Source organism: Paraglaciecola sp., from assembly GCF_039943935.1.
In the GTDB taxonomy this organism is placed as follows: Bacteria; Pseudomonadota; Gammaproteobacteria; order Enterobacterales; family Alteromonadaceae; genus Paraglaciecola.
Window position 1 is genome coordinate 1 of record NZ_JBDUZQ010000022.1, and the last position, 115,343, is coordinate 115,343.

A 115,343-nucleotide genomic window follows, 5' to 3' on the forward strand; every position below is an offset into this window, starting at 1 on the left:
TATATTAGCCAGACCGCACGTTTAAGCCACTTTAGGAATAAACGGAATAATGATTCTGGCAATTAATTTATTTCATCTTTTCATATACTTATTAGCTTTTAAAGGTAAATTTTTTATTAGCGAACCATGTAGAAATCACGAATCTGGATAAATACAGAATATTATATTTTCACTTAGAGTATTAACTTCAACAAAAACAATGAGATAAAATTAATTGGTCTACTTTCAATTATATTTTTTCACAAATAATAACAGTGAAAAATGGAAAATTTTAAAATACGCATTATAACTGTATAAACAAACAGTATAACAATGAGTAAATTATGTCAGCTTTTATCGAGGCAATTTGAACAGAAATTAGAACAAAACAATACAGTTTGAAAACTGAGAAAAGTTATTTGTATTAGGCGAGATACTTATTCGTTAACAATATGAGACATCCACGGTAATTAAATGTTTACAACCTAGTGGATTTAATCGGCGAAGTTGATTTAGCCGTTAATGGTCACCGCTAGGCAAGCTGATAGGCTAAAGCCTAAGCCAGAGGCTCTGTCACAAACGATGCCTTGTAAGCATCGCCCATCAACAAAGCATCCCAACACCCTACGCTTGCAACTTAATGACTGGCTCAACCCATTTTCGATTTACGCCATTAATCAGTGCTTTAACTGCACTAAGCATTATGTTGCTGTCTTGGGCTACTCCAAAGCTTGCGGCTTGCCCTGCGACCTTCATCTCGATATAACATACTGCAGCGACACCAGAGCCGCTGCCTATAGAGTGCTCATGGTAATCAACTACTTCTAATGTTTGATAAGTTAGACTTCGAATTGCTTCTACTGCTGCGTCTATCGGGCCGTTACCTGTGCCATGAACATGCTGTTTACAGCCTTGGTAATTAATTTCAATATCTATTCTTTGTTGACCATTATCTAAACTCGAAACGGTACTACTTACTAGTTCTATGGGCGCGCATTGTTGTAAATACTCTTGATTAAACAAGTCTACAATCGCCTCAGAGTCAGACTCTTTACCTGTTTTATCATTCATTTGTTGCACAATGCGCGAAAACTCTATTTGTAGTTTACGAGGCAATTGAAGCCCAGCCGCTCTTTCTAATAAAAAGCTTACCCCGCCTTTGCCTGACTGACTATTTACCCTAACTACTTCATCGTAGTTACGACCTAGATCAGCAGGATCTATAGGTAAATAAGGGACTTTCCACACTTCATCTTGCTGCTGTACCGCAAGACCTTTTTTAATGGCATCTTGATGTGAGCCAGAAAATGCTGTGAATACCAACTCACCCACATATGGATGCCTAGGGTGCACAGGTAGTTGATTACACTCTTCAACCAACTTACGAGTCTGATCAATATTTGAAAAATCTAAATTAGGGTGAATACCTTGGGTGTACATGTTTAACGCCAATGTCACTAAATCTACATTACCGGTACGCTCTCCGTTACCAAACAAACACCCTTCAACTCGGTCAGCGCCGGCCATAATAGCAAGCTCTGCAGCAGCCACAGCGGTGCCCCTGTCATTATGGGGGTGAACACTAAGAATGATATGTTGGCGCTGTTTAAGATGGGTATGCATCCATTCAATTTGATCTGCGTAGGTATTAGGAGTATTCATCTCGATGGTTGCAGGTAAATTGATAATAATTTTGTTGTCTGTGCTGGGCTCCCAAATTTTCACTACCGCATCGCATACTTCTTTGGCAAAGCGTAACTCAGTGCTTGAGAATACCTCTGGCGAGTATTGATAGGTCCAGTTAACTTCAGGGGCAGTCGCCGTTAATTCTTTAACCCACTGGGTGCCTTGGGTTGCAATATTCTTCACACCGGCTTTATCGGTTTTATATACAATCTCTCGAAATGCTGGGGCCAATGGATTGTACATATGCAAAATAGCTTGCTTGGCGCCTCTTAAGCTTTCTACTGTTTTTTCAATTAAGTCATAACGAGCTTGCACCAATACCTCTATGCTGACATCGTCGGGTATGTGGTTACCTTCAATTAATAGACGTACAAAATTAAAGTCAGTCTCTGATGCCGATGGAAACCCTACTTCAATTTCTTTAAAGCCCATTGCCACCAAAGCTTTAAAAAATCGCAACTTAGTTTCAATAGACATAGGGTCAATTAACGCTTGGTTACCATCACGTAAGTCGGTACTCATCCAAATTGGCGCTTTTTCTATACGCTTACTGGGCCACTGTCTAGTTTTTAAGTCAATACCGTAAAAAGGCTGATATTTTGTGTGTGGATTGTTGATCATAACTAAGGTCCGAATATCTATGAATGAGTCTGTCACTATCATATCGAACTCAACTGAGAATAAGATTGCGAAAAACACGCAATAAAACATCAACAGCACAATAAAATTGCTATAAAATAAATATAATTAACATTAATTGCTTCACTAATGAATTTATATGAAATTTGATAAATATGATCGTTTGATCCTTAAAATAATTCAGCAACAGGGGCGTATCTCTAATCAAGAGTTAGCAGAAGCGATCAATTTGTCACCCTCGCCTTGCTTAAGACGGGTCAAACAGTTAGAAGAAACTGGGTTTATAGACGGTTATGTGGCCTTGCTTGATGCGAAAAAATTGGGCTTGTCTTTGGTGTCATTCATGCAAGTAAGTATGGATAAACACACACCCGAGCGATTTAATCATTTTGAGGCTGAAATCGCCAAGTGCGTTGAGGTGTTAGAATGCCACTTAGTAACAGGACAAACCGCTGATTATCTGCTTAAGGTTATAATCAAAGATATGGATGGTTTTCAGCATTTTCTATTGAACAAACTTACCCCTATTGATGGCGTAAGTGGCGTGCAATCATCTTTTGTTTTGAAATCGCCCATTAACACCCGAGCGTTACCCATTTTATAAATAAGTAGAACTTAAACCTGTTACGGCTAGAGAATTGCGAGGTTAATAGCCCGCAACTCCCTGTTTTGTATTAGGTTTTATCACCATAAATAGCCACTGTGACTTTGCCCTTTGTGTCGATACTTGCACGGTACATACCTTCAGAATTAAACGGCATGGCTACATTCCCTTTACTGTCCATAATGATCACGCCACCTGAGCCTGCCTCAGGTGATAACACCTGATGGATCACTTCGTTACCTGCCTGCTCGATTGTTTTACCCGCATATTTTACGCGGCTACAAATATCAGCAGCCACATGATTGCGAATAAAATACTCACCATGCCCAGTGGCTGATACAGCACAACTTTCATTATCAGCCCACGTACCGGCGCCTATAATGGGTGAGTCGCCAATGCGGCCCCAACGTTTTGCCGTCATTCCACCTGTTGAGGTACCCGCAGCTAAATTACCATTTATATCTAGAGCAACCGCGCCCACTGTGCCGAATTTATAATCCACCACTTCAGGGTCAATATTCATTGCGTGGTCATTTTTTAAAATGTTCTGCTTAACCTTTTCAAGGGCTTTTTGGCGGCGCTCAGTATCAAAAGTGTTATTAGTGGTCATCTCAAGGCCATTGGCCTGTGCAAAATCATCAGCTCCTGCGCCACTTAGCATCACGTGTACAGATTCATTCATCACCAACTGCGCGGCTGCAATGGGGCTTTTGGTTCGTTTGACCCCTGCAACAGCCCCTGCTTGTTTGTCTTGACCACGCATAATAGACGCATCTAATTCGTGCTCACCATCCCATGTAAATACAGCGCCTATGCCTGCGTTAAATAAGGGAGATGCCTCCATAACTTGTATAGCTTTAATCACCGCCTCTTCGCTGCTACCGCCACCAACTAAGACGGCATACCCAGCCTTAACCGATTCAGACAATTTAGCTCTATACTCGGCTTCTCTTTCATCAGACAGATTAGCTTTGGTTATGGTCCCCGCCCCACCGTGTATAGCAAATGCTATGGGAGAATCTGTTTTAGAGAGTACGTTGAACGAAGATAAGGTGAATATAAATAGAAATAGATGTTTCATAAATGGGCCTTGTTGTTTTTTCGACAGCTAATCATTAGCAGGTTGCGGTTGTCAACATAACATCGACCACCGCCACGTATTTAGGGATGGGTTAAGACTAGATTTTGAGACCGTTAACTCTGTGATAAAGCAATCGATTGCAATGAAAAATCTGATTATACTTCATGGTGAAGCAATGCTCTGTGCGCAAAGAGAAGGCTTAAGTTGGGGTTAATTTCTCATACTTTAGAAAGTCCCCCACATACAAAAAAAGGACGCCTAAGCGCCCTCAATATCGAATGCAAAATAATTACTCTGCCGGAGACTCTGGCTTCATATGCGGGAACAAAATCACATCTTTAATGGTGGAGCTGTCGGTAAATAACATCACTAAACGATCGATACCGATCCCTTCACCAGCAGTGGGTGGTAAACCATATTCTAACGCTCTTATGTAATCTTCGTCGAAGTGCATAGCTTCATCGTCGCCTGCATCTTTTTCTTCAACCTGTTTACGAAAACGAGCAGCTTGATCTTCTGCATCATTAAGCTCAGAGAAACCATTGGCTAATTCACGGCCACCAACAAAGAATTCAAAACGGTCTGTAATGAAGGCATTGTCGTCATTACGGCGAGCAAGTGGTGAGACTTCCCACGGGTAGGCAGTAATAAAAGTAGGTTGGTCGAGCTTTTCTTCAGCTGTAGCTTCGAAAATCTCACACAAATATTTACCTGCACCCCAAATGCCGTCTACCTCAGGCTCTTTAATGTGCAGCTGCTTCGCCATTGCTTTTAGCTCAGGCAAATGATTTTCAGGATCGTTAATCGCCTCAGCATTTGCTTCTGGCCAATACTTAAGTACAGCTTCATTCATCGTTAAACGTACAAATGGCTGTCCAAAATCATAATCTACTTCCGTTAAGATGTTACCCTCAGCGTCTTTAGTGGTGTTTTTGATTATGGTTGTGCCTAATACATCTTGTGCTACTTTACGTAACATTTCTTCAGTTAGGTTCATCAGATCATGATAATCCGCATAAGACTGATAAAACTCTAACATAGTAAATTCAGGGTTATGGCGAGTCGACAGACCTTCGTTTCTGAAGTTGCGGTTTATTTCAAATACTCGCTCAAAGCCCCCAACTACTAAGCGCTTTAGGTATAGCTCTGGGGCAATACGTAAGTACATATCAATGTCTAACGCATTGTGGTGTGTAGTAAAAGGTTTAGCCGTAGCGCCACCAGGTATCACCTGTAGCATGGGCGTTTCCACTTCCATGAAGTTACGCTCAGTTAAAAAGTTACGAATACCGCTCACCACTTTACTGCGGATCATAAATGTTTCGCGAGTTTGCTCGTTAGTAATTAAATCAACGTAACGCTGGCGATACTTGGTTTCTTGGTCGGCCAGACCGTGAAATTTTTCAGGCAGAGGGCGTAACGACTTGGTCAATAACTGATACTCAGTCATGTTGACATATAAATCACCTTTACCCGACTTATGTAATTCACCTTTAACGCCTATAATATCGCCAATATCTAAGCTACCAAAGCGTGCTTTAATGTCTTTTTGTGTGTCTTTAGAAGCGTACGACTGAATACGTCCGGTCATGTCTTGCAACAACAAAAAAGGGCCACGCTTAGCTAAAATACGCCCTGCGATACTAACTACTTTGCCTAACTCTTCTAAGGCTGCTTTTTCGTGTTCGCCGAACTCTTTCTGTAACTCATCGCTATAAAATTCACGACGAAAGTCGTTAGGGAAACCATTAGATTTGCAGTTTTCTCGTATCTGAGAAAGTTTTGCACGGCGCTCTGCAATCAATTTGTTTTCATCTTGGGTTTGTTCGGTCATCGACTTTCCTGATATCTCTGTAATTTATAGTGTCTTACAATCCAGATTTTAAGCTGGCTTGTATAAATTTATCTAAATCACCGTCTAGTACGGCTTGAGTGTTGCGGGTTTCTACCCCTGTACGTAAATCTTTAATACGTGAGTCGTCTAGCACATAAGAGCGTATTTGACTGCCCCACCCTATGTCAGACTTGCCGTCTTCCATAGTTTGTTTTTCTTCATTCTGTTTGAGCATCTCATGCTCATAAAGCTTCGCCTTTAGCTGCTTCATTGCTTGCGCTTTATTTTTGTGTTGAGAACGATCGTTTTGGCACTGCACAACTATATTCGTTGGCTCGTGAGTTATACGTACCGCTGAGTCAGTTCTGTTTACATGTTGACCACCAGCACCAGATGCTCGATAAGTGTCAATACGTAAATCTGAAGGATCGATTTCAATTTCGATGTCATCATCTACTTCTGGATATGAGAACACAGAGGCAAAAGATGTATGACGCCTACTACCTGAATCAAATGGCGATTTTCTAACAAGACGATGTACGCCTGTTTCTGTGCGTACCCAGCCAAATGCATAATCACCACTAAAGCGTATAGTGGCACTTTTAATGCCTGCTACATCACCGTCTGAAACTTCAATTAATTCAGTTTTAAACCCATGAGCTTCACCCCAGCGTAAATACATGCGCAAGAGCATATTTGCCCAATCTTGGGCCTCTGTACCGCCAGAACCAGACTGAATGTCAATATAACCATCATTTGCATCATTGGGCCCAGAGAACATACGTCTGAATTCAAGAACTTCTAGCTTTTTAATTAGCTCTACTAATTCAGACTCTGCTTCATCAAAGGTATCTTGATCTTCAGCTTCTACAGCTAGCTCTAATAAACCTTCAACATCTTCGGTTCCTTGGTCGAGCACATCTATGGTTTCAACAACCAATTCTAAAGCAACTTTTTCTTTTCCAAGTGCTTGAGCACGATCGGGTTCATTCCAAACGTCTGGACTTTCTAATTCTCGATTAACTTCTTCGAGGCGCTCTTTCTTTTGATCGTAGTCAAAGGTACCCCCGAAGCGACAATGCGCGTTTTCTAATATCGGCGATAGCGTTGTTGACTGGGTTTATTTCAAACATAAATTATCGAGATAGTCTCTGTATAAAAGGGCCGCGATTTTAACGGATTTTGTACATTAATAACAGAGTTCAAAACTAGAATTAATGCAACAACATCAATGCTCATTAGATAATACTTTAACTTTGTCTTTTTGAACGTAACAATGGCACATAAAGTTTGAATAAATTACCGGCTCAATTTCTGTAAAACACAGTTCAATGCTCGCTATCTTTAACTGTGTATCTGGGCCAGATGTAGGCACACCTGAAAACGTTCTATCTATCCAATCACCAATGCGAAAGGTAAGAATAAACTGGCTATGAATAAAGATATAAACTTGCTCCATCACAAGCTTTGTCATGTGCAAAAGTTAAAATAGAGTATGAATAATACGGAGTGTCACTTCTAAGGTAGCAGTATTTCAATGCTAGTGATTTGATAAAATGTACTAAAAAAGCCGCTTCATAAAGCGGCTTTTTTAGTGTCTAGTAAACAACCTAAAGAATAAGATTACATTTTTTCCATAGTTTCGATACCGAGTAAATCCAAACCTGATTGTAATGTTTTAGCAGTCAATTGCGCTAACATTAAGCGACTATTTTTAGTTTGTTCGTCTATACCTTCTTTGAGGATTGGGCAGGCTTCATAAAAACTCATAAACAAACTAGCTAGTTCGTAAATATAAGTGCATAGCACGTGCGGCGTTGCTTCGGCTGAAACCTGTTTAATAGCTTCAACATATTGCATTAATTTAACAGCTAATAATTGTTCCTGACTTTCAATTAAAACAATATCAGCTTGTAAATTAATATCATCAGCGTGGGCTTTTCTAAAGATGCTTTGAACACGTGTATAAGCGTACTGTAAGTAAGGTGCCGTATTGCCTTCAAAACTGAGCATTGAATCCCAGTTAAAAATATAATCAGTCGTACGGTTTTTACTTAAATCTGCATACTTAACTGCGCCAATACCGACTTTATCTGCAATGATTTTACGCTCATCAGATGATAAGTCTGACTCGCGTTTATTGATCAATACTTCTGCACGCTCAATGGCTTCGGTTAACAACTCCGCTAACTTTACAGTGCCGCCGGTACGAGTTTTGAAGGGTTTACCGTCATTGCCTAACATCATACCGAAAGGGCAATGCTCGTAACTTTGTTCTGGTTTAATAAACCCTGCTTTACGAGCCACTATCTCTGTTTGTTTAAAATGTAGTGCCTGACGCGCATCGGTGAATATGAGTGTGCGGTCAGCATTTAGTTTGTCATTACGGTAACGAATAGCAGCTAAATCAGTTGTAGCATACAAGTAACCACCACCAGATTTTTGTACAATATAAACAGCAGGATTACCTTCCTTGTCTGCCATTTCATCTAAAAATGCCACTTGTGCACCTTGATCTTCAACGACGATACCCGTGGACTTTAATTCTGCTACAGTTGCAGCAAGGTCATCGTTGTAAGCGCTTTCACCCATGACATCACCACGAGCCAAAGAAACATTAAGTTTGTCGTACACTTCTTCACTATGAGCAATAGATACATCAATAAAGTTTTGCCACAACTGCATGCATTGCTCATCACCACTCTGTAGCTTAACAACATAGTCTCTTGCTCGGTCAGCGAAGCCATCTTCATTATCAAAGCGTACCTTTGCAGCACGATAAAAATCTTCTAAATCAGATAATGCGGTTTCTGCTACTTCGTTGGCAGCAAGCTTGTCATTTAGATGGGCCAATAACATGCCGAATTGCGTTCCCCAATCTCCCATATGGTTTTGGCGAATAACCTTGTGACCTAAAAACTCTAACGTTTTAGCGACTGCATCACCAATAATAGTGCTACGTAAGTGACCAACATGCATTTCTTTGGCAAGATTAGGGGCAGAATAATCTACTACTATACTTTGTTGTGGTTCTGTTTCGATTCCTAGACGAGTGTCTGCATTTGCAGTTTGTAACTTCTTGGCTAACCACTTTGGCTTTAAATGAATATTAATAAAGCCCGGCCCAGCAACTTCAAGTTTTTCAGCCTCTGCGTCTAAGTCAACTGCCTCGACAATTTTTTGTGCTATATCACGTGGCTTTTGTTTTAACACTTTTGACAATGCCATTGCACCATTAAATTGATAATGACCAAAATCGACGCGGGTGCTTCGGCTTAGAGGCGCAGCTGTACCATCTGGAGCACCAATAGCGGTGAGTGCAGTTTTAAATTTTTCTAATAAAAAAGTATGTAAATTCATATTCATTTTGTCTCAAAAATTTGAGGCTTAGTGCTCTCTGGTCGTATGGAATGTGATATCAGGATATCTTTCTTGGGCCAATGATAGGTTGACTCTGGTGGGGGCGATATAAGTTAAATTATCACCGCCATCTAAGGCTAAGTTAGCTTCAGCTTTACGTCTAAACTCATCTAAAGTTTTTGCGTCTGGTGCAGTAACCCATTGCGCGGTATAAACATTTACATGCTCATACATAGCATCAACGTTATATTCACCTTTCAAACGCGCCACTACCACATCAAACTGCAAAACCCCTACTGCACCAACAATAAGATCATTATTTTGTAGCGGTCTAAATACCTGAACAGCACCTTCTTCAGACAATTGAATAAGGCCTTTTTGAAGCTGCTTTTGCTTAAGAGGATCTCTTAACCTGATACGTTTAAATAATTCTGGCGCGAAATTAGGAATGCCCGCAAAACGAAATTTTTCACCCGCAGTAAAGGTATCACCAATCTGAATTGAACCATGATTATGTAAACCAATAATATCACCAGCATAGGCTTCTTCGAGTAGTTCCCTGTCACCCGCTAAAAATGTCAAAGCGTCTGATATACGGACATCTTTACCAATACGGCTATGGTGCATTTTCATGCCCTTTTCATACTTACCTGATACGACGCGACAAAATGCTATCCGATCACGATGTTTAGGGTCCATATTGGCTTGTATTTTAAATACAAAGCCACTAAATTTTTGTTCGCTAGAATCGACTTTTCGCTCGTTTGTATCGCGACCTTGAGGCAAAGGTGCCCACTCAATCAAACCGTCTAACATATGATCGACACCAAAATTTCCCATTGCAGTACCGAAAAAGACGGGGGTTAGCTCACCAGCCAAAAACTCTTCGCGATTGAATTCATGTGAGGCACCTTGAACAAGTTCTAACATTTCTCGTAACTCTTCGGCGTAGACACCAATGGCTTCGTCTAGCTCTGGGTTATCTAAACCTTTAACAACTCTTACATCCTGAATCGTATGCCCTAAGCCTGTTTGATATAAGATAGTTTCATCTCTTAAGAGGTGATAGACACCTTTAAACTCTTTCCCCATGCCTATAGGCCACGTGATAGGTGAACACTTAATATTAAGCACACTTTCAACCTCATCTAATAGGTCAATAGGGTCGCGAGTATCCCTGTCTAACTTGTTCATAAAGGTTATGATCGGTGTATCACGCAAACGAGTCACGTCCATTAGTTTAATGGTACGTGCTTCAACACCTTTGGCTGCATCAATTACCATTAAGCATGAGTCAACAGCTGTTAAAGTACGATAAGTATCTTCTGAGAAGTCTTCGTGCCCAGGAGTATCAAGTAAATTAACAAGGTGCTCTTGATACGGAAACTGCATTACCGAGGTCGTAACAGATATTCCGCGTTCCTTTTCCATCTCCATCCAATCAGACTTAGCATGCTGGCCTGATTTTTTACCTTTTACGGTTCCTGCTTTTTGCAAGGCATTACCGAACAAAAGAACTTTTTCAGTAATTGTGGTTTTACCGGCATCGGGGTGAGAGATAATCGCAAATGTGCGGCGTTTATCAACTTCTTGTTGAAAGGACATGAAAATACTCTTTGCTAAACGAATGACTAATGATTTTGGCCGCGCATTGTATATGACTTAAGGTAAAAAGTCCTGATTCAGCGATAACTTTCATAGTATCTAAAGATATTTACTTCTATCAACTGCTGTATCGTTAGATATTTGTTATAAATTTTTAATTTACTCATCCTAAAGTTTACTTTATAGTCTTCATGGTAAGTTTTTTGCCATGTCACATTTTAGGAAGTCTAACGATATGTCTCGTAGAAAAATGTTTAGCGGAGCTCAATTAAAATCTTTGCGAAAAGAGGCGGGGTTCACTCAAGAGGAACTAGCTAGTCGCATTGGTATTAGTCGGGAGACTGTGTCTGCCATAGAAAATGAAAAACCAGAAACTATGGAAAGCATTGGTGTAAGTGTTATCAGTAAATGGTGGTCAACTTGCCGTCAAACTGCTTCAGCACAAACTCGTGAATCTTTTTTCTCTACCGTTATGGACTATTTCGGCTTTAACTTAAGCTAAACTTATCTTAATCTAGGCAAATGTTAATACGCGCCTACTTTCCCCAAATTATCACAGCACTCTTCGGAGGGCTTTTTATCGCCTTTGGAATACTGACTTTTAATAACGGCGGAATTTTTGACAGAGTCTTTTTAGGCGTGCTGATTTTTACAGCAATTGTTTGTCGGCATGATATTAATGTAGTCTCTATTGTAACAATATTATTGGCCCAATTACTTTTAGAAGAGCTTGTATGGTTATTTTGGCTAGATAACTATATTTTTAAAGTATCATTTTACATTTGTGGGTTTTGGATTGCCTATACATTTAGATATGATTGGGGCGCAAAAGTAACCATACTATGTCTAATTCTAGCCTCAATAACAGAGTTGTACTGGCATGTTGCAGATTATGATGCCCCGATGATTTTTTGGCATGTTTGGATAATGATATCTAACATCACTGTAAGATTTCTTATTTTTTCTCGTGTCGGCATAGTTCATCGTTACTTCCCTAAAACAGCAAAATCAATAAATTTAGATTGGATAATTTATAAATTAAGTGGCGTGGTGCTAACGGTTCAAGCTCTTATGATTGTAGAATATACAATAAGGCATTTATCAGGGATCAATATTCTTACTATATATCACTTATATCCATATTTATTACGAAGTATATCTGTTTTCAGTGTGTGGGCGATATTTCATGAAAATAACAAGTTATTAATTCCAAAACTAATTAAAGCATAGCTCTACTTAAGCTTAAAAAACAGACATAATCCCATTGCAACTTACCTAAATAAGCAATGAGGAAAAAATATGTTTATCAAAACTACTTTATTAGTAACAGCTTTAACTTTATCTACTACCTACATCGAGTCATATGAAGTTAACAAAACCGTAATTTCATCGCAAAACCAGATATTGGAAAGTGAAAGTACACATTTTCAACCTGCAACTGACCAGTTGATTGTAAGTAAAAGTACACGTTTTCCACCAGCAGCTGAGCAATTAATCGCAAGCAAAAGTACGCGTTTTCCACCGGCAACTGAGCAGTTAATCGCAAGCAAGAGTACGCGTTTTCCACCAGCAGCTGAGCAGTTAATCGCAAGCAAAAGTACGCGTTTTCCACCAGCAACTGAGCAGTTAATCGCAAGCAAAAGTACGCGTTTTCCACCGGCAACTGAGCAGTTAATCGCAAGCAAAAGTACGCGTTTTCCACCGGCAACTGAGCAGTTAATCGCAAGCAAAAGTACGCGTTTCCCTCCAGCAACTGAGCAGTTAATCGCAAGCAAAAGTACGCGTTTTCCACCGGCAACTGAGCAGTTAATCGCAAGCAAAAGTACGCGTTTCCCTCCAGAAAGTACTCAGATAGCGTAACTTAATGTTAAAGGATTTAATTTCGCCCACAATAGGGCGAAATTATTTATCATCACCTCTTCTCAAATATTTAGAAATATTTTTCCATTACGAATCATTTACTTACCTAAAAAAGAGCAATTAATTCACCTTGTGGAACCAAATCCACATTTCTTTTTATACAATTATTAGCGACAAAGAAAGCACGGCTCATGTACTTCAACAATGGCTTTGCTGTAGTTTCATAAAAATTGGAGAAATTAAATATGTATATTAACGGAGCAGATCTAAGAGCAATGCGTCAAGACGCTGGCCTAACAACGGTAAAAATGGCTGAACTTGCTAAAGTTAAAACACGTAAAACGTATGAAAACTGGGAGAAAAATATTGGCGCACCTAGCATGAATCAGTTCATCGCTATGTGTGTTGGCTGTAATTACAATTCATCGAAATTTGTAAAAATGGCAGTTGAAAGTGAAGGGCAAACGGATAGCCTAAATGTAATAGCCGCACGTAAATAAAGAGAACGGGGCGTTAGCCCCTTTCCTTAATTCTTACCCTATGTATAACCCCATTATCAATGCATCTTCTTTACCATTTGTTGTAGGGTAATAATTTTTACGTTGTTCTATAAGTACAAAGTCATATTGTTCATAGAGATGAATCGCTACTTCATTAGACTCTCTAACCTCTAACCACAATTGCACAGTTTTTTTGTTATTACATTCGTTAATAAAATGCTCAAGTAGTTGTCTACCATAGCCTTTTCCTTGAAAATCCTTATTGATTACAATATCCATAAGGGTTACCTCATCTAACACTGACATACCTATGTAATATCCAACTAATTGATTATTAACCAATAAACAATTTGCAAAATAAGGCGGTGTTAAGCAATCATCAAAAATTCGTTTAGACCAAGGACTAAACTGGCCTTGCAGATGTAAACTAAAACACTCTTGATTAAAGGTAGGATTGACAGAATTAAAGACTAGATCCATAGAATACTCATATCTGATTATATAAAGTGACTAATAGTTAGTTTTAGCAATTTGAAGCGTATTCCAAAGTCGTTTTTTAAGATCCGGGTTAACTTTCAATAGGTCTAAACTTGGAGTTGATAACTGCTTATTCTCAAGGCCGATTAGATTACTTTTAATCAATGCAAAAGGATAACCTCGATAATCTTTTTCTTGACCAGATTCAATATACTGTAATTCATCAGTGGATATTTCTAGCATAAGTAATATGTCAGCAAACAATGGACTAGCAGCATCATCTCTATTAAAAGTAGTTAACACTGAAGTTGTTTCCTTAAAATGAGATTGCTTACTTTTCAACTGCTGTAATTTAGATAATGCATTTTCTTTGGAAACGGATGACGCAGTATTAGCGGGTAAAGACATAGCATCGTCACCTTTACTTTCTTCTGAATCAGATTCTGATTTATTTACAGAAGTCAACGCCCAAGTTGAGATTTTCATTTCTGTTAAAATCGCACTTTGATATGAGCTTAGAGATGGTCGGCTAGTACTTGTCATTTTAAAACAGTATCATGAATAGAGACATTGTTGTCGGTATATTGACGAGATTAAGTTGGCAGGAGTGGAGGGATTCGAACCCCCAACCATCGGTTTTGGAGACCGCTGTTCTACCAATTGGAACTACACTCCTGCTGACGGGCTGAATTATACTGACCCAAAGTAAAAGGTAAAGTGATTTTACGCCGAGCATGAAGATCTAGTAATCAACCGCGCAATTAATACACTATTTTAGACCTTGCTCAAGTTAAGTGGTTAATTTTACAGCCAGGTACCATAGCCTATTTGTAAACTCTACAAGAGGTTTCATAGCTTGTACTCGTGAAAGTACCTCAGATACGTCTTTATCCATAAGCTCGGCATAAGAGATACAAAGGTTTTCTTCAGCATTAATACTTAGACAGTTGATAGCTATACATGAAGCCAGATCAAAATAGGGAGTTGAAATTGCACAATACTCCCAATCAAAAACGTTTATTGGTTCATGACAAGTAACATGTGCTAGTGCTAGATCGTTGTGACAAAACACGACCTCTTTAGAACATTCCTGATACCAAGCTTTTGTGTGGCTATCTAATGAATGTAAGTCTTTATTAGAAATGTTAGCGCCCAGTAATTCAATGTAATGGTGCCACTGTTTTGGCAAGTCTAGCTTAGGCGCTTTAATTGGTATTTTATGTATTTTCACTAAAGCAGAAGCCAATTGCGAGATAATCATATTGAGCGGTAATGTAGAATGCTCTAGTGTTTGGAATTTTGACCAGCTATCGATTTGAAAATGATTACATTTCGATAAGTAAATAGGTCTGACGGATAAGTTATGACAATAAAGCTGCTTCTGAATATCAAATAAGACTCGCCTATTTAGAACAGCGACTTCATCGGACTCAAAGGTTTTTATAAAATAACATTCGCCCGAAGTTTCTAATTTATAGCTGTTGTTCAATGTACCGGCATTTAACGGAGTAAGATTGAAGTCGGGATGAATAAAAGCTACCCCCCTTAACTCTTGTTCCATCTTGCCTTTTAAATCTTTCATGTGACGATTTTATTATCTTCAACTGCTGAGGGCTGAATACGCCATTGAATGAATCCATAAATCGCAAACCCAGCATAAAATAGGTATAAGACACCTGTCAAAGACAAGCCTTTGGCAAAATATAGATAGGCACCAAAAACGTTAATGACGATCCAATATAACCAGTTTTCTCTCACTTTATGAGTTACTAGAAAAGTAGTAAATACACTAAAAACAGTAACAAAAGCGTCCAAATATAAATAGTCTGCATCTAAGACAGAGCTAGCAAAATAACTTAAAGCCCAAGCTGTGAAGGTTAATAAAAGAATACAAATAAAGTGATAGTGCCATGGCCATACTTTAACGGTAAGAGCAGTATTGTCACTACTGTTCCATTTACGCCAACCATACAATGCCATTATCAAATAGTAAGCATTCAAAAAAGTATGAAAAGGTAAAGACACACTCCAAAAAAGCCAAGTATAAATAGCCGTACTTATTAGGGCACTGGGCCAACACCAAATGTTCTGTTTAGCAGCAAAGTACACATAAGCCAGCGCAAGTACGACTGCAATCCATTCCAGCCAAGACGTACTCTGAAATTGAACAAAAAAACTCTCAATCACACTTCAGTGCTCATTTTATCCCCGTTGAGAAATTTACATACAAAGATAGCCTGCCCCACCTCTTTATGACTTCGTTGCATCTCTTCGGCTAACAATTGCATTGTAGGCAAATACTCACCACTAACTATTGTACTAGTTGCACTGGTACTCACTTTTAAGTCTTCATAACTATTTAAACGATCAATAAACTCTTGAATGGGTGCGATATACTGCTCGTTTAAAGGGTACATAGATAACTCAGCGACTAATTTCATCTTCACTCCAGATAAAAAAGCCGAGCTAACATTGAGCTCGACTTTTAAAAACTATTTAATATTGATACTTAAAGTTTACGCCTACTCGACGTGGCTCACCAAGCTGCTCCCAAACATGAGGTAAGTATTCGTCACGGGGATCGTTAGGAAAATAAAACCCGCGATTAGCGTACTCTTCATCAAATAAGTTGCGGGCATATAAACTTACTTGCCATTTACCCACCTGGTAATCCATGCTGGTATGTGCAAGCAATATGCTGTCTGATTTATTGTCATGACTAAACGAATAATAAAACTCGTCTTTAGCATCAAATTCAATCAACCAACTTACACTATCTGAAAGCTGCCAATTAACTCCGGTATTGATATGGTAGTTAGGGGCATGGGCTTGTGCACGTCCATCAATATTAGAACCGTCTTGGCGTGTAATATTGCTAATTTCAGTTTTTAAATAACCAATATTTGCGAAGGCATTGAGGTTATCAGACAACGTATAATTTAAACTTGCTTCAATACCATAGTTTTTACCGTCGGTAGAATTCTCGTAAAAATCTACAAAGGACTGCCCATTAACTATGGAGTTTTTATATTGCACGTCATCACGTTTTTGATAAAAAGTGCTGAAGTCTACAGTCAAGGTACCATCTTGATTTGCACCTTTTATTCCGAATTCAATTCCGATAAGCGATTCAGCATCAAAAATGGCGTTATCGAGTATAGTTTGCCTAAACTCTGCAACGTCTTCATCATCTACTTTACTAAGAGATTGGCCATTAACACCGCCCATCTTATAGCTACGCACCAAACTAAGATAAAGCATACTGCTGTCGCCAACATTTTGATGGTAGCTAACTTCAGCCCCCCAATCTGTATGGTCTATTTCTTCATCAATCAAGTTAGAGTCAACGTAATCAAGGGTTTGTGACGCTAAACGCAAACTTGTTGTTAACCATTGAGATTCAGATAGTGTGTATTTATATTCTCCAAATAATGCAAAATCAACACGGTCTACCTGACTTTCAAAGGGGTCAGCTAACCAAGTATACTCCCGAGTTAACTCTTCAGTTTCATCAGCAAAGTACAATCCCACTACCCAAGCATTAGTATCACTATTTTTACTGCTTAGTTTTGCCTCAAAACTCGAATCTTCACGATCTCTGAAATAGTAATCTGTTGATGAGTACTCCCATCCTGGAGCAATACCTACATAACTCCAGTCTTCGTCGTAACCATAACCTAAATCAGCTTGCATAACGCTTGTTTGCAACTCTAGATTAGCAAACTCCAAACCTTCATATTTAAAGGCAACAGCAACCGCTTCACTTTCTTGTGTGTCGAAACCAGGCTCGTCTGATAACGTGGTCCTATCTCTGTTAAGAGAAAAAGCATCGTAACCATTATTGACATCAATTAAGTGCACTACTGTATTTAGGGATAAATCCTCAGACACCTGCCAATTAAGCTTCCCACGAATAGTCAACTCATCAACATTATTAGTATCGTCTCTACCTAACCAGATATTATCAATAAAACCATCACTGGTATTTTGATGCACAGATAACCGGCCTTTCACAGATTTACTCAATGCACCACCAATCGCAGCGCCTAAATTCCAACTTCCATAATTAGCCACTCCAAATTGAGTATCTAAGGTAAATTCATCAGTTGGATCGTTACTTATTACATTAATCATTCCTGCTAGACCATCAGCACCAAAACGAGCACTGTTAGGCCCTTTAAATATTTCTATCTGAGCAATATCAAAAGTACTAGCACCCGCTAGCAATCCAGAATAATTTATACCATCGACTAAATAACCAACAGAAGGGTTAACTGGATCGGTAAATTGACTACGTTCGCCTATGCCTCGAATTTGAATAAAACGGCCTCGACTGGCTCCGCTAGCAAAATTTACGTTAGCAGCACGGTTCAAAATGTCTTCTAGGTGTTGCGCCTGTCTCTGTGCAATCGCCTCATCATCAATAACAGAAATACTTGTTGCCATTTTTGATAAAGGTGTAGCAGTCAATGCACCTTGGACAATTATAACTTCTACACTTTCTTCTAAAGTTTGCTCTTGACCAGTTTGAGCAGACACGTGCGTGTTGATTAATAAACAACTAATTAATGTAGCCAAAGGCTTTTTACTAAATATCATTTAAGAGGATCTCTTCATATGTTTTGAAAAGATCCGGGTTTACGGCAGGTAAATGGGGCAATTAGATCAAACCATTCCTACGCCGGCATTATCCGGATCAGGTGTAAGGGTTTATGAGTCAAAGCTCAATTCTCAGCCAAATAGGCACCCCCTGGTGAAAAGAAAAATCAATATTAATTACATGAAAATTCTCAACTCTTGTAGTTTAACAGTGCCAATTTCATTAGCAACAGCAGTATAAGCATGTGAAAGAGCTAAATGATATTTAATCAATTATTTTAATCTTTACGAGTTTATTTTTTGAAAAAAAAGAGCTTTCTTGCGTAAACCAAACTTCACTTTTGGGTGAAACACAAATGCCTTCGACTTGACCGTACCCCTCTAAATCAAAAAATTTCATTAAATTTAGTTGTTCATCCAAAATTGCGATAAAAGGTGAAAAGAATCCTATCCCCCATACTTTATAGCCAACTAAAACAAAACGCTTATTCTGAAAGTCATAATCACCACCAGTTATGACCCCGGGTAAACCATTAACCTCAGCTATAGGCTTGATGCTTTGTTTGGAGTTAACCTTATTTAAACGATAAATAAACAATGTGCCCGTATCCCAACTTTTTGAAAATAAGTACAAAAACTCATTTACATTAACCAAAGCTTCAGCATCATAATCATGATTTAAATACTTATTCTCATCGATTGGATTATCTAGATACGTAAAGCTAGTGGTACTAGGTTTATGTATAGCTCCACTTTCTAATATTCTTTGTACATTTAAGGTCTTTCTATTGCCGCTATTGTTACCAATATCGCCTATGTATAAGTGGGTTCCATCCCCTGTTATCGCCTCCCAATCTCTGTTCTTAACATTAAGTAAACGCTTATCGACTATGTTAGCCTTGCTATCTATTTCAAAAATTACGGGCTCATTTCCAGAGTCATTCAAGGTAAAAGCGGTCTCATTTTTAGAGCAAAACAGAGCAGATGTTTCTTTTAGCTCAGCAGGGAGGATGTACTCCTCTAAAAATATGTAGTCAGGATAATTCGCTGCAATTGCACTTTTTAAAAAAAATATATGAACTAACAAAGCTAGAAAAGTTTTATAAACCAGTTTCAATTGTATTCATCCGTTTAATGGCCTTATTTAATCACGTAAGAAGAAGTAAGGCAGGGTTATAAAACTTAAGCATTTAGTAACGAATCTGTCTTTCCATGTGGCTTAGGTAGACGAGTTACAGAATCCAAGCTGACAAAAACAATGTCATCTGCAATACAAATTGTTTTTTTAGTAATTTTGTTTCTTACTAAGCAAGTGACGGTAATTGAGGTTCTTCCAACTTTTTTTGTTTCAAGTCCAAACTCAACCACATCTCCTTGCATTGCCGGAGATTCAAAACTTATCTCACCAATATGCTTTGTTACTAGTACATTTGTATCTAACTGGCATATGGCATAGATAGCCGCCTCCTCATCAATCCATTCTAACGCTCTTCCTCCAAATAATGAGTTTGCATAATTTAAGTCATTGGGCATGACTAACCTTCTAGATAAAAAGCGCATTCGTATTCCTTAGTAACTTTGCTTACACTACATCCACTGATGCAGACAATGGATCCTAAATAAGTGAATTCAGCTAGTCAATTAAGTATTTGGCTTCAAAATCGAAACGAACAAAAGTGCCATAGACAATTATTAGTCATTAGTGGTAGTAAAGAATGGCTATCAAAAAATATTGGGCCAATCATTAACTTAACTTCCGAAGATACATTGTGGGTAGGAAGTTCACTATTAGATACTAAAAGTATCAAGATAAAAGATTTTCGAAGCAAACTTGGGCAAGAGTACAATAATTTAGTTCTCGATTGTTTTGAAGGGTTCAGAGCCAATGCTGCTATAGCGTTAAGTGGAACTGTTAGAAGTAACGGATTAATGGTTATGCTTTGCCCAGACTTTAAAAATTGGAAAACATTTCCTGATCAGGAAAACGCTAATCGAATATCCTATGGTATTAAGCAGTTAAACGTTGTAAATCTGTTTTATGATTATTTAAGTGACGCTTTTTGTAATGATTCTTCAGTTGCTATTTTAACTGAGCAATCTTTTCGCTCCCCAATATGTGCAAGTAGGATCGAACAAATTACAAATCAGTTTATTGAACAGGAAAATGCCATTCAATTAATATGTAAACACGCAGAGGGACGTGCTAACAGACCACTCCTACTAACTGCCGACCGTGGTAGAGGTAAGTCATCTGCATTAGGGCTAGCCGCAGCAAAATTAATGCAAAAAGCCTCAATAACAATATGGATTAGTGCTCCGCTTGTTGGCAATACTGAACAAGTTTTTAAACACGCATCAAAATCACTTCCAGGCATTATTAAACATAATAAATCCTCGTTGAAGTTAGCTACAAGTACACTAACTTTCAAACCTGTCGACCAATTATTATTAACAGAAGAGTTACCGAACGTTCTGTTTATAGATGAAGCTGCCGCAATCCCAATACATATTTTAATGAAGATATTCCAAAAGTTTCCAAGAATAATTTTTAGCTCAACTAGTCACGGTTATGAAGGCAGTGGGCGAGGTTTTGAAATAAAATTCACTCGACAATTAGAGAAACAAAAGCCTAACTATAAGAGAGTTCATTTAAGACAACCTATACGATGGCATAACGAAGATGCTCTAGAAAATTTTTGGTTTAATACTATGTTTTATGGCCAACAAGCCAAACACAATAAATTAAAAGACTTTCAAAATATCAATTTCAGAAAACTAGAAAAGTCCGAATTGTTACAAAATACTGGAACACTCAGACAAATATTTCGGTTGTTACTCAATGCACATTACCAAACAAGCCCAGACGACCTCCAAAGAATACTAGACTCTCCCGATCAACACTGTTTTGCACTAATGACAGAAAATGAGATTATTGGTGTTGTGCAGATTATCGAAGAAGGAGGCAAAGAGTTAGCTCTAATCAAAAATGAGATAGCCAACTGCAATAGACGTGTTAAAGGGCATTTAGTTAGCCAACAACTTACCTCACAGTACAATATCCCAGCATTGTGTACTTTAAAACAATGGAGAATTAGTCGAATTGCAATATGCCCTAATTATCAACGTAGAGGATTAGGACAAATCCTAATGACTTATTTAGAAAGTGAAGCATTAAAACAGAATATTAGCTTTATAAGTGCCGCTTTTGGTGCAAATACCGAGATTTTCAATTTTTGGAAACAAGCAGGGTTTAGTTTCGTTCATTTAGGGCAAAAACCAGAAGTTTCCAGTGGGGAATATAGCTGCATATGTATAAAGGCTATAGACACTTTGAGTAAAGATATTGCCAAAATATTAAATAGAGACTTTTCTGAAGAGCTTAGATTTAACCTTAATAAAACACTCAGAAACTTACCAACAGATATTGCACTAGCTCTGCTTCTCAATTTGCCGACTATAAAGCATAGTTACAATCAGTGTAAGGTACAGCAATTCCTACTTGATAACAGGCAATTGTCCACTTGCCTCAGGGACATCTATCTTGCCGTATCTTCTAATATAAGTAATAAGAGCATTACAAACACCAAAGAAGCACTATTTTTAACCGCTATGGTCTTCCAATCGAAAACCTATAAACAGTTAGCTGAAGAGTTCAACTTAACGGGGAAAAAACAAGTTGAAGCTATGTTGAAGCAAAGTGTTCTTAAGTTGGTCTAATATTTAAACTTCAATAATAGCTATAAAAAAAGCTCCCGAGGGAGCTTTTGTTAAACTAAAGTGTTATACCACGATTTTTAGCTTTTTCTTTAATATAAGGTTCCCAACTTCTCGCACTGCGAGCTGTTGCTTTATCCTTTTTAGCTTCTAACACATGTTTATAAGCTGTTTTGAAACTACCTTTATAAAAATTCGCTTCCATCATAGTCAAATGGATACGCCCAACCTTATCAGACCCGCCATCTAAGGCTTTCTGTAAGGCCACTAAAGAATCGTTATATCTTTCAGCAATGTATAACATGACACCTTGTTTCTGATACAAATCAGGGTCAGAAGATAAATCAGCTGACTGTTCATAATAACTGGCCGCTTCATTAAATTCTTTAGCTTGTTGATAAGACGTAGCTATGCTGGTTAGCATTTTAGCATCCTTTTCAACTAACCCAGACTCAATATTATCTTCAAGTACCTTAGCGGCTTTGATAGGAATATCATTCATTGTATATAGTTGACTTAACGCTTTAATCTCTGCTGCTTTAGTCAAGTAACCTTGACCATAAGCAATTTCGAAGGTTGATAACGCTTTTTTATTGTCTTCTACTAACAAATAAAAGAAGCCTAGCTGCGTCCACTGAGTTTTATCTTCTGCGAACAACCTAACTATATCTTCTTGAACTGCGATTGTTTCTTTGTACATCTTGCGATTGTAATAAGAAGTCATCTTCAATGCGTAAGCTGTTTTATTTGGCTTATCAGCTAAACTTATAGCTTTGTTGATAGGCTCAATAATTTCAGCAAACTTACCAGTTTGATAATATGCGTTAGATATTCTGAAATAAGCATCAAAATCTTCTTTACAAGTAACATCCATCCATTCGGTATACCACTTAATAGCATCTTCATACTCTTCCTCTTGAAGACTCAAATCAGCTATTAATTTGATAGTTCCTACTTGTTCTGAATCATTTAATTTATTAACAGAAACTGCCTTCTCTAGATATTCTAAAGATTTCTTACCTTGACCATTTTGTGTGGCAAGTAAGTTACCTATGAACCTATCAGTAAAGGCACGATCAAATTCATCTGATGTTTCAATTTCATATAAAACATCTAAAGCTTCTGTAACTTGATCATTATTATAAAACTCTAAAGCTGCACCTACTTTTTTACCTACTTTTTGACTTGGTATGTTTGTAGGCCCACGTTTATAATCAGGGCACGCTATTGGTCCAACGGGTTTTGCTTTTGCTTGCGCATGAACAACACTAGGAGATACCACAGCAACAGTTAGAGCTGAAACCGCACACAAATGTTTTAAATATTTCTTCATTATGATTGATCCAACTTAAAGTCTAATTGCACAGTAAGGCCGAATTGCTTCATTGGTTTACCGTCTTCAATCTTAGGTTTATATTTCCACTTACCTAAAGCTCTGCGTGCTTCTCTATCAAACACACGCTTAGGGTCCGCTTCAATAACCTTGACATCTTCAACTCCACCAACCTCGTTGATAGTAAAAGATAGTTTAACCCACCCTTCTTTACCATCACGAGCAGCTTGCACAGGATACTTAGGTTCAATACGTACGATAGGAGTTGCTTCACCATCTCGCATCGCACCAACACCACCAATATTCACTGAAGCTCCACCTACATCAACACTCGGCATACTAAAACCAAGTCCATCTGTATTAACATCAGCCACGTCAGGTTCAACCGGCTCAATCTTAGGTGGCTGCTTTGGCGGCGGTGGCGGCGGTGGCGGCACTCGCTGTCTCAACTGTGTTGCATCGTCAGGGGTTGCCATTACGATATCAATTATTGGAGAGTCAGATTGTTTTTGCGGTGGCATAGAAGTATTAGATATCAACTTAGCCATTAAGACAAATAGTCCAAACGCAATCGCTGCTCCCACTAAAATAGAAACTATTAATCGACCCATATTAACTACCCGCCGTTGCAATTGAGATTCGATCAATACCTGCTGACTTAATTTGATCCATAACTTCAACAACGACACCATGTTCGGCTTCTTTGTCAGCTTGAATTATAATTACATCAGAAGGCTGCTCCGCCATCAAACGTTCTAAGTTTGCTCGAACACTATCAATATCTACTTCACGCTTATCAATCCAAACCTTTTCATCAGCAGTTACTGCGATAAAAATGTTGGCGTTTTTAGGCATGATAGATTGAGTAGCGTTTGGCTTATTTACATCAATACCCGCTTCTTTTACAAAAACGGTAGTTACGATGAAGAAAATCAGCATGATAAACACTATGTCAAGCATAGGTGTCATATCAATTTCTGCATCTTCGTCTTCTACTCTAATTTTTCGACCCATAAGATCCTCTCTTTAATGATGGGGCAGGCTGTCTATCAGCTTAGCTCTAGCAATTTTTACTTTAGCTTCTAAACGAGAGCTAAAGAAAACACCAGACAATGCTGCTACCATTCCAGCCATGGTTGGAATAGTCGCCATAGAAATACCTCCGGCCATTAGACGAGGGTTACTTGTCCCCTGAGTCGCCATAGTCTCAAATACACCGATCATGCCTGTAACTGTGCCTAAAAGGCCAATCAATGGGCACATAGCTACAAGTATTTTGATCAACATCATTCTTGCGCTTAAACCATCGGATGCTTGTGAAATCCATGTGTCACGGATTCTATGCGCATACCATGAGGTAGTATCAGAACGTGCATCCCAATTAGAGATAATTTCATCTCTAACCTTTGGATACACAGAACCTAAATACCAATAACGCTCTATCATTAAAACCCACATAAGAAAGAGTGTTAAAGCGACAACGTACAAAACGTCACCGCCGGCAGCGATAAAGTCCCTGACAGACTCCCATAGTTCTATCAGGTATAACATCTTAAGCTTTCTCCGACTCAGCGTGCGCAGCAACTATGCCTGCAGCTTGCTCATCTAGGATGTGCGTAATAGATTTACTACGACCAGCCACGATGCTATGAGTTAACAGAAGAGGCAATGCAGCAATAATACCTTGAGCAGTAGTTACCAATGCCATTGAAATACTGCCAGCCATCAATTTAGGGTCACCTGTACCGAACAAAGTAATTTGTTGGAAGGTCAAAATCATACCAAGTACAGTACCTAGCAGACCTAATAGAGGTGCTATTGCAGCAAAGATCTTAATAACGTTTATTCCGCTATCGATTTTTGGTAATTCACGCATGATTGCTTCATCTAGTTTTAACTCTAAAGTTTCAACATCTTGTGATTTATTATCTTGATAAACCTGAAGAATACGACCTAAAGGGTTTCCAGTAGAAGGACTTGCTACATTCTTAGCTTGTGAACGGATTTTGCCACCAATAATGGTTAGAGTAACAACTTTATACAAACCAATTAGTAAACCAATTGCTAGCATAAATGTAATTACATATCCTACGTAACCACCTGCATGATAACGTTCCATCATTGTTGCTTTTTCTTTTAATAAACCAAGTATTGCACCGCTAGAAGGATCGGCATAGAAAGGTACTAAACCTGACGTAGCAGTTAACAAGTCATCAGCTGAGCTCACCAAGTGACTATCAGGTTGACGCCCTAAAGGCTGTACCATTTCATTTTGGTCGTCATAAACAAGGTAACCTTGTTCACCAACTAAGTTAAACGTACCTACACGTAAAACTTCTTGCTGTTGAGAACCACCGTCTAAGTTAACAACTTCAGTTGTAAATTTAGAAACCTGACCTGACTCAGTCATTTCTGTTTGTAATGCAAACCATAGGTCTTCTAACTCTTGAATATTAGGTAAACCTTTAGATTCTTCAGACATACGCTTTAAAAACTCGCCACGTCCTGGGAATTCAGCACTTACTATTGAAGTTGAAATTTGACCATAAGCTTCAGCTGATGCCTGGCGAACAACACCAAACATTTCACCTAAGGTACCAGTGGCTTGAACAAGCTCAGCTTCTTTCTCTGCTAGAGCTACTTCATTATCTGAGAATTGTTTAGCTAATGCATCACCTCGAGCTTTTTGAGCTTTTAGGTCTGCTTGAGCTTTTCTAACTAAAGCTTGCTTATCAGCACGTTCAGATTGAAATTCAGCTTCTCTTTGTTTGTTGATTTGTGCTTCTGAAACACGATTTTTCTTAACATCTTCTAATAACTCTTCAAGAGTACTTGCCGCATTAACAGAAGTTGCTAACAAAGAAATAGATGCAGCAGCAAATATAGATTTAAATACAGTTTTCATCAATATTACTCCGCTGCTTTAATTGGTAGTTCAAGAAGGTCTGGTGGTACTAGTGCGTTAGCCATACGTACAGCATATACAACTGAACTAACGTATGAATCATCTAATACTTCCCATGCTCGGGCATCGTTATCCCAAATCCAAGCAGATTTCTGATCAAGAGACAACGCCATTAATGCAGTTCTACCTAAGTTGAAGAAATCAACTGTTACTTCAGTACCTTGATAATCAAAAGTACCTTGGTAAGAACGAATTGCTTTACCGTAAGTATTTTCAATTTGATAGGCTTCGATAACCTGTCTGAATTGCTCTGATGTTGTAACATTTGAGTTAGCCATAACATCACGTAGACGTTCAACACGCTCTTTACGCTCTTCTAAGTTGATTGGAACATCTAGATCGATGAATTGCTCAAGGCTATCAATCATTCTAAACATCAAAGGTACAATTCCGCGTTTAACGCCTTCGATACCATCAATCTGAGTTTGAAGAGAATCGATTCCACGTTGTTGATCCGCAACCAAGGTTGCAACGTAATCGTTATATACTTTCAAGTTTTCTGTTTCGTCTACAATTCCACGATATTCAACAAATAATTCCTGAGACTGCTCGTACAGGTTGTTGATTTTCTCTTGGGATTTCGCTGCAGCCGTATTAATTTTTGCTTCTTCTTTATGAAGATCATTTAACGGATCTGCAGAGACAACAGCGCTGCTACCGAGTGCAATAGCACCAACGACGGCAGAAGCAATAAGGTTTCTCTTGCTCATTTTGGACATAATTCCCAACCAATTTTCTTTTTTTGAATCCTTTTCACACTTTGAAATTTGTGGATAAGGGGCTTTTAAGCTCTATAATTTAAGGGGCTTAGTATTCAAAAACTTGAAAACTAAGACCTGCGAATATTCACATGGTTACTGGCAAATTGTCAAGGATGTACTACGGGTTAAACTTAACATTTAAGTAAATTTAATGATTGCAAAAATCTAAAATCCTATTTATGAGATTCAAAATTTGTAGGCCCCCCCTATGCAACCAACAAATTTAACAGCCATTCAACGGCTAATAATCTTTAATATTGAAAGGCTAACCACACGAAAGTGGTTGATAAGCCATATATAAATCTATTTTGCGTTAAAGAACCCTATCTGTTGTTACTTGATTATTATAGTGTTGAATAAATGGCGCTAATTTATCTTCCAAAACCTTACTTATTCCTATGGAATTCACATTAATTGATTTACGAACTTGGGAGACACTAGCAGTGTAGATTGCCCTGTCTTGATTGTAAAAATCAAGTAAAGTCGATTCGTATTTTAGCCCACAGTATTCACATAACAATTGCAAATATCTAGCAGGTTCTGTAACTAAATCACTATAGTTTAAAAGAAATAAATCGCCGTCGTATTTACTCTTCCAAAAGTCAGTTAACGTGTTTTCAACAGAAAAATACTCTGCAATATTCGTCAAGCTATTTGCCCAACTGAGGCCCTGACTAAAGTGAGTCTTATAACAAGACCATGCAGAATCTATTGTATTTCTTGAAATAAATATTATTGGTGATTCAGGGAAGACCTGTTTTATCAACCATAAATATCGGTTGTTGTTCAGGCTTTTATCTATTATAGCTCCTTCATTTCCATACTTTTGATGAGCAAAATCCAAATAGGCTTGCCTGATCTGCGATAAGTTTTTCTTAATCAATTTGACATCAAACTGCTCATCTTTTACACCTATAGGTTCGTTACCTACTACCCCCCTTGCTGCCCGTTCCATTCCATTAGTTTCTCCACCATTTATAATCTTAGAGTGAGCACATAAAATATGCTCCAATAACGTTGTTCCACTTCGAGGAAGCCCAACTATAAATATTGGACTATCTGAGCTCACAATTTTGTTATTCTCAGTGTCACAATCTACACCTGACGAGTTTAATAATATTTTACTGACTCGCTGTTTATCTTCTCTATACGAGTAATCATTAAATTTGGAAGAAAAGAGATTTGACATAGTCGCGTACTCAAAAGCTTCTTCTTCAGATCCACAATTAAAAGATACTTTACTTAAAGCTGAATAAAAGCTGGATTTAGATCGATTATCTGAAGTTCTGTCAACTAGGCTTTTGATTCTTAACATACGATTAAGTATGTTAGCATCATCTTTTTGACCAGCGACGTTGACTAATATTAACCATGATTGACCCGAGGTTGGCCAAGCTTTCAATACAGTTTCAACACATTTAATAGAGACTTCCTTCTGTCCTAACTGAAGTGCTACAGTGCATAAAAAGTGATTTAACTCTGGGGACTGTGGATGACTTTCTAGCAGACCTAATGAACATGAGTAAGCGTTATGGATCTGACCAATTTCAACAAGTAAAGTCAGCCGTTTTAAGTTTTCTTTAAGTTCATATTTGCTTGGTTGGTAAATGTTTAAAATATCTATAGCTAATTTAATCTTTCCTAATAACATGGCCATTTTAGCAACGCCTAACCAATTATTATTAAGTGGTGGTTTATTTGAGATTAAATAATTTAAATTCTCTTCAGCTTTAACTAAATCACTTTCTTTAGTTGCGTCTATTAGATTCTTTATAGCCACATTAATATGTTTCATACACTCCGCACTTTTAATTATAAATGGCTAATAATAACATTAAAAAATTTTTGATTTTACTAACTTAATTGAAAACGTGTTTTTCTCGTATAGTGTGAGCATTTGTTACTACTTATAGCTAATAAATTAGATAAGTAGCGTAGTTACAAGGTTTCATCAAGACTATACTCAGTTACTCACATGTCTAGTGTTGGTCAACATGGCAACCAGCAACAAGGCGAGAGTATAAATCCATAAAAATATCTAACAATATCGTGCCCTACTAGTCTCTAGGTAAATGACATTGTCTCCCCCGTATCTAATTATAGACAGCTTTGATGTGTTTAATTCTACTAACTTATTAGTTAAAGCCACATAGTGTTTGCGCTTAGTATTAGTGTTCTATGTTATACTTTCTGCGATCACTACTATATACTTATTCGGCTTATTTTTTGCAATTGCTATATAAATTCAGCTTTTTGATGGTTTAACGTTAACTGTCATGTATTGAATTAAGGCACAAGTTTTTTCTCCATCGTTAGGTTTCACCTTACTTTCTATCGTTTAATCAATCCTCATATAGACTTAAATTTACCTATGAATTCATTGATTCCAATTTGCTTTACAGATTTAAAATACCAGATTTACGACACCTAAATATACTGCGACTCTTACCACTTTTAATCGTACACAGTTAGTTATGTTATAGCTTGCCATATACGCTCTGAAGTATATCTTCTATGTATTGATTTTATCATTTGACATCTCAACAATAGGTTCCTGTTCATTTATAAAAATGAATAGTTCAATTGAAGTAGGTCATCTGCAATTATTTTTAAATAATGAACACATTCATATATGTCTAGACAGTTCATATCTGTAGAGCTCTTCTTCTAGCTTGTAAAATGTTTTACCTTTATGGGAATCAGAACATTTCTGCAAGTAACATTGGCTATACTTCATTCCGAAATAGCTAGGACTGCTATCACGAAAAAACCTTTACATCGAAGGTACGTTAATATTTCATTTAAGTCTAAATTCATATGTAATACTCAATTAGACTTGGTTGGATGAATATGGAGACCTGCGTACTCTTAGCTTTTATATATAGTTACGTCAATATAAAATTCATTCTATTATAGGGTTAGACTTAACTTTTTCACGGTTCATTCTCGACAACTATTGATAAACAGATTTTTAAACCTGCAGAATAACCCACCCTGTACTTAGATAGTTTGGATTGGCTCACAAGACTTATCGAAAAAGTACTTCTTACTTATCCATGCTACTGAACATACAGTTGAGAGTTTTTTAGATACCGCGCTACCGTTCTAACTTTTTGATTTATTGGGCTGCATTTCATTTAAACATCGACACCGGTAGAAGTGCTTTACATTAAATCATTTCACCACACTTTTTAGGCCAAACTAATATGGAATTTGTTCTTGATATAAAGAAATACTTATAACTTGCTTATAAATGTAATGGCCTTATATAAAAGCTCAACATCACTCAACTTAAAGCCTACATGTAGTATTTTTATTAACGTTTAAATATTAGATTACTTATTCTGCCACTAAGAGGATTCCGCTATTCCAACGTATTTCAGAACAAGAATAATAAAAAAGCCAGCGATATACGCTGGCTTTCAATATTAGACATATTTTAATAAATAAAACTTAAAGCTCTACATATAACCTAGAACCTTAGTGAGGCACTCAACCGCACATAACGAGGAGTTTGCCAATTAGTAGCTTCACCAAAACTAGGATTTTGAGTTTGTAAGCCAACACCTTCAAAGCCAGTTTCGCTATCAAATATCTCATCAACTTCAGTCACTGAATCACTGTCTAGCACATTAAATACATCTGCTCTGAGCGTCAGGTCATAATCTTCAGACAAATCAATTTGATAGCTCGCAGTTAAATCAATAGATAAAACACTAGGTGTTGTACCTAAAGAACCTCTTGGAACTAATTCACCGTTTGCATAAAATGATTCTGAGCCATACGCTTGAGCAAATACATCAGTTGGGTGGTAACCAAATGCATTTTTTGGTCTACCTGACTGCCAACTCATATTCATACCCAAGTTCAGAGCTTCACTAACTTGATACGAGCCAAATACTTTAATTGAATGGCGTCTATCATTTGGTAAATTACCATATGCACCATCCAATAAACCGGGCTGGTCGAACAAAGTTGTTAAACCTGCATCATCCTGGCCGTTATCTGAACGTATATACCCTTCGTTATTCCCCCAGCTATGAGACCAAGTGTAAGCTGCATTTAACATCCAAACCCCATCCCATGCTTTTTCGAAGGTAACATCAACAGACGCATACTTTCTTATAGATTCTGGGTAGTTTAAGTCACTGGCTGGTATTGTATATGCCATATTTTCCAATGGACCATCACCATCAGGGTCAGTCGTAACAGTAATGTCGGCACCTGGATTAGCTAAAACATAGTAATGAAAACCTGAACATTCAGTACACGATGAGCCAAATTCCCGCTCTACATATTCATTCAAGCCAAAATCAATTGCTACATCTTCAATTGTCGTAGAAAGCTCTCTGTAAGTCCCCTGAACAGCTAAACTCCAATCATCATTTAACTGAGTTTGATACCCCAAGATAAACTCATCAGAATACATAGGATCCAAATCAGCATCGACAATAGCTCCTGCATCAGGAACATCTCCGTTTGCAAACACTTGTTGATCTTGTGTAGGAGCTCCTGACTCATTAAACACTGGAACCTCTAATGTAGCATCAGCAAATCCTTCCCATGCTCTAAAATCATGAATATATGTTTCAGCACCAGATAATCGAATATTGGTATTAGCCGCAACGGGTAAATAATATCGCCCATAACTAGCCCATACTTTTGAATCGCCATCACCATTTACATCATAAACGGCACCTGCACGTAGAGCCCACTGGTTATCTAACTTAACAAATGATTCGCCAGCACCATTAAAGTTCTCAAAAGAATCATTTCTAACACCAACATTGATTATAAGATTGTCAGTAGCTTGCCACTGATCTTGAATATAATAGGCAAAGTTTTTATTTTCAAATGCACCACCAGACGAATATGTTCTGCGACGAACTTCATAAGGTTCTGGGTTAGCAGGATCAGTCACATCATCTACATAAATAAGATAATAATTATCACCAGAAAGAACCGTATTTGCATTCGCAGTTAAAGTTTCCGAGTCTACACCAAATCGTATTTCATGATCTCCTACATACCAATCAGCGTCAATCCTGAATACTTCTCGCTCATCATCACCCTCATCAACCAAGAAATTAGCCCAATTCCCACCGATAACAAAAGCTCCTGTACTGTCAAAACGTCTGTAAACCACAGGGTTAGCGTCTAATGCACTTTGTACAGTTCTATCAGCTCTGTTAATACCGTATTGAGCAGAAACAGAAAAATCATCAGATATAATACTGGTATACTTGAGGGTGTAATTCAACCCGCCTTCATTTTCAAATCCAATCGCTCCATCACCGTCAATAGCTCCATTGGTACTTTCATATCGAGTCACGACATTTGAACTTTCATCAGAGAAGGCTGTTAATTCAAGAATATTTGAATCATTTATATACCAATCTATTTTGGCACCCCAAAATGCATCGTCTTCTTCTTCGTTGTAGATACTTTGTAAGGTATCTGCCCCACTTATTGTTTGTGAACCGTTATAATCGAATACATCAGAGCGAGGGTTATATAAGACGTAGAAAAATAATGTGTCTTCAATTAATGCTCCACTTGCCCATAAGTTAACATCCCAAGCAGTATTTTCGTCACCAGTATTATCTAATCGATAAGAGCCATCTTCTCGCTTTTTAGAAGGCTTGTCTGAGCGAAAAGCATCTGGTTCGATGTAGGCATTTACACCCCATTTAAATGTATTTGACCCACTTTTAGTCTTTGCATTTATAACACCACCAGTAACACGTCCAAACTCTGCAGAGTAACCACCAGTTTTAACTTCAAATGTCTCAAACATTTCGAATGGAGGGTTGCTTGAACCAACACCTGTTCTAAAGTTTGTTAAATTCAAACCATTAACATAGTAAGCATTTTCTCCGGCTGAAGCCCCGCCAATAGATGGAACGTTTCCAAAAGCAGAATCTCCCTTGGTTGTTCCTGGAGCTAATAGTGCTACAGCAGTTAAATCTCTTGGTACAGGAACCTTTGAAAGAGTAATAGAATCAACAACAATACCTGTACTTGTACTGGTGACATCAACCAAAGAAAGAGCAGACCCAGTAACTTGGATCCTCTCAACACTAGCATCACTAAGAGCTAGGTTCATGTTAACTTTCCCACTAATCCCTACAACAACTTTTTCTTCAACAGTTGTTCTAAAACCGTCTTTTTCAGCCACTACTTTATATGGGCCAGGAGGTAAAAGTGGAAAACGAAATGAACCATCATTACTAGAAACAACAGAACGATTTAGCCCGGTTTCTAAATTTTCAATAGAAATAGTCACGTTTGATAAAGTGTCACCACTTACTGTAACTGAGTTACCAGTAATATACCCATTGGTACTATTTGCAAAAACAGGTGTTGCTAAACCTAAACAGGCCGCAACAGAAAGCGCTGTAACGCTCTTTTTAAATGTAAACATGTATGTCTCCCTGGACCACAATTTTTAATGTGTTAAATCGTTAAAACGATTTTTAATAGTGAGAGGTAGTGAACCTCACATGGGATAATATACATAACGTATACACTTGGTCAACTGACTACCCTCAATAGATTCCAACTTATTATTAATCAATCTAATATATACCCTTCAACCTGTACAAATATCAACCAGCAATAAAGCTTGGTCCTGAACGAATTAAAAACAATTCTCACATTTTACAAAATACATATATAGTTAGGTTTGACTATTACTTTTTAGAGATAAACAAACATGAAGTTAGACGACGATATCCACAATTATTACGAACACCTAGTTTTGGAGAGAATAGATGCTTTAGGTTTGAACAAGATAAAAAGTGAAGACTACCTGGCAGATTTGTGCTGTTTAGCTCTAAACCAAATTCCACCTAGGTATATTAGGTTTGAAGTCGATATGTCATTTTATTTACCTCAAAGTGAAAGGCAGCAAATGCAAATGAACGCTGTGAATGCGATTAAGCAGGCAGTTGAGTATCTAGATGTAAACAAAACAGAAGCACCACCAAAACAGAAATAGAAGATTGGTGGTGTCCTTTCAGCCACACCTCGGCACATGAGTCGTTCGCTGCGGCTGCTCCCTTCCAGGCCTGACCGGGTTCACAAAGTATCATTGCGAGGGGACCAAAAGGTCACCATTGAAAATGTTAGCATGTATAGTGTTAGCTCTGCTAAGGCGCCGCATTATGAACAAAGCAATTACGTTATGCAACATCATTTTTTATAACCTAGCCTAATTGCTTAATTATTTTACAAAAACGTTTTTCAGCCATTGAGTTAGCCTCTAAATTCGTTGCCATTGCATTGAGTGTCGAGCACTCATATATTTCAAGTTAAGTCGACTCCCTATTATCTATGTGGAATTTAAGTCGCTCAATAGAACTGGCAATCCCCTGATGATGAATTTCAATGATCCCGCAGGTATTAATTACAAAATCAAGGGCATATAGTATCGTTTCACATCTTAACAATTCACCATAATTCTCTTTAGCTAACTGATTATTAGCCGCACCTGCAACCACCTTAACTTTTAAAGCAGTAATGCTACTCTCATTCAAAGTTCCGCTCATACCGCATGGTGCAAATACATCTACATTTATTTTATCTAATATCACTCAGGCTAGCCGCTACTGCATCGTACAATTTCGAGTCCCTATTAATACTGCGCTGGTCTATATCAGTTACATTTAATTGGCCTCCTGCATTACACCTTGGATGTACTTCAAATTCAGATTAGTAAAGCCACATTCTGCAGCCACTAATACTCGGCCCTAAATTAGTATTGTGAATTGATATAATTACAAACAACCCAGTTTTTTGGTCTTGATAAAATGCTACATGTTCGTGTACATCGAATTCACAGTGTTTGAAAACCAACATTAGCGTGCACTTCTTTTTAGGAAGTTAATGCACCAACGTTATAACAACCGGTTGCGACATATTTTGCATCTTCATTAACATTTTTTTTCGTAGCTGAGACTCTCGTTATGCACCTTGCATTTATTAGGATAATTGTCCTATTAAATCCCTTGTAAAAGCATTGCTTTTTACGCATGCTATACGTTTGTTATATGTTCTCTTGAGCTTAATTTTATGAAACTTGATAAGTTTGACCGCGAAATATTACGAATCATGCAGAAAGATGCAACCGTGTCTATGGCAGATTTAAGCCAAAAAGTTGGACTATCTCACACTCCTTGCTGGAGAAGAGTAAAACGCCTTGTTGCTGAAAAAATAATACTCCAAAAAGTGACTCTTTTAGACAATAAAAAGTTAAATTTAGGCGTATCTGTTTTCATCTATGTAACGCTAAAAAATCATGATGGTGAATCATTAAATGATTTTGAAAAAGCCGTTCAAAGTATTGAAGCAATTGTAGAATGCCATACTACCAGTGGTGAAAAAGATTATTTATTGAAAGTCATAGTTGAAAGCATCGAAGAGTATGAACACTTACTAAAAACCAAACTCACTAATCTACCATTAGTCGACCACTTGAGTTCTACTTTTGCCCTAAAACAAGTTAAAAATACTACTGAACTACCAATCAAAAATTTGTAGTGTAGCTTTTGGACGTTTAACCTAGGTTTGATTTGTATCAATCAACAACTTAGGTGGTTTGTATATTCTCTAATTTACCGTCCAAACTACTCATAGAGCCTAGGGTGTAAATAAGAAAGTTCATAAATGACTAAATAGTAAGGCAGTAGCAGAGTACAAATCGTTTGGTATTCTTCATCAAATAATTTTTACAGTTTTCTTGTTTATTCCATAGTCTCTCAATTTATTAGCGACGGCTGTATGACTTAACCCTAGCCTTTTGGCTAATTGTCTTGAACTTGGGAAGCTCGGATACAGGCGTATTAATATTTCTTTCTCAAAGCGTTTAACTTCATCTTCTAAACTTCCATTAAACTCTTGATAAACTATACTACTTGTTGCCGAACATGAAGGCAGTTGAATATGGACTTTATCTAATTCATTACCATCTAATAAAGAAATGGTTCGATACAGTGTGTTTTCTAATTGTCGAATATTCCCGGGCCAAGGGTAAGTTTGCAGGTAATCTATAAAAGCTTTAGTCAGTCTAGGTGCTTGACGTCCTAACTTCATACTATGTTGTTTTATAAACCTCTCTGCCAGAGCAATAATGTCTGACTTCCTCTCTCTCAAGGGAGGCAGAAATAGACTCAAAACATTTAACTGGTAAAACAAATCTTCACTAAAACTACCTTCTTGAACCAAAGCACCCAAGTCTTTTTGGGTAGAACTAATTATACGGACTTCAAAAAGTCTACTATTTGACTCTCCTACTCTTTGATAGTAACCACTTTGCAATATTTTAAGAAACTTAGTCTGGATACCTGACGGTAAGTCGGCAACCTCATCCAAGAACAGTGTTCCTCCATTAGCTAAGTCTAATAGCCCTAAATTATCATCATTTTCACCCAATAACTCTATACATGCCTCTTTATCAGAAAGTACCCGACAGTCCGCAACAATGAACTTCCCGCCCCTATTGCTACTTACTTCGTGGCATGCTTTAGCCAAGTGTTTCTTACCTGTCCCTGTTTCACCAAACATCATTATAGATTCGTCTAACTCAGCCATTCTCTTAGCGTCTTTTACAACGCTTCTCATTGCCTTACTCTCCGCTTGGATTGAAACAAAGCTATCCGCCACTCCTTGATTGAATGCAGTGAGTTGTTGCCCTAGCCTGTACTCTGACTTTAGTAAAAATACAGCACCAGCCATAATAGATTCCCCACCAATATCCGGTACCAGTACAGGTAGCATATCGACTAAATAGTCTTGCTCTAAAAATCGTATTTTTTGAACTTGTACTTGGGGCTCGTCAGTTTCTAACCAACGTGAAATATTAAAACCTTTTAGCAAGTCACCAATGTGAACACCTATAACCTTTTCTCGTGGTAAAGATAAGTGAATCAGCACCGCATCGTTTGTTAAAATGATTTCTCCTTTGGTATTGACTGAAAACACAGGGTCTGGAAGTGTTTTTAACAACGTTTGAAGTTGATATTGCTCTCTTTCTATTGGCATAAAAGGAGCTGTTTTAACATCTTTTATTCCATCAATTTTGCGGATTTTCGGCATTAAATGCTGAAGTTCTGAAAACTCCATATTGGGGAAATTAAGAAATATCTTGCCCATTTCATCAATCTCGATACCCCGCAAATTAATTTCATGCTCAACTAATATATCTAGTATATCTTGAGCTATACCCAATCTATCCTGACAATTAATTTCCAAACGCATTGAGCTCTCCAAATAAAAAAGGTTAATCGGGTGATGACAGAAAAGCTAAACAGTAAAGATTTTTTTACAAAAGATAAAGGAAATTAGCGGCGGTCCAAAAGTATCTATGTACTAATACGATTGCTAAAAACAGAACCTCAAGTTAATATAGTGATTTATGGTAGTTTTAAATAGGCTGTTTTTTGGATTGACAAAATTTCTGATAATAATTAGTTTATTTTACTATTTAGTTCCGTCAAAAGTTGCTTGCTAATATTGGCAATACCTGGCTTTTTTTCGGCATTCCAACTTAACGGCCTGCATTGTTCCATCGCTTTTATTCCGATACGAGATGTTAAAACTCCAGCTCCTAACCCTTGTGCGACTCTAGTGGACAATTTTCCCGTAACACCAGCCCCTAATGCGTAGTTACCTGCATCTGATAGAATTTCTGCGGCACCTGCATACACCATATTATTAAAAATATTACGAATAAGTTTTACTCTTCCCCAATACCCTAAACGTAACCCGTATATTTCACTTACTTGATTCATCAACCTGATGTTTCGCCATAACACGATAAACATATCTAACATGGCAAAGGGACTTACTGCGATCATAACTCCCGCTGCTGACGCATTACTCGTAACTTGTTTGATCGCTATTTTGTCAATAGGAGTCAAAACATTATGTTCAAACAAACACATAATTTCATGATCATTATGAATATCTTCCAAACTGTCCTGCCAGTTAGCCACTAGAAATTGATAACTTGGCGGTAGCCTCGAAGCTAAGTTTAAGCAATGAGATTCAGCAAGCCCTATTGCAGGGCTATTAGTAATCTTATCAGAGGTTTCCTTAAGCTCATCTTGCTTCTTTAGTGCTCGTAAACCTTTCAACTCTGACAAAACCATCGTTATAAAAAATATCAAAACGACACCAAATATACCCAACCAAACTGCACCTAACCAATCTGAGTTACGAGTAATTTCAATCACAAACAAAACAAGCTCAACCATGCTCGCAAGAACTACAGCTAATGTAAGAAATATAAACCATCTTTTACGAGATGTTTTAACCTTAGTTTGAGGCTTATATTCTAATTGTTCCTCCTCAAAAACACTTTCAGTAATTATGTCGGTTAACACCATTTCACTTAGTATTTGCGCTGGCTTAATATCCTTATTTTGAGGTTCTGTAATGCTTGAATTATTAACTACTTGAGCACTTTTAATTTTGTTATCAGCATCTTGAGGTGAGCTTTCAGCATTTTTTGAGTCATTATTTTTCATGCTAATTTGTCAGCCAATAGAAAATCTAACACTTGATCCATACGTATATGTGGAAGCGAGTAACTTGCCCCTAATTGAGGTGGCGAAAATTTTGGAAATTCAAATTTCTGTGATGTCCAAAAATTTTGGGGAGGACAACATTGGGGAACTTCTCCAGGAAACAACGTTATAGTATTTCCATTTTCATCCTGCCCTTGTAAAACTTGAATATTAGCGCCACCCAGTTCACTGCTTCCCGACTTTGAAGCTCTAATAGAGGCAATAGCAGTAGACTCTGTTTGCACTCCTTTAAATTGAATGTTTTTTCTAGCATTGCGCAACATGCTTTCTAATAACTTGACTAGGTTTCCCTGTTGGTCTGGCGTTATATGATCAGCTTTGCTAGCAGCAAAAACTAACTTATCAATCTTAGGTTGGAATAACCGATTTAAAATACTTGAAGAGCCGTATTGAAAGCTTCCTAAAATCCAGTCAATCGCTTTCTGTAAGTCCTGATAACAATTATATCCGTTATTTAGAGCACTTAAGCAGTCAACCAATATGACTTGCCTATCAAATTTTCTAAAATGCTCTTGAAAGAAAGGCTGAACTACACGAGCTTTGTAATGTTCAAAACGACTAATCAATAAATCTATATTACTGCCCTTTTGAACATGCTTTAAATTGAACTTTGATTCTGAATTATCAGTAAAAATAAGTGGGAAGAAATGTAACGCAGGTGCCCCATTTAATTCTCCAGGTAAGATAAAACGCCCTGGTTGCAGCAGTTGAAATCCATGCTCTTGACAGCTAGCTAAATATTGCGCGTAAAGGTCCGCAATATTTTTTAGCGCCAGCTCATCACCTGACTCTTCTAACTTTAATTTTGATATAGCATCAATAAATGGTTTTGCTAATTCTGCTCTTAAAGGATCTTCTAATTCAGAACTACAATGTTCAATCCATTGCTCATAGCTCATATCGAGTAAAGGTAAATCAAGTAACCACTCGCCAGGGTAATCAGTAATATCCAAGGTGAGCGTCGCATCTTTGGTCAGATATTTACTGACACCGCTACTCTTTTTATACTTAACTTTCAGTCTTACCTGTGAAATACCTTTTGTCGATAATGGCCATACGGGCTCTAAATTTGTCAGCGATATCATTGCATCTTCATATGCGAACCGTCTAAATGTTAGGTTAGGCTGCACATCTCTTTTAACACCGACTAATCGAGCTTCACGAACTACATTAAAAAAAGGTAAGTTTGCTTCCTCATTGGCTTCAAGCAGTTGGTTAACTAACGAAGTAATGAAAGCTGTTTTACCGCTGCCACTTAAACCAGTTACCGCTAAGTTAACATGATGATCTACTAATCTAGACGCCGTCATCTTTAACTTTTGCTTTGTTCGCTGAATGTTCCGATGTTGTAAAATTGAGCTATCCATCTAAATCAAAATTAACCTTATCAATGTAACAAGAGTGATTTCTATGCCTTTTTAGCAGAAACTTATAAGTTGTTTATCTCTCTATTGAGTTGAAATTCAGAAGAAGTTACATATGTTTCTACTTTTCTAAGTCTTTTTTCATTGTTTTCAAACTGCTGTTTAATATCCATAAAAGCTTGTTGAGGAGGCTCACCTGCTTGCCAGATTCTTGATTTCACAACCACTTTTTCTGGTTCATCTGTGTTTGTGTTATGCCAACCTTTACCTGTTTGTTTGGTACTTTTTGCCTCAGTAAATTGATTGTGCTCTTTTTTACTCCCCATATTTACGGTTTTTTTCTCTAAAATAAACCAACCAGCGATATAGCCAATAAAGAAAAATGGAGGGGCAAGTAAAAAGAACCCAGTTAAGGTAAGAATACGAACCAGCCATAGTTCAAGCCCAAAATATTCAGCTATGCCAGCGCACACGCCGGCAATTCTTGCTTTACCTGGATCTCGATATAAGGTTCCTCGATTATTCATACTTTATTTCTCCACTGAGGTGCTTCAGCATCCAAAATTGACTCCAAGGTATGAATGCGATCAGCCATTTTCTCTGCCCTGTCAGCCAACTCTTGTAAATTTCCATATTCATCTTCTGACAGCCCTTGGCTTATTTGCTTCTTACTACGGTAATGTAAAATAAGCCAAATTGGTGCGACAAAAATCATAAACAAAATGATTGGCGTTACAATAATCCCAATAATTCCTTCCACAATGACTCCCCTTACTACTACTTATTTATTCGAATCTGATGATTTACTTTGCATTGTTTTTTTCAACGCAGCTAACTCATTATCAATATCATCGTCAGACTCGAGCTCAGCAAATTCGTCTGCCAAGGTTTTCTTGCCTAAGTCATACGCATCAACTTGTGACTCCAAGTCATCAATTTTACGTTCGTATTGTTCAAACCGCCCCATAGCTGCATCTACTTTACCGCTATCTAGACTTTTCTTAACTTCTAACCTTGAGCTTACCGTTTTTTGACGCAAAATAATGGCTTTCTGACGTGCTTTGGCATCAGCTAGCTTATCCTGCAACTGTCCTACTTCATTCTGAAGTTTGCTAATCTGTTCATCTACAACGCTTAGCTCAGTAGTTAATATTTGCACCTGCTCATCACACTTTTTCTTTTCCTGTAGAGCAGCTCGAGCTAAATCTTCACGCTCCTTACTAATTGCTAACTCAGCTTTTGACTTCCAATCTTTTGATTCAGATTGTATTTTATTAATTGAAGCCGAAATTTCTTTTTTACTCGCTATCGTTTTAGCTGAAGCTGAACGCACTTCAACTAAAGTGTCTTCCATTTCTTGTATGATTAAACGCACCATTTTCTCTGGATCTTCAGCCTTATCTAAAATGGCATTAATATTTGAGTTCACTATGTCAGTGAAACGAGAGAAGATACCCATATTATTTACCTCTATTATCTGATGTTAGTTAAATGGTATTACTTAACCTGATTAATACAACTGTAGTTCATTCAATTACTGGGCCAACATAATAAATTCTATAAGCCATTGAATTTAATAAGATAATAAATTATAGCATTAGTACTGGGATCTAACTCGATTAGTAAGTACACTATTACTTAGTCGTTTAGACCAACTTTTAAGGATATTGATGAGCCGCTTTCGCCAACAAGATAATCTACTAGGTCAATCTAATAATTTTTTAGAAGTATTAGAGCAAATATCACAAATAGCACCATTAAATAAACCAGTACTCATAATTGGTGAGCGAGGCACCGGTAAAGAGCTTGTTGCGGCTCGATTACATTTTTTATCTAAACGTTGGGACCAAACGTATCTCAAATTAAATTGTGCAGCATTAAATGAAAGCCTACTTGAGAGTGAGCTATTCGGTTATGAAGCGGGAGCCTTTACTGGAGCATCTAAACGTAGAGAAGGCCGGTTTGAAACAGCACACAATGGCACTCTATTTCTAGATGAATTGGCAAATACTTCAGGAATGATTCAAGAAAAGTTACTTAGAGTAATTGAATATGGTGAGTTTGAAAGAGTGGGAGGTTCGCGCAGTGTTAAAGTAGATGTGCGACTTGTCGCTGCTACAAATGAAGATTTACCAGCACTAGCTGAATCTGGTGAATTCAGAGCTGATTTATTAGACAGGCTAGCTTTTGACGTAATTACTCTACCTCCTCTTAGAGAGCGTAAAGAAGATATCATGATGTTGGCTGAAAACTTTGCAATTAATATGGCTAGAGAACTCGAAATGGAACTATTCAGTGGCTTTACTGAAAAAGCGAAGCGGACACTTTTAGAATATCATTGGCCCGGAAATATTAGAGAGCTTAAAAACGTTGTTGAACGAGCAGTATATCGAAGTAACAACCCACATATACCTGTCCACCAAATAATATTAGACCCCTTTGAATCAGAATATCGTCCCAAAAATCGTATAAGAACAAGTGACCGAGTTACACAAGTAACCACTAAAAAAGAGTCTCCAACCGAGAGTGAAATTGTAACTCCAAAAGAAGAGCCAGTTATTATGGCAGAAGAAAACTTAACGTTTGAGTTTCCTGTAGAATTAAAGGAACTATCTCAGAATTTTGAAATAAATCTTATTAACCAAGCACTGACTGATAGTCAGTTTAATCAGAGGAAAACAGCTGAAAAACTAGGTTTAACCTATCATCAGTTAAGAGGCTACCTTAAGAAATACAATTTATTAGAACAAGCTAATGAGGATATGGGTTAAATAAAGCAGTGACTATGATAAAAAGGCACCACACTCCCTACTCAATTTATAAAGTCTTGATATTTTCTTTTAGCATGGCTTTATGTGCATGTGATGCGCTAATCACTTCTAAAACAGATCCTAATGGTATTGTTTACTGCTCCGAGGGGAGTCCGGCAAGTTTTAATCCACAATTAGATACATTTGGAACAACCGTTGATGCTTCTTCTCATCAACTGTATGACAGGCTATTAGACTTTGATCAAACATCCGGTGAAATCGTCCCAGCTTTGGCCACCAGTTGGATTATTAGTCCAGATGGCAAAACCTATACTTTTCAACTCAGGAAAAAAGTAGCGTTCCATAAAATTGCAACATTTACGCCTTCACGATATTTTAATGCAGACGACGTATTATTTAGTTTTAATAGATGGCGGTTACCCACTCACCCTTACCACAAAGTTTCGAGTGGTCGATACCCTTACACTGACAGCCTCAATCTAAATAAACTAATCAAAAGTATCAAACGACTAAATGGTTATAGAGTTGAAATTACACTTCAAAAGCGAGAGAGCTCATTTCTAGCGAACCTAGCTACAGACTTCGCAATTATCTTATCAGCTGAATATGGCGACACATTAATCACTCGTAACCAACAACAGCTTATTGATACTCTACCCGTAGGTACAGGCCCTTATAAACTAAGTGAATTTAGGCAAGATCAATATATACGTTATACCCAACACCCTGATTATTGGCGTAAAAATAAACTTACAGATAAACTTATATTCGATATTACACCTTCTAGTTCACTTCGTTTGGCTAAGTTAATAACGGGAGAGTGTGACGCAATTGCCTTACCTGCTCACAGTGAATTAGAAGTTGTTCGACAGCAAGACAATTTAATACTTGATGAAAAGCCAGGACTAAACATTGGATTCTGGGCTTTTAACACTGCAAAGCCGCCATTCAATAACCCAGAAGTACGACGAGCATTGTCAATGGCTATTGACCGAAATGCGTTATTAGAAACTATTTATTTTGACAGCGCTATCGCTGCCAAAAACATCGTGCCACCGACATCATGGGCATTTCAAGCGGATGTCAAAAAAGTTAACTTTAATCCCATCTCTGCCAAAAAGATATTGCAAGATAATGGTATTACAGAAGGTTTTACTATGAATGTTTGGGCGATGCCAGTAAAAAGAACCTACAATCCCAATGCAATAAAAATGGCGGAGCTCATCAAAGGATACCTACGCGAAGTGGGCATTAACGTTAATATAGTGACCCACAAATGGTCTACTTTTAGAGAAAGATTAACCCAAGGGCTACACGACTCTGTTTTAATTGGTTGGTCAGCTGACAATGGCGATCCAGATAATTTTTTCCGCCCATTGTTATCATGTGCTGCAATTAAATCCGGTACAAATAGAGCAATGTGGTGCTCTAAAGAATTTGATGAATTAATCAATGAAGCTCTAGATTATTCCGATATCCAAGAAAGAGCATATTTTTATGGCAAAGCAAACGAACTTTTAGCAGAACAACTACCGCTATTACCTATAGCGCATGCATCTAGATATCAAGCATACCGAAAAGAACTCGATGGGTTAGTCATCAATCCTTATGGTGGCATTAGGTTTGGAGGAGTGACTAAAAACTAATGGTAAATATATTACTGCGTTATACCAACTTAATTATTATCACTTTGTTTATACTCAGCTTACTTTCGTTTTCTCTTGCCTATCTTTTCCCCGGCAACCCCATAGAGGTGCTCACTGGATTGAAGCTTGAAGAGCTTCAAAAGCTACAAAATCAAAGTGCAAATATAGCTTATAAACCTGAAGGAAGCGTCCTTTCTCAGTACGGGCATTACATGTCCGAACTTTTTTCTGGAAACTGGGGCGTTAGCTTCAACTCTGGACAACCTTTATACGAAGAGATCATGCTATCTTTACCCGCAAGCATTGAACTAAGTGCATATGCTCTAACTCTTTCTCTACTAGTAGGCTTACCATTAGGTTTTTTAGCAGCTTTGAGACACCACAGGGCAACTGATTACACACTATTGTCAATTAGTGTTGTGGGCTATTCAATACCAGTCTTTTGGTTAGCCCTGATCCTAATTCTAGTTTTTTCATTACAGTTTGGATGGTTACCTCTATCGGGTCGTCTGAGCCTGATATTTGAAGTCCCGAGTAATACTGGTTTTGTACTATTAGATATTTTATTGGCTGATATTGAAGATAAACCTTCTGTTTTCTTAGATGCATTTAGACACTTAATATTGCCAACTCTATCAATAGCAATTGTCACAACTACATTAATTTTAAGGATAACAAGACGATCTGTCATAGAAACCTTAAATAGTGAATTTATACAAGCAGCATACGCGAGAGGATTAACCACTCGTCAAGTATTAATGCGTCACGGTATTCGAAATGCGCTAGTCCCAATTTTACCATTGTTGGCCATGCAATTTCCTACTCTACTCACTAACGCAATGATAGTGGAAACTATCTTTTCTTGGCCAGGTATAGGAAATTGGTTAATACAAGCGATATATCAACAAGATTACTCCGCTATTCGTGCAGGAATGTTAGCAGTGTCTGTATTCGTCGTAATATTTACTATGTCAATTGACATGTTTCTACGATTAACTGATCCAAAACGCAAGAAGATTGAACGTGGCACGATTTAATTTATACCAAGAAGAGCAACACCCTTCACCACTCCAGTATACCTGGTTAGAGTTTCAAAAAAACCATATTGCTATGGGGGGGTTAGTATGTTTGATGTTATTTATTTTGATTACCATTTTTTGTCCACTGTTGGCCCCATTTGAACCGAACCTGCAAAAAACTGGAAATATTCTTGTCCCACCTTCATGGGACCCAAATGGCGGCATTAGCCATATATTTGGTACCGATGGATTAGGAAGAGATATACTATCGAGAGTTTTGTATGGATGTAGAATGACTTTTGGCATTAGTATTTTATTAGTGGTATTTGCATTACTAATTGGTGTCGGGTTAGGTGCTACAGCCGGAATGAGTAAAGGTTTTCGTTCAAGTTTTGTAAATCATACACTAGACTCGATTCAAGCCATACCAACCATTTTAATCGCGATAATTATAATAGCAATCTTAGGAACAGGCTTAGTCAATAGTATGTGGGCAATTGCATTAGCACTCATACCACAGTTTGTGCACCAAACACGAGATTTTGTGCGCCGTGAACTTTCCAAAGAGTATGTTATGGCTGCGAGATTGGACGGCGCAAGTAAGATACAGTTATTCGTGCGCTCAATATTACCAAATATGGGAGAAACGTTGGTTATGCAAGCTACATTAGCATTATCCATCGCTATATTAGACATCAGCGCGTTAGGTTTTTTGAACTTAGGTGCGCAGACCCCTTCTTCTGAACTTGGAGCTCTGTTGTCTCAAGGAATAGAAGTCGTTTATATCGCACCATGGAATATAGCCCTGCCTGGTGGAGCACTTTTTCTTATGGTGGTATCCGTAAACATTGTGGGGGATGGCTTGCGCTCTGCTCTAAGAAATAGGTTACTACACTAATGATATTATTAGATGTTAAAAACCTTACCTTAGAAATGGAAATTGCCGGAAGCTGGATAAAAGCACTCGATAAAGTGAATTTAGTGGTCAATCAAGGACAAATCCACGCTCTAGTCGGAGAATCAGGCTCAGGGAAAAGTTTAATTGTAAAAGCGATTGTTGGAGCATTACCTAGTCATTGGAGGATAACCGCGGATCGGATGACTTGGCGAGGGAAAAACCTACTAACCATGTCTCTAAAAAACCGTCGAAAGCTAATTCGAAATGACATATCCGTTGTCTTTCAAAACCCAATTAACTCTCTTGATCCTCTTTTAACTTTGGGAGATCAATTAAAGGAAATGATTCCAAATACGAAGCTAACTAAGCGTTGGTTTTGGGCAAAGAATATGCAAAGACAAGAGATAGCAATTAGCTTGTTACACAAAGTTGGAATTAAAAACCACGAACTGTGTTTAAAAAGTTACCCTCACCAAATTGCAAGTAATGTCATACAAAAATTTATGATTGCTATGGCAGTAGCGTCAGAACCAGAGCTTATTATTGCCGATAATCCTACTAAAGGAATGGAAGTCACAACCAAAACTCAGATACTAAATCTACTAAACCGAATTAATCAAGTTCGCGAAATGAGCATATTATTTGTAAGCCATGATCTTTTAGCAATTTCGAGTATGGCATCATACATGACAGTTTTATATTGTGGACAAACCGTTGAAAGTGGGGATTTACGACAGCTAAGAAAACGAGCTTTTCATCCATATACAAAAGCTCTACTTGATAGCGCACCTAGCTTCAGAAAAGACCTCCCTGCAAAATCAGCGCTCACCTCATTAGAAGGTACGATCCCTACACTACACCATTTACCCACTGGCTGTAGGCTCGGCCCAAGGTGCCCAAGGGCAAGAAGGGAATGTGTGGTAATGCCAGTATCTAGAAGGGTACATAACCATTATTATAGTTGCCATTTCCCTATCCATAGGGATTCCAAATAATGGAATTATTTAAAGTAGAAGACTTAATATTCAATAACCAAAAACGAAGCTTTTGGTCAAATACCCCCGCAACTTTCGAATTAGGTCCAGTTAGCTTTAACTTAAAAGCCGGTGAAACATTAGCTATTATTGGAGAAAATAGCTCTGGAAAATCGTTACTCGCAAAATTGTTAGTCGGTTTAGAAAAACCTAAAAGTGGCAGAATCCTAATGAATGGTGCTGAAATAAATAATGCCGATCTGACTTCAAGTTACCAAGATATCAGAATGATTTTTCAGAATAGTAATGAGTCACTGAACCCCGGACTAACTTTAGGGGCTATCTTGGAAGAGCCTTTACGATTAAATACAAAGTTGGATACCCAGAAACGTAATAACCTCATCGTAAAAACGTTAAGAAAAGTTGGGTTGATGTCTGATCATCAATTTTTTTATCGCCACATGTTATCTGATGGTCAACGACAACGTGTAGCCTTAGCAAGAGCCTTAATTCTAGATCCTAAAGTAATAGTTGCAGATGAACCTTTTGCAGCTTTAGATCCTTCTGTGCGCTCTCAAGCTGTTAATTTGTTGATGCAATTACAAAGAGATTTAGGGATTGGTTTCATTTTTATATCTCACAACTTGGGGATAGTAAGGCATGTTTCAGATAAGGTAATTGTTATGCAAGATGGTAAGGTGATTGAATCAGGAAAGACCGAAGTAATATTCACTTGGCCAAAAGCCGAATACACTAAAAAATTAGTAGATGCTCACCAAGCATTAGTTAATAGGCAAGGCACTTAAATAAATGATTGTTAGTAGTTGTATAAAAAACAACTACTAACAATAAGCATATTAGCCAACCAAAGATAGTAAAATACCCGCCGCTACAGCCGACCCTAATACTCCGGCAACATTGGGCCCCATTGCATGCATGAGTAAAAAATTATGATGGTTTGCTTCTAGCCCAACTTTATTGACCACTCTGGCAGCCATAGGTACAGCCGAAACACCTGCTGCCCCTAACAAAGGATTGATCTTAGATTTACTAAACTTACTCATCACTTTAGCCATTAAAATACCAGCAGCTGTGCCAATTGAAAATGCAATTGCGCCGAGAGCTAAAATTCCTAACGTCTCGACCGTTAAGAATTTATCGGCCGACAATTTAGAACCAACGGCCAAACCAAGAAAGATTGTCACTACGTTTATCAATTCATTTTGAGCACTATTGCTCAGCCTATCAACCACGCCAGACTCTTTCATCAAATTGCCTAAGCAAAACATCCCAACTAAAGGTGTAGCTGTTGGTAAAAACAGAATAGTAAGTAATAACACAGCCAATGGGAAAATAATCTTTTCCCTTTTAGATACCACTCGAAGTTGAGGCATTTCAATCTTTCGCTCTGCTTCTGTGGTGAACAGTCGCATGATGGGAGGCTGTATTAATGGAACTAATGCCATATAAGAATATGCCGCAACTGCAATGGCACCTAGCAAGTCTGGAGCTAATTTTGAAGCTAAGAATATGGCTGTTGGACCATCGGCACCACCAATGATGGCAATAGCAGCCGCATCCTTTAGCGTAAACTCAAAGCCAGGAACTAAATTTAGAGCGATAGCCCCAAACAATGTAGCAAAAATTCCAGCTTGAGCCGCTGCACCAAGTAACAACATTCTTGGATTGGCAATCAAAGCACCGAAATCTGTCATGGCACCAACTCCCATGAAGATCAACAGAGGAAAAACACCAGTATCAATACCCACATGATAAACGTAGTACAATAAGCCGCCAGCTTCACTAAACCCAGCCAGAGGAATATTAGTTAAAATAGCTCCAAAACCAATAGGTAACAATAATAGTGGCTCAAACTTTTTAACTATAGCCAAGTACAATAATAGCGCACCAACAATCATCATAATTACTTGGCCTAGCTCAAAATGAGCTAAGGCCGTGCTTTGCCATAATATTTCTAACTTTTCCATTAAGTAACTTCCCTTAACCTATTGAAAACAAAGGCTGCCCAGCTTGCACTGCATCCCCTTCTTTAATTGAAATATTTGACACAACTCCTGAAGACGCAGCTCGCACTTCCGTCTCCATTTTCATAGCTTCCATAATCACAACTACATCCCCCATGTTCACAGCATCCCCTTCTCTAACTAATACCTTAAAAATATTTCCAGCAAGAGGAGAATTTAAAGGCTCACCAGAGTTTGTATTGGGCTGAGTATTAGCGGCAGTAGTAATAGGTTGAACATCTGTTAACACACCATTTTCAGCTACTTCAACAGAAAATACTTGCCCATCTACCCGCACGGAGTAAGCTGCAGCTTTTGAAGCAGTCGAGTCTTGAGAAGTTGACAGCGCAGTCACTGCTGGCTTAGGAGTTTTACCTGGAGCTGGCTCAAAGGCATCAGGGTTATTTCTATTTTTAAGAAATTTCAATCCAATTTGAGGGAAAAGGGCATAGGTTAAAACATCATCAACTAATTCTTTAGATGTATCAAAGGACTCTTGCTCAGCTAATTGAGTTAACTCAGTCGTTAATGATGCCAATTCATCTTCTATCAGATCTGCAGGGCGGCATGTAATAGATTCTTTACCTTCAAGTACTCTTTCTTGTAACTCTTTATTAACAGGTGCCGCCGTAGCTCCGTACTCACCTTTTAATACTCCAGCGGTTTCTTTACTGATGCTCTTGTATCGCTCGCCAGTTAACACATTTATCACAGACTGAGTGCCTACTATTTGTGAAGTAGGTGTCACTAGAGGAATAAAGCCTAGGTCTTCTCTAACCTTTGGAATTTCGGTTAAGACTTCATCCATTTTGTCTTCTGCACCCTGCTCTTTTAACTGACTCTCCATATTAGTTAACATGCCACCAGGAACCTGAGCAATCAAAATTCGTGCATCAACGCCTTTCAAGCTACCTTCAAACTGAGCATACTTTTTGCGTACATCTCGAAAGTAAGTAGCGATATCAGTAAAGGCATTTAAATCTAAACCTGTATCTCGTTCCGTTCCCTCAACGATTGAAACTATTGTTTCTGTAGCGGAATGCCCGTAAGTCATGCTCATTGATGAAATTGACGTATCTAAGATATCTATTCCAGCATCTATCGCTTTTTGTGCAGTGGCAATACTTAAACCAGTTGTTGCGTGACAATGCAATGCTATAGGTACTTCAATGGATTCTTTCAGTCTAGAGACTAACTCTTCGCACTCATATGGTTTGAGCAACCCAGCCATGTCTTTAATACAAATTGAATGTACACCTAAGTCTTGCAACTCATTTGCCATATCTAACCAAGTTTGTAATGTATGCACTGGTGAAACAGTAAAAGACATAGTGCCCTGAGCATGAGCTCCTTGCTTAATGGCCGCCTTAACAGCTGTCTGTAAATTACGAATATCATTCATTGCATCAAAGATTCTGAAAACATCTACACCATTAGCATGCGCTCTCTCAACAAATTTATCGACAACATCATCTGCATAATGACGATAGCCTAATAGATTTTGGCCACGTAACAACATTTGTTGCTTAGTTTTTGGCATAGCTTTCTTAAGCTGGCGAATTCTGTCCCAAGGATCTTCACCGAGATAGCGAATACACGAATCAAATGTAGCTCCCCCCCATGTTTCCAACGACCAATAACCTATTTCATCCAGCTTACTCGCTATTGGCAACATATCTTCTAAACGCATTCTCGTTGCTAATAAAGACTGATGGGCATCACGGAGTACAACGTCAGTAATCGCTAATGGTTTATGCATTGGGTGATTTCCTCAAAATATATTACTAATTTTATCGTCTATGTAGCTGAATAGCCGCACCTATGGCGGCAACTACCTTAGGAGAAACGCCTTGCTGATTCGGCGTTACTGGCGTGTTATCTTTAAACATGTTAGCTGACGCACTTAATGATTGGTCAGGAATAATGGTATTTAACCAAGCGATTAAATTAATTGCTCCGATCAACATAGTTAAAAACAGAAATACAACGACCATTCCAATCAATAACAAGTTCGCAGCTTCAAGTAATGCATCGGCGACTTCTAATTGCATAACAGAGAAATTCCAAAATGGATGATTTAATACAAGGATGGTTACATGCAACCTAAAAAAACACAACAAATAGGCAATAGGAAAAGAGCATAAAAAATAAGAAAAAATTCAAAAGCACTCAATAATTACCCACATGTAACGAATAAAAAGCAAAAAAAAACCTACTAAATAGTAGGTTTCTTAATATGGCGCGTGTGGAAGGATTCGAACCTCCGACCGCCTGGTTCGTAGCCAGGTACTCTATCCAGCTGAGCTACACACGCGTTGAAAAATTTGATAAATATGGCGGAGAGGGAGGGATTCGAACCCTCGGTACGAATTAACGTACGGTTCCTTAGCAGGGAACTGGTTTCAGCCACTCACCCACCTCTCCGGAACACAATTTATCAACACATTTAAGTAATATTTTCACTCTAAAGGCTTCTAAATAATTCAAATTTAACAAGGTTTGCACCTTAATAGATTTGAACTGCCTCTCCTAAATGTGGAGCCGAAGTTTACCGAACCATATACGTAAGTCAAACGTTTTTTATTAACTTAATGACTGCTTGCCGAGATTTTAAACGATAACAATATAAGTGCTTATTATTTGACTAACAATCGTTTAACTTTGACGTATCAGAAGTACGCACCTCATCAAATTGCGAGCGTAAAAAAAGCTGGATATACCAGCTTTTTTAAACTCAAAACAAAATTAATCTTGCTCGTCACCAGAAACCTGTTCATGGGCTGCTAGTTGAACATTTTTTTCCGCTTGAATACGCATATAAATTTCTTCTCGATGCACAGATACTTCTTTAGGCGCATTTACACCAATTCTTACCTGATTACCTTTAACTCCTAAAACAGTGACAGTAACATCATCACCGACCATTAGAGTTTCTCCTACACGACGAGTTAAAATAAGCATTCTCTTGCTCCTTTTCCGTTAATATAAATATCAATCCATTACTTAAGTTAGTGATAATACCTAGATTCAATAGCTACTTACACAATCGGTTTTTCCCTATTTTTGTTGTCACCACAAAAAGCAACCGAAAAATTCTATACTTAAAGCTTCGCTTCTAGCCAAGGTTTCACAGAGGCTAGGGCGATGTCTAAGTTTTCAGGCTGACTACCACCAGCTTGAGCCATATCTGGTCGTCCACCGCCTTTACCACCAACTTGCTGAGCTATGTAGTTGACCAACTCGCCAGCTTTTACCTTAGTGACTAAATCTTTAGTAACACCTGTAATTAGACTAACTTTACTATCTTGGTCCACCCCTAATACCACTACCCCACTCCCAAGCTGGTTCTTCAAATCATCGACCATTGTTCTGAGAACTTTAGATTCAACGCCTTTCAAATTAGCAGATAGCACTTTTACATTATTTACTTCATATACTTGTGACAACAAATCAGCACCAGCGTTCGATGCGAGCTGCTGTTTCAGCTTATCTAACTCTTTCTCTGTCGCTTTACTTTGTTCAATTAGTTGTTGTATACGGCCACTAATGGCATTTGGTTCAGATTTAATCAAACTTGCAATATCAATTAATTGCTCGCTGTGAGCCTGAGTTAATTTTAGAGCATAATCTGCCGTTACGGCTTCAATTCGTCTTACTCCTGAAGCAATACCACTTTCAGAAACTATTTTAAATAGTCCAATATCACCTGCTTGATTAACATGAGTACCGCCACATAACTCTAAAGAAAACGTTCCAATAGATACAACACGAACATCTTCTTCGTATTTTTCACCAAATAAGGCCATTGCCCCTTCGGCTTTAGCATCGTCTAAATTCATTAATTTAGTTTCAATGCTATGATTAGCTCTTATTTGCTCATTTACCAATTTTTCTACCTGTTGCAATTCACAATTGGTAGCAGCTTCAAAATGTGAAAAATCAAAACGCAAACGCTCCGGTGTTACCAATGAACCTTTCTGATTAACGTGTTCACCTAACACTTGCTTTAAAGCTTCATGCATTAAATGGGTAGCACTGTGATTTAGTTTTATTGAATTTCGACTTTCTATATCAAACTGTGCATCAACAAAATCACCAACACTTATTGACGTTTCAGCAACGCCCTTGTGTGCTATAGCGTTATTTAACTGGACCGTATCTTTGACAATAAAATTTCCTGCTTTCGTTTTAAGCACCCCAGAATCGCCAACTTGGCCACCTGACTCTGCGTAAAACGGTGTTTGGTCTAAAACTACAACGCCTTCCTCTCCTGGACTAAGCTGCTCGACCAGTTGTCCTGATTTAAATAGCTCTAGTATATTTGCAGTACCACTTTCTAAATCATACCCCGTAAATTCAGAAATGCTATCAGACTTAAGTTGGTCATTATAATCTGTGTCAAATTGGCTGGCCTGTTGCGCTCTTTTTCTTTGTTCTGCCATAGCAGCTTGAAAACCATTTTCATCAATTGTCAGCTCTTTTTCGCGGGCAATATCATTGGTCAAATCAGCAGGAAACCCGTATGTATCATACAACCTGAAAACAAGTTCGCCCGGAACCACGTTTGAAGGTAAGTCAGCTAAGGCTTCATTTAAAATATTTAAACCTCTTTCTAAGGTTCTTGAAAACTGTTCTTCTTCTGTTCTTAACACTTTTTCAATTAACGCACGATTAGTGGCTAATTCAGGGTAAGCCTCTCCCATTTGAGATTCTAAAGCATTAACCAACTTGAAAAAGAAAACATCCGTTGCTCCAAGTTTATTACCATGACGCACAGCCCGTCGGATAATACGCCTTAATACATAACCACGCCCTTCATTAGAAGGAAGCACCCCATCACAAATCAAGAAACTACACGAGCGAATGTGGTCAGCAATAACTCTAAGCGATTTATCACTTTTATCTGTTGCGCCAATAATATCTGCAGCAGCATCAATCAAGTTAACAAAAATATCTATCTCGTAGTTACTATGCACATTTTGCAAAATAGCAGAAATACGCTCTAGTCCCATTCCGGTATCAATAGATGGCTTAGGCAGAGGCAACATTTCACCATTGCTTTGGCGGTTGTATTGCATGAAAACTAAATTCCATATTTCAATGAATCGATCTCCATCTTCTTCTGGAGAACCTGGAGGACCACCCCAAATATGCTCGCCATGGTCATAAAAAATTTCAGAACACGGCCCACAAGGACCTGTATCTCCCATGGACCAGAAGTTATCCGATGTGCTAATTTTGATAATTTTTTCTTCTGGTAAGCCAATAATATTGGACCATAAGTCATATGCTTCATCATCTTCGTGATAAACCGTCACTAGTAACTTCTCTTTAGGTAAGCCTAATTCTTCAGTTAAAAATGCCCATGCATATTGAATAGCCTCGGTTTTAAAGTAGTCACCAAAGCTGAAGTTTCCCAACATTTCAAAAAATGTATGATGTCTTGCTGTATAGCCAACATTTTCAAGGTCATTATGTTTCCCCCCAGCCCGCACACAACGCTGTGAAGAAACCGCCTTATTATAACTTCTGGATTCTGCCCCAAGGAAAACATCTTTAAATTGATTCATGCCCGCATTGGTGAATAACAAAGTGGGATCGTTACCTGGCACCAAAGAAGAACTTGAAACCTTCTGATGATCACGTACTGCAAAAAAATCTAAAAATGCGCGCCGAATATCGGCTGTTGACTTACTCATTTACAATCCTGAAAAACAAATATTATTAGCGAATCAATTTGGCGCAAGCCTATAATGGAAAGCGCATGGCCTATAACGATAACATGTTTCGGTATCCCTTGTTAACACCACTAAAGCTCTAGCAGCTATAAGACATCATAAGCGGCTATTTTTTAAACAGCTACCTAGCATAGTCCATCTAATCTCATATAAACCTTTGTGATATTTACCTTTCTTTGTGCTCAAATAGATTAGACTAAATGGCGTTTTCTAAAAAATTTGTAAAATATTAATATCCTTTTTGAGTTGTAGACTATCTACGCCGTTTATTTAAACGTGTTTGCACTAACGATCAACAAAGCGACTATCACTTGACATTAAGTCTGCACTAGGTTTATTTAACCATTCACTACAAAGTTTTAACCATAATTGCTAAGTTACATTTTTAAGCAGCTCATGTGCCCTTTGCATAAGCCTTGTAAATGAATTCGTTTAAATTTTAGTGATTTTCTTGTCTTTCTCTGTCATATTCAGGTTAAAATATCACTCAGGAAGCTTTGAAAGATTTTGTCATCCAATAACACTTTATTTACATTCAAGTTTTTCTCCTCCATTGAAAATATTGGCCAATCTACTTGGGATGCGTTTGCAGTTCATCATAGTCCTTTTTGCCATTACAAGTTTTTACATAGTCTTGAAGCAACTGGATGTGTAGGAGGACAAACAGGATGGCACCCGCAACATATCGTGGTTTATCAAAATTTGCAGCCAGTGGGTATACTTCCACTGTATAAGAAAACCCATAGTTATGGAGAATATGTCTTTGATTTTGCTTGGGCAAATACCTACCGTGAATACGGTGTTAACTACTACCCTAAGTTAGTATCAGCCATACCTTACACTCCTGTGACTGGAGCCCGGTTAATGACGGCCCTGAATATAGATAAAGCAGCCTTATTAAATGCATTATGCAACACCATTCAAAAACAGCTAGAAAACTTATCTATGTCTTCCATGCATTGGTTGTTCGTTGATAAAGCCACTAGCGAGCACTTAAGCCAACATGATCAACTGATGCGCCTTTCAATACAATTTCAGTGGTTTAATAAGGCTTACACATCTTTCGAAGATTACTTAACCACATTTAATTCTAGAAAGCGTAAAAGTGTTAAAAAAGAACGCCTAAAAGTCTCCGAACAGGAAGTTACGATAAAGCGCCTCTACAACAAGCAGTTAAATCAAGAGGACATGACGTTTTTCTATCACTGTTACAAACAAACCTACTTAAAGCGAAGTGGTCATGAAGGTTATTTATCAGCAAAATTTTTCGAAAAGCTATTTATCGAAATGCCCAATAATTTAATGTTAGTCGTGGCCAACAGAGCAGGCACTCCGGTCGCTAGCGCCTTATTTGTATACGATAAAAATCAACTTTGTGGCAGGTATTGGGGAGCTTTAGAGGAAATATCTAGTCTGCATTTTGAGTGTTGCTATTACCAAGGCATAGAGTTTTGTATTGAGAAAAAAATTGAAATGTTCAACCCCGGAACCCAAGGCGAACACAAAATTCTCAGAGGGTTCGAACCTATTTACTGCTACTCTAATCATCATTTAGCTGAATTAGCATTTCATGATGCAGTAGCTAAATTTATCGATTCGGAATCTAAAAGCTTAGAGCAATATAAATCCCAAGCTGAAGAGCTACTACCGTTTAAAAAACAAGAAAAAAAGTAAGGCTTATTTACGCCAAACTAAGATAAAGTTATTGGCTGGCATTTCGACTTTTTCTTCCAGAGTCATACCATTTGCCCAGACCACTAATTCCTCAATCGATCTAATACCACCACAGCCTTCGGCTTCTAAATGTTCATCAAAACTCTGGTTTGACTCACTAGTGTACTGCCCGTTAATATTAAATGGCCCGTATTGACAAAATATACCGCCGTCAGATAAGTTTTGAGCCACCACCTGCATCATTAACTTAGCTTCTGAAGGTTGCATAATATGAGTAGTATTCGCAGTAAAGACTGCATCAAACTCACCTTGTGGCCAATCACTTTTGCCAAGAGTAAACTCAACAGGAGCAGATATATTATTGGCTGAACTTTCAGCTAACCAAGCGAGTATTCCCTTGTGATTATGTTTCATATCACTCGTTTGCCACTTTAAATGGCTAAGCTGTTTACCCAAATATACCGCATGCTGCCCGGTTCCAGAGCCTATTTCTAACAAATTAGAGCTGTCTTTTAAAACCAGCTCTAATACATTAAGAATAACTTGCTTGTTATTTTCACAAGACTGACTGAATGGCTTATCTATTGATGTCATTATAAATTTGGTCCTAACCATTTTTCGGCTTCTAGTTTGTCCCAGCTCTTACGAGCAGCGTAATCAAGCAATTGGTCTTCCTGAATTTTAGCCACTGCAAAGTATCTACATTCTGGATGAGAAAAATAAAATCCAGAAACAGCGGCTCCAGGCCACATTGCATAACTCTCAGTAAGTTTCATCCCCGTATTCTTCTCGACATCGAGCAAATCCCATATTAGTTGCTTTTCTGTATGTTCTGGACAAGCAGCATAGCCTGGAGCAGGTCTGATACCTTGGTATTTTTCTCGAATAAGCTCTTCATTAGAAAGTACTTCATCTGGTACATATCCCCAAATTTCTTTACGTACTTTTTCATGCAAATATTCTGCAAACGCCTCAGCAAAACGATCAGCTAATGCTTTGACCATTATAGAATTGTAGTCATCACCGTCATTTTCATACGCTTTTGCTAATTCGTCCTCCCATGTACCTGACGTCACCGCAAATGCGCCAAGATAATCTGCTTTTCCTGATATTTTGGGTGCAACAAAGTCACTTAAACAATTATTGGGACCTTTAGGCTTTTCTGTCTGTTGTCGTAAATGGTGAGCAATATAGGCAACTTGTTCACGACTTTCATTGTGATAAATCTCGATATCATCTTGTACTCGATTCGCAGGAAAGAGCCCCATTACACCCGACGCTTTTAGCTTAGGGTTATCACATAGTATCTTTAGCATTGCTTGAGCGTCATCAAAAAGGTTTTGAGCCTCTTTACCAACCACTTCATCTTGTAGAATGCGCGGATATTTGCCAGCCAATGACCAAGTTAAGAAAAATGGCGTCCAATCAATGTAATCAACTAGTTCAGCTAGCCCTAATGAGACTGAGGTCACCCCTAACTTATTCGGTACAGGTGGTTCATAGCTTTGCCAATCGAATTGGAAACCATTAGCACGAGCTTGTTCTAACGTTATAGGTTTTGTCCGTGGCTGTTTCCTAGCATGTTGCACCCGAACCTTCTCGTAGTCTGCAGATAACTCTTGCGCATAAGCCGCTCGGTTTTCAGGTGTGATGAGTTTTTGACAAACACCTACTGCGCGACTTGCGTTGGGCACATAAACAACGGGATGCTGATAATTTTGCTCAATTTTTACTGCCGTATGTGCTTTTGATGTTGTGGCCCCTCCAATTAATAAGGGCAAATCAAAGTCTAAACGCTGCATTTCTTTTGCAACATGTACCATCTCATCTAAAGAAGGCGTAATAAGCCCAGATAGACCAATCATGTCTACATTTTCTTCTTTTGCAACTTGTAGCAATTTTGCACAAGGAACCATGACACCTAAGTCTATAATTTCAAAGTTATTACATTGTAAAACTACGCCCACAATATTTTTACCGATATCATGAACATCCCCTTTTACGGTCGCAAGTAGGATTTTACCGTTGCTACTTCCTTGGTCTTTTTCAAGTTCGATAAACGGGTTCAAATAGGCTACCGCTTTCTTCATTACTCGAGCTGATTTAACCACCTGAGGTAAAAACATTTTTCCCTCACCAAACAAATCCCCTACTACGTTCATTCCATCCATTAGTGGACCTTCAATAACATGTAGTGGTTTGTCTGCCTCTAAACGGGCGTCTTCTGTATCTTCTTCTATGAAATCCATGATCCCACGGATTAAAGCATGCTCTAGACGTTTATTTACCGGTAATTGACGCCACTCTAAATTATCTTTTACCTGAACCTTTCCACCACCTTGATATTTTGGAGCAAGCTCTAAAAGATTATCTGTTGCCTGATCATGACGATTTAAAATAACGTCTTCTACTGCTTCCTTTAACTCTGCGGGAATTTGGTCATAAACCTCTAACTGCCCAGCATTGACAATACCCATATCCATACCAGCTTTAATTGCATGGAATAGAAACACTGAATGCATGGCTTCTCGAACGGGGTTATTACCACGAAATGAAAATGACACATTTGATAACCCTCCAGAGATATGAGCATGAGGCAAATGTTGCCTAATTCTTCGGGTGGCATTTATAAAATCGACAGCATAGTTATTGTGTTCATCTATGCCCGTTGCTACAGCAAATATATTTGGATCAAATATAATATCTTGTGGAGGAAAACCGATTTTTTCAATTAGTAATTTATAACTACGCTCACAAATTTCAAACTTACGGTCTTCTGTATCTGCTTGCCCTACTTCATCAAAAGCCATGACGACAGTTGCAGCACCATATCGCTTAAGCAATTTAGCTTGATGGAGGAAATTTTCCTCTCCCTCTTTTAGACTAATAGAGTTAACAATTGCCTTACCTTGCACACATTTCAAACCAGCTTCAATGACTGACCACTTAGAAGAGTCAATCATAATAGGTACCCTCGAGATATCGGGTTCAGATGCGATTAAATTTAGAAACCTAGTCATTGCAGCTTCTGAGTCCAACATGGCTTCATCCATGTTTATATCAATAATCTGTGCGCCATTCTCTACTTGCTGTCTTGCAACATCTAACGCTTTCTCATAATCGTCTTCAAGAATCAAACGTTTGAACATTGCCGAGCCGGTGACATTTGTTCGCTCACCAACATTGACAAAATTAGCCGATGCCTGAGAAGGTTGTTCAACTTCTACTTCATTTTTACTCATCACAACCGCCTACAATACAAAAGGTTCTAAACCAGACAAACGCATCTTAATCTCTCGCTGGACAATTTTTCTAGGTGCATATTTTTTAACAACATCTGCTATAGCTTTTATGTGACTAGGCGTGCTACCACAGCATCCACCTACAATATTCAGTAACCCAGAAGCGGCCCACTCTTCAATGTGCTCAGCCATTTCCTCAGCTTCCATATCGTATTCACCAAATTCATTAGGAAGCCCAGCATTGGGGTGAGCCGTAACAAAGCACTCAGCAATTTGAGACACTTCATCTACATACTGGCGCAACAAATCAGGCCCTAACGCACAATTTAAACCAAAAGAAAATGGGGCAACATGATTCATTGAGTAGTAAAATGCTTCAGCCGTTTGCCCTGATAAGGTTCTTCCAGAAGCATCAGTAATGGTCCCAGATATCATAACAGGCAAGGTCATGTCTAACTCATCAAACACAGTTTGCACAGCAAATACAGCGGCTTTAGCATTTAAGGTATCAAAAATAGTTTCTATCATAATAAGATCAGCACCACCTTCTATTAATCCATGAGTGGCTTCCACATAGATTTCAACTAGCTCATCAAAAGTGACATTCCGTTTCCCAGGATCATTTACATCCGGAGAAATAGAAGCAGTGCGACTAGTTGGCCCTAACACACCCGCCACAAACCTGGGTTTGTCTGGCGTTTTAGCAGTGAATTTGTCCGCTGCTTTTCTTGCTAATTTAGTAGCTTCTATATTAATTTCTTTAGCTAATGCTTGCATATGATAATCAGCCATTGAAATTGCAGTAGCGTTGAAGGTATTAGTTTCAATAATATCTGCACCGGCTTCAAAATAAGCGCAATGAATGTCATAGATTAATTTAGGCTGAGTCAGTACCAATAGGTCATTATTACCTTTTACATCAGACTTCCAGTCAGCAAAGCGCTCGCCTCGATAGTCAACCTCTTCCAGTTTATGTTCTTGGATCATAGTACCCATAGCACCATCGAGTATTAATATTCTTTGCTGTGCAGCGTCTATCAATTGCTGCTGTGGTATTCGGTGACTCAAAGTTAACCCTCTCTTTACGCTATTAGCAATTTTCTATTTTTCAGATAGTTTTGCTAAATCATACGGTGTATTTTGATAAACATAGTAGTTTAACCAATTGGTAAACAGTAAACTGCCGTGTGCTCGCCAACTTAAAATAGGCTCTTTACTAGGATCATCATCTGTAAAGTAGTTTACAGGGATTTGCACATCACTATTAGTTGATAAATCTCTTTGGTATTCTTGCTTTATAGAGTCCTGATCGTATTCAGGGTGCCCTGTCACAAAAACTAACCTTTTATCCTCAGAAGCGACTATGTAGGCACCTCCTTCTTTTGAGCTGGCAAGTACATTCAATTCTGGTACAGAGTTGTAATCTTCTAAGCTTATTTCGCCATAACGTGACTGAGGAGCATTAAAAGCATGATCAAACCCTCTTAATAATTCTTCATGATCGCTTTGTACAAAATGGCGATAAACCCCACTTAACTTTTGCTCGCGTATGCAACGGTTAATGCCAAAATAGTGAAAAATAGCTGCATGAGCAGCCCAACATGAAAACAAAGTTGACTGAACGTTACGACGAGCCCAATCCATAATTACTGTCATTTTATTCCAATATTTCACATCACTATATGCTAAGTGAGCTAAAGGTGCGCCTGTTACAATTAAGCCATCATATTTTTTATGTGAAATAGCATCAAACTCAACATAAAAACTATCCATGTGAGCCGCAGGTGTATTTTTAGGTGCTTGATTATCAATACGAATTAAATCGATATTTACTTGTAATGGTGTATTGGAAAGTAAGCGTAGAAACTGCTCTTCTGTTTCTAATTTGTTGGGCATTAGGTTTAGAATGCCTACTTCCATAGGTCTTATATCTTGCCGAGCAGCGCGCTGAGTATCCATCACAAAGATATTCTCTTTATTTAGAACATTCTGTGCGGGTAAATTACCTGGAATTCTAATAGGCATAATGGCTCCACTGCCAACAATATTGACATTCGATCTTGCCAAATCTCATACAAAAGTCAACATCTTTACGTCTAGACGTCTAAATGAAAAAATATAGCCAATAGTAAATCGTACTTGAGTCAGGCTAAAACCAAGGTGGTAGTTACACACCGATAGTTCTTCAACTATCTGAAGCATTGGTGGGGTATATTTAGTAAATTGGGATAATTTATCAGTAAAACATGAAAAGCAAACTAATTTTTGACCGTTGATATCAGGGGGAATAACTACTTCTTGTGCAAATTGAATAGAAGCTCAGCTTCAGCAGTTGGCATTTCACATTCTTGTATAATATCTGACAAACTTGCACCGTCAGTAATTAATTTAGCCGCTTTATTATAAAAGCGGCTTTGAGGATCTTGCTCTGAAAGTAGTTGATGCGCAGATTGTAAAGCAATCACTTCTTCGGAAAGCTCTTTAACTCGTTTACTTATTCCAAAACTTCCGCTGCGAACCTCATGAATATCTTCCTTTAAAGTATTGAATTTAACTGATAGATCCATCCATTTTTCTTCATGGAGTTGAATGCTCTTTAGTAGATGTCTATTTTGCTTATAAATTGCAAAACTTACGCCCAAACAAACAACAATACCCAAAGATAAAATGCTCAATATAAGTGAAAAACTCATAAACTTCTCTGTGTAGTAACCTAATCCTAACTACAAACTTAACACCTACAATTCTTCTAACATAGCTGCACAATTGTATGGGACTATATATTAGTAATTTCGTTCCACTCTTCATCGTTTAGTAATTTATCCAAATCAACGAGGATTAATAGTTGGCCATCTCGATTGCTAACGCCTTGAATAAATTTAGCACTTTCTTCTGTACCTACATTAGGAGCACTGTCTATTTCAGAAGCTCTCAGGTAAACGACTTCAGCAACGCTATCAACTAAAATACCTACTACCTGGTCATCGGACTCAATAATCACTATACGTGTATTGTCTGTCATTTCTGAAGGTGGTAAACCAAAACGTGATCGAGTATCAATAACCGTAACTACGTTCCCCCTTAGATTAATGATACCTAACACATATTCTGGAGCACCAGGAACTGGTGCTATTTCCGTGTAACGCAGCACCTCTTGTACCTGCATTACATTAATGCCGTAAGTTTCTTCACCTAACTTATAAGTCACCCACTGCAAAACTTCATCACCATTAGCGGCTACGGTATTGCTTGCACTTCTTTCGTCACTCATTCAAATTGCTCCGGCCTGAATCAGGCAAATCGTTACTGCTTAAGCCTTGGTCTAACATACTAACTAACTGTTTAACATTTACCAAAGCACACATTTTCTTTTTAACCATACCAGATACCCATGGACGGCTACCTGTTAAGCTACGCCATTTCACATCATCTGGTGACAAAGTTACATTGTTGACTACACTTTCACAGCTTAGTCCCCAATTACTCTCCCTTAATACTATAAGATATTGATATTTTGTAGATCTTGCCACTTTTTCTACAACATTTTCTGGCAATAACCACTTAATAGTATTCACTACATTATATTTTTCATCTCTCAGCAACATCACACCTTCAAACCATGAAGGCTTTCCAAAAAGCTGATTAACACTCTCAAACTGGTGTATACCTCCCAATTCAGTCAAAGGCACAGCTAAAGTCATACCAGCTACTTCAAAAATCAATACTTGAAAATTTTCAGTTGGTAAAAACTGCACAATCTCATCAACAGGTTTCACACCAGCTGTTATATTCTTTTCGACCTGTTGTTTAACAACTTTAGCAACAACAGGCTGTGAATCTATAAATTTTTCTTTAGAGACTCTAATTGGCTCACTTGTTGGAGTCGGTATAGCTTTTAATAGCTGTTCTACAGCTTGAGTCTGCGATACTTCTAATGACGGCGCCTCAGTCAAGAGCGCAGACATATAATCATCCATCACCTTTCCTTGAGCAAAGGGGCTAGTACTCATTTTTCATTTTCCAATTTCTCTAAATAAGTTAGAAGCTTAGTGTAAGCATATACTCCCCTAGACTTAGGGCAATATACAGAAGGCGGACTCTGAGCCTCACTAGCATCTCTAAACTTAGTATCTATAGGAATCAAGCCAATCCATACCTTATTTTTATACTTGCGAGTTAAAGTACTATAGGAACCAGTCGCTGCTTTCACTCGCTTATCATACATTGTAGGCACAATTGTATAAACAAACCGCTTTGATAATGACTTTTGCATAACGTCCATTGAATGCATCATTCTCTCTAAACCTTTCAAAGCTAAAAACTCGGTTTGAACAGGTACAATAACTCTATCACAAGCAGCTAAGGCATTAATCATCAAAACCCCTAACACGGGAGGACAGTCCACAATCGCATAATCAAACTCTTCAGAAACCAAATCTAAAGCTTGACGTAAAATCAATCCCATACCACTTTGAGCGCCGAGCTTTCTATCTAACGTTGCCAAAGCCATAGTTGCAGGCAGAATAAAAAGTGAATCAAGTTTGGTTGAACTCAAACAATCTAAAACATTGTCCTTAGTTAGAGCTTGGTCAGCAGTGAATACATTATACAAACTCGATGAAAGCTGTTCCGACTCAACACCAAAATAATAACTTAAAGAAGCTTGAGGATCTGTATCTACTAACAGAACCTTTTTGCCAGATTGTGCGAGCAAACCACCCAGAGTAACAGTTGTAGTGGTTTTACCTACTCCACCTTTTTGATTAGCAACAGTCCAAATAATCAAGTTTATGCCTTAAACCAAAAACTAAGTAAAAGCGTAAACTTGGTATCAAATTGGGTAATTTCATTCATTTCTAAAAACAAAAACATGCACCTTCAACGTTACGTTAGCATCTCGGTTTTAATGCGTCCTGCCATTTGTTCGATGTCATAATTATGCTCAGCTATTTTTGCTACCGTCACTGCTTGAGGCATACCATAAACGACACAGCTTTGCTCGTCTTGAGCCCATATAGTTGCGCCTTTGTTCTTCAGTTTAGAGCATCCTTCCCTGCCATCAGATCCCATGCCAGTCAAAATTACGGCTAAAACATCACCGGAATAAACGTCACATATAGACTCAAAAGTCATATCAACACTTGGTTTATAAACATACTCTGGAAATTTCTCTCCTTCAGAAATAACTAATCTAGCTAAATTAGCTCGACCTTGCACAGTCATTTGCTTGCCACCAGGAGCAATATAGCAAACTCCTGGTTGCAACCTATCTCCTTCCTCCCCCTCCTTGACTTGTACCTTGCATATATCATTCAAACGCTTAGCAAATGCTTTGGTGAACGTACCAGGCATATGTTGTACGACTAAGATAGGGGTCTTAAAGTTGACTGGTAACGCCGTCAGTATTTTTTGAAGAGCAACAGGCCCGCCCGTTGAAGCCCCAATAGCCAAGCACTCATATTTGTTAGTGGTCTGACTAGAATATTTAAGGTTACTTTGGCTATTTTTTGTGACTAGTTTAGGTGGTGGCCGGCTTAGAAGAAACTCACTATTTGCAGGTCTAGAAATACTAGAACTAGACTTCAAGCCCCCTCTTTCTTTGCGGCAAAGAGCTTTTACACGGGTCTGCAGTAATTGTACGGCTTCTTGACGATTTAAAGCAATATCTTCAAATTTTTTAGGAAGAAAATCTAATGCGCCAGCATCTAAGGCATCTAATGTAGCCTTAGCGCCTTCACTTGTTAATGATGAAAACATAATAATTGGCACAGGAGTCACCGCCATTATGTTTTTTACCGCTGAAATACCATCTAATACTGGCATTTCAACATCCATAGTTACCACATCAGGCTTTAACCGCTTGACCTCAGCCAAAGCTTCAAGTCCATCCTTTGCTTCACCAACTACTTCAAGTTCGTTATCTTGCTCAAGTATCTGAGTGATTCTACGACGGAAAAATGTTGAATCGTCAACAATTAGAATCCTATAAGCCATTCTAGCATATCACCTTATTTACATTTCTAGCTTACATTTGTTTTCCAAAGTCATGCTTGGTTCTCTTAAACTAAGACTTCTTAGCTGCATACCTTTTAAGTAAACCTGGAACATCTAAAATAAGTGCAATTCCACCATCACTGGTAATAGTTGCCCCAGCCATTCCCGGAGTACCTTGTAGCAATTCATCTAATGGCTTAATCACCACTTCTTCCTGCCCGATAAGAGCGTCTACAACAAATCCAAGCTGTTGCGTTCCAATTTGCACTACTACAACATGCCCTTTAGATTTATCAGTAGTTACTTCACCTTTACTTAACCATTCTCCCAAATAAAACAAAGAAATGGCCTTAGAACGAACAATCATTGTCAACTGCCCATCTACAGTATTGGTTTTCTCAACATCCATATTAATAATTTCATTTACAGATCCCAAAGGCAAAGCAAACGTCTGGCCGCCAATGACTATCATCAAAGTAGGTAGAATGGCTAATGTCAAAGGCACTTTAATCTCTAACCTCGTACCCTCACCCATTTTTGAATCTATGCTTACAGTACCGTTTAGCTGATTAATTTTGGTTTTTACAACGTCCATGCCAACACCTCGGCCGGACACCTCAGAAATTTCTGTTTTAGTCGAAAATCCTGGTGCAAAAATTAAATTAAAAGCTTCAACATCAGTCATTCTAGCAGCAGCATCTGCGTCTAAAACGCCTCGAGAGATAGCTATTTCTTTAAGTTTATCTGGATCCATACCTTTACCATCATCATCGATAGTCAAAAGGATATGGTCTCCTTCTTGAGAAGCTGATAATTTAACAGTTCCCAAACTAGGTTTGCCGGCGGCTTTTCGCTCATCAGGCATTTCAATACCATGATCAACAGAGTTTCGTACTAAATGCACTAATGGGTCAGCCAATGCTTCAACTAAGTTTTTATCTAAATCCGTTTCTTCACCTTCCAACTCTAAGGTAATTTCTTTTTTCAATGTCCTAGCAAGATCGCGAACAACTCGAGGAAATCTCCCAAACACCTTTTTAATTGGCTGCATTCGGGTTTTCATCACAGCACCTTGCAAGTCACCTGTTACAACATCAAGATTGGCAATCGCTTTTGACATACTCTCATCGTTGGCGTTAACACCTAAACTTAAAAGGCGGTTTCTAACCAAAACCAATTCGCCAACCATATTCATAATTTGATCTAGTCGTTTAGTATCAACACGAACAGTCGTCTCACCTTGAACAGGAGCAGCAGGCTTCTTTTCTTCTTTTTTAGCTACAGGTTTACTTGCAACTTTAGCTGGCGATTTTGCAACACTAGGTTTGGCAGCGGCGGCTTTAGCGGGGGGCTTTCCTTTTACGACTTTGTCTTCAGGCTTTGGCTGCTCTTTATCATCAACAGGTCCATTGCCTTTACCATGTAATTCATCTAGTAATGCTTCAAACTCATCATCGGTAATATCATCACCTGAAGGAGCAGGAGCAGGATTTTTATCAGATGATACTTCTTTGGCTTTTTCTTCTGCTTTAAATTGCCCTTTACCATGTAACTGGTCTAACAAAGCTTCAAATTCATCATCACTTATATCTTCATCATTACCCGTTGCAGTAACTTCAGACGGAGAGTCTTCTTTCGACGAAGGTGCACCACTTCCATGTAACTCATCTAACAGTGACTCGAACTCATCTTCACTAAAATCATTAGAATCAGGTGATACAGCACTAGTGTCAGAGGCCTCTTCAGGAATTTGCTCTATTACTTCCTCAGTAACCTCTTCAACGGAAACTACCTCATCCTCAGATTCTGGTTGACTTAACCTTGTCAGCGTTTCAATAAGAGCTTGGTCAGCAGCAACCAGAGGCTCTCCAGCTTTAACATTATCAAACATCACGACCACAGAATCTGTGGCTTGCAAAATAACATCCATCAATTCAGGAGTAAGCGTACGTTGACCATTTCGCATAATGTCAAAAACATTTTCTGCGCCATGACATATCTCTACTAACTCAGTTAGAGATAAGAATCCAGCTCCACCTTTAACGGTATGATAGCCCCTGAATATCGCGTTGAGTAAATCAGCATCTTCTGGGTTGTTCTCCAAGTCAACTAACTGCTCTTGCAGTTGCTCTAAGATTTCCCCAGCTTCCACTAAAAAATCTTGTAATATTTCCTCATCAACATCAAACGCCATATTTTCAGTACCCCTAAAACCCTAGACTCGAAAGTAAATCATCAACGTCATCTTGATTAGACGCCACATCTTCCCTACTGTCTGCGTCCAAGATTGGACCTTCAGCCTTTACCTTATCGGCCTCATTATCAGATTTGTTAGACTTTTCATTTAGTTGATCAATTTCCTTTAATTCAAGACCTCCGAACATAGTCAATATATCAACCAAACTGTCTTCAACTTCTTTGACCAATTCAATTACTCTACGGATCACCTGTCCTGTTAAATCTTGATAACCTTGAGCCATCAAAACTTCAGTCAAAAACCCAGTGAGATTATTAGTACCATCCACACCGTTTACCAAAAAGTCATCTAAACGTTTGACTAGTTCATTAAACTCACCCAATTTAAGCTCTCTTGCCATTAGCTTCTTCCAATCGGGTTGTAAGTTTAAAAAACCTTCATTTAGATCTGTAGCAACGCTCATACAAGAATCAACTAAATCCATGGTTTTGTTAGCAGCTTCTTCAGTTGCTTCCATGACATAAGTTAACCTGCTCTGCGCATCTGGGATGCTTTCGTTTGCCAAATCTGCAATACGCGGATTGAGCTGAAAGTTATTTAACGAGTCATGTAATTGTCTTGTAAGTTTTCCTACTCCAGCAAATAATTCGCCAGAGTTATGTTTTCCGGCATTATCAAGAAACTCATGAGCCTCTTGATTATCGCCACTCTCAATCAAGCTTACCAATTTCTTAGCATCTTCTAAGGAAATTGGTGGTGAACTTTGGGTATTCATACAGTCTCTCCTCGGGCTCAGGGAAGCCTGAATTTAACCTAGACGTTCAAAAATTTTCGCCAATTTCTCTTTCAAAGTGGCTGCGGTAAAAGGCTTAATGACGTAACCATTAACTCCTGCTTGTGCTGCAGCAACAATTTGTTCTTTTTTAGCTTCAGCAGTTACCATCAAAACGGGAATGTGTTTTAACTTATCATCAGCTCTGATAGCTCTAAGTAAATCAATGCCTTGCATACCAGGCATATTCCAATCCGTCACAACAAAATCAAACGCAGCTTGTTGAAGCATGGGCAACGCTGTACTGCCGTCATCCGCTTCTTGTATGTTTGTAAAACCAAGATCTTTAAGTAAATTCTTGATAATGCGACGCATTGTCGAAAAATCATCAACAACAAGAATCTTCATGTTCTTATCCAAAAACCACCTCCGGTGAGAATCAAAACCTATTGTTTTGACCCTTTGATTATCATTCTAATTTTCCTGTGAACGCCAATACTGCATACGAGACTTAAGTTTCAACATAGCTTGGCTATGTATCTGACTCACTCTAGACTCGCTAACATCAAGCACTTCACCTATTTCTCTTAAGTTTAGTTCTTCATCATAGTACAGAGAAAGAACTATTGCTTCCCTCTCTGGCAAAGTTGTAATTGTATGAGCAAGCGCTTTTTGAAAAGAGCCTTGCACTAAATCCTCAAACGGGGCATCTGAACCTTTTGTTTGCTCTGTTCCAATTACGTCCTCGGTTACTCCAAGGTCTTCCATACCTATAATCTTTCCAGCATTCACTTCATTTAGCATTTGATGATAACTATCAATACTAACTTGTAATTTTTCAGCAACATCAATATCTCTCGCATCTCTGCCCGTTGCTCTTTCTACTTGATTAATGGCTTCTGTGATTGCCCTTCCATTTTTATGAACCGAACGAGGAGTCCAGTCTCCTTTTCTAATTTCATCCAACATCGACCCTCTAATTCTGATTCCTGCAAAAGTTTCAAAACTCGCGCCTTTACTGCCATCAAAATTCCTCGACGCTTCCAGCAAGCCAATCATTCCAGCTTGAATCAAGTCATCAACTAATACACTCGCAGGTAACCTTACCATCAAATGGTGAGCGATACGTTTAACCAATGAGGCATGGCGCTCTACCAATTCATTTTTATCGGCTAACTGTTGATAAGCTGAAGCTTTGCTATTCACCTGTCATCGCCCACTGTTTTTTTGGTCACCAATTGTTCTAAAAAAAACTCTAAATGCCCACCTGGTTGATTTGGTATCGGCCAACTTATTGCTTTTTGAGCCAACCCTTTTATTGCTTTAGCTGCAGGTGCTGCTGGAAATGCCTCCACTACTGCTTTTTGCTTTCTCACAGATTTACGCACATTTTCATCAAAAGGCACCACGGCAACTAGCTCAAGAGCTACATCTAAAAATCTATTCGTAACCTTTGTGAGCTTAGAAAACAACTCGTCACCTTCACGCAGGCTACGCACCATATTAGCTACAATTTTAAAACGAAATATTCCGTGTTCTTTGTTCAAAATTTTGATTAATGCATAAGCATCCGTCAACGAAGTAGGTTCATCACACACGACAACCAATATATCTTGGGCTGCTTTAGAAAAGCTTAAAACCATATCCGAAATACCTGCGGCGGTATCAACTATCAACACATCTATTTGAGATTGCAACTCACTAAAAGCACGAATAAGCCCCGCATGCTCTGTTGGCGTCAATTCTGTCATCGACTGACTACCACTAGTCGCAGGGGCAATCTTAATGCCATAAGGGCCTTCAACTAACACATCATCTAACGTGCATTCACCTGATAAAACATGAGATAAGTTTTTTTCAACTCTAAGCCCCAACAATACATCAACATTTGCCAAACCTAAATCGGCATCGAGCACCATAACTCGCTTGCCTTGCTGTGCCATTGAAATAGCAGTATTTAGGGTAACATTAGTCTTCCCTACCCCACCTTTACCGCCTGTTACGGCAATAACTTTAATTAATCTTGATTGACTCATTCTTCTTAGACTACTCGCTTGGTCCTCAATCATAATGTTGCAACTTCATTTTTAACCTGACTGGAACTAGTATGAATTAAAGCATATTTTTTATAAAGCTTCGCTGCACTTGTTATTAAATATTTTGTACTAGCAGACTGTAAGTCCTCTGGCACTCTTTGCCCGTCCGCTAAATAACAAATCTGCAATTTGTTTTCTATTGCCACACTAATGGCTTCCCCTAAACTGTAACATTCATCTAATTTTGTCAATATACACCCATGTAAAGAAAGCTTACTATATTCATTAACTATTTGCTGCATTGCTCGATACTGACAATTCGCTTGAATGACTAAATATTTACGTATGTTAACACACGAGTTTTGTTTTATTGTATCTAACTGTTTGATTAATCTTGTATCTTTCTGACTATAACCCGCAGTGTCAATTAATACTAAACGTTTATTTTTAAATTGATAAAGTAAATCTGTTAATTGATTTGAATCCTGAGCTTGTTTTACTGGGCACCCAATAATTTTACCGTAAGTCGCAATTTGATCAAACGCACCAATTCGATAATTGTCCAGCGTAATCACAGCAACATTTTCAACTCCATACTTTTTTACTGCTTGAGCGGCTAATTTAGCAATGGTTGTAGTTTTACCTGTACCAGTAGGTCCCATGAGAGCTACAACCCCAGGTTGCGATAGAATGTCATCATGTTTAGTCTGCAGCTTATTTGCTAGTAATTTTAAAAGAAACAACCAAGCCTGTCGTTCATCAGACGATTTGGGTGTATATGAAACCACCTCTTCAGCTAAACTATTTGAAATCCCCATTTTATGAAGTTTTTCCAACAGATAACCATGTAAAGGATGATGGCGTTGTTTTTCTTGAGCAATTAAACCCGAAACCTGAAACTGTAGGATGTTTCTCAAGGAAGACAACTCTTGTCGCATTTCTGAAAGTGCATCTTTTTGATAAGTACTAGGCTGCTTTTCTACGTGGCTAAGCGTTTGACTTTTAGACTCTTGCGGTTGGTAAGCTTCCATGGCTTCAGTTTTGTTACTAACAACCTGAGATTGCTTTTCCAACAAAGCTTTCAAACTATCAGGAGCAGTATCTCCAATAATCTCACTTAGTGAAGGAGTTTTAGTGGCTGGTTTTAGACTAGTTGCATCATTACCATTTTTGCCAACTAACTTGGCATCAGGTTCTTTATCATATGCTGCAACAATTTCTATGCCATCAGCATGCTTTTTGTTTGACATGATAACCGCATCACCGCCTAACTCGTCTTTAACTTGTTTAAGCGCTTCTCGCATGTCTTTACCATAAAATCGTCTAATCTTCACATTTCCCCCTTTAGCCAACTAACCCGATATTTAAACGTCAGATTATTGACCGACTGCACTTACAATTTTAATTTGTTTGTCATCAGGAATTTCCTGATAGGACAAAACGTGTAACCCACTTACAGAATGTTTCAAAAACTTAGATAAAACTGGCCTAAGCATACCTGACGTCAGTAGAACTGCAGGTTCACCCGCTAATTCTTGTTGCTGTGAAGCTTCATTCAATGAGCTTTGAAGTTTTTCTGCTAGGCCTGGTTCAATTCCAGCTCCATCAGCACCGCCAGCTTGCAAAGACTGGTGCAACATTTGTTCCAGCTCAGGTGCAAGAGTAATAACTGGAATTTCCATAGTTCCGCCGTTTATTTCTTGCACAATCAACCTCTTAAGTGCAATTCGAACAGCCGAAACTAATACATCAGGATCTTGACTTTTGGGCCCGAATTCACACAAAGTTTGCACGATACTGCGCATATCTCTAATAGGTACGCCTTCGTATAACATTGTTTGTAGAACTTTAACGACAGTACTAAGAGGCAGAATCTCAGGCACTAACCCTTCAACTAATTTGGGACTGTTTTTGGCTAACATATCTAACAGTTGCTGTACTTCTTCATGTCCCAGTAATTGGTAAGCATTATTAGTTAATAACTGGCTTAAATGCGTTGCTACTACAGTTGCAGCATCCACAACTGTATAGCCAAGAGTTTGAGCATGCTCTCTTTGGTTTGCTCTAATCCAAACAGCATCTAATCCAAAGGCAGGATCTTTTGTTACTTTACCTTCCAGCTTTCCAAAAACCTGCCCAGGGTTAATGGCAAGTTCATCATCATGACTTATTTCAGCTTCACCAACTGTGACACCTAACATAGCAATAGTGTAATTATTTGGGCTCAAGTCTAAGTTATCTCGGATATGTACAGGTGGGATTAAAAAGCCCAACTCTTGAGATAGCTTCTTCCTCACACCTTTAATACGGTTCAGTAACTCGCCACCTTGAGCTTTGTCAACTAAAGGGATCAAGCGATAGCCGACTTCTAAACCAATAGTATCTACATGCTGAACATCATCCCAGCCCAACTCTTTTGCTTCAGCGGGTTGCAAATTTTGCTCAGGTAAGTTGCTAACGACTTTAGGTTCATTAGCAATTTTTTGTGCTCGCCAATAGTTATAATATGCGTACCCACCCACAACAGCACTAAAACCTAAAAAAGCTATATGTGGCATACCAGGTATGATCCCCATTACAAACAGAATCCCAGATGTAATGTACAAAGCTTGCTGGTTTCCGAGTTGCTTACTTAATTCTGACCCCATTTCCTGAGAATCATTTTCCCGAGTGACTATAATAGCAGTCGCAACTGAAAGAAGAAGAGAAGGTATTTGTGCAACTAATCCATCTCCAATGGTCAATAATGTATATATTTCAATTGCTTGTGCAAAACTTAAGTCATGCTGAATCATGCCAATAAATAAGCCACCAACTATATTGATTAACATTATGAATAGTCCTGCGACGGCGTCCCCTTTAACAAATTTTGATGCACCATCCATTGACCCATAAAAATCAGCTTCACTTGTTATTTCAACACGGCGTTTTCTAGCTTCGTCGGAATCTATAAACCCAGCATTTAAGTCTGCATCTATAGCCATTTGCTTACCAGGCATAGCATCTAAGGTAAATCTAGCGCTAACTTCAGATATCCGACCTGCACCAGCAGTAACAACTTTAAAATTAATAATAAGCAAAATGGCAAAAACCACTATTCCCACAGCGTAGTTGCCACCAATAACCACCTCACCAAACGCCTGAATAACTTTACCTGCCGCGTCTCCGCCTTCATGTCCTTCAAGCAATACTATTCGTGTAGACGCAACATTTAATGCTAAGCGTAAAACGGTGGCGATTAACAACACTAAGGGGAAAATCCCAAAATCAACAGGCTTCTTAGTAAACACTGAAACCAAAATAACAACCAAAGAGAGAGCAATATTGAAGCTAAATAAAATGTCTAATAAAAAAGCGGGCATGGGTAAAATAACCATTCCCATAATAGCCAATAAAACAATTGGTGCGCCCAAACCAGATGCTACGGTTTTAAAATTATTTTTGTTAAATGTATTTAGGAAAGGAGTAAGTTCCATAAACGAAATATTGACGCTTCTATATGTTATTGATGAGTTATTTACTCAAAAGCAACTAGCGCGCCAAAATTCGATTATGTCCTAAATTTTAGTTTATCTTCGCAACTCAGGAGGAATAGGTAGATTAGATTTAAGAGGATTAGGACGTTTGCCTTTACCTTGTTTAAATGCTTTAAGCTGATAAACATAAGCAAGAACTTGCGCTACAGCCATAAAAAGCTTTTCGGGAATTTCGTGATCAGCTTCTGTGGAATAATAAATAGCCCTAGCCAGCATAGGAGAAGCAACAACAGGAACATCATGTTCTTTAGCAATAGTACGAATATGCATAGCCAATTCATCTACACCTTTAGCGACAAGTGTTGGGGCTCTGGTACCTAACTGGTCATATTTTAAAGCAACAGAAAAATGAGTTGGGTTAGTAACCACTACATCTGCATTTGGCACTTCTTGCATCATACGGTTCGCCGCAGCCTGATATTGTAATTTGCGAATTCGATTTTTTACTTGAGGATCACCATCAGCATTTTTCCGTTCGTCTTTGATCTCCTGTAACGACATTTTCATTTCTTTATTATGCTTATAGCTTTGATAAGGCACATCAAAAATTGCTATAGGAATTAATGCACAACACATGAGTAAAAAAGCCCAAGCAATAAGGTCCAATGCATGAAATATATTTTGGGGGTAAAGCTCTAAATCTAAATGTAACGCTTCATCTTGAAAAATAATAAGCGATATATAGGCCATAGTGGCCACTACCAAAAACTTTGCAATCGCTTTAAATAGCTCAACAATACTATTCATGCCAAACATCCGTTTTATACCCGCAATAGGACTAATTTTACTCGCTTTGGGTGACGCTCCCTGCCATGTAAAGTTGTACCCACCTAATGCTATATTTCCATAAATACCCGCTATGGCTACAATAACCATATAAAACAAAACTGGTACGCTTATTGTTTCTATTGCAAACCCCCATACTTGAAACATATGTTTAAAATCATAGGTCTCATCTCTCGACAAAGTAAAAGTACGGCGTGAGACTTCAAAAATAGCACTGGCAATCTGTGCCCCTATCATCAAAAACGCAATAGCACTCGCCACTAACACTAGAGTCGTTGATAATTCTCTAGACCTCGCAACTTGCCCCTTTTTTCTGGAGTCTTGAATTTTTTTGGAGGTGGGTTCTTCTGTTTTTTCATTTGAATCAGCCATAGCTTCCCTCCTTTACGAACACACCAAAACCAATTGACACATAGTAGTTTGTGCTCGGTTCCACAATAATTCAAAGTGATGTGTTAAGTTCCCAAGAGTTATCCACATTATGAATAAACCCATAATCTGTGCAATAGAGAAACCAATACTAAAAATATTTAACTGCGGGGCTGCTTTTGTCATTACCCCAAAAGCTAAATTAACAATGAGTAGCGAAACAATAGGAGCTAGAGATAAGGTCAGTGCGGAAACAAACATCCAACCAGCCCAGTGGGCAATCTCCTTAAACTGCTCTGGTGTGAACCACGCCTCCCCAATCGGAAACGCTTCGAAACTCATCACAACCATTCTAATCATAGCTAGGTGACCGTCCATAGACCAAAACACTAACGTAGCTAGAATCAGGTAAAATTGACCTATTGCAGGTACATTAATGCCATTAACAGGGTCGACAATGGACGCAAAACCTAAGCCGGTTTGCATTGCTACAATTTGCCCAGCTAATACAAAAGTGTTCAAGACCATATTAGATAAAAAACCCAAAGCAATCCCGATGATCAATTGCTGAGCCACCAATACAAAAGTCTCTACTGAAAATACTTCAGCAACCGGCACAGGAGGAATAACAGGCATAATGATTAATGTAAGAAATAGCGTCAATAAAGCTCTCGTGGTTGACGGAACACTTTTGGCACTCAACCCCACCATAGAAGCAAACATGCCGGATATCCGCATAAACGGCAGCAGTAAATCAGCTAAATATTGGGATACAGTAGAAGTAGCAAATTCCACGATTCAAATACACCCTTGCAAACTCATTAAGTTTACCCCACCACTTCAGGGATACGTTCAACCATAGTAAAGGTGAAATCCATTAGTTTTTGCACTAACCAATGACCTCCCCAGCTTAAGGCCAGTAAAGTCACAATCAACCTAGGCAAAAAACTCATGGTTTGCTCGTTAATAGACGTTGCGGCTTGAAATACAGCAACAATCAAACCCACAAACAAACTAGGTAAAATAATAACCGACACCAACAAAATAACCATTTGTAGCGCTTCTTTTAAGATCTCAACAAATACCTCAGGACTCATCAGAATACTCTTTTATAATTGCTATGGATTACCATTGGTCACCCCATTCCAAAGCTATTAGCTAACGTTCCGAATATGAGATTCCAACCATCCACTAATACAAACAACATTAACTTAAATGGCAAAGATACAATCATTGGAGACAACATCATCATACCCATAGCCATTAAAATAGAGGCCACTACCAAATCCAGAATCAAGAATGGTATAAACAACATAAATCCAATTTGAAAAGCGGTTTTTAGCTCACTCGTCACAAAAGCAGGAATAAGTACATTCATCGGTACATCTGCAGGATCTTGAAATTGACCATCCATACCGCCAATTTGTACAAAAGTTTCTAAGTCTTTAACTCGAGTCTGCGACAACATAAAGGCTCGTAGTGGCTGCTTGCCAATTTCATAAGCTTGAATGGAAGTAATTTCTTCATTTAAATATGGCTGAAGAGCGGTTTCATTAATTTTTTCGAATACCGGAGCCATAATAAACATAGACAGAAACAAACTTACCCCTATTAAAATTTGATTTGAGGGTGACTGCTGCAAGCCTATCGCTTGTCTTAAAATAGACAAGACGATTATAATTCGCGTAAAAGACGTCATCATCATCACAAAAGCCGGAAGTAAGCTAAGTGCCGTCATAATTGCGACGACTTGCAAGGTCATAGTGTAGTCTTGACTACCGTCAGGATTATCAGTGAGCGTTAAAGCGGGAATACCTGGTGCACTGTATGCAGAAAAACTAAATGCCCCAAGAGCTAAAATAAAAAACACTCTAAACCAACTTTTATTCATGGCTTATCTCCCTGTTTAGGTGAAGCAGGCTCAACAGATTCAATTTGTTGGCTATCAGCTAATGCAGGATTTAGTTTCCCCGCCATGAACATGGCTAACTTATCTTTAAACTTGTCATTTCCAGTTGCTGAATCATCGGGCAAAGGCTGACTTAATTTTGCTAAATGATTAATATTGTGGGAAGTTACCCCCACTAGGTGTTGTTCATTACCCACTTCAATCACCATCACCCTTTCTCTGGTACCGGCCATCATTGATGCAACAACTTTTAAGTTAGATGACCCTGACTGAGTGACGTTAAACCGTCGCATAAGAAAGGCAACCACAAAAACCACGCCTACTACGAGCAATAAAGAAAGAAAAATTGACAGTATAGATGTGGGATTTGTGAGGTCTTGAGCTGCTGAAAATGCTCGATTTGAGAATAATAAAAATGGGCAAAGTGTGTACCAAGCCCATGTTTTACATAGCGTTTTTTTACCTAAGCTTTTTAATTCTTTCCAATTGACTAATAACATCTGTTAAGCGAATACCAAATTTGTCGTTGACCACTACTACTTCTCCATGAGCAATCAACGTGCCATTAACTAAAACATCTAATGGTTCTCCAGCAACACGGTCTAATTCAACAACAGAGCCTTGGTTAAGCTGTAACAGATTTCGAATACTAATATTACTTCTACCCACTTCCATCGAAATAGTGACAGGTATATCCAATATAGTGTCAAGTTTACGTTTTTCCTGAGTGGTAATCTCTCTATCTTCTTCAAACTCATCCAGCTCAGCAACTTCCGCTCCTAAACCAAACTCATCGGTAGACTCTTCACCTTTTGCCTCTTCATCTGCTTGCTCAGCCATAGCTGCAGCCCAGTCATCTAAACCATCTTCTTCACTCATTTTCTACTCCATACTCGATATAGTGATAGTAAATTACCAATCATCTTCGAGGGTTTGCAGTTCGGCGTCGTTATCGATGCGACGTCCACCTTTTGTTAACAATTGCAACTCAGACTTCACTGAAGTCGGGCGCGGAATTTTTTCAATTATTTTAAGGGCAAGACTTTCTCTGGATTGTCCCATTTTCGCCCTAAATGTCGGTAATTTTTCAATCATAACAGTAATATGCTCTGGCATTTCGATAGGAATAATAATGCCAGCCTCAAAGTTCATTACCTCTTCTAGAGTCATATCGATATCCATCATATGGGTTGACAATTCAACCTTTACATCCATGATTTCATCTCGTAATGCTTTACTCCATCTTAAATCCGTATCCTCTTTGTCACTTTGTACACCAGCGTCTAATAATTCACGAATAGGCTCTAACATTGAATATGGCAATGACACATGAAAATCACCACCACCTCCATCAAGTTCAATATGGAAAGAACTTATTACCACCACTTCAGTTGGGCTAACAATATTTGCCATTGCTGGATTAACTTCAGAGTCAAGATATTCAAAAGACACATCCATTACCGGCGCCCATGCCTCTTTGTAATCTTCAAAGATTAACTTAAGCAACATTTGAATTATTCGGCGTTCGGTAGGAGTAAATTCTCGGCCTTCTATCTTGGCATGATAACGGCCATCACCACCAAAAAAGTTATCAACCAAAATAAATACTAATCTCGCTTCCATAGTGATTAAGCCGGTCCCTTTTAATGGGCGAAACCTAACCATATTTAAACTAGTTGGCACAAACAAAGTATGAATATATTCTCCAAACTTAGTCATCTGAATACCATTAATCGATACTTCAGCTGAACGGCGCATCATATTAAAAAGACTTACCCTCATATGCCTAGCAAACCGTTCGTTGACGATCTCTAACGTTGGCATACGGCCTCTGACGATACGATCTTGCGAAGAAAAATCGTATTCCATAGCTGACCCTTCAGATACGCTTTCTGAAACGTCCTCTTCTTCAACGTCGTCTACTCCGTGAAGTAGCGCGTCAATCTCGTCTTGGGATAATAAATCGCTCAATCTAACTCTCTCATTTAATCAATGCTATTTACTGCATTACAAACCCAGTAAATAAGACCTCTTCCACTACTTGGTTACCTACTACATCAACCATAACTTTCTGAACGTCTCTTAAAGCATTCGCTCGAATAGCAGTTTTTCCGGCTTCTGTTGTTAAATCATCAGCATTAGCAGAACTAAATGCTGTTAATAATTTGCCTTCAATTAAGGGTATATGCATTTTAACCTGCTCTTCGTTATCGGATCCACGCATCATCAATTGCACCTTAATTTCTACATACCTATCTCGCGTTGCACCAGGAGCATTAAAAGTAAAAGGCCTTGGCATTGCCACATATAAGGCGGTTCCTGTTTTGACCAATGCGGTGTTGGGCACTGCTGCGGAATCTGAGCCAGCAGCCGTAACACCTTCTTCAGCTAGAGGCGCAGGCTCTTCTGAGCCCATTAAAAAATAAAAGGCGGCACCACCACCTGCAATAATGACAACCACAGCGATGATAATTATCATCAGCTTGCTTTTCTTGCCGCCCTCTTCCATTTGTAATTCTTCTTCAGCCATTCTGCTCTCTCAAATTAAATATCACAGTGTCTATTATCATGTTCAAATAAAATTTGGCAACGTGCTTTATACTTTTTGTTTACGATTACACAAAATAATCAATTCCACCCAGCGAACCATTCACTACATTCTGTTGAGACAACATAGTGTCAGGCACTTCAACCTCATCCATACCATGTTCAGTTCCGCCACTATTTCCTGCAAACTCTCCTTGTTCCTGTTGTTTACCGTTACTTTCTTGACGCACCGATGACTGACCTAATTCAATACCTTTCTCAGCCAACATGTCTCGTAACCGCGGGGTTGCTGAATCCATAGCATCTCGCGCATGATGAGACTGCACCACAAAATTGACTGTTGCTGAATCTCCAGACATGGCGACTTTTACATGTACTGACCCTAGCTCGGCTGGGTCAAGGCGAATGTCTGCCACCAAGTTTTTGGTATTTACCATCCACCGAACTTTTTCAGCTAATTGTTGATGACCTTCAGGCTTCGTAATATTAATCGCTTTTTCAAACTTAGTTTCTAGCTGACTCAACTGTATTTGTTTACTTTGCTCACCTTGAATTTGAGCCACATCTCTAGCGTGATTATTGTAAGACTGATTTTGGTTATGCTCTATAGCTTGGCTAAGGGAGCTAGCAAAATCTATTACTTGGGATACACTATTACTAGTTTGTTCAGAGCTTAATGCTGATTTGTTCACCAAGCTCTGGTCAGATACTTTAGTCGCAGCTTCGGCAATTAATGCCTTTAAATCTAAACCGGGCTCACGCCCCTGTGCTAGTTGGCTCTTAAATTCTTGTAGCCCTGTTTTAAGGGCTGCAACAAATTCCTTTGATGCAAGCTCACTCGCCGGAGCAAGATCCGCAATTAAAGTTGTGACTGTGCGTTGCGCAGCTAACTGGTTTTGTTCAGTTAAAGTAGCACCACTTACCTTTTCTGGCTCAATTACACGACTGCTAATATTCTCTAATACTTTATTTAGTTTAGTGTCCGGCAAATCAAGCAAGGCTTTAACTTCAAAATGTTTGCTTTCTTTTGGTGAAATGATGCTGTTGGCTATAGTCAACACCTCAGGTTCAATAGCGTGTTCTACTAACTCTTTATCAAGTGAATCAGCAGTCACTATTTGACCTAACTCATTATGGGTAACCTCTTCTTCGGTATACTCCACATCCATTACTTGGTCGGCTAGTTCCGAAAACACTACTTGCTCAGAATTCGAAGTTAACAGCTCTGTATTGTCTACTTCAGCAGATATCAATGACTTATCAAGATCAACGAGTTCATTTTCTTGCAATAGGTCTAATAATAGAGACTTATTGACATCCTTAGTTAAGTCAGGAAGCTCTATACCAATTAGGGCTTCATGCTTTTCACCAGAGAAAAAGCCAAGGTTTGCTTCTATATTATCTGAATGAACTAAAGGAGCGCCTGCTGGAGTATCATCACTTAACGTTTCAAGAATTTTAGATACTATTTTATTAAACTCGGCCTTGTTAGGCGCGTTATCTAATTGCCCTATTATTTTTTCCGCTAACTGCTGACTAAGTGGGGCTTGTATTGTATCGGCATATGCCGAAGTGGAAAAGTTTAATGTCTCTAGGTTATGCTCTAGGTCTGATAGCGCAAGCTCGCCTTCAGACTCTTTTACTATTTGATCTTGAGTATCTGGCTGCAAATCTCTCTTGTTTTTATTCAAACCTTGTAAGTTATCTACTAAATTAACCCATTGTTGAACGTCTATCGTTTCCAAATCGGTTACTACCTCACTTTCTGAGATAAAGTCAGCAGTCTTTTCCGACTTAGACATATCTATGTCTAAATCTCTTGGGAGTACGTCGTGTTCACCTTTATGAGGTGATGTGACTTTGACATCATCATGCCCTTCAACTTCTGGTTGCGACTTCGCAGACTTACCATCCAACGTAGCAGTGTCTTTAACCTTATCCGAGTCGTATTTTTCTTTGGCATGTTTTGAGGAAACTACCTCAATAGCCTGTTCATTATCTGAAACTGGATCTTTCGTTGCCACATCTTTTACAGAATTAACTGCCTTATCATTCTTATTCAGGCTATTTTGTTGATCTTTTAGCAATAAACCAAACTGCTCTTTCACCGCAGAGTCTTGCTGACCGCTCGCTTCAGCTCCTATGGCAAAAGCGGCAAGTTCTGATTTAGTTGTGGCAACTTGTTGCATCATTGTAAAGTCCTTAACCTCATAGTACTGGGTCACTCCATAGATATTTAAATGATATTTTTCAGTATGTTACAGAGAATATAAGTTTAAAGCCTGTAACAATTAAATATCTAATGGATAAAAAATAAATGTGTGCTCAAACTAGGTAGAGCAAGGACTATTCCAATTTATAAAACTGAGCTATTTGCGGAGGTATTTTTGTAACGACATCTCATCAAGCATTATTTGCTCTTGTCTATCTTCTCGTTTCTGTTTTGCAATTTGTTGCTTTTCTAGGAGCATTTCTACCGCTTTACGCTTACGTTGTTGTTGTAACCATTGCCCACGCCTTTGTTCGGCCACAACAAGTGCCTTATTTAATGCTTGAACCTGCATCTCACATGCCTTGTCTAACTTACCTATAAACTGGTGATGTTGCCCAAAAGTTAAACTGCCGATACCTTGCTTTGCTTTTTGCTGTACTTGCCTTAAATAATCTAAACGATAGTTTTCTAATCCAGATAATTTCTGCTTATTACTTTGGGCAAACTGCTGCGCCTTACGAAAAACGTCTACCATTTTTTGCTCTTTTTGTCGCTCCCACTCAGCTACGACATCCAATTGCGAGTTAGCCATTAAAAAAGCTTCTCAAGTATTAATCTACTCAACCTGTCCCCAGCCCACTACTCAATGTTGTCATATCTGCTGTGCTATGTTCAAAATCTAAAACTTGTGTCATTCCTTGTTGTAAAAAAGCATTAATTGCAGGCTCAGCGTTTATCGACAAATCAATCCGAGGATCTGTTCCTTTTGAATATGCGCCAATACTGATTAAATCTCTATTTCTTTGGTAGGTGGCATAAACTTGGCGAATACGTCTGGCTCGTAGTACGTGCTCTTCGGACACAACCATGGGCATCACTCGACTTATTGATGCTTCAATATCTATCGCGGGATAATGCCCAGAATCAGCTAAATCACGAGACAACACTATATGTCCATCTAAAATGGCGCGCGCCGCATCCGCAATAGGGTCTTGTAAATCATCCCCTTCAGTGAGCACGGTATAAAACGCAGTAATAGAACCTTGGGTCTCAGAGCCATTGCCCGCTCTTTCGACTAACGCAGGTAGCTTGGCGAAAACAGAAGGCGGGTACCCCTTAGTCGCTGGAGGCTCTCCAACAGCTAGTGCAATCTCTCGCTGTGCCATGGCGTAGCGGGTCAATGAATCAACCAGTAATAAAACGTTTAGACCTTTATCTCGAAAATATTCAGCAATAGTAATGGCTGTTTCACACCCTTTAAGTCGCATTAATGGCGAGGTATCCGCAGGAGCGGCTACTACTACAGACTTCTTTCGCTCCTCTTCACCTAATATATCTTGAATAAACTCTTTAACCTCACGGCCTCTTTCACCCACTAACCCCACAACAACAACATCTGCGGTAGTTCCGCGCGTCATCATGCCCATCAACACACTTTTACCTACACCACTGCCAGCAAACAAGCCCATACGTTGTCCAGAGCCAACCGTGATAACAGAGTTAATAGCTCTTACCCCTACATCTAATGGTTGTGTAATAGGTTTACGTAATAAAGGGTTCATTGGTGGTTTAGTTAACGGCACTCTCGTTTCAGCATTAACAGGCCCTAGACCATCAAGTGGTTGACCGTTACCATCTACAACACGGCCCAATAACTCCATACCTACGGCCAAACCTTGCTCTCTGTTGAGAGGTAATACTCTTGAGCCAGGGACGATACCTTTTACAGCTTCAGTGGGCATTAAATAGGTAATATTTTCAGCAAAACCAACAACTTCAGCTTCAATTTCGCCATCAATCGTTTGAATCAAACATTGACTACCGACAGGCATTTGGCAACCAACTGCTTCAAGTGTAAGCCCTATACCTCTGACCAACTTACCACTGGCAACTACGGGTACATAGGGAATTTGGTGTTTTAATTTTTTGATTCTCTCTAACATATGCTGACTTTCAATCGTCACTACTGGCAGCGACATGACTTAGGCCCTGCTCCAGTAAAAATTTATCTATGACACCTCGAACACGTCGTTCAACTGATAAGTCAACCGCATTTGAATCCGTTACGATTTCACATCCACCAGCCGACAACTCAGGATCTGCAACCAGATCCCACCTATGTTTAGTCAGTTCTTCTTCTGAGAAATGGTTATTTAGTCGAACAATATCTTCTGGGTGTAAACGAATTTGATAATGCTTTTCTTGAATGGGTAATACCTTTAGACCTTCACTTAACGCTTGAAATATAAGGTCATGGTTAGTTTTCACTTCACTTCGAATTACTGCTCTAGCTAAACTGACGGCTAACAAAACCAACTCTTGTTCAAGTTGATGCTCTACTTTAGTAATAGGGTTTTGAATACTTTCAATTAAGCTCTCCCATAAAGTGATGTTCTGCTGTATTTGCTCCACTCCACTAGCTAAGCCTTCTTGTGTTCCTTGCTCTAACCCTTTTTCGTACCCCTCTTTTTGACCATTTTCTAAACCTAGTTGATAACCTTCTTTTTCACCTTGTTTTTGGCCATCAGCAAAACCTTCAGCATGAGCAGCTGCTCTTATTGCTTCAATTTCCTCGGCTGTAGGAGGTAGAATTTCGATTTCTGGCTCTGGAGGTTCGTATTTCCAGTCAGACTTTCGGTTTAAGGCATTAGTTTTATCTAAATCGACCTTTGAAGTTTTTTGTTCAACATAAGGAATGTCCCATGTCTTAAACTCTTCTTCCAATTCATTGTCAGTCATAAAACTACCTTTTAAAACTCATCAGACACTTATAAGAATTCATCACCGCCACCACCACCTAACATGATTTCACCTGAATCAGCTAAGCGCCTAGCGACAGATAGAATTTCTTTTTGTGCCGTTTCGACCTCACTAATACGTACTGGGCCCATAGCCTCTAAATCATCGATTAGCATTTCAGCCGCACGTTTAGACATGTTTTTAGTGATCTTGTTTTTAAGTTCGTCTTCAGCACCTTTAATAGCTTTTAGCAATGCCTCTTGTTGTACTTCACGGAGTATGGCTTGAATAGCTCTATCGTCGACTTCAGCAAGATTATCAAATACGAACATAAGATCTTGGATTTGCTGGCTCATTTCTTCATCTTGCTCACGAATAGCATCCATTAACTGACCTTCGATATTGGTATCTAGGTAGTTCATAATATCAGCAGCAGATTTTAGCCCGCCCATCTTCGCAGCTTGGGTTCCAGCTTGACCAGCAAACTGTTTCTCCATAATTTCATTTAATTCTTGTAATGCAGCAGGTTGAACTTCTTCAAGATTAGCGACCCTCATCATCAAGTCTAGCCGCACTTTTTCAGGGAACTGACTCAATATTTCAGCTGATTGCTCAGCATCTAAATAAGACATAACGATGGTTTGTATTTGCGGATGCTCATTGCGAATAATGCTGGCGACTTGTTTCGAATCCATCCATTTCAATGAATCGAGGCCTTTTGCACCTGACCCCATTAATATTTGGTCGATTAGGTTAGCAGCTTTATCTTCTCCTAACGCCGAAGTTAGTGCTCGCTTCACAAAATCAGTGCTCTGGAATCCAATGGTACTGTAATTTTGGATTTCTTCGATAAAACTTTTGTGTACTGCCGTAATTTTAGGCTGAGTCATATCTTCAATTGAAGCCATGGCCTGACCTAATTTTTGTACTTCTTTTGGCTCAAGGTGCTTAAGAATTTGTGCCGCGTCTTCTTCTGACAGGCTAAGTAATAATATGGCCGCTTTATCAACACCTTCTAATTTTCCGACATCATACCCGGTGTCTTCTACCTTTTCTTCATCCACAACCTAGCCCTCAATACTCTTTTTGTTAAATCCTAGATTAATCATCAAGCATCATCCAGTTTTTAACAACCTGTGAAGATAACTCTGGCTCATTAGCTACCAAGGCTCTTACTGCTTTTAATACGTCTTCATCTTTATGTAAATCAGGTAGCATAAAGGTACCGTCTGCTGCAAAGCCTACTTGAGATTCATCAAACTCTTCCGCTAATAGGCTGATACTTTCATCACCTAAATCTAAGCCTTCATCAGCATCTAAGTCATTACTCTTCAGCTCTTCAGGGTGAATAAGTTTGCTGACCATAGGTCTAACCACAAACAAGATCAACAAGGCAATAATGAAAATACCACCACCTAACTTTATCATGGGCATAAAGACAGGATCTTCCCAAAATGGTAAATCAACGGCTTCGTAATCTGCATCACGACTAAATGGAATACTAACTACTTCTAAGGTGTCGCCACGGGTAACATCAAACCCTATTCCACCTTGCAATAAACGTCGAATATCCAAAAGTTCAGCCTGAGGTCTTGGCGCACTGCTCTCTGTACCATCTGCTGCTGTATTAGTTATGTAGTCTAATGCTACCGATACACTCAAACGACGTATCACTCCAACTTGCTGCTTTGTGTGGCTAACGGTTGTATCTAACTCGTAATTTCGAGTCTCTTCTTTATGATTTCGGCCTGGTGTAGTTTGTTGTGTTGAATTGCCATTAGCTCGTTCGGGAATATTTGCATCTAATGGAGGTTGATTTGTTAACGCGCCGGGTATACCTGCAATGACCCCTCCGATACTATTATCTTCAACCGTCATTTCACTTCTAATGGCAGGCAAATCAGGGTTGTAACTGCGTTGCGTATGTTCTACCGAAGTAAAATCCATGGTGACATCAGCTTGGGCTGTATAATTACCTATGCCTAAAACAGGAATGAGAATTGAATCAATTTTTTCTAGATATTCCGATTCACGCTTTTTCTCTAACTCATACTCTTTGCGGGAACGCGCCGATTCGGCATCTTGTGAGCCCGAGTTTAATAAGCGCCCATTACTATTACTGACAGTTACTCGTTCTGGCTCTAACCCCTGCACAGAAGATGCAACAATATCAATGATAGAGTTTACCTCACCGGACGTGATCATAGCACCACGTTTGCTCGTGACCACTACTGTCGCACTAGCTTTCTTCTCTCTGCGGGCAAATACGTTTTCTTTCGGCAAGGCGAGTAAAACCTTTGCTCTTGCGATCGAATTGATTTCTTCAATGGTGCTGGCAATTTGCTTTTCTCTAGCGTGTTTTAAACGCTCTTTTTCGACACGCTGGCTAACCCCAAACCCCATATCTTGCATAATAATATCACTACCAGCTGACTCTCCTTGTGAGATCCCTTGCCTAGTCATGCCAATTTTTATACTCTGATACTGCTCACTACTAACGTATATAACGTTACCCTCTAAGCGATAATCGATTTGGGCTTGATCAAGATAATCTAATGTTTCAATTAATTCTTGCGTCTCCATTTTGGCTAAAGGACGATAATCTGGCTCTTGCGCCCAAAGAAAAATAAACACAGCAATAGCCACACATATTACTAACGCCACAATCAAGGTAATTTGGCGCATCATATCGGCATTACCAACTGAGTCCATAAACCCAGACTTTTGTTCCGCACCTGAGTCATTAGGATACAAGTCTGTATTCATATCACTCATTGCTAATTCTGTACTCGCAGCTTCAGCCAAAACCTAACTCCTAAACTGGCATATTCATAATTTGTTTGTAAGCATCAAGCACTTTGTTTCTTACTTGTACAGTAGCCTCAAACGCGATTCCTGCTTTTTCTTTAGCGACCATTACATCGGCTAAACTAAGACTTTTATCGCCCATTTCAAACGCCATCGCTTTATCTTTTGACTCTAGCTGCATATCGTTCACAGTGCCGACGGCTTGGCTCAGTAGTTCAGCAAAGTTCTGCGACGAAGGGTTGGTAGCAATCCCGCCAGACTCACCCAGCCCCATTTTGGTCTGCTCGGCCATACCTTGCAGTTCTTGATAGATTGACTGCGCTTTTATATCCATGAACTTGCTCCCAATACCCGTTGACGTATTTTATATTTTGAAATTGATGTATCTATCCAATAGCAAGCTAGATGCCAAATACAAACACAACAGAAAAAAATATTTTTTACATAAAATACAATTAGTTACATGACTTAACGTTAAAAAAATCAGTGTCATATTCTTGACAGACTTAACAATCTATTAGGTATAAAAAAACCACCTATTCAGGTGGTTTAAAATCAATCTAAATATTGTGCAAAATTCAAGCAACTATGCAGGTAGGTCTATGCCCACCTCTCTCATTTTGGCAAGCTTATAACGTAGGGTTCTTGGGCTTATCCCTAGACGTTCCGCGACATCTTTACGGCGGCCTTTACAACTTTGTAATGTATCCAAAATAATCTGATGTTCCTGTTGTCGCAATTCTGAGCCAAGCTTACTGTTGTCTTCTTCTACTGCTTCAATTTCAGGAGTTCTAACACCAACGGCAAGGTCTTGTTCGATCATAAGGTCAATTGCATCGATTTGTGTTCCATCAGATAAAATTAATGCTCGTTGAATTACGTTTTCCAGCTCTCGGACATTTCCGGGCCAACTGTGTTGCAACAATTTACTTCGACCAGCTGCTGTTAACTTGGGTATGGCATTACCCAATTTTTGACAATGACGCTCAATTAAATGTACTGCCAAAGGCACAATATCACCTGCTCGCTTATCAAGAGGTAACCAAATTAATGGAAATACATTGAGGCGATAATATAAATCCTCTCTGAACTCACCAGCATCAACCGTTTGCTTTAGGTTTCGATTACTGGTTGCAATCACCCTTACATCAAGAGAAATCGTTTTACGGCTTCCTAACCTTTCTACTTCCTTTTCTTGTAACACCCTTAATAATTTAGCTTGTAAGCTAAGATCCATCTCACTGATTTCATCCAATAAGATAGTTCCCCCTTGAGCCTGTTCGAACTTACCAGGACAAGCTTGTAAAGCACCAGTAAATGCACCTTTCTCATAACCAAACAAAGTAGCTTCAAGCATATTTTCTGGGATAGCTGCACAATTAATTGCCACAAATGTCTTCGCGCTACGATTGGATTGGTCATGAATATATCTAGCAAGCACTTCTTTACCCGAGCCGCTGGGCCCAAGTACCATGACCGTTGCTTCTGATACCGCTACTTTTTTAGCTAATGCCAGTAGTTGCAAACTACTAGGATCATCAACTACAGGTGTTCTTGATTCAACTTTATGGGCTGGAGCATAGCGGCCTACTAAATTAAGTAACACTTCAGGGGCAAAAGGTTTTGACAGATAATCTGTTGCACCATCACGCATGGCCTGTACCGCATCATTTATAGTGGCATATGCCGTCATTAATAAGATGGGAAGATTAGGGTGTTTGTTTTTTATATTCTTCAACAATGACAAACCACTCATACCAGACATTTGGATGTCACTTACGACCAAATCGACTACCTCTTCAGCAAGTATAATCAAAGCCCGCTCACCGCTATCAGCTTCAATAACTTTATAGCCACCTAACAATAATGTATCTACTAGTGCTTCACGTAAACCAGCATCATCCTCAACAATTAATATCTTTGCTTGACTCATTTATAAACTCCCCGCCGCATCGGCATAGTATGGTTGCGACTGATTGTATTGTGCGGATTTAATCGATGTTTCTTTTAAACTATTTGAATTATGTACAGGTAGCCTTAGTGTGAAACACGCCCCACCATCAGCTAAGTTACTTGCGCTTACCTTACCTTGGTGAGACTGGGCGACACTTTTTACTACCGCTAACCCTAGTCCAGTCCCGTTACTCTTGGTTGTATAGAATGGCTCAAATATACGATTAATGTTTTCATCACTGATGCCAGGGCCATTATCCTTTACACTGAGACATACCCAGTTAGGCTCATCATTATCTTGATTTACAGATAAATTTATCACTGCGTTTTCAGGCTTAACAGTAAGGGCATTGTGGATTAGGTTTTGTAGTGCGCCTAACAAGGCCGTTTTATTGCCCAAAATTGCAATATCAGATTCTGGTTGCTGTAGGGTTAATATTGCTTGTTGTTTTTGCAACATGGCATCGGCGTCTTGTTGTAGCTCCGACATTAAACTTTTAATAGAGATATTACTCACAACTTGGCCATCACCGCTCTTTGCAAACAACAACATATCGTTCACTTGGCTTTCTAAATCTCTCAATCGAGATTGCAGTTTTTCACTAAACTTATCTCTAGAGCTTTTATTCAAGGTATTGTTTGACAAGTTTGCTGCATATAACATGGCTGCAGATAAAGGAGTACGTATTTGATGTGCTAAGGACGCAACCATTTTCCCTAAGGAAGATAACTTTTGAAGGTGCCCAATTCTTTGTTGCAACTGACGAGTTTCTGTTAAATCGGTTAAAACAATAAGTTGCCCCGGCTCTTTTCCTAAAGGTGTAATGGATAATTTAACTTTACGACCGTCAAACAAAGATACTTCGTGACCGTCATCAGCCTGGGGCTTGAAAGAGCGAAGAATAATGGCGCGCCAAGACTGACCTTCCAAAGGCTCGCCCAATAAGGTCTTAGCTAGTTGGTTAGATTGCTTCACTATACCTTTACCATCTATAACCACTACACCAGCTGGCATAACCTGCAATAAATGCTCTAAACGGTTTGCTTGTAAGCGCAAAGCATCAAGCTCTAAAGGTTCATCTTCGACTAAAAAGTGATCGTTAGATACTAACTCAGCCTCCAGCTTAGTCTCTTTAATTTTATTTTTTGGCAAGCCAGTGTTAGATCCCATAAATTCCCCACGTCAAAACTTAGACAGAATGATTACGAGAGTTATAAAGCACATGTCATGCCAAAAGAAAAAACATTTTAAAACAAAAGGTTAGGTTAAAAATCAACAGTTTTTTTTGTCAAAGAAATGGCGGCTTAATGATTTAAAAAGCCGTATTGTGAAGTTACGCTTTGTTGATATTGTATTTGCGCATTTTTTCTACCAGGGTAGTACGGCGCATTCCTAAGGCTTCAGCCGCTCGGGCAACGACCCAATCTTGTTGTTCTAATGCTTGAGAGATTAAACTTACTTCTAAGTCAGAAATGTATTCTTTCAAATTTAAACCATCAACCGGCAACTCTTTAGATGAAGCATCGTTCGCAGAGTCATCTTCTTCGGTGTTATCTCTAAATAAAGCATTAATAGCTTCACGCTCGAGTAACTCTTCTGGGTACTCAGGCTCGTAAGGGTCAATATCTAAATGTTTATATTTAAAAGGTAAGTCAGCTAGATCAATGAGCTGCTCAGGATATAAAATCATCAAGCGCTCAACTAAATTTGACAGTTCTCGAACATTTCCTGGCCATTTATGTTCCATCAATGACTTCAATGCGTTTTCTGTAAATTTAATCTGAGCGTTGTCTTCTTGTAAGCGACACACTAACTCTTGTAGTAATAGAGGGATATCTTCTTTACGTTCTCTTAAGGCAGGGCTATCAATGGGAAACACGTTCAATCGATAGTACAAGTCCTCTCTAAACGTACCATCTTTAATCATGATTTCTAAGTTTCGATGAGTAGCAGCAATAACACGAACGTCACATTTTATCGGTTTATTTCCACCTACCCTTTCATATGTTCTCTCTTGTAAGACCCTGAGCAATTTCACCTGCATTTGCAAAGGCATATCCCCAATTTCATCTAAAAAGAGAGTCCCCCCTTCGGCCATTTCAAAACGACCTTTACGTGTTCCTATCGCACCAGTAAAGGCGCCTTTTTCATGACCAAATAATTCACTTTCAAGTAATTCTCCTGGAATAGCGCCACAATTTACTGGAATAAAAATACCTTCTTTACGATTCGACATAAAGTGTACGTTGCGCGCTATTACCTCTTTTCCGGTACCTGACTCACCTAAAATGAGTACGTTTGCTTCTTTGGGCGCTACTTGTTCGATGAGGTGTCTCACATTCCGTATATGATCGCTTTTTCCAACCAAACTACGAAAGAGTCTGGGCTTTTGGTGAGTACTTGGCTTTCTAGAGGGTTGACGACGACGATACTCTTGGCATCTATGTAGCATCTGAGTCAAAGCTGGGTAAGTTATTGGCTCACCTATAACTCCAACAATATTCGATTTAGGTTTAAAGTTATCGTAGTGCCCTAATAAGATGAATGGGATACTCGGAAACTTTTCGCCTATATCACTGACTAATTCAGTACTCGCACCATCTACAAGCACAGACTCTATATCTGGATTTATTTTTAACGTTTCAATGGCTGAAGAAAATAAAACACTAGAGCAGCATTCACCAAGAAAGGTAAGAATAGTGGTTAGATTATTGGCTTGCTCTTCATCAGAACAAATAATCAAAATATTGCTCATGCACCCTCAGTTTTGCTTGTATTCATTTAACTTTATCAAATGATTCTAACCATTCGAGAGGGGATAGCAACTGAATTTCAAGCAATTTTAATAAAATGCTTTTTTATTGAACAATAGTAAGCTTTACGAAACAAAACTCAAAAAAAAGAGTAGCTTAGCTACTCGTTTTAAAAATACACAGGTAAGCAAACTAACCACTCAATAATGACAAAGCCTGTTCTTGTTGTTGATTAGCCATACTCTGCACAGAAATACTAGTTTGGCTCAATATCCCCGCGGCTGCATTTTCTGAACTAGCCTGGGCATAATCCGTATCTTGAATCCTACTTCTTGCCGCCGCTACATTTACATTTGTTTGTATTAGGTTGCGAGCGGCACTTTCAAACTGGCTTTGCGTTGCCCCTATATCAGCGCGAACACTTCCTACAAATTCTGTGGCGGTGTCTGCAGCAGCTAACGCATCTTCTACACCATCTGCTGAACTTAAATCCACATTAAGGATATCATTTAAGCCAGAAACAACATCACGGGTACCAACGCCAATTTTTTGGTCTGCATTAGTGCCCACTTGAAAATCAATTGAGCCATCGTTAGACAGTAAAGATTTACCCGCGAATTCTGTTTGTTCTATAGTTTGGGAAATGTTTTCTTGAAGTTGAGACACTTCAGATTGAATCGCTTTTCTGTCAGCATCCGTCAATAAACCATTACCAGATTGCACAGACAACTCTCTTATACGGTTAACATCATCGTTAATGCCAGCCAACCCACCTTCCGCTACTTGCGTTAGCGACACACCATCATAAGCATTAGAAATAGCCTGTCGGCCACCTTCTACTTCAGATGTTAAACGGTCAATAATTTGCTGAGCAGCTGCACCATCTGCAGCACTATTGATTTTTTTACCTGACGATAGCTTCTCTAGAATAGATTCTTGTTTATTCTGAACTTGCGATAACAACGATGAGTTAGCAGTAGAATCGAAATTAATCATAGTAAAATCCTTAAATGACTTTTAAGACCATAGCAGAATATCATCTGAAAAGTAATCAAACAGTTTTATAGACAACTATACCTATTTATTAAATCCCATACCTGTATACAAGAATTGATTGCGAAGCAGCCCTGTTAAATGGAATAATCAAAGAAATGATTGATATTAAAAGGGTTTATATAAAAGATGCTTAAAAATATTCGACTGCATATTGAAAAAGATGAAGAAAAACAAGCATTACTTGATGATAAACTCGCGGTTCATATTCTAAAAACTCAAAAAAGTAATATAAATGCTTTTCAGAGAAATATTCCATCTTTGTTAAGTTACGTAGAATCGACCGATTTAAGTAACTATTCACTTTTTATCAATAAACATGGTGAACACAACATAGTAGATTATGGGCAAGGAAGAACAGTTTATGGATTCCATCCAAAAAAAGAAATTTTAGAACAATTTACTCAAAAGCAACATCACTGCCCTGCAATACTATTAAAAGAAAACCTACCCAATAGTAGTAGTGAAGTGAATGAAAATGAACAGCCCCTTGACAGTATTCAATCACTAAATAGCTACACACTAAAAGAACAGCAAAAACCATTACCCAAAAACATAGATTGTTTAGTGGTATTAGGGTGCGGACTCGGACTACATCTAGAGCTTTTACTTAAACAACACAACATTAAAAACTTGATTATTTATGAGCCTGAGCTTCAATATTTCAAATGCTCAGTAATGACTATTTCTTGGAGTAATATCTTTTCTTTGGTACAACAAAAAAACACATCAATATTTTTACAACTTGGAAAGGATGGTAGGGATCTATTAACAGACATAAATGAATTAAGTAACCACTGCAACATATCAAATTTCCATTTATACAAACATTATAATCATCAGGTTTTTGATTCGCTGGAACAAGAAATTGTTACTCGAAATTGGGTTGATATTCAAGAGCGTGGCTTTTCAATTAAAACAGAAGGAAGCTACTTGGATTACGTACCAAGTTGGACTCCAAATGTAGATCTAAAGCAACAAACTTTGTTGGCAGCCCCACACGAAAAGCTCAGCAATAACCTAGAGGCTTTTAAAAAGTATTTCCCAAATATTTATGATGAATTTAAAAATTATACACCAAAAAAATGGCTGCCTACTGAAAGCGCTTGCGGCGAAGTAAATCTATTACATATTAAAAACCTTCATACACTGTATGGCAATTTCCCCGAAACAGAATGTCTTCTCAATTTCGAAAATTTTAATGAACAACCTAATAAAGATGGATTAGTACTTGGATACAAAGGCACCAAATTAGCTCACTATATTCATTATCAGTTTGTAAAAGAGACTGAAGAGTTGTTACAACAAGCAGAAGAAAAGGTAGGTGCATTACCCGAAAACGTCCCATCAATAATCATGTTTGGTTTAGGCGCTGGGTATCAATTAGAAAAATTATTAAACGAACATACGGTCGAAAAACTCTTTATATGTGAGCCAAACTCTGATTTTTTTTACGCTTCTTTGTTTGCCATCGACTGGCAAAAAATCTTCGAAACAGTCGAACAATCAGAGTCTCGCATTTATCTTAATATTGGAGATGACGGCACTAACTTATTTAGAGACTTACTCAGCCAATTTTATGCAATTGGCCCATATATTCTGAATAGTACTTACTTCTACCAAAGCTATTATAACGCATCTTTAAATTCTGCTATCAGTCAGCTTAGAGAACAATTACAAGTCGTTATAGCTATGGGAGAATATTTTGACCATGCATACTATGGAATTTCGCACACCAAAGAGGGGATGAACCGTAAAATCCCAATCCTAACGGCCGCCCCAAGTGAAAAACTAAGTTACGATGACAAAGAGGTTCCCATCTTCATTGTAGGTAATGGCCCTTCTTTAGATTCATCTATTGATGCCATCAAAGAATGGCAAGGACAGGCTGTAGTCATTAGCTGTGGCACAGCGTTACAAGCACTACACAGGCATAACATCACACCAGATTTTCATGCTGAAATAGAGCAAAATCGCTGTACCTTTGATTGGGCAGCATTAGTCGGTGATTTAAAATACTTGAAACAAATCACCCTGATTTCATGTAACGGCATTCATCCGGATACTTGTGATTTATACAAAGACGTTATAGTGGCATTTAAAGAAGGGGAGTCATCTACAGTATCAGCTTTAAATATATTAGGGCGAGAAAACTATGAGGTGTTACAAAACGCCTTCCCGACAGTAAGTAACTTTGTATGTGATTTATTTAGCTGCATGGGGTTTACCAGCATTTATTTAATTGGGGTCGACTTAGGCTTTGTTAGTGTAAAACATCACCACTCAAAATCGTCTGGTTACTATCAAGATGATGGTGAAGAAACCTATGATTATTCTGCTAAAAATAATACATCTATAGTTGTACCTGGCAATTTTAGGCCTACTGTAAATACCAAACACGAATTTAAAGTATCAAGACAAGTTATTGAGCAAGTAACAGCGGCAAAACCTAAAGCCCAATCTTTCTATAACTGCAGCGATGGAGCGAAAATAAAAGGCACCTTACCTATTAGACCCGATGACCTGTTGATTGTTGCAACAATTGAACAAAAACAACAAACATTAGATGCTCTTAAAACCAAAGTGTTCTCATCAAGTGGTTTAGAAAATTATTCAGAAAAATTCGAAAAGCAATTTTCACAAGAATTGCTTCTTAAAGAACTCAGTGCCTTTGAGGCTTTATTAGAAAAAGAAATCACCTGCGCCGAAGATGTGAAATTTATTATTGATAGACAAAAAGAAATGTTATTTGCCTCCTATAAAAAAGGTAAGTCCCTATTGTTTTATTATCTATATGGAACGGTTAATTATGCAAATGCGGTTTTAACTAAATTGAATGCCAGCACCACTGACTTTGGAAGTAACAGCAAGTTATCCCAAGTATTAGAAAAGTGGTCTGAAACACTCCAAGTCATAACAAATCAATTAACTTCGATTAATTACATTGATACTTCTTCATTTTCAAAAAATAAACGAGAAGTGAATTTAATTGAGCAAAACTTATCCAGTTGTTCTATTGCAATCGTATCTAATTCTAAAATATTCAATTATTGGGCGATGAAAGCCATTTATGAGACCTACAAATGGAAAGGTAAAGCGGTAGATATATTAATAGATGACTCTACTGCTGATATAAATGACTTCGAATACGACTACATCATTACTTTTCAAGATAATCAGTACCCAAAAATCAACTCTAAATGTATAAAAAAAGGCAAGGTAACCTCAATTTTCATCGACAATAGTGGGCAGCTTTATGATAACACAAGCTTCGGGAGCCCAATAATCTATTGCCCAATAGTGGACCTCCAAAAAGGCAGCCTATTAACAGAGCGCTATATTTCTCGTCAGAGTTTAAAGTTAGTACTTAGTGCCTCTGACTGCGATATTGCACTATTAAAAGCAGCAAGGCGTGAGGATTATAAACCAGATAGCCCATTGAGTGTTTTAATTCAAAAAACCTACATTGCAATAGAATTTGATGTTTATGTAGCGCTTTTCGATAAAAAAGAAACTAAAATAAATTTTGCCAATAAGCTAGGCTCTAGAGGGACAAGCATAACAGGGAATATAAATTCAGAAATGCTAACGTTAATTACTTTATCTAATGAGAAGTTTGAGGCCGCCCTCATGAATAATAAAATATAAGGCTTTCATTTTATTCACTGAATTTTCTAATATAATGTCTGACCCCTTTCAACTCTGATTTAAGCTGAGTTTCATCGTATTGAAATACACCATTGGAAAACAAGCTTTCATAGGTACTTTTATCTAAACCTCGACGGCTACACATTTTGTCAAATAATGATTGAATGAAATGTGCATGATAACCTACCGGTAAAGCAATATTTTTTGATTGGATAAATGCATTAATAGGTGAAAAATCTATATCAGACAAAGAGTCACAAAAGGAAAAGTCTTTTTGTAAATAGCTAGGGTAACTGCGGTTGGCATTTGAAATTATTCGCTCCCCCATATTCTTAAGTAACCATAATTCTGGCAAATATCTGATATTTCCTAAAGCTGCGACCACAAAACAAATGATAAAAGGGGTACAATTTATGGGCCAGAATTGGCTATTATTTTTAACCATACTATAGGCTGCTTGTGCAACTGGCGTTCTGTATAATGAATAATCAATCCCGCCAATATGCTTTAAGTTATAAGCAACCCTCTCCCAAGGGTCATTGCAGCTAAAGTTATCGTTAATTAATTTAAGTATATGTCTATTGGAATGTTTATTAGAAAGCACAACTTCGGATGGATAAAAAGCGACAGCATTATCTTCAATAGTACGAAACCTTGCATGATAACCATTTACTAATACTACATCTCTATTTGCCTCTAGGTAATCAACTCCTTTATAAATCGACTCTTTAACAACAAAATCATCATCCGCACATGGCAGCACATAAGGTGTGTTAATATCCTCAAAAACTTGAGCATATTTTTCAAAAAACTTCCACTTAGGGTTAGCTACCCAAGTTACAAAATCTAAATTTTCCGGTTTTTCTAAAGCAACCTCTGAATTGTCAGCCACAACAATATCGCAACCTAAACTAGCGTAATAACGGCAGAGCCTTTCAACATTTCCTAATCGTTGATAAATCGGAATAACAATCGTCAATAGTTTAGAAATATCAGTTGTCATAACGAGTTTTCTCTAATAAAGCAGTAAATTCATCTTGGGAAAGATCAGATAAACTTAACCACCTACGCATTTCATTAAAAACATTTAACTCTTTCAAGGCCAAGTCAAATTTAAAATAAAAAACATTCTCTGGCTTTACCCCTGCAACATTAGGTTGCATATATTTTTGCCTAACATATTCAGTTGATTTTGATTTAAACCATGAACCAGAACTGGATTTTCCTAACTTTTCCTCTACATGCTCTTTAACCACCACAAGCACTCTTAACTCTGGGAAAATTGTCTTCCATATAGGTAAAGTTAAGCTGTTTCTAGGGTCTTTCCACCCCCAATTCCCATCTATATCTATTGTTTTTTTATCCCCGAAATACTTGGGGAAAAGTAGATCGATATCGATATGGCTTTTCAAGGTTTCTAGCATTGAGTCTGATGAAATTTTTTGCTCCCATTTTTGAAACCAACTTAATTCACTGGTTCGTAAACCAACCGGACAATCAGTAAGGACAGTTTGCAGCATAGTCTCATTGGCAATTTGGAAACACTTAGACTCATGGGTCGCTCGTTCAAACATGCTGCAAGTTGTATCCGCCCCTGCAAATACGCCCTGCCATCTTAATAGCTTGGTCGTATAAGAAGTACCGCCTCCATGACAGCCACAAATAAGAATTGGCGACATTTTAGAATCAAATTTCACTCGAGGTTCTCCGAGATGCTAATCCAGCTCTGCGCTTGTTCATTTAGCAAATCAACTGCAACTGGATCAACTATATCTATAGCAGGTCGATTAAAATAGTCGTAAAGAAAGCACTCAACTTTCATACCTAAAATTCTACAAGAAAATAAGAAATGCACAGCTTGGTTATCTTGTAAACAAACCAGTCCTACAACACCATAATCTCCATACTTGTCTGAAACTTTAATCGCGATACTTCTGCACTTTGACAATAAGGTTTCCAATTCAGAGTCTGATTGCCTAAGTTTAGTAAAATTTAACTGATTAGTGCGACTAACCAATTCTTGTAACCTAGTCAGGTGCGCATCTACAGGGACAAGTGTTACTTGAATCTGGCTATCTTTTAAGAAAGAGGAATTATCAGAAAAGTTAGTTTTGGCGATATGTTTCTTCTCTAACAATTTGTACTGGTTAAGTCTTTTAAGGCTTTTATCTTTATTATTGGCGTTTTCATTCATCAAACCATTTAGCTTTTCTTCGGCTAACTCTGCTTCACAAATTTGAATTTTTGGACAACAATGGCGAACTTCATGGAGGTTTAGCTTATTATCGTCAATAAATAGAACATTAACACTCCTAAGCTGCATGTCCGATATGATCTGGGCACATCTAGCTCCTTTAGATTCCCAATTTATTGAGGGGAACACAAAATAGTCCCAAAGCTCAAACTCCTGCAATTTCCTGCGGGTATTCTCTTTATCATTTTTTGAACAAATGCTATGCATTACACCGGCTTCACATAACGGTCGAATATATTCAGCTAAGCTCAATAAAAAGACCTTATCATCCTCACTTAGTGTGCCACGCCAAAGTGTGTCATCTAAATCCCAGATTATTAATTTAGTCGCAATAGATACATCAGTGGGTAGCCCGTTTTTGTCAATATCATTTAGAAAAGTTTCAAAACTACTGGTATCTAGGAAAATGTATTCATGGGCCATAGCGAATTCTAACAATGCTTCAAATTTAACGCCTGACTCTTCTGCAATTTCACAACACACATCAGCTATCGACAAAGAATCAACACGAGTTGCCAATTGCTCTTCAACAAACATGGTCTGCTCGTATTCTTCCATAAGAAATGCTTTATCCACTTAATAACTCCATTTCTGTTATTACTTTAGAAATATAACTAATTGGGTCTTCACTTAAAGCAAGGTAAGTTGCAGTTTGTCTTGATTCTAGCCTAGGTAACCTTTTTACAAGAAAAGTTATGTTAGGGTTCTGATTACCGTACTGCATGCACCAAGTTTCCATTGCAGCTTTAGCAGCTGCATAAGTTGCCATTCCAGCAACCGGCTCTTCGATGGCAATTGTAGAAGGTATAAATACAGCACAAGGTTTACAATATTTTAAGTAGTCATCCAGTAAATCTATATACACAGCTGAAAATTCACAGAACTTGCCTAAATCAAAGCTATCAGGTGTACGGTCAAATACATTTGGGGTAGGAAAATAATAAAGATGAGTAAACTCATGGTTAAGCATAACCGCTTCTAAACTATCTAAGTTATTCACCTGTATGCCGAGGGCCAGACCATTCGAATACAGCTCTAGAGTCTTAACTCTTTCATCTTCAGTTTTGTAAGTAAACACCACAGACAAGCCTGCTTGTACTAACATTTTTACTGTTATTTCACCTAGGCTACCTGTTCCGGCTACCACCAAAGCTTTCTGTTTTAAATTTTTCAGAGGATAACTACTTGCAAACTCGTTACTTGGGGTTGCCACCGGTAAAACTGATACTTTACAAACAGCTTCAATAGTTGGGTTACTAGCAGACAAAACAAAACTACCTAGCCGAGTTTTTACTCGCGCCACCTCAAATTTAAGTGAGTCAATTTCCAAACTTGAGCGCTGTGATTTAAAACGAATTTCATTAAACAGAGCTCTTTGTCCGGGGACTTTCATCCCAATTAACCTGGTAATTGCGAGTAAAAAAGCACAATGATTAAAACTCAATTGTTTTGATATCAATGGAAAATGTATTTGCAATTGTTCGCTGTTAACACCTAAGTCTATTTCTCCACTTTCATCTTTAACTGATTCAATATCATGTGTATTTATCTGCAATGGTGAAAAATGATTAGGCGTGTTTAACTTAAAATAGTCCCAATTTTCCGCAGATATTTCTTTGAACGAAACATGACATTTAACCAGTAAGGTTTTACGATTTTCTGTATAGACACTACAAGTACAAACGCCGGCAGACTTTTCAAAAAATAAAACACTTAAAACTTCACTACAAAAACCAGGCTTAATAAAGCCACAATGTAAACTCTCAATTTCAAAAAAATTATTAGGTTTTTTATCTAAAAACATCTCTAAACAATGGAATATTAATTCCATGCCATGTATGACGGGCCTACCAAAAGAAGTTTTGGCTGCATAACTCTTATCTATATGCAGGGGGTTATGATCGCCAGAAAGAGTTGAAAAGGCTTTTGTCTCTGGATGAATTTTAACCCAGTGTTTCATTCAACTTGTCCAATAAAAATGGAATAACTATTTTTTTGGCTCCATACCGTGTTAAATGTCCCTCATCAGAACTTAAACAAAGCCAATACTCATCATTTTTTTCTATTTTTAATGTTTTAAATACCGGATAAAGATCAATTAACAACAAGCCTAATTCGTTAGCTACTTTACGATTTACAGCATAATAATCATCTAAATTAAGGTCTCGACCTTTAGTACTAATCGGGGTTGTAGTCCATAAAATAATTTGACAGTTAGGTAATTGCTCTTGAATCCGACTAATTAGAATTTTAAGGTTATTTTCACACTGTCGGAGACTAACCCCACCGCGCGCTTCCCCGTCTCCGTTATTTTTAGCGTCATTGATTGCCCATTCCATCATAATGATATCGGGCTGTTCATTAATAACCTTCTGTTGCAGGTTATCTAAGCCCCATAGAGAATTAACCCCGCCTAAGCCCCGTATTAAAAACTCCACTTGATTTGGGTATGTTTTCTCCCACAAGCGAGACAAAGCAATAACCCAAGGATTAGGCCTTAAGTTATCTGCGAAAAAACAAGGACCATAAGTTAAAACTTTTAGGTGCTCCCCTTTTTCTAACCGTTTAATCAAACTTTCATTCTTTAAAATAACCTAAACCTCCGTAGAGCCCAAATACAAGGGCTTTGCACTACTCCATAACTTAAAATTTAACGAACCTCAATTACTCATCAAGCTTGAGGTTGTTAAGTAAATACTCTGCTAGATAAAAATCAAATTCAGTATCAATATCTACAGATTCTGAGCGTTTCATTAAAAATGGAACTGAATCTTGGTAAAATGTACGAGTGTCAGAGCGACGCATATCTACCAAACTCTTTAAATAGATAGCCCCATTTGGATGAAAATATGACACCTGATCTTGGCTTCTAGTATTGCCTGTTAACATAGGGTTGGTTTCTAACAGAGGATTCCAATTATTTTTATCCTCCATACTAAATGCAAAGCTCACAGGTGCTTCATATTCAACAGCAGAAAAAACCCCACAGCCGACCTCTGTAGCCAATGAAACAACCTGTTCAATATGTTCACTACTTCTTAAGGGCATAGTTGGCAAAGCTAGAAGAAAGTGTTCTGTATCATTGTCGAAAATGTTATCTATATTTTGTTGTAGATAATCAAATATTTTAACTTTATCACCTGCTTCTTCAGGGCTTCTTAGACTGAGAACCAACCTATCAGAACAAATAAACTTGCATACCTCATCCCAATACTCTTTTGAATCAGTAGAGAAAATCACTTTTTTAATACTTGGTGCATTCAGGCAAGCCTCAAGAGTCCAGACAACTAAAGGCTTGTCTGCCAACATTTTTATATTTTTATTTGAAAGTCTTTTTGAGCCAGAACGTGCTGGCACAAATGCAGTGATTGACATTACTTTTGCATTCCCCAATTTTTCCAAGCTTGACTCACTTGATTAAAGACTTGCTGCACCTCTACAAACTGTTGGTCGTTTAGATGCTTAAGAGGCATACGATCCCGACGGTGCATAATACCCGCTGCCTGTAACAGGGCTTTGTTAGTACGGTGCCAACCAAATTTAGGCACAACAGTTGAAAAAAATGGTTTCTCTAGATCATTAATAACAAAATCTAATGTAGCTTCATCATTTGATTGACACGCATCCCAAAATATCTCAGCGATTGACGCATCTACAATTGAAATCCCGTTTAACCATGCCGTCGCTCCATAGGGAAGATACTTTCTGAAAGCGGCCTTTCCCCCACCGGCTATAATAATTTTAATATTTGGCTCTAAAGACAGAGCCTTGCATGTTATGTCAAAATCTTTCGCATCTTCTTTTAATGCAGCAATTTGAGGAATAGAAACTAAACTTTCTATTGTACTGTCTGGCCAGTGCATTTGTGTTCCATTGTAACCGGATAGAAATGGCATTTCGTGAACCAATAATGGAAAGTCAGACTTCTGCCCAATATAATCAAAGTGTCCTAAGACTTGCTCATCATCAAAGTATTTCTCTCTCAATATCAAAGAGATTAAGTCTGCCCCTAACTCTTTAGCATGTAGAGTAAAATCCAAGCTTTGTTTAGTTGAGCAATGAATAGGATCACCCACTATGACTATGTTGCTTTCATCTAAGTTTTTTAAAGTTCGTATACAAAACCCATTCAACTCATATATTTCTTCTGTAGTGAGTTGTGAGTACCTAGAATTATATGCCATGACATAAAATCGTTTTGCACCTTGCCTGTAGAGCAAATGCAGGTATTTTTCTAATGATTCATAATCAATGCTTTCATCAAGCTGGAAAGGTGTAAAAACTGTATACCATGGACCGGACATTTTAGATTTTAGAGATTCAAACACATTTTAACCTTATTATTTAATTTTTGACTCTAGATAGTCCAGCGCTTGCCAGAATCCTTCACCATTATTTTTATGGCCTTGCCACACCTCTGGAATGAAAGGGATGTTTGGAGCAAATTCCTCTAACATTTTACCTAGACGGGCAAAGTCAACATCACCTTTACCAAGCTCAACTCCTTCACCATCTAAACCTGATGCGTCGACAATATGTAAGTGCACAACATAGGGTCCTACTATTTTTATAAACTCATACAAATCAGTTTTGTTGTGATTACAAGCCATCATTGAATGAGAAATATCTAAACAAACTTTAGCCCCTGTTCGTTCACAAAACGTACGAATTTCCAGCGGCTCAACAAATAAGTTATGGTGGCTTTGTCCACCAAAATGCCAAGGAAATGGCGGCATAGTTTGGATAGCAACAATTACACCAGAATCATCAACTTTCCCTAAAGCATCAGCTACCAAGTCATATTTAAGAGCGACTTGATTGGCATCCAAAAATGTATCCGTACTCCAACCACCAGCATTTAAAACTAACACCGGATTTCTAGTCTTTGGGAAAAGCTCATTTAATATACGAGTATGGTTTATTACCCCTTGTAAGGCCTCAATAGAGTGTTGTCTATATTGGTCATCAAAAGACGATAAATCGAGTAAATGGTCGTTGGCAAATAATTCTGGGGCATGAACCGCCAAGTCAATAGAAGTTTGAGGACTAATAAATTGATTAGGAACTACCGATAAATCATTGTAGGACAGGTGAAACTCAACAAAGTCCAACTCTACTTCATTTTTCAACGCATTAAAGTCATGATAACGCACTGGCACACCGTAAGGTCGCGAATATTGATAACGAGATTTTTTATTGGAAAGTCCATTAATATCGCTATCATAGAAAAAGTCACCTTTTTCAATATCCCGGTTACTAACTTTTCCTAATAATTCGGATAATCGGTTAGGTTGAACTCCTCTACCAGGTGATTTTACACTCACCATATGGTGCTCTATTACACTACCTTTAGAAATAGCTTGCTTCGCAACTAAACTTTTAGCCAATACTTCTCTGTTTATCATTTCTCCTTGAGTAATTACTCTAGAGTGCTGAGTATTTCCTTTAGCAAGCTCTACGTTACGTATATCTTGTGTCATGGCTGCCAATTCATCAGGTAGCAAGCTGACTTTATGATCGTTTCCTTCAAGGGTAACGTCTAGGGTAATATGTTTTTCAATGACTTTAACCCCGAGTGCGACGGCAGCAATAGGAATACTCCATCCCCGCTCATGACCAGAATATCCCACAACCCATTGACTTAACTCTTGTAGTTTTGGCAAATAAGCTAAATTAATATCTTTAAAAGGGGTGGGATAAGTAGAATTACAGTGCAATAAAATAAATTGGGCTTTATGCCGTTCTAAAAACTCAATACTTTGCCGAATTTCATCTTCAGTTGACATTCCTGTGGAGCAAATCATAGGCTTGCCAGTTGCTGCGATTGCTTCGAGTAAAGGGTAATTTGTAAAATCTGCAGAAGCTACCTTATAGGCTTTCATGCCGTAGGCTTCTAATTTTTCAAGTGAGTGAATGTCCCAAGGAGTACATAAGGGGGTAATCCCTTTGCTTTGACAATAGTTAAAAACTTCGAACATATGTTGATCACAAAGCTGGTATTTATTCAACAAGTCAATTGTATACTGAGTACCAATATCTTCATTTTCAATGCCCTTTTCTCTATAAAGAGCATCCATAGATCGCATTTGAAACTTAACACAATCTACCTTTGCCGCTAAGGCCACATCGACCAACTGTTTAGCTAGCGTCATATCTCCTTGATGATTATTACCCACTTCAGCGATAATATATGTGGGATCTTCAGCTGAAATTCGCTTGTTATCGATAGTAATAAATTTAATGGTATTTTGAGCTATAGCGACTAAATGCCCGGCTGCATCCACTAGAGGTAATGAAGATAGCCCCCCAGTCATTGTTTGATGTAAATCTCGCTGATTAACATCAATTGATTCACTTCGACAATTTAGGTTACATACTTGAATGACGGGTGTTTCTAAATTTATTGAGGTTTGAATCAAAGACCAACGTCGAAAGTCGCCATCGGCCAAACATCCTATCAAATGATTTTTTTCATCCACTACATAAACTAATTTGTGCTTATTTTTTTCTATCTTCGCCAGAGCAGTACGCAATGAATCATTAGTCGACACTACAAAAGGTACAAGATTTTTGTGTAAAACCACTCAAAAACTCCAATGACAAAATTAAGAGAAACAAAATGTAGGGTTATTTTGTTCTAATACATAGTTTATCGCCACAAAACTCTAAACCAATAGCTTTTTATACCCTAACCGGATTGCTAATCATTTTATCATTACCAAGCACGACAATGAGAGCGAATAATCCATCTATGTTTACCCGTCTCTACTAATCCTCCAAGATGAAAGATATCTGTATCAAAAAGAATAACGGTACCGGCTTTACCATAAATAGGCTGAGTCTCTCCTAATAATTTACTCACATCAGGAAAATCAATTTCCGAACGATTAGGCACATTCCCATACTTTTTATATTTTTCCCAACCTAGATGTCGCAAACTTCTACCTAATTCATGTGAACCCGGTACTACAGAAAAAGGGCCACACCCTTCAGTTACATCTGAAAGATAAACCATTACCTTAAAGGCCCAGTTACGGTCAAAATGTAGATAACCATTTCGTGCTAAACCTCTATCATTTCTTACTTCTTTAGTCATATAGATGTCTTCACAAAATGTCCCCTCGCCATTAGTCACGCTATCAAACACTAAACGAAACAAAGGATGTGAAAAATAATTACATATCTTAGGGTACTTCGATGCTTGTTTTGCAATTGAAGATTTAACAAAAAGCTTTTCTGCCACCCCAGGGCTATATTCTTCAAAGTTACGTCGTTCCGCTTCTTGGATAATTTCGCTGGCCTCAGAGGTAAGTTGGCTGCAATCAATTAAATGGTGAGGAATAACACATACCCCCGACTCTTGGATTGTTTTATAAATACCAGGCTCATCTAATGTTTCGACGACAAATGTAGACATAATTTATTTTAACCTTGCCAAAAAATAATCAACGGAATGCTTGGCTTCTTCAATAAACCCCGACGGAGTGATTGGAATGTCTAGAATATCATCAATGCTAGCTAACACCTGCTCAAAGTTGGATGCATAAACTAAGTGTTTACACTTAGAGATGAGACTTTGATAGCCGAATTCAGCATGCTTATCAAAAAATATAGTGGGAACATCAAACAGCTCAGCCTCAAAAGCACAGGTAGAAAAGCCAGTCATATGAACCGCCACATTAGGAAACAAATGGTAAAGGTGACCATCACTTACGTTAACTATGTGATTATTAGACAAATCTACTAACTTATTCCAAAAAGAAGCGCGCATTCTAAATCTAGGGTGTTCCCTTACCCACCACTCCCATTCATCTGAAGTTTGTTTAATGACTTCAAACATAAAATTAGGAAACAAAGAAGGCTCTTGTAGTGTTAACAATATAACTTTCTTTTTATGGCTTTTTTTAACCTCGCTCAAATAAGGTGAAATATAAAAATTTCCAGTTAACCTAACATTATGAAAACTGGTTTTATCCACCCATTCACTCATATAACCAAAGGTGTTTTTACTCCAAACCCAATAATTTTCAGGCAGTAGCTCATACCCTTTATCATTTATTAACGTCCAACGTGAATAGTGTGGGTGTGTCTCATCTTGAGAACCGTGCTGATATTCTGTTGTTTTTATCCCTAACTTTCTAGCGGCTAAAATAAAAGAAATGGCAATAAAATTACAGTAAACAATGTTTATTAAATGTTTTACATCATGTTTAAGCAGCTCTTTTTTAAAAACACTCGCTAATTCCTCAATTCTTCTTACCTCCAATAACAGGTTTTGCGGATTAAGATAGATAGCAATATTTTCTTTAGCAAACACACAATTGATGTGATCAACAGCCGCAAGCCATTTTGAGCTACAATTTTTTTTGTGTATACCAAGCACTGACAGAATTTGGTATTTGAGGCCTAGTAAATCAGGCATTAAATAGAGAAGCTTTGAATCAGATGCTCGTTTTTTCTTTTGTTTAAAATTGAATGAGTATTCAATTAATCCTATTGAGTCACTATCTGCGCTGCTATTTCTAAGGGCATCGGCATGCTGATTCAAAAACCCTGCTTTAGTTGCTCCATAGCGATGCACATAAGGGGCAACGATCATAGTTGTGTACTGAACTTTTTTGAGATTCGAGCGGCGATCTAACCAGTTACAGTACCAAAATGATTGAACTATTTTTTTGCAAGTTTTAATTACTTGTGTCGACACTAGACTTAGTTTTGAGCTTTTAACCGTCTCTTTGTGCTGTTTTTTTAATCTAGCTATGAGTGAGATTCTAATGTGTGGCCAAAAGTTAACGTTTTGAAAAGTGAACGCATCGGGTATCAGCCCACCTTCTATGATTTCTATAATTCGAATAATTTGTGCGTTAGATAGAATCTCTTTACTCATATAATCATTATACTTAATATGAACTTCTAGCTCTGAAAACTGACAGTATTGAAACTATTTATAACCAACAAAGAGTTTTTCTCCTTCTATTAACCCATATTTATTGTATTTAGAAAATTTAGCTTTATCTGAGCGCCAATCAAAAACATCTGCTTTAAACCCAGCTTTGGATAGTAAATCTGGATAGTCTTGTCCATACAACCTGACATGATCTTCTTGTCCGTATCGACTCAACCTTTCTTCGTCACTAGATACAGAAGGGTCATAAATAGTCTGCGATAATGCATTACCAATCGGCACCTGCAAGATACAAAACCCTTTTTTAGGCTTAAGTACCCTCAAAATCTCACTCATTGCTTTTTTATCATCATGTACATGTTCCAATACATGATTCATTATAATTAAATCAAACGAATCGCTTTTAAAAGGAATTTGAGTTACATCAAAACTAACATCCGCCCGCGATTGAGAAATATTGGCACGTATATATTGTATATTCCTTTGCTTTTGTAGAGATTTCATTAGTAACGGTTCTGGGGCAATATGCAACACTCTACCACCGATTCTAAAAATAGAAGTTCGCTGTTTCAAGTAGAGATATACTAAGCGTTCTCGATCCATTGAGCCACACACTAAACATTGAGCATTATCCCTATACCCACCTCCAACAATATCTAAGTCTTCAAACAATGGTAACTTTAAACCCGCAGGCATAAATTTTCTTTGGGGTCTTAAGCAAAAAGGGCAAATATATTTAATTCCCCATACTTTTGTCCATCGTTTAAAACGCCTTATTTCTCTAGAAAAATTCATAAACTTGAGAGTATCCAATTGCAAACTTAGCTTCTGATTATAATTTATCGGCTAAGACTAAAAACATATGATTTTATTTTTAAGAGATGGACAATATTCTAGAATATTATTTGTCATAATCTTGTAGTGATTATCAGTGGCGAGAATAATTGCTGCAACCTGGTCAACATCAATTTTATTTAAATAACTAATTGGCTTAACAGGTTTTCCAATACAGAAATCGCGCAAAGGTAAACTATCTAAAAACCCCATAGCCTCTTTACCCATACCTTCGTTCACTAATCGCCCGTAATAGTTATCCCCGTAGATAAAAATGTGCCCGTTCAGTTTGGATATCTTTCGTTTTAATAGCTTCAACCTTCGCTTTAAAATGAATACTTTCCTTAAACCAATCAGAACAGCTTTAAATCCATCTACTCTTAAAAAATAGAACATAAACCAAAAATACTTAGAACGAAATAGAGCCTCCGACAAAGATAGCTCTTTAATTGCTTTAGGTAGCAAAGTGAGCCAATGAAAATAACTTGCTGATCGAATAGTAAAAAACTCTCTTCTTTGATTAAAAAAATCAAGTGAATACTCGAAACTTATATTTTGCCCGACACTATCTTGACTAGACTTGTGTCTTGTACACATAGCTTTTTCTAAAAAATTAAACTGAATGCCTTTTGCTTCAAGCTTTAGACAAAAATCCCAATCTTGATGGCCGGTGAGTGATGAATCAAAAAGACTATCAAGGGCAAGCTGTCTGCAGATAGTAATTGTGGAAGTAGGCGCCCCTACACGCTGGTTTCGAACAAAACAGTACTCAGTAAATAACTCATCACTAGCAATTCCTTTGTCAGGAATAACCTTACCCGAAGCTATACGACACTGATGATAAACAAACTTTACGTTGCGTTTTTTTGTATAGCTGTAGACCTCTGATAGCTTGTTTTTATCCCACTCATCATCAGAATCCAAAAAACATACATATTTACCTAAAGATGCTTCTATCCCTACATTTCTAGCATACGCTCCGTTAATATTTTTTTCATAACGAATGAGTTGAATCTTACTACCGCCAAGCGCGTTAACCATAGTAGTAATCTCTAGGGCAAACTTAGCAGTTGAGCCATCATCCACCACAATGACTTCAAAATCAGAGAAGTCTTGTCGTATAACAGACACTAAAGCTCGTTTTAGTGAATCCACTCGATTATAAACAGGAATCACAACAGAAAAGTATGGTTCTGCCTTCATGCTAACCTAACAAGGCCTGATTGCTTTTGCGACTAAATGAATGTCATCTTGAATAGTAATATCAATATTTACGTATCCATTTCTTTCTAAAACATATTGCATACGCCGCTTGTTATATCCTGATTTATGAACATCCCAATACGTTTGGTTATAGTTGGCTTGATTAGGATTGCATTCCCGTTGCCATCCAAAAATACTAGCAAAAGCATGCCGTGCGTCCGACCACTTCTCTTTGATGGTGACTTCGTTCCATTCTGCTTTCAACCACTGTTCACAATGATAATCCATATTTGGCACGATCAAATGTAGCAATCCACCAGGTTTAAGCGCTTGAAACCAATCTTTTAAAGCAAACTCGCCTTCCATAGCAGTTAAATGCTCAAACATATGACGACTGTATATTTCATCAAAACCTTGCTCTTTCTGACTTAACTCCCAAGCCTGGCAAATAATATCGATGCCTTCCAACGCTCTAATATCGCCATGCAAGTACCCCTCCCTTCTATCTTTACCACAACCTAAATATATCTTTTTCATCATTTCACCTTAAGTTGGGTCCACCAAATTAGTGTAATTTAACAAGTTGTATTGAAAATCAGTATCAAATCTAGAGATCTGTCTATCAACCATAGCGGCGAACAACTTATCTTTTTGGCGTAAGTGTTTCGCCAAAATCGATTTTCCTTCAGTGATCACATCAACACCCGCTAGTGCAGCTTCATATAGTGTACTAGACGTTATCCCATGAACTTTTGATGCTGATTCTAGTAATGTTAAAAAAGGTAAATTTGAAAAATTTTTACCTTTGTAATCATATTGCCTGCGTTTAGGATCTTTTGGATGAGGCTTAAACATGATTTTTTGACGTGCGGGATAAAACTCAACGATATAATCAATGAACTCCTGCATTCCATTAGTAAAGCGCGAACAATTTACAACATTTGGATCATCAGGTACTTGCAAGGGAACTAAAATGTAATCTTTAGCGATGTATCTAAAACCATCCAAGTATGATGCTTTAACTCTCTTTAACTTTTCAAAATGCTTTTGCTCCACCCAATCTAGGTCGTCTGTCATTAAGCTACAATTTTGATTAACACCCAACTTATCCAAATAAAAATGTTCTGACTGAGGAAAAAAACCATATTCCATATAGGTTAACTTGTGATTAGCAAATACCTGTCTACCAATGTCGTAAAGCGCTCTTTGACCACTAAACATGATCACATCTTGGCAACTAAAATACTGTGAATAATAATACAAAGTTAACGGGCATATAGATGCCACCACCTTACCTTGCCTAGCAAAATAGCGTTTAAACTGACTTAACAATGGATCGTGCTTGACTACCCCATTTGCATGCTCCAGTAATACAATGGTTTTTTCAGGCGATTGTTGTTCGATATTTCTATGCTGAATAAAAGGATCGACCAAGAGCACTTTTTCAATCCGGCTATGATCAGCCTCAGCTAAACTTAATAATTGGTTATATTGAAAATTACCAATATCCGAGCCAATTAATACATTACCCTTTGCTTGTTTGGGTGAAATTAATGATTGCGTACAATTTTTTTGGCTTTCAGCAATGCTGGCTTCATGTTCAATTACACCAGTAATATTAGAGCTGAATTGTTGATATATATTCTTCGCAAAACCGCCAGTACCAAATAACATAAAAGAAAACTGAGAAATTTTCTCAGGTGAAATTGGCACAACCTTTTGCAATAAACTAACAAGCTTAGGATCTAACACACTTAAGCCTTATTGATCGTTTGTAGCCTTCTCTTCTCAGCTTTAATATCTGAGAAACTAATTTCTTGAAGGTGGGCGTAGTCTGTTAATTTGATGTCTTTTTTCGGTGTTGCCCAATCACCGTATTGAAATGTCAAATAAGCAAGGTAATCGGCAGGCACTTGAATAATATTACCTTGCCATTCAATCACTGAAAAGTCTGAAAAATGATGCTGTGGTGCATACCACATACCCATACTAGGCAAATGAATAGACCTACCGCCCTGCTCTTTTCTGAATGAAATAGATGTTGTAAACACCAACAAATCTTCTGATTCAGAGGTGAATTTTAATAAGATAGAAGTCATTAAATTATTACCATCAGTGACTTTTTCCATACGCCAATCTATGTCCGGGTTGTTTGCCACAAAGCCAAAAACTAAGGTTTCTATTCGTTGTGCATGGTCTTGAGGAGCAGCAAAGTCAATATCATCATCCCAACGAATAATGTCTTTATCACGCACTAATCCTAGTAGGGTTCCGAAATCTACAACAAGCGGAACATTTTCCTCAACCGCTAACTGACTTAGCCCTTTAATTATTTTTCGTCCCAAGAGTAAACTTTGCTCACAATAGAAAGGCAATTCAGTTTTTAATTGGTTTTTAGCTGGCAATATAATTTTATCATCAGGCACATTAAATTCCTCAGTTAACTGTGCCTTCACTGCCATAGCCCACTGTGTGGTAATAACAATCTCATCATATTCCAAGTCATTTAATGATTTAGGTGAATAAACTGGTAAGTCAAAGATAACTGTACCGACCTTATTAAGATCATTGTCCAACATTCCAACAAAGTCTCTTTCGTGATGTGTATTGTCAATGAAATAACCTGCACCAGGTCCCGCACCAAAAAGAAGAGTTTTAGTTTTCATCATTGCGCCTATAATTCAGCTAAGATCTGACTTTTTTGTAAAATAGTTGCCACTAAATCGTTGTCTACAGCAGCTATAAAATTGCCTGTTCTACTTTTATCAAAATTCAATTTAGACAAACCTTGAATATCATCCCAACTAACCATTGAGGAAAGTGCATTTGAAAAGTCTATCTCTGCTAATAGCTTGTTAACGTTAGGCATCAACTTTGAAGGGAGCCCTAATTTTTTCTCGCCATGTATGTTAACTATGGCAAGTAAAGTAAAACTGCATGCTAACCCATGGGGCACATTATATTTAGAGGTTAATGGATACGATATAGCATGGGCTATTGCTGTTTTAGTAATTGATATTGCTAATCCTGCAAGTGTCGCCGCGCACTGTAAATCTTTTCTAGCTTGCAAGTTATCCGGCTCAACTAACGCCTTAGGTAAAGCGGAACAAATTAACTCAATAGCGTAAAAGGCAGCTTCTTCACTAAACTGAGTTTTATTTTTGTTCCATATAGATTCCAACGCATGCGATAAAGTATCTAGTGCAGGATAAAGCGTATCAGTGTAGGGCAACGTCAGAGTTAACTGCGGGTCTAAAAGTGCCGCGTTAGGTTTAATACCATACAAAGAATGCTTACTATTCGTTTTATTTTCCCACACAGTTGCAAAAGGCGTCACTTCAGCGCCTGTGCCCGATGTGGTAGGTATCCCAACTAAATTAATACTACATGTTAAATCATTTCGACTTAATAACTGTTCAATAGGTTGGTTTGGGTAACTAAACATTGCACCAAACACTTTAGCGGTATCTATTACACTGCCGCCACCTAAGGCTACTATATTAGTTATCTGTTGTTCAGCTAGTTGTTGGTAATGGGTTCGAATAAAGGTTTTCTCAGGGTTTGGTGTAACTTGATCGAATACGATCACCCGCTCATGACCTAAAGCTTGAACAATGGTAGCTACTGTGCCTCTTTGCCTAAACCCTTGGCTTGTAACCAACAAAATATTGCCATCCTTCAATAACGGCACTACATCGCTAAGGTAATCTTCAGTTTCAATAATGTTTACTTCAGAGTAGTCTGCAAGCAAGGTAGCCATTACATGCTGCCCACATGCTGCATAAACACGGTTTTATTTTCTATTGGGCTAGACGTAGGGCGCCCTAAATCTTTTCTCGCACCTTTCGCAATCTTAATTTCAAATAATACTGGGCCAGAATTAGGCGTAATACGTGACCAATTAGCCACTATTTCTTGTTCATTTTTAGCGGTTATATATTGTTTATAACCGCAAGCCAATGCCATGTCTTTTAAGTTAACATCGCCGGCAACCGTAGGCTGACCACCAACCGACTCATGGCAAGCATTATTCAATACAATATGGATTAAATTGCGAACACCATGGCAACCAATTATGGGTAACGCCCCCATATGCATTAACATCGAACCATCACCATCAATTGCAATCACTCGTTTTTCAGGAGCTCCCAATGCGACGCCCATAGCGATAGATGATGTATGCCCCATTCCCCCTACGGTTAAAAAATCAGATGCATTTTGGTTTAGATTTTTTCGTAACTCAAAAACTTCTCTAGACGTTTTACCTGTAGTAGAAACAATCACGTCTTGTGCTTCAAATTCATTTAACAGCACAGTTAAAGCTTGCTCACGCTTTAACTGGCTTGTTGTTGATACTGAAGTGTCACCTTTAAATTCAGTAAACACGCTCTTTTTAACTAAGATTGCCACTGGTCGACTTTGTTCATGCATGGTATGTAACAAAGGTAAAACCGTGGCTTGAAGCGCAGTATCAGCACTTAATACAACATAAGGGATATCCATAATGTGTAATTGCTGTTCAGTTATCTCACCTTGTTTAACATGTTGCGGCTCGTCTTTAACACCGGGCTCTCCACGCCATCCAATTACCATTAACATAGGAATGCTATAGACTTTAGGGTCAGCCAAAGACGTTAATGGATTAACTGCATTGCCTAACCCAGAGTTTTGCATATACACCACAGCGGGGTTACCGCTTCCCATATAATGCCCCATAGCTAATGCCACCGCATTGCCTTCATTTGCAGCAATTATATGTTGGTCAAAGGAATAACTATCATCAATAAACGCACACAAGTTTTTTAACAGTGAATCTGGTACACCTGCGTAAAAATTAATATTAACTTTTTCTAACACAGCACAAAAATCAGCTGGGCTGATCATTATTTACCACCGGGG

The 115,343-nt window shown here is 38.2% G+C and carries 104 protein-coding genes, 3 tRNA genes, 1 other RNA gene, 1 pseudogene and 1 riboswitch (1 of these 110 running past the window's edge); of the genes and pseudogenes, 16 read left to right on the forward strand and 93 right to left on the reverse strand.

Annotated features, from left to right (window positions below; all coding sequences use genetic code 11):
• Window positions 1-603: 603 nt before the first annotated feature.
• On the reverse strand, window positions 604-2,286 hold the full coding sequence (gene leuA, locus ABJD71_RS13965; protein WP_348170525.1) for a 2-isopropylmalate synthase: 1,683 nt from the start codon (window positions 2,284-2,286) through the stop codon (window positions 604-606).
• Window positions 2,287-2,443: 157 nt separating this feature from the next.
• Between leuA and ABJD71_RS13970 the strand changes: the two genes are divergently transcribed.
• Window positions 2,444-2,908 carry an Lrp/AsnC family transcriptional regulator gene (locus tag ABJD71_RS13970; RefSeq protein ID WP_348170528.1) on the forward strand — a complete coding sequence of 155 codons (465 nt, stop codon included), beginning with the start codon at window positions 2,444-2,446 and terminating at the stop codon, window positions 2,906-2,908.
• Between the two features lie 70 nt (window positions 2,909-2,978).
• On the opposite strand, the gene ABJD71_RS13975 is transcribed toward ABJD71_RS13970, so the two are convergent.
• The 6 genes from ABJD71_RS13975 to prfC all read right to left on the reverse strand — a co-directional run bounded on the left by ABJD71_RS13975 (window position 2,979) and on the right by prfC (window position 10,788).
• Window positions 2,979-3,989, reverse strand: coding sequence for an isoaspartyl peptidase/L-asparaginase (locus tag ABJD71_RS13975; RefSeq protein WP_348170531.1), 1,011 nt, complete (start codon window positions 3,987-3,989; stop codon window positions 2,979-2,981).
• Window positions 3,990-4,278: 289 nt separating this feature from the next.
• Window positions 4,279-5,823 (reverse strand): lysine--tRNA ligase, encoded by a 1,545-nt coding sequence (gene lysS / locus ABJD71_RS13980; RefSeq protein WP_348170534.1) that lies wholly within the window; start codon window positions 5,821-5,823, stop codon window positions 4,279-4,281.
• A gap of 34 nt (window positions 5,824-5,857) precedes the next feature.
• A protein-coding gene (gene prfB, locus ABJD71_RS13985; protein WP_348170537.1) for a peptide chain release factor 2 occupies window positions 5,858-6,956 on the reverse strand; the annotation gives its coding sequence in 2 pieces (ribosomal slippage) (window positions 5,858-6,880 and window positions 6,882-6,956; 1,098 coding nt in all).
• A gap of 95 nt (window positions 6,957-7,051) precedes the next feature.
• Window positions 7,052-7,297 carry a hypothetical protein gene (locus tag ABJD71_RS13990; RefSeq protein ID WP_348170540.1) on the reverse strand — a complete coding sequence of 82 codons (246 nt, stop codon included), beginning with the start codon at window positions 7,295-7,297 and terminating at the stop codon, window positions 7,052-7,054.
• A 149-nt stretch (window positions 7,298-7,446) separates the two neighbouring features.
• Entirely contained in the window at window positions 7,447-9,183 is a 1,737-nt protein-coding gene (gene argS, locus ABJD71_RS13995; protein ID WP_348171011.1) for an arginine--tRNA ligase, read from the reverse strand.
• Between the two features lie 27 nt (window positions 9,184-9,210).
• A complete protein-coding gene (gene prfC / locus ABJD71_RS14000) occupies window positions 9,211-10,788 on the reverse strand; it encodes a peptide chain release factor 3 (RefSeq protein WP_348170543.1) in 1,578 nt (525 codons plus the stop codon).
• Window positions 10,789-11,023: 235 nt separating this feature from the next.
• On the opposite strand from prfC, the gene ABJD71_RS14005 reads away from it, so the two are divergent.
• The 4 genes from ABJD71_RS14005 (at window position 11,024) to ABJD71_RS14020 (ending at window position 13,148) form a co-directional block, all read left to right on the forward strand.
• Entirely contained in the window at window positions 11,024-11,290 is a 267-nt protein-coding gene (locus tag ABJD71_RS14005; RefSeq protein WP_348170546.1) for a helix-turn-helix transcriptional regulator, read from the forward strand.
• 20 nt (window positions 11,291-11,310) lie between these two features.
• Window positions 11,311-12,018, forward strand: coding sequence for a hypothetical protein (locus ABJD71_RS14010; RefSeq protein WP_348170549.1), 708 nt, complete (start codon window positions 11,311-11,313; stop codon window positions 12,016-12,018).
• Window positions 12,019-12,087: 69 nt separating this feature from the next.
• Window positions 12,088-12,648, forward strand: coding sequence for a hypothetical protein (locus tag ABJD71_RS14015; protein WP_348170552.1), 561 nt, complete (start codon window positions 12,088-12,090; stop codon window positions 12,646-12,648).
• Window positions 12,649-12,893: 245 nt separating this feature from the next.
• A complete protein-coding gene (locus tag ABJD71_RS14020) occupies window positions 12,894-13,148 on the forward strand; it encodes a helix-turn-helix transcriptional regulator (RefSeq protein WP_348170555.1) in 255 nt (84 codons plus the stop codon).
• Between the two features lie 33 nt (window positions 13,149-13,181).
• Here ABJD71_RS14020 and rimI read toward each other — a convergent pair whose 3' ends face one another.
• From rimI to ABJD71_RS14065, 9 genes are all read right to left on the reverse strand, one after another.
• Window positions 13,182-13,628, reverse strand: a complete 447-nt coding sequence (gene rimI / locus ABJD71_RS14025; protein WP_348170558.1) for a ribosomal protein S18-alanine N-acetyltransferase — start codon at window positions 13,626-13,628, stop codon at window positions 13,182-13,184.
• Window positions 13,629-13,658: 30 nt separating this feature from the next.
• On the reverse strand, window positions 13,659-14,111 hold the full coding sequence (locus ABJD71_RS14030) for a DNA polymerase III subunit psi (RefSeq protein ID WP_348170561.1): 453 nt from the start codon (window positions 14,109-14,111) through the stop codon (window positions 13,659-13,661).
• 113 nt (window positions 14,112-14,224) lie between these two features.
• Window positions 14,225-14,301 (reverse strand) — tRNA-Trp (locus tag ABJD71_RS14035).
• 114 nt (window positions 14,302-14,415) lie between these two features.
• Window positions 14,416-15,207 (reverse strand): phosphotransferase, encoded by a 792-nt coding sequence (locus ABJD71_RS14040; RefSeq protein WP_348170564.1) that lies wholly within the window; start codon window positions 15,205-15,207, stop codon window positions 14,416-14,418.
• Entirely contained in the window at window positions 15,204-15,812 is a 609-nt protein-coding gene (gene pnuC / locus ABJD71_RS14045; protein WP_348170567.1) for a nicotinamide riboside transporter PnuC, read from the reverse strand. The genes ABJD71_RS14040 and pnuC overlap by 4 nt, the downstream gene beginning before the upstream one ends.
• Window positions 15,809-16,066: a hypothetical protein gene (locus ABJD71_RS14050; RefSeq protein ID WP_348170570.1), complete on the reverse strand. Its 258-nt coding sequence runs from the start codon at window positions 16,064-16,066 to the stop codon at window positions 15,809-15,811. Before ABJD71_RS14050 ends, pnuC begins: the two co-directional genes overlap by 4 nt.
• Window positions 16,067-16,121: 55 nt before the next feature.
• Window positions 16,122-18,224, reverse strand: coding sequence for a TonB-dependent receptor plug domain-containing protein (locus ABJD71_RS14055; RefSeq protein WP_348170573.1), 2,103 nt, complete (start codon window positions 18,222-18,224; stop codon window positions 16,122-16,124).
• Window positions 18,225-18,281: 57 nt separating this feature from the next.
• Window positions 18,282-18,386: riboswitch (TPP riboswitch) on the reverse strand.
• A 103-nt stretch (window positions 18,387-18,489) separates the two neighbouring features.
• Window positions 18,490-19,341 (reverse strand): hypothetical protein, encoded by an 852-nt coding sequence (locus ABJD71_RS14060; protein WP_348170576.1) that lies wholly within the window; start codon window positions 19,339-19,341, stop codon window positions 18,490-18,492.
• Between the two features lie 65 nt (window positions 19,342-19,406).
• Window positions 19,407-19,784: a hotdog domain-containing protein gene (locus tag ABJD71_RS14065; RefSeq protein ID WP_348170579.1), complete on the reverse strand. Its 378-nt coding sequence runs from the start codon at window positions 19,782-19,784 to the stop codon at window positions 19,407-19,409.
• Between the two features lie 63 nt (window positions 19,785-19,847).
• On the opposite strand from ABJD71_RS14065, the gene ABJD71_RS14070 reads away from it, so the two are divergent.
• A complete protein-coding gene (locus tag ABJD71_RS14070) occupies window positions 19,848-21,941 on the forward strand; it encodes a GNAT family N-acetyltransferase (protein WP_348170582.1) in 2,094 nt (697 codons plus the stop codon).
• 55 nt (window positions 21,942-21,996) lie between these two features.
• Here the strand turns inward: ABJD71_RS14070 and ABJD71_RS14075 are convergent, their stop codons facing one another.
• The 8 genes from ABJD71_RS14075 to ABJD71_RS14110 form a co-directional block, all read right to left on the reverse strand.
• The gene (locus tag ABJD71_RS14075; RefSeq protein ID WP_348170585.1) at window positions 21,997-23,271 is read right to left on the reverse strand and encodes a tetratricopeptide repeat protein; all 1,275 of its coding nucleotides are present in this window, start codon (window positions 23,269-23,271) and stop codon (window positions 21,997-21,999) included.
• A complete protein-coding gene (locus ABJD71_RS14080; RefSeq protein WP_348170588.1) occupies window positions 23,271-23,882 on the reverse strand; it encodes an energy transducer TonB in 612 nt (203 codons plus the stop codon). Before ABJD71_RS14080 ends, ABJD71_RS14075 begins: the two co-directional genes overlap by 1 nt.
• Before the next feature lies 1 nt (window position 23,883).
• Entirely contained in the window at window positions 23,884-24,285 is a 402-nt protein-coding gene (locus ABJD71_RS14085) for a biopolymer transporter ExbD (RefSeq protein WP_348170591.1), read from the reverse strand.
• A gap of 12 nt (window positions 24,286-24,297) precedes the next feature.
• Complete coding sequence (locus ABJD71_RS14090; RefSeq protein ID WP_348170594.1) at window positions 24,298-24,822, reverse strand: MotA/TolQ/ExbB proton channel family protein; 525 nt, start codon at window positions 24,820-24,822, stop codon at window positions 24,298-24,300.
• A 1-nt stretch (window position 24,823) separates the two neighbouring features.
• Window positions 24,824-26,176, reverse strand: coding sequence for a MotA/TolQ/ExbB proton channel family protein (locus tag ABJD71_RS14095; protein WP_348170597.1), 1,353 nt, complete (start codon window positions 26,174-26,176; stop codon window positions 24,824-24,826).
• 5 nt (window positions 26,177-26,181) lie between these two features.
• Complete coding sequence (locus ABJD71_RS14100) at window positions 26,182-26,946, reverse strand: DUF3450 domain-containing protein (RefSeq protein WP_348170600.1); 765 nt, start codon at window positions 26,944-26,946, stop codon at window positions 26,182-26,184.
• Between the two features lie 364 nt (window positions 26,947-27,310).
• The gene (locus ABJD71_RS14105; protein WP_348170603.1) at window positions 27,311-28,792 is read right to left on the reverse strand and encodes a sulfotransferase; all 1,482 of its coding nucleotides are present in this window, start codon (window positions 28,790-28,792) and stop codon (window positions 27,311-27,313) included.
• Between the two features lie 1,677 nt (window positions 28,793-30,469).
• The gene (locus ABJD71_RS14110) at window positions 30,470-33,421 is read right to left on the reverse strand and encodes a TonB-dependent receptor (RefSeq protein ID WP_348170606.1); all 2,952 of its coding nucleotides are present in this window, start codon (window positions 33,419-33,421) and stop codon (window positions 30,470-30,472) included.
• 291 nt (window positions 33,422-33,712) lie between these two features.
• Here ABJD71_RS14110 and ABJD71_RS14115 point away from each other — a divergent pair, with 291 nt between their 5' ends.
• Window positions 33,713-33,997: a late competence development ComFB family protein gene (locus ABJD71_RS14115; protein ID WP_348170609.1), complete on the forward strand. Its 285-nt coding sequence runs from the start codon at window positions 33,713-33,715 to the stop codon at window positions 33,995-33,997.
• Window positions 33,998-34,010: 13 nt separating this feature from the next.
• Here the strand turns inward: ABJD71_RS14115 and ffs are convergent.
• The 3 genes and pseudogenes from ffs to ABJD71_RS14130 all read right to left on the reverse strand — a co-directional run.
• Window positions 34,011-34,107: signal recognition particle sRNA small type (gene ffs, locus ABJD71_RS14120), an RNA gene on the reverse strand.
• Window positions 34,108-34,310: 203 nt separating this feature from the next.
• Window positions 34,311-34,592 (reverse strand): hypothetical protein, encoded by a 282-nt coding sequence (locus ABJD71_RS14125; protein ID WP_348170612.1) that lies wholly within the window; start codon window positions 34,590-34,592, stop codon window positions 34,311-34,313.
• 121 nt (window positions 34,593-34,713) lie between these two features.
• Window positions 34,714-34,857 (reverse strand): annotated as a pseudogene (locus ABJD71_RS14130) (amino acid dehydrogenase); the annotation flags it as partial.
• A gap of 213 nt (window positions 34,858-35,070) precedes the next feature.
• Here ABJD71_RS14130 and ABJD71_RS14135 point away from each other — a divergent pair.
• A complete protein-coding gene (locus ABJD71_RS14135; protein WP_348170615.1) occupies window positions 35,071-35,538 on the forward strand; it encodes an Lrp/AsnC family transcriptional regulator in 468 nt (155 codons plus the stop codon).
• Window positions 35,539-35,715: 177 nt separating this feature from the next.
• Here the strand turns inward: ABJD71_RS14135 and ABJD71_RS14140 are convergent, their stop codons facing one another.
• From ABJD71_RS14140 to pspA, 6 genes are all read right to left on the reverse strand, one after another.
• Complete coding sequence (locus ABJD71_RS14140; RefSeq protein ID WP_348170618.1) at window positions 35,716-37,254, reverse strand: sigma 54-interacting transcriptional regulator; 1,539 nt, start codon at window positions 37,252-37,254, stop codon at window positions 35,716-35,718.
• 209 nt (window positions 37,255-37,463) lie between these two features.
• Window positions 37,464-38,525 (reverse strand): TIGR01620 family protein, encoded by a 1,062-nt coding sequence (locus ABJD71_RS14145; RefSeq protein ID WP_348170621.1) that lies wholly within the window; start codon window positions 38,523-38,525, stop codon window positions 37,464-37,466.
• Window positions 38,522-39,952, reverse strand: a complete 1,431-nt coding sequence (locus tag ABJD71_RS14150) for a YcjX family protein (RefSeq protein ID WP_348170624.1) — start codon at window positions 39,950-39,952, stop codon at window positions 38,522-38,524. Before ABJD71_RS14150 ends, ABJD71_RS14145 begins: the two co-directional genes overlap by 4 nt.
• A gap of 62 nt (window positions 39,953-40,014) precedes the next feature.
• Entirely contained in the window at window positions 40,015-40,476 is a 462-nt protein-coding gene (gene pspC / locus ABJD71_RS14155) for an envelope stress response membrane protein PspC (protein WP_348146697.1), read from the reverse strand.
• Window positions 40,473-40,709, reverse strand: coding sequence for an envelope stress response membrane protein PspB (pspB, locus tag ABJD71_RS14160; protein WP_133469281.1), 237 nt, complete (start codon window positions 40,707-40,709; stop codon window positions 40,473-40,475). Before pspB ends, pspC begins: the two co-directional genes overlap by 4 nt.
• Window positions 40,710-40,730: 21 nt before the next feature.
• On the reverse strand, window positions 40,731-41,408 hold the full coding sequence (gene pspA / locus ABJD71_RS14165) for a phage shock protein PspA (protein WP_348170627.1): 678 nt from the start codon (window positions 41,406-41,408) through the stop codon (window positions 40,731-40,733).
• 211 nt (window positions 41,409-41,619) lie between these two features.
• Here pspA and pspF point away from each other — a divergent pair, with 211 nt between their 5' ends.
• From pspF to ABJD71_RS14195, 6 genes are all read left to right on the forward strand, one after another.
• Window positions 41,620-42,720 (forward strand): phage shock protein operon transcriptional activator, encoded by a 1,101-nt coding sequence (pspF, locus tag ABJD71_RS14170; protein WP_348170630.1) that lies wholly within the window; start codon window positions 41,620-41,622, stop codon window positions 42,718-42,720.
• Between the two features lie 74 nt (window positions 42,721-42,794).
• Complete coding sequence (locus ABJD71_RS14175) at window positions 42,795-44,366, forward strand: ABC transporter substrate-binding protein (protein ID WP_348171014.1); 1,572 nt, start codon at window positions 42,795-42,797, stop codon at window positions 44,364-44,366.
• The gene (locus ABJD71_RS14180; RefSeq protein WP_348170633.1) at window positions 44,366-45,403 is read left to right on the forward strand and encodes an ABC transporter permease; all 1,038 of its coding nucleotides are present in this window, start codon (window positions 44,366-44,368) and stop codon (window positions 45,401-45,403) included. Before ABJD71_RS14175 ends, ABJD71_RS14180 begins: the two co-directional genes overlap by 1 nt.
• The gene (locus ABJD71_RS14185; RefSeq protein ID WP_348170636.1) at window positions 45,390-46,283 is read left to right on the forward strand and encodes an ABC transporter permease subunit; all 894 of its coding nucleotides are present in this window, start codon (window positions 45,390-45,392) and stop codon (window positions 46,281-46,283) included. The genes ABJD71_RS14180 and ABJD71_RS14185 overlap by 14 nt, the downstream gene beginning before the upstream one ends.
• Window positions 46,283-47,278, forward strand: coding sequence for an oligopeptide/dipeptide ABC transporter ATP-binding protein (locus ABJD71_RS14190; RefSeq protein WP_348170639.1), 996 nt, complete (start codon window positions 46,283-46,285; stop codon window positions 47,276-47,278). Before ABJD71_RS14185 ends, ABJD71_RS14190 begins: the two co-directional genes overlap by 1 nt.
• Entirely contained in the window at window positions 47,278-48,063 is a 786-nt protein-coding gene (locus tag ABJD71_RS14195) for an ATP-binding cassette domain-containing protein (protein WP_348170642.1), read from the forward strand. Before ABJD71_RS14190 ends, ABJD71_RS14195 begins: the two co-directional genes overlap by 1 nt.
• 51 nt (window positions 48,064-48,114) lie before the next feature.
• Here ABJD71_RS14195 and ABJD71_RS14200 read toward each other — a convergent pair whose 3' ends face one another.
• From ABJD71_RS14200 to alaS, 7 genes are all read right to left on the reverse strand, one after another.
• Window positions 48,115-49,245, reverse strand: a complete 1,131-nt coding sequence (locus ABJD71_RS14200) for a sodium ion-translocating decarboxylase subunit beta (protein ID WP_348170645.1) — start codon at window positions 49,243-49,245, stop codon at window positions 48,115-48,117.
• A 13-nt stretch (window positions 49,246-49,258) separates the two neighbouring features.
• Window positions 49,259-51,040 carry a sodium-extruding oxaloacetate decarboxylase subunit alpha gene (gene oadA / locus ABJD71_RS14205; protein WP_348170648.1) on the reverse strand — a complete coding sequence of 594 codons (1,782 nt, stop codon included), beginning with the start codon at window positions 51,038-51,040 and terminating at the stop codon, window positions 49,259-49,261.
• 31 nt (window positions 51,041-51,071) lie between these two features.
• Complete coding sequence (locus ABJD71_RS14210; RefSeq protein ID WP_348170651.1) at window positions 51,072-51,332, reverse strand: OadG family transporter subunit; 261 nt, start codon at window positions 51,330-51,332, stop codon at window positions 51,072-51,074.
• A 186-nt stretch (window positions 51,333-51,518) separates the two neighbouring features.
• Window positions 51,519-51,595: transfer RNA gene (locus tag ABJD71_RS14215), tRNA-Arg, on the reverse strand.
• A 20-nt stretch (window positions 51,596-51,615) separates the two neighbouring features.
• Window positions 51,616-51,705: transfer RNA gene (locus ABJD71_RS14220), tRNA-Ser, on the reverse strand.
• Between the two features lie 321 nt (window positions 51,706-52,026).
• A complete protein-coding gene (gene csrA, locus ABJD71_RS14225; protein ID WP_348170654.1) occupies window positions 52,027-52,242 on the reverse strand; it encodes a carbon storage regulator CsrA in 216 nt (71 codons plus the stop codon).
• A 140-nt stretch (window positions 52,243-52,382) separates the two neighbouring features.
• On the reverse strand, window positions 52,383-54,980 hold the full coding sequence (gene alaS, locus ABJD71_RS14230; protein WP_348170657.1) for an alanine--tRNA ligase: 2,598 nt from the start codon (window positions 54,978-54,980) through the stop codon (window positions 52,383-52,385).
• Between the two features lie 546 nt (window positions 54,981-55,526).
• Here alaS and ABJD71_RS14235 point away from each other — a divergent pair.
• Entirely contained in the window at window positions 55,527-56,693 is a 1,167-nt protein-coding gene (locus ABJD71_RS14235; protein ID WP_348170660.1) for a GNAT family N-acetyltransferase, read from the forward strand.
• 3 nt (window positions 56,694-56,696) lie between these two features.
• Here ABJD71_RS14235 and ABJD71_RS14240 read toward each other — a convergent pair whose 3' ends face one another.
• From ABJD71_RS14240 to ABJD71_RS14410, 35 genes are all read right to left on the reverse strand, one after another.
• Window positions 56,697-57,287, reverse strand: a complete 591-nt coding sequence (locus tag ABJD71_RS14240; protein WP_348170663.1) for a DUF938 domain-containing protein — start codon at window positions 57,285-57,287, stop codon at window positions 56,697-56,699.
• Window positions 57,287-59,935 carry a methionine synthase gene (gene metH / locus ABJD71_RS14245; RefSeq protein ID WP_348170666.1) on the reverse strand — a complete coding sequence of 883 codons (2,649 nt, stop codon included), beginning with the start codon at window positions 59,933-59,935 and terminating at the stop codon, window positions 57,287-57,289. The genes ABJD71_RS14240 and metH overlap by 1 nt, the downstream gene beginning before the upstream one ends.
• A gap of 9 nt (window positions 59,936-59,944) precedes the next feature.
• Window positions 59,945-61,003 carry a homocysteine S-methyltransferase family protein gene (locus tag ABJD71_RS14250; RefSeq protein ID WP_348170669.1) on the reverse strand — a complete coding sequence of 353 codons (1,059 nt, stop codon included), beginning with the start codon at window positions 61,001-61,003 and terminating at the stop codon, window positions 59,945-59,947.
• A gap of 33 nt (window positions 61,004-61,036) precedes the next feature.
• The gene (gene metA, locus ABJD71_RS14255; RefSeq protein WP_348170673.1) at window positions 61,037-61,960 is read right to left on the reverse strand and encodes a homoserine O-succinyltransferase; all 924 of its coding nucleotides are present in this window, start codon (window positions 61,958-61,960) and stop codon (window positions 61,037-61,039) included.
• 266 nt (window positions 61,961-62,226) lie between these two features.
• A complete protein-coding gene (locus ABJD71_RS14260; RefSeq protein WP_348170676.1) occupies window positions 62,227-62,628 on the reverse strand; it encodes a DUF2802 domain-containing protein in 402 nt (133 codons plus the stop codon).
• 83 nt (window positions 62,629-62,711) lie between these two features.
• Window positions 62,712-63,206: a chemotaxis protein CheW gene (locus ABJD71_RS14265; RefSeq protein WP_348170679.1), complete on the reverse strand. Its 495-nt coding sequence runs from the start codon at window positions 63,204-63,206 to the stop codon at window positions 62,712-62,714.
• Complete coding sequence (locus tag ABJD71_RS14270; RefSeq protein ID WP_348170682.1) at window positions 63,199-63,945, reverse strand: chemotaxis protein CheW; 747 nt, start codon at window positions 63,943-63,945, stop codon at window positions 63,199-63,201. The genes ABJD71_RS14265 and ABJD71_RS14270 overlap by 8 nt, the downstream gene beginning before the upstream one ends.
• Entirely contained in the window at window positions 63,942-64,721 is a 780-nt protein-coding gene (locus tag ABJD71_RS14275) for a ParA family protein (RefSeq protein WP_348170685.1), read from the reverse strand. Before ABJD71_RS14275 ends, ABJD71_RS14270 begins: the two co-directional genes overlap by 4 nt.
• Window positions 64,722-64,819: 98 nt before the next feature.
• On the reverse strand, window positions 64,820-65,929 hold the full coding sequence (locus tag ABJD71_RS14280; RefSeq protein ID WP_348170688.1) for a chemotaxis response regulator protein-glutamate methylesterase: 1,110 nt from the start codon (window positions 65,927-65,929) through the stop codon (window positions 64,820-64,822).
• A 70-nt stretch (window positions 65,930-65,999) separates the two neighbouring features.
• Window positions 66,000-68,123 carry a chemotaxis protein CheA gene (locus ABJD71_RS14285; RefSeq protein WP_348170691.1) on the reverse strand — a complete coding sequence of 708 codons (2,124 nt, stop codon included), beginning with the start codon at window positions 68,121-68,123 and terminating at the stop codon, window positions 66,000-66,002.
• A 13-nt stretch (window positions 68,124-68,136) separates the two neighbouring features.
• A complete protein-coding gene (locus tag ABJD71_RS14290) occupies window positions 68,137-68,901 on the reverse strand; it encodes a protein phosphatase CheZ (RefSeq protein WP_348170694.1) in 765 nt (254 codons plus the stop codon).
• Between the two features lie 33 nt (window positions 68,902-68,934).
• Complete coding sequence (cheY, locus tag ABJD71_RS14295) at window positions 68,935-69,318, reverse strand: chemotaxis response regulator CheY (RefSeq protein WP_133469257.1); 384 nt, start codon at window positions 69,316-69,318, stop codon at window positions 68,935-68,937.
• Window positions 69,319-69,372: 54 nt separating this feature from the next.
• Window positions 69,373-70,104: an RNA polymerase sigma factor FliA gene (locus tag ABJD71_RS14300; protein WP_348170697.1), complete on the reverse strand. Its 732-nt coding sequence runs from the start codon at window positions 70,102-70,104 to the stop codon at window positions 69,373-69,375.
• On the reverse strand, window positions 70,101-70,967 hold the full coding sequence (locus ABJD71_RS14305; RefSeq protein ID WP_348170700.1) for a MinD/ParA family protein: 867 nt from the start codon (window positions 70,965-70,967) through the stop codon (window positions 70,101-70,103). Before ABJD71_RS14305 ends, ABJD71_RS14300 begins: the two co-directional genes overlap by 4 nt.
• Window positions 70,964-72,268 (reverse strand): flagellar biosynthesis protein FlhF, encoded by a 1,305-nt coding sequence (gene flhF / locus ABJD71_RS14310; protein ID WP_348170703.1) that lies wholly within the window; start codon window positions 72,266-72,268, stop codon window positions 70,964-70,966. The genes ABJD71_RS14305 and flhF overlap by 4 nt, the downstream gene beginning before the upstream one ends.
• 42 nt (window positions 72,269-72,310) lie before the next feature.
• Complete coding sequence (gene flhA, locus ABJD71_RS14315) at window positions 72,311-74,410, reverse strand: flagellar biosynthesis protein FlhA (protein WP_348170706.1); 2,100 nt, start codon at window positions 74,408-74,410, stop codon at window positions 72,311-72,313.
• Window positions 74,411-74,503: 93 nt separating this feature from the next.
• Entirely contained in the window at window positions 74,504-75,628 is a 1,125-nt protein-coding gene (flhB, locus tag ABJD71_RS14320) for a flagellar biosynthesis protein FlhB (protein ID WP_348170709.1), read from the reverse strand.
• A 12-nt stretch (window positions 75,629-75,640) separates the two neighbouring features.
• Window positions 75,641-76,420, reverse strand: coding sequence for a flagellar biosynthetic protein FliR (gene fliR / locus ABJD71_RS14325; RefSeq protein ID WP_348170712.1), 780 nt, complete (start codon window positions 76,418-76,420; stop codon window positions 75,641-75,643).
• 32 nt (window positions 76,421-76,452) lie between these two features.
• Window positions 76,453-76,722, reverse strand: a complete 270-nt coding sequence (gene fliQ, locus ABJD71_RS14330; RefSeq protein WP_133469250.1) for a flagellar biosynthesis protein FliQ — start codon at window positions 76,720-76,722, stop codon at window positions 76,453-76,455.
• Between the two features lie 38 nt (window positions 76,723-76,760).
• Window positions 76,761-77,516: a flagellar type III secretion system pore protein FliP gene (gene fliP / locus ABJD71_RS14335; RefSeq protein WP_348170715.1), complete on the reverse strand. Its 756-nt coding sequence runs from the start codon at window positions 77,514-77,516 to the stop codon at window positions 76,761-76,763.
• On the reverse strand, window positions 77,513-78,034 hold the full coding sequence (gene fliO / locus ABJD71_RS14340) for a flagellar biosynthetic protein FliO (protein WP_348170718.1): 522 nt from the start codon (window positions 78,032-78,034) through the stop codon (window positions 77,513-77,515). The genes fliP and fliO overlap by 4 nt, the downstream gene beginning before the upstream one ends.
• Window positions 77,994-78,413 (reverse strand): flagellar motor switch protein FliN, encoded by a 420-nt coding sequence (gene fliN, locus ABJD71_RS14345; RefSeq protein ID WP_348170721.1) that lies wholly within the window; start codon window positions 78,411-78,413, stop codon window positions 77,994-77,996. Before fliN ends, fliO begins: the two co-directional genes overlap by 41 nt.
• A 33-nt stretch (window positions 78,414-78,446) precedes the next feature.
• Complete coding sequence (fliM, locus tag ABJD71_RS14350) at window positions 78,447-79,505, reverse strand: flagellar motor switch protein FliM (protein WP_348170724.1); 1,059 nt, start codon at window positions 79,503-79,505, stop codon at window positions 78,447-78,449.
• A gap of 28 nt (window positions 79,506-79,533) precedes the next feature.
• Window positions 79,534-80,064, reverse strand: coding sequence for a flagellar basal body-associated protein FliL (fliL, locus tag ABJD71_RS14355; RefSeq protein ID WP_348170727.1), 531 nt, complete (start codon window positions 80,062-80,064; stop codon window positions 79,534-79,536).
• Between the two features lie 85 nt (window positions 80,065-80,149).
• Window positions 80,150-82,273, reverse strand: a complete 2,124-nt coding sequence (locus ABJD71_RS14360) for a flagellar hook-length control protein FliK (RefSeq protein WP_348170730.1) — start codon at window positions 82,271-82,273, stop codon at window positions 80,150-80,152.
• 177 nt (window positions 82,274-82,450) lie between these two features.
• Entirely contained in the window at window positions 82,451-82,885 is a 435-nt protein-coding gene (gene fliJ, locus ABJD71_RS14365; RefSeq protein ID WP_348170733.1) for a flagellar export protein FliJ, read from the reverse strand.
• Window positions 82,886-82,913: 28 nt separating this feature from the next.
• Window positions 82,914-84,236, reverse strand: coding sequence for a flagellar protein export ATPase FliI (gene fliI, locus ABJD71_RS14370; protein WP_348171017.1), 1,323 nt, complete (start codon window positions 84,234-84,236; stop codon window positions 82,914-82,916).
• A 10-nt stretch (window positions 84,237-84,246) separates the two neighbouring features.
• On the reverse strand, window positions 84,247-85,032 hold the full coding sequence (gene fliH / locus ABJD71_RS14375; RefSeq protein ID WP_348170736.1) for a flagellar assembly protein FliH: 786 nt from the start codon (window positions 85,030-85,032) through the stop codon (window positions 84,247-84,249).
• Window positions 85,033-85,061: 29 nt separating this feature from the next.
• Window positions 85,062-86,096 carry a flagellar motor switch protein FliG gene (gene fliG, locus ABJD71_RS14380; protein ID WP_348170739.1) on the reverse strand — a complete coding sequence of 345 codons (1,035 nt, stop codon included), beginning with the start codon at window positions 86,094-86,096 and terminating at the stop codon, window positions 85,062-85,064.
• 37 nt (window positions 86,097-86,133) lie between these two features.
• Window positions 86,134-87,837: a flagellar basal-body MS-ring/collar protein FliF gene (gene fliF / locus ABJD71_RS14385; protein ID WP_348170742.1), complete on the reverse strand. Its 1,704-nt coding sequence runs from the start codon at window positions 87,835-87,837 to the stop codon at window positions 86,134-86,136.
• 10 nt (window positions 87,838-87,847) lie between these two features.
• The gene (gene fliE / locus ABJD71_RS14390; RefSeq protein ID WP_348170745.1) at window positions 87,848-88,174 is read right to left on the reverse strand and encodes a flagellar hook-basal body complex protein FliE; all 327 of its coding nucleotides are present in this window, start codon (window positions 88,172-88,174) and stop codon (window positions 87,848-87,850) included.
• A gap of 252 nt (window positions 88,175-88,426) precedes the next feature.
• The gene (locus ABJD71_RS14395) at window positions 88,427-89,773 is read right to left on the reverse strand and encodes a sigma-54 dependent transcriptional regulator (RefSeq protein ID WP_348170748.1); all 1,347 of its coding nucleotides are present in this window, start codon (window positions 89,771-89,773) and stop codon (window positions 88,427-88,429) included.
• Window positions 89,774-90,964, reverse strand: a complete 1,191-nt coding sequence (locus tag ABJD71_RS14400; protein WP_348170751.1) for a HAMP domain-containing sensor histidine kinase — start codon at window positions 90,962-90,964, stop codon at window positions 89,774-89,776.
• 163 nt (window positions 90,965-91,127) lie between these two features.
• Window positions 91,128-92,549, reverse strand: coding sequence for a sigma-54 dependent transcriptional regulator (locus tag ABJD71_RS14405; RefSeq protein ID WP_348170754.1), 1,422 nt, complete (start codon window positions 92,547-92,549; stop codon window positions 91,128-91,130).
• A gap of 190 nt (window positions 92,550-92,739) precedes the next feature.
• On the reverse strand, window positions 92,740-93,543 hold the full coding sequence (locus ABJD71_RS14410) for a flagellin (protein WP_348170757.1): 804 nt from the start codon (window positions 93,541-93,543) through the stop codon (window positions 92,740-92,742).
• Window positions 93,544-93,729: 186 nt separating this feature from the next.
• Here ABJD71_RS14410 and ABJD71_RS14415 point away from each other — a divergent pair, with 186 nt between their 5' ends.
• Window positions 93,730-97,248 carry a 6-hydroxymethylpterin diphosphokinase MptE-like protein gene (locus ABJD71_RS14415; RefSeq protein ID WP_348170760.1) on the forward strand — a complete coding sequence of 1,173 codons (3,519 nt, stop codon included), beginning with the start codon at window positions 93,730-93,732 and terminating at the stop codon, window positions 97,246-97,248.
• A 10-nt stretch (window positions 97,249-97,258) separates the two neighbouring features.
• On the opposite strand, the gene ABJD71_RS14420 is transcribed toward ABJD71_RS14415, so the two are convergent.
• The 18 genes from ABJD71_RS14420 to aepX form a co-directional block, all read right to left on the reverse strand.
• Window positions 97,259-98,251 carry a TIGR00180 family glycosyltransferase gene (locus ABJD71_RS14420; protein ID WP_348170763.1) on the reverse strand — a complete coding sequence of 331 codons (993 nt, stop codon included), beginning with the start codon at window positions 98,249-98,251 and terminating at the stop codon, window positions 97,259-97,261.
• Entirely contained in the window at window positions 98,241-98,945 is a 705-nt protein-coding gene (locus tag ABJD71_RS14425; RefSeq protein ID WP_348170766.1) for a hypothetical protein, read from the reverse strand. The genes ABJD71_RS14420 and ABJD71_RS14425 overlap by 11 nt, the downstream gene beginning before the upstream one ends.
• Window positions 98,942-100,078 (reverse strand): HAD-IIIC family phosphatase, encoded by a 1,137-nt coding sequence (locus tag ABJD71_RS14430; RefSeq protein ID WP_348170769.1) that lies wholly within the window; start codon window positions 100,076-100,078, stop codon window positions 98,942-98,944. Before ABJD71_RS14430 ends, ABJD71_RS14425 begins: the two co-directional genes overlap by 4 nt.
• Complete coding sequence (locus ABJD71_RS14435; protein ID WP_348170772.1) at window positions 100,071-101,462, reverse strand: MaoC/PaaZ C-terminal domain-containing protein; 1,392 nt, start codon at window positions 101,460-101,462, stop codon at window positions 100,071-100,073. The genes ABJD71_RS14430 and ABJD71_RS14435 overlap by 8 nt, the downstream gene beginning before the upstream one ends.
• A complete protein-coding gene (locus ABJD71_RS14440; protein WP_348170776.1) occupies window positions 101,446-102,075 on the reverse strand; it encodes an SGNH/GDSL hydrolase family protein in 630 nt (209 codons plus the stop codon). Before ABJD71_RS14440 ends, ABJD71_RS14435 begins: the two co-directional genes overlap by 17 nt.
• A gap of 91 nt (window positions 102,076-102,166) precedes the next feature.
• A complete protein-coding gene (locus ABJD71_RS14445) occupies window positions 102,167-102,877 on the reverse strand; it encodes an acylneuraminate cytidylyltransferase family protein (protein ID WP_348170779.1) in 711 nt (236 codons plus the stop codon).
• Window positions 102,877-103,830, reverse strand: a complete 954-nt coding sequence (locus ABJD71_RS14450; RefSeq protein ID WP_348170782.1) for a dihydrodipicolinate synthase family protein — start codon at window positions 103,828-103,830, stop codon at window positions 102,877-102,879. Before ABJD71_RS14450 ends, ABJD71_RS14445 begins: the two co-directional genes overlap by 1 nt.
• A 12-nt stretch (window positions 103,831-103,842) precedes the next feature.
• Window positions 103,843-106,086: an N-acetylneuraminate synthase family protein gene (locus ABJD71_RS14455; RefSeq protein ID WP_348170785.1), complete on the reverse strand. Its 2,244-nt coding sequence runs from the start codon at window positions 106,084-106,086 to the stop codon at window positions 103,843-103,845.
• Between the two features lie 131 nt (window positions 106,087-106,217).
• Entirely contained in the window at window positions 106,218-106,919 is a 702-nt protein-coding gene (locus ABJD71_RS14460; protein WP_348170788.1) for a phytanoyl-CoA dioxygenase family protein, read from the reverse strand.
• A 3-nt stretch (window positions 106,920-106,922) separates the two neighbouring features.
• Window positions 106,923-108,389, reverse strand: a complete 1,467-nt coding sequence (locus tag ABJD71_RS14465) for a hypothetical protein (protein ID WP_348170791.1) — start codon at window positions 108,387-108,389, stop codon at window positions 106,923-106,925.
• Window positions 108,390-108,443: 54 nt separating this feature from the next.
• A complete protein-coding gene (locus ABJD71_RS14470) occupies window positions 108,444-109,103 on the reverse strand; it encodes a methyltransferase domain-containing protein (protein ID WP_348170794.1) in 660 nt (219 codons plus the stop codon).
• A 156-nt stretch (window positions 109,104-109,259) separates the two neighbouring features.
• Window positions 109,260-110,444 (reverse strand): glycosyltransferase, encoded by a 1,185-nt coding sequence (locus ABJD71_RS14475; protein WP_348170797.1) that lies wholly within the window; start codon window positions 110,442-110,444, stop codon window positions 109,260-109,262.
• A gap of 6 nt (window positions 110,445-110,450) precedes the next feature.
• Window positions 110,451-110,981, reverse strand: coding sequence for a methyltransferase domain-containing protein (locus ABJD71_RS14480; RefSeq protein WP_348170800.1), 531 nt, complete (start codon window positions 110,979-110,981; stop codon window positions 110,451-110,453).
• Between the two features lie 9 nt (window positions 110,982-110,990).
• The gene (locus ABJD71_RS14485; RefSeq protein WP_348170803.1) at window positions 110,991-112,196 is read right to left on the reverse strand and encodes a hypothetical protein; all 1,206 of its coding nucleotides are present in this window, start codon (window positions 112,194-112,196) and stop codon (window positions 110,991-110,993) included.
• Between the two features lie 2 nt (window positions 112,197-112,198).
• A complete protein-coding gene (locus ABJD71_RS14490; protein ID WP_348170806.1) occupies window positions 112,199-113,110 on the reverse strand; it encodes a LicD family protein in 912 nt (303 codons plus the stop codon).
• Between the two features lie 8 nt (window positions 113,111-113,118).
• On the reverse strand, window positions 113,119-114,204 hold the full coding sequence (locus tag ABJD71_RS14495) for a phosphonoacetaldehyde reductase (protein ID WP_348170809.1): 1,086 nt from the start codon (window positions 114,202-114,204) through the stop codon (window positions 113,119-113,121).
• A complete protein-coding gene (gene aepY, locus ABJD71_RS14500) occupies window positions 114,204-115,328 on the reverse strand; it encodes a phosphonopyruvate decarboxylase (RefSeq protein WP_348170812.1) in 1,125 nt (374 codons plus the stop codon). Before aepY ends, ABJD71_RS14495 begins: the two co-directional genes overlap by 1 nt.
• Window positions 115,328-115,343, reverse strand: the 3' portion of a protein-coding gene (gene aepX, locus ABJD71_RS14505; RefSeq protein ID WP_348170816.1) for a phosphoenolpyruvate mutase. The gene runs 1,286 nt beyond the window's last position; the window shows 16 of its 1,302 coding nt (coding positions 1,287-1,302); its start codon lies beyond the right edge, outside the window; the stop codon is at window positions 115,328-115,330. The genes aepY and aepX overlap by 1 nt, the downstream gene beginning before the upstream one ends.

Bases quoted from the DNA above. Each gene is read 5' to 3' on its own strand.
- leuA (WP_348170525.1), bottom strand. From the start codon at position 2,286: ATGATCAACAATCCACACACAAAATATCAGCCTTTTTACGGTATTGAC.
- ABJD71_RS13970 (WP_348170528.1), top strand. From the start codon at position 2,444: ATGAAATTTGATAAATATGATCGTTTGATCCTTAAAATAATTCAGCAA.
- ABJD71_RS13975 (WP_348170531.1), bottom strand. From the start codon at position 3,989: ATGAAACATCTATTTCTATTTATATTCACCTTATCTTCGTTCAACGTA.
- lysS (WP_348170534.1), bottom strand. From the start codon at position 5,823: ATGACCGAACAAACCCAAGATGAAAACAAATTGATTGCAGAGCGCCGT.
- ABJD71_RS13990 (WP_348170540.1), bottom strand. From the start codon at position 7,297: ATGACAAAGCTTGTGATGGAGCAAGTTTATATCTTTATTCATAGCCAG.
- argS (WP_348171011.1), bottom strand. From the start codon at position 9,183: ATGAATTTACATACTTTTTTATTAGAAAAATTTAAAACTGCACTCACC.
- prfC (WP_348170543.1), bottom strand. From the start codon at position 10,788: ATGTCCTTTCAACAAGAAGTTGATAAACGCCGCACATTTGCGATTATC.
- ABJD71_RS14005 (WP_348170546.1), top strand. From the start codon at position 11,024: ATGTCTCGTAGAAAAATGTTTAGCGGAGCTCAATTAAAATCTTTGCGA.
- ABJD71_RS14010 (WP_348170549.1), top strand. From the start codon at position 11,311: ATGTTAATACGCGCCTACTTTCCCCAAATTATCACAGCACTCTTCGGA.
- ABJD71_RS14015 (WP_348170552.1), top strand. From the start codon at position 12,088: ATGTTTATCAAAACTACTTTATTAGTAACAGCTTTAACTTTATCTACT.
- ABJD71_RS14020 (WP_348170555.1), top strand. From the start codon at position 12,894: ATGTATATTAACGGAGCAGATCTAAGAGCAATGCGTCAAGACGCTGGC.
- rimI (WP_348170558.1), bottom strand. From the start codon at position 13,628: ATGGATCTAGTCTTTAATTCTGTCAATCCTACCTTTAATCAAGAGTGT.
- ABJD71_RS14030 (WP_348170561.1), bottom strand. From the start codon at position 14,111: ATGAAAATCTCAACTTGGGCGTTGACTTCTGTAAATAAATCAGAATCT.
- ABJD71_RS14040 (WP_348170564.1), bottom strand. From the start codon at position 15,207: ATGAAAGATTTAAAAGGCAAGATGGAACAAGAGTTAAGGGGGGTAGCT.
- ABJD71_RS14050 (WP_348170570.1), bottom strand. From the start codon at position 16,066: ATGAAATTAGTCGCTGAGTTATCTATGTACCCTTTAAACGAGCAGTAT.
- ABJD71_RS14055 (WP_348170573.1), bottom strand. From the start codon at position 18,224: ATGATATTTAGTAAAAAGCCTTTGGCTACATTAATTAGTTGTTTATTA.
- ABJD71_RS14065 (WP_348170579.1), bottom strand. From the start codon at position 19,784: ATGCGCTTTTTATCTAGAAGGTTAGTCATGCCCAATGACTTAAATTAT.
- ABJD71_RS14075 (WP_348170585.1), bottom strand. From the start codon at position 23,271: ATGAAGAAATATTTAAAACATTTGTGTGCGGTTTCAGCTCTAACTGTT.
- ABJD71_RS14080 (WP_348170588.1), bottom strand. From the start codon at position 23,882: ATGGGTCGATTAATAGTTTCTATTTTAGTGGGAGCAGCGATTGCGTTT.
- ABJD71_RS14085 (WP_348170591.1), bottom strand. From the start codon at position 24,285: ATGGGTCGAAAAATTAGAGTAGAAGACGAAGATGCAGAAATTGATATG.
- ABJD71_RS14090 (WP_348170594.1), bottom strand. From the start codon at position 24,822: ATGTTATACCTGATAGAACTATGGGAGTCTGTCAGGGACTTTATCGCT.
- ABJD71_RS14095 (WP_348170597.1), bottom strand. From the start codon at position 26,176: ATGAAAACTGTATTTAAATCTATATTTGCTGCTGCATCTATTTCTTTG.
- ABJD71_RS14100 (WP_348170600.1), bottom strand. From the start codon at position 26,946: ATGAGCAAGAGAAACCTTATTGCTTCTGCCGTCGTTGGTGCTATTGCA.
- ABJD71_RS14105 (WP_348170603.1), bottom strand. From the start codon at position 28,792: ATGAAACATATTAATGTGGCTATAAAGAATCTAATAGACGCAACTAAA.
- ABJD71_RS14110 (WP_348170606.1), bottom strand. From the start codon at position 33,421: ATGTTTACATTTAAAAAGAGCGTTACAGCGCTTTCTGTTGCGGCCTGT.
- ABJD71_RS14115 (WP_348170609.1), top strand. From the start codon at position 33,713: ATGAAGTTAGACGACGATATCCACAATTATTACGAACACCTAGTTTTG.
- ABJD71_RS14135 (WP_348170615.1), top strand. From the start codon at position 35,071: ATGAAACTTGATAAGTTTGACCGCGAAATATTACGAATCATGCAGAAA.
- ABJD71_RS14140 (WP_348170618.1), bottom strand. From the start codon at position 37,254: ATGCGTTTGGAAATTAATTGTCAGGATAGATTGGGTATAGCTCAAGAT.
- ABJD71_RS14145 (WP_348170621.1), bottom strand. From the start codon at position 38,525: ATGAAAAATAATGACTCAAAAAATGCTGAAAGCTCACCTCAAGATGCT.
- ABJD71_RS14150 (WP_348170624.1), bottom strand. From the start codon at position 39,952: ATGGATAGCTCAATTTTACAACATCGGAACATTCAGCGAACAAAGCAA.
- pspC (WP_348146697.1), bottom strand. From the start codon at position 40,476: ATGAATAATCGAGGAACCTTATATCGAGATCCAGGTAAAGCAAGAATT.
- pspA (WP_348170627.1), bottom strand. From the start codon at position 41,408: ATGGGTATCTTCTCTCGTTTCACTGACATAGTGAACTCAAATATTAAT.
- pspF (WP_348170630.1), top strand. From the start codon at position 41,620: ATGAGCCGCTTTCGCCAACAAGATAATCTACTAGGTCAATCTAATAAT.
- ABJD71_RS14175 (WP_348171014.1), top strand. From the start codon at position 42,795: ATGGCTTTATGTGCATGTGATGCGCTAATCACTTCTAAAACAGATCCT.
- ABJD71_RS14180 (WP_348170633.1), top strand. From the start codon at position 44,366: ATGGTAAATATATTACTGCGTTATACCAACTTAATTATTATCACTTTG.
- ABJD71_RS14190 (WP_348170639.1), top strand. From the start codon at position 46,283: ATGATATTATTAGATGTTAAAAACCTTACCTTAGAAATGGAAATTGCC.
- ABJD71_RS14195 (WP_348170642.1), top strand. From the start codon at position 47,278: ATGGAATTATTTAAAGTAGAAGACTTAATATTCAATAACCAAAAACGA.
- ABJD71_RS14200 (WP_348170645.1), bottom strand. From the start codon at position 49,245: ATGGAAAAGTTAGAAATATTATGGCAAAGCACGGCCTTAGCTCATTTT.
- oadA (WP_348170648.1), bottom strand. From the start codon at position 51,040: ATGCATAAACCATTAGCGATTACTGACGTTGTACTCCGTGATGCCCAT.
- ABJD71_RS14210 (WP_348170651.1), bottom strand. From the start codon at position 51,332: ATGCAATTAGAAGTCGCCGATGCATTACTTGAAGCTGCGAACTTGTTA.
- csrA (WP_348170654.1), bottom strand. From the start codon at position 52,242: ATGCTTATTTTAACTCGTCGTGTAGGAGAAACTCTAATGGTCGGTGAT.
- alaS (WP_348170657.1), bottom strand. From the start codon at position 54,980: ATGAGTAAGTCAACAGCCGATATTCGGCGCGCATTTTTAGATTTTTTT.
- ABJD71_RS14240 (WP_348170663.1), bottom strand. From the start codon at position 57,287: ATGACATCAATAGATAAGCCATTCAGTCAGTCTTGTGAAAATAACAAG.
- metH (WP_348170666.1), bottom strand. From the start codon at position 59,935: ATGAGTAAAAATGAAGTAGAAGTTGAACAACCTTCTCAGGCATCGGCT.
- metA (WP_348170673.1), bottom strand. From the start codon at position 61,960: ATGCCTATTAGAATTCCAGGTAATTTACCCGCACAGAATGTTCTAAAT.
- ABJD71_RS14260 (WP_348170676.1), bottom strand. From the start codon at position 62,628: ATGAGTTTTTCACTTATATTGAGCATTTTATCTTTGGGTATTGTTGTT.
- ABJD71_RS14265 (WP_348170679.1), bottom strand. From the start codon at position 63,206: ATGAGTGACGAAAGAAGTGCAAGCAATACCGTAGCCGCTAATGGTGAT.
- ABJD71_RS14270 (WP_348170682.1), bottom strand. From the start codon at position 63,945: ATGAGTACTAGCCCCTTTGCTCAAGGAAAGGTGATGGATGATTATATG.
- ABJD71_RS14280 (WP_348170688.1), bottom strand. From the start codon at position 65,929: ATGGCTTATAGGATTCTAATTGTTGACGATTCAACATTTTTCCGTCGT.
- ABJD71_RS14285 (WP_348170691.1), bottom strand. From the start codon at position 68,123: ATGGCGTTTGATGTTGATGAGGAAATATTACAAGATTTTTTAGTGGAA.
- ABJD71_RS14290 (WP_348170694.1), bottom strand. From the start codon at position 68,901: ATGAATACCCAAAGTTCACCACCAATTTCCTTAGAAGATGCTAAGAAA.
- ABJD71_RS14305 (WP_348170700.1), bottom strand. From the start codon at position 70,967: ATGATTGAGGACCAAGCGAGTAGTCTAAGAAGAATGAGTCAATCAAGA.
- flhA (WP_348170706.1), bottom strand. From the start codon at position 74,410: ATGGAACTTACTCCTTTCCTAAATACATTTAACAAAAATAATTTTAAA.
- flhB (WP_348170709.1), bottom strand. From the start codon at position 75,628: ATGGCTGATTCAAATGAAAAAACAGAAGAACCCACCTCCAAAAAAATT.
- fliQ (WP_133469250.1), bottom strand. From the start codon at position 76,722: ATGAGTCCTGAGGTATTTGTTGAGATCTTAAAAGAAGCGCTACAAATG.
- fliP (WP_348170715.1), bottom strand. From the start codon at position 77,516: ATGAATAAAAGTTGGTTTAGAGTGTTTTTTATTTTAGCTCTTGGGGCA.
- fliO (WP_348170718.1), bottom strand. From the start codon at position 78,034: ATGTTATTAGTCAATTGGAAAGAATTAAAAAGCTTAGGTAAAAAAACG.
- fliN (WP_348170721.1), bottom strand. From the start codon at position 78,413: ATGAGTGAAGAAGATGGTTTAGATGACTGGGCTGCAGCTATGGCTGAG.
- fliL (WP_348170727.1), bottom strand. From the start codon at position 80,064: ATGGCTGAAGAAGAATTACAAATGGAAGAGGGCGGCAAGAAAAGCAAG.
- ABJD71_RS14360 (WP_348170730.1), bottom strand. From the start codon at position 82,273: ATGATGCAACAAGTTGCCACAACTAAATCAGAACTTGCCGCTTTTGCC.
- fliJ (WP_348170733.1), bottom strand. From the start codon at position 82,885: ATGGCTAACTCGCAATTGGATGTCGTAGCTGAGTGGGAGCGACAAAAA.
- fliI (WP_348171017.1), bottom strand. From the start codon at position 84,236: ATGTTAGAGAGAATCAAAAAATTAAAACACCAAATTCCCTATGTACCC.
- fliH (WP_348170736.1), bottom strand. From the start codon at position 85,032: ATGACTGACAATGAATTGGAAGAAGAGTTTAAGACATGGGACATTCCT.
- fliE (WP_348170745.1), bottom strand. From the start codon at position 88,174: ATGGATATAAAAGCGCAGTCAATCTATCAAGAACTGCAAGGTATGGCC.
- ABJD71_RS14395 (WP_348170748.1), bottom strand. From the start codon at position 89,773: ATGAGTCAAGCAAAGATATTAATTGTTGAGGATGATGCTGGTTTACGT.
- ABJD71_RS14400 (WP_348170751.1), bottom strand. From the start codon at position 90,964: ATGGGATCTAACACTGGCTTGCCAAAAAATAAAATTAAAGAGACTAAG.
- ABJD71_RS14405 (WP_348170754.1), bottom strand. From the start codon at position 92,549: ATGAGCAATATTTTGATTATTTGTTCTGATGAAGAGCAAGCCAATAAT.
- ABJD71_RS14410 (WP_348170757.1), bottom strand. From the start codon at position 93,543: ATGATTAATTTCGATTCTACTGCTAACTCATCGTTGTTATCGCAAGTT.
- ABJD71_RS14415 (WP_348170760.1), top strand. From the start codon at position 93,730: ATGCTTAAAAATATTCGACTGCATATTGAAAAAGATGAAGAAAAACAA.
- ABJD71_RS14420 (WP_348170763.1), bottom strand. From the start codon at position 98,251: ATGACAACTGATATTTCTAAACTATTGACGATTGTTATTCCGATTTAT.
- ABJD71_RS14435 (WP_348170772.1), bottom strand. From the start codon at position 101,462: ATGAAACACTGGGTTAAAATTCATCCAGAGACAAAAGCCTTTTCAACT.
- ABJD71_RS14445 (WP_348170779.1), bottom strand. From the start codon at position 102,877: ATGTCAATCACTGCATTTGTGCCAGCACGTTCTGGCTCAAAAAGACTT.
- ABJD71_RS14460 (WP_348170788.1), bottom strand. From the start codon at position 106,919: ATGTCTACATTTGTCGTCGAAACATTAGATGAGCCTGGTATTTATAAA.
- ABJD71_RS14465 (WP_348170791.1), bottom strand. From the start codon at position 108,389: ATGAGTAAAGAGATTCTATCTAACGCACAAATTATTCGAATTATAGAA.
- ABJD71_RS14470 (WP_348170794.1), bottom strand. From the start codon at position 109,103: ATGCCTGCGGGTTTAAAGTTACCATTGTTTGAAGACTTAGATATTGTT.
- ABJD71_RS14475 (WP_348170797.1), bottom strand. From the start codon at position 110,444: ATGAAGGCAGAACCATACTTTTCTGTTGTGATTCCTGTTTATAATCGA.
- ABJD71_RS14480 (WP_348170800.1), bottom strand. From the start codon at position 110,981: ATGAAAAAGATATATTTAGGTTGTGGTAAAGATAGAAGGGAGGGGTAC.
- ABJD71_RS14490 (WP_348170806.1), bottom strand. From the start codon at position 113,110: ATGAAAACTAAAACTCTTCTTTTTGGTGCGGGACCTGGTGCAGGTTAT.
- ABJD71_RS14495 (WP_348170809.1), bottom strand. From the start codon at position 114,204: ATGGCTACCTTGCTTGCAGACTACTCTGAAGTAAACATTATTGAAACT.
- aepY (WP_348170812.1), bottom strand. From the start codon at position 115,328: ATGATCAGCCCAGCTGATTTTTGTGCTGTGTTAGAAAAAGTTAATATT.